We start from the raw sequence: 112,292 nt of genomic DNA on the forward strand, positions 1-112,292 counted from the left end.
GGGTCGGCGCCGTACTTGCGGACGACGTCCTCGCCGCCGTAGACCATGCCCAGGTCGGCGCCCCGCAGGACGGCGTCGGCGCCCGCGTGATCGGTGGGCAGGAGCGTGATCTCGTCGTTCCCGAACCCCGCCGTACGCAGCGCCGTGATGAGCCGGTGCGGGGTGAACGGCTCGCGCCGGGAGGGCCGGACCGCGACGCGGAAGCCCAGCGCGAGCGCCTCGGGCCACAGGCTGTGGGTGCCGGGGTGGTTGCCTGCCGCATGGACGGCGAACACGTCGCCGCGCCGGGTGTGGACGGCCCGGCCGGTCCGTGTGAGCGGGTCGCGCCAGTCGGTGACCGCGCCGGTGGGGCGCGCCTGCTCGATGCCGGACCCGATGTCCCGGAGCCGTTCGGCGATGCGGTCGACGGCCGAGGTGACCTCGGTGAGCGGGACGCCGCCGACGCGGCTGACCAGCAGGCAGTACTCCGGCACGCTCAGGCCTGCGACGGTCCCGGTGGCGAACAGGTCGGCGGCTTCGACGATGCGTCGTATCCGCTCTTCGGGCGGAGCGGATTCCGCTCGCCGCAGCGCCGACATCGTGCGGCTGGTGAACGGCGGCGGTACGAGGCTCAGTTCGGCGACGGGCGTGCCGGTCACGTCCGTGACCGACTGGCGATTCCTGGCCCGGAACGCGCCGCGCGGGCCGAGCGCGTCGAGCTGTAGCGGCGTCTGTGCCGGGTGCGGTGTCTGTGCCGGGTCTGGTGTCTGTGCCGGGTGCGGTGTCTGTGCCGGGTGCGGTGTCTGCGCCGGTGTGCTGTCCGGTGTCATCAGTACACCCCCTCGACCACGTCCTCGTTCTCGAATCTGGAGACAGGTGCGATGTCGGCCACGGAGTCGCCGGGGCCGCCGTCGAGGGGTTCGACGCGGGTGGCGAGATCGCGTTCGAGGTTGTTGGGGAGCAGGAACGACTTGCTGACGTGGTTGGCCACGACCCGGCCGCGCTCCCCGTACGGGACCGGCCGCATCGTCTCCGGATCGACGACCGAGAAGGTGACGTACGGGCTCAGCGTGTCGAAGACGCAGGGGGCGTCGTCACCGAGGCCGGGGCGCTCGCCGGCGAAGCCCAGGATCATCGTGCTGCCGTAGTTCCCGGAGAAGACGGTGTCGGGGAAGATCTCCGTCCGGTACACCTGGCGGGAGTCCGGATCGAGCTGGGTGCCGCCCCAACGGATCGCCCGTACCTTCTCGTTGATCAGTTCCACGAGTTCGTCGCGCCGCGAGATCCGCTCCAGGACCGGTGGCGTGACGGTGAGGACGCCGATGTTCTGGGAGCGCAGCACCTCTGCCGCCTGGTCGACGACGTGCTCGGCGTAGTCGTCGGCCTCGCTGCCGCGACCCCCGGATATCAGCCGCTTCACCCAGCGCGGGTCGAGGTCGATGGTGAATCCATGGGTGCCGTGCGTGGTCGCCGAACCCCGGAAGAACTCGCCGACGATGTGCGGGCCACTGGGAACGATTCCCAGCCAGTTTGCGCCCCGTGGGAAGCCGTGTGCGTCGAGCTGCTCGCTGGTCCAGGCCAGCAGGCGCGTGCGCCAGTCGCCGAGCAGGACGACGCGTTTGGGGGCGCCGGTGGTGCCGCCGCTCTCGAAGACACCGCGTACGTCCGGGTGTTCGCCGTAACCGCGCGGGATCAGGTCCTCGGCGCGGACGGTGCGCAGCTCGGCGGCTACGTTGGGGAAGCGTACGAGGTCGGCGTGGGTGGAGATGTCGGTGCGCGGGTCGAAGTCCAGGGACTTCGCGCGCTCCAGCCAGTACGGGGAGCCGGTCTCGGGGCCGAAGTGCCACTCCATCGCGGCCTTGATGTACTCGTCGGGGTCGGGCCGGGCGCCGGGCGGGAGGTCGAGGACATCCCAGGTGTTCGACGTCATGTGGTCGTTGTCCTCCCGGCTTTGTGGTCCATTTCGAAGTCCCGAAATTGGTGGGGAAAAAGGATTGGAGCGCGGCTCGACAATTGTCCCCCTGAGAGAAAACCGAGCACATTTGAACCGGGGGCATTCCATCGTGTCAACACCGGGGCAACTCCGGGTCAACACCGGCCCGCCGCCCCATCACATTCCCTCCGCGCCGATGGGCCCGCCGATGACCTGCACGTCGGCGAAAGCGGGGCCCAGGGCCTGCAGGGTGGCCAGTTCGTACAGGCCTTCCACCGTGCCCTCCGCCTCGAAGGTGACGCGCACGTCGGGCGGTCGGCCGATCAGCGCGAGGGCGGCGTTCGGAGGCATCTGGTCGAGCGGCGGCCGCTCGTGCTCCCAGAGCATCATCGCGCCCCACCGGTTCTGTTCGCGGTCCGCCAGATAGATCTTCAGCCGCAGGCCGGGCACCTTGGTCCAGTGGTCCAGCGTGTTCTCCCGCAGGTGCGCGCGCATTGAATCGATGGTCTGTGGCGTGCCGTCCAGGTGCCACCAGGCGACGTCGACCCTCATCGGAATGCTCGCGTGGTGTGACTGTGCGGGTTCGGAGTGTGACGGTACATGGATCGCGTGGATCGCTTTGATCGCATGGATGACATGGGTGCCTCCGTCTTCGGTGTGCGGGGTGGGAGAAGAGGGGGGAGGGATGGGCGGCCGGGGCGAGTGGGCCGCCGGTCGAGGGCAGTGATGGTACGGCGGGAGCGCCGACGGGGTGACTGAGGAATTCCTCAGTTGGCACTGCGGAGCCGGAACCACGGTTGCTGCCGTACCTGCACCCGTACCCGTACCTGCACCCGTACCCGTACCCGCACCTGCACCCGCACCCGTACCTGCACCCGCTGCCGCTCGCGTCTCGAGTCCGGTCGCAGGGGCGATCCAGATCCATTGCTTCTGGCTGCCAGAAGCACAGGGAGTTGGACTTGCATGTTCCGCCCGACGAAGCTTGTCGGTGCTGGAAATCAGCTCTGAACGAGAGGCCCCCCTGTGTCCGAGTACGAGAAGGCTTACCAGCCGGAAGACATCACGCGTCTGTTCGTGGAGCGCGCCAACAAGGGCGACGCGACCGGTGTCGCCGAGCTCTACGCGGAGGACGCGGTCGTCGCCTTCCCGCCCGGGCAGATCACCCAGGGGCGCGAAGCCATCCGCAAGCTGTGGGAGATGGCGATGACGCGCAACCCCAAGTTCGAGCCGGAGGAGCCCCTTCCGACTCTGATCAACGGCGACATCGCGCTCACGTCCACCCCGCCGAAGGACGGCACGGGCGCGCGCGCCCAGGTGGTCCGCCGCCAGGCCGACGGCTCGTGGCTGCGCATCCTCGACCAGCCCGAGTTCATCCAGCCCAAGTAAGAGCCCGAGCAGGAGCTCCTGCTTGAGCTCAAGCAGGAGACCAAGCAAGAGCCCGAGTAAGAGCCCGAGCAAGAGCCCAAGTAAGAGTGCGGGGGAGATCAGTCGTGGCCAAGCGATGGTGGACGTTGGTGGTCGTCTGTGCGTCGACCTTCATGCTCCTGCTGGACGCCACCATCGTGACGGTCGTCCTGCCGCAGATCCAGAGCGGGCTCGACAGCAGCTTCGCCGATGCGCAATGGGTGGTTGACGCCTACTCGCTCACCCTCGCCGCGATGCTGCTGGTCGGCGGTTCGCTGGCCGACCGCTTCGGCTACCGCAAGCTGTTCCTGGTGGGCCTCGCGGTCTTCACCGTCAGCTCACTCCTCTGCGGCGTCTCCTCCTCACCGCTCATGCTGATCCTGTCGCGTGCCGCACAGGGCATCGGCGGATCCGTCATGTACGCCACGTCCCTCGCGCTGCTCGCCCGGAACTTCACCGGCAAGGAGCGGGGCGTGGCGTTCGGCGTCTGGGGCGCCGTGACGGGGCTCGCTTCCGGACTCGGGCCCGTATTCGGCGGGTTGATCGCGGCCCACATCAGCTGGCGCGGCATCTTCCTCGTCAACGTTCCCCTCGGCATCCTCGCCATCGTGGTGACGCTGTGGAAGGTCGACGAGTCGCCGGCGCGGGGCAGGCTCAAGCTGGACTGGCCGGGCTTCGCCCTGTTCACCAGCGGTCTGGTCGCACTGATCTATGGGCTGATCCGGGCGGGCGAGACCGAGTGGGGCAACACGGATGTCGTGATGTGGCTCGGTGCGGCCGCGGTTCTCCTGATCACGTTCCTGATCGTGGAACTCCGCTCCGCACAGCCGCTGTTCGACCTGTCGCTGTTCCGCACGCCGACGTTCGTGGGCGGTTCGATCGCCGCGTTCACGATGAACGGCTCGCTGTTCGCGATGCTCCTCTACCTGGTGCTGTATCTGCAGAACGGACTCGGGTACTCCGTCCTGGAGTCCAGCGTGCGCCTGCTGGTGATCAGCGTGTGTGCCCTGGTGGCGTCGACCATCGCGGGGCGGCTGAGCAGCCGCCTTCCGGTGAAGTGGCTCATCGGCCCGGGGCTCTTCCTCGTCGGCGGCGGTCTGCTCCTCATGTCGGGCAACGACGCGTCGAGCAGTTGGGTCCACCTGATCCCGGGCTTCGTCGTGGCGGGCATCGGCAGCGGTGTCGTGAACCCGCCGCTCGCCTCGACCGCCGTCGGCGTGGTCACGCCGGACCGCGCGGGTACCGCGTCGGGAATCAACATCACCTTCCGGCAGGTCGGCATGGCCGCCAGCATCCCCGTACTCGGCTCCATCTTCACGGCGTCGCTGCACGACGAGGTCAGCCGTAACCTGTCGGCCGTCCCGGAACTCGCCGAACGGGCCCCGGGCATCGCCGCCGCAGTCGAACACGGCAACGTCTCCGGGCTGAGCGACAACATGCCCGCCCCGCTGCGGGACCAGGTGGCCACGGCGCTCCACGCCGGGTACGCCGACGCGCTCAACGACCTGCTGATCATCGCCGGCGTCCTTGCCCTGGTCGGCGCGGTCTTCTCCTTCTTCCTGATCCGCACCAAGGACTTCCTGGCCGCCAAGCCGCCGCCGCGGGACGCCGGGGTCGAAGCCGGTGAGCCGCAGCCCGTGAAGTGAGGCGCGGCCCGTGAAGTGGGGCGCGGCCCGTGATGTGAGGCGCGGCCCGTGAAGTGAGCCGCGGATAGCACTCCGTACGCTAACTGGCCGTCAGGAAGCCTGCCGCACCGCGTCGTCCCGTTCCTGAATGTGGTCCAGCGCATGCTGGACGACCGCCTGCGCCGCCGGGTCGATCGCCCGGTCGTCCGGCCACGCCAGGTACAGCCGCCCGTGCATGTCCGGATCGCGGAACGGTACGAGCCGGAGGTCGTCGCCCGCCGAGCGGACGGCCCCCCGCGGCAGGATCGCCACACCGAAACCGCGCGCCGCCATGTCCACCAGCGCCTGGGGATCGCTCGCCGAGAACGCGATCGGCGCGTCGATACCGGCTGCGGCCAGGGAGATGTCGAGCTGGCGCCGGGTGCCGCTGTCGCTCGGCAGCGAGATCAGCTGACGGGACGCGAGTTCCTTGAGGACCAGGGAGTCCCGCTCCGCGAACTCGTCGTCCACGCGCAGCACCGCGACGAGCGGGTCGGCGTGGACGACCTCCGTGCGCAGGAACGCCGGGGGCTCCACGGCCATGCCGAGGAAAGCCATGTCGAGTTCGCCGTCCTTGAGCCCGTCGACGAGATCGTCAGTGCTGCCCTGCCGCAGGGCCACTTCCACGGCGGGATGCGCCGCCTGGAATTCCGCGAGCATCCCGGGCACGTCAAGGGACGCCACCACGGTCACCATGCCCACGTTCACCCGGCCGCGCAGCAGCCCCGCCACCTGGTCGACGGCGAGCCGCGCGTTGCGCACCGCGGCCAACGCCGCCTTCGCGTAGGGCAGGAGGGCCTCGCCCACGGCGGTGGGGCGGACCGTGCGGCCGGACCGGTCGAGCAGTTCGTATCCGAGTTCCCGCTCCAGGCGCCGAATCTGCGCACTCACTCCTGGCTGCGTCACATGGACCCGGGCGGCGGCTCTGGTGAAGTTGCCGTCCTCGACGACAGCGACGAAGTACTCGAGTTGGCGTATCTCCATAACTGACCGATCTAGGCTTCAGTACGAACAGATATTGGACGCCCGGTAAACGCCGGGACAATACTGACGGGGTCGCTCGAACAGTGTCCGCCCGATCCGGCGGAACGCTGAGGGAGAAAGCGATCTTTCAACGGTCGGTCAGCGGCCATTTCACGGGGTCACTCGGAATTCCATGAGTAGTGCATTAGCGGTGCATTAGTAGTGCGTGAGTAATGCACTGCTCATGCATGAGTGATGCATGAGTGATGCATGTTGAATTTTCGGGGCCCAAAATTTTCTGAGGAACTTTACAGCAGCACAGGCGTGCTGTGAAGAGTTCCGGCGACCGTACGTCCACTGAGGGAGGCCATCCATGGGAGCCAACGGGGTTGGAAGCGCCGATTCCGGCGGCACGGTCATCTGGGTGACCGGGCTTGCCGAAGCCGGCAAGACGACGGTCGCACGTGAACTCGTCCGACAACTGCTTCAGCGGGGACAACAGCCGATCCTGCTGGACGGGAACCAGGTGCGAACTGCTCTCGGCATGACCTCCGGATTCGACCGGGAAAGCAGGATAAAGGCGTCCATGACCTACGGTCGCCTGTCGCAACTGCTCGCGGAACAAGGGCATGTCGTCGTGGTCGCGACGATCTCGCTGTTCCACGAGGTGCAGCAGTGGAACCGCGAGAACCAGCCCGACTACTTCGAGGTGCTGCTCGACGTTCCCGTCGAGGAACTCCAGCGCCGGGACAGCAAGGGCGTCTACAGCGGCAACGACGCGAAGGACATCGTCGGAATCGGGCAGTCCGCCGAGTTCCCGACCGATCCCGATCTCGTCGTCACCAACTACGGGGACATCGACCCCAAGGCTGCGGCGACCATGATTCGACTCGCGCACGAGCAGCGGTTGAGTTCTGCGGTGGCGTGAGGGGCGGCTTCTGCCCGCCCGGCATTCGATGAACCATTTGCCATGGATTTTCTGTGTCACTGGGAAAACAATAAGGAGCTGTGCCTCGCATGACGACGTCGACGAAGCTTAAGCACGGAGATTTCACCGACCTGGCGAAGGACTACTCGAAGTACCGCGAGGGGTACGCGACCTCGGTGCGGGACGCCCTGATCGGTCTGGTGGGCCGCCCGGCCGCCGAACTGGACGCCGTCGACGTCGGCGCGGGCACCGGCCTGTGGACCCGCATCGTGGCGGACGGCGGATTCCGCTCGGTCACCGCGGTCGAGCCGAACGACAACATGCGGGCCGAGGGCATCTCGGACTCGGCGGACTACAAGATCAACTGGCGGGCCGGGCAGGGCGAGAAGACCGGTCTGGAGGACCAGTCGGCCGACCTCATCAGCATGGCGTCCTCCTTCCACTGGGTCGACTTCGAGGTGGGCACCGCGGAGTTCTGCCGCGTGCTGCGTCCGGGCGGCTGGTTCGTCGCGCTCTACAACCCGCGGCTCATCGAGGTGAACCCCGTCCTCGTGGACATCGAGAACGAGCTCAAGCGGCTCATGGGGGAGCGCAAGCGGATCACCTCCGCCCACCCCCAGATGATCAAGGAGCTGTCGGACAAGTTCAACGCCAGCCCGCGCTTCGACGACGTCGTCGTCCTCGAGGGCCGGCACTCCGTCGAGCAGACCATCGATCACTACATCGGCCTCTGGCAGTCGGTGAACGACGTGCGGGTCCAGCTCGGCGACGCCAAGTTCGAGCAGTTCCTCGACTTCATCCGTGAGCGCCTCGCGGACGCGCAGAAGCTCGAAGTCACCTACCTGACCAGGGCGGTCGCGGCGCGCGCCAAGAAGTGACCCGCTCCCGCTCCCGCTGGTGCCCCCGCCCCCTATGCCCCCGGTCGCGGGGAGAGACAGGATGTGCGACATGACCCAGGACTCACCGGTCCGGGAGAAACTGCGGCCGGACGAGCTGGCCCGGCGCAGTGCGCGGCTGCTCGGCGAGAACGACATCGTCGTGGCCGGTGACCCGGGGTCCGGGCAGGCGCTCGTGGCCAACATCGTGCACGAACTCGGCTTCGAGTACCTCGACCCGTACGTCGAGTCGCCCGACGAGCGGGACGGCGCGGCGCAGGCCGTGGAGACCCAACTGGAGTACTACCGGCAGCGGTTGGCGGCGACGTCCGAGCGCGACCGGGACGGGGTTGCTGGGGCTTCCGGGGCTGCCGGGGCTGCCGGGGCGACGGGCGGGCCCGACGCGAAGCGCTTCATCAAGACGCACTTCTACCCCGAGGTGTTCGCCGACTCCGCGGTGAACAGCGCGATCCTCGTGGTGCGGGACCCTCGGGACACGATCTACTCGTCCTACAAGTGGTTCTCCTCCTTCGGCGATTCCTGGATACCGGACGCCGCCGACATGATCGGGAAGCTCACGTACCCCGACTTCCTCGACCGCGTCCGGCTCGGTGACGGCGAGCCCTCGATCCCCGGCTGGGCCCGCTTCTACCGGAGCTGGCTGGAGGCGGCGCCGGAGTTCTCGAAGTTCGCGGTGGTGCGGTTCGAGGACCTGAAGTCGCACCCGGTCGGGGCGATCACCGCGATGCTCGCCGCGCTGGGCCTCACGGTGACGCCGGAGGTCGTGGCCCAGGCGGCCGACCGCAGTTCCTTCAAGGCGATGCGCGCCCGCGAGGACGCGGCGTCCGCGGGTGAGGGCGAGAGCACCAAGAACGCTCGCATCATGCGGCGCGGGCAGGTGGGCGAGTGGCGCGAGTGGATCGGCGAGGGCGACCTGGCCGAACGCTTCGCCCATCCGGCTCTGACGGCGACGGCGGCTCGTTTCGGGTACGAGGCGACGCCGACGCAGTAGTACGGAGAGGCAGATGCGTACGCGGAGGGCCAGGTCACGTATCCGGTGGCCTGGCCATCCGTGCGTACGGGCTTTCTGTGCGTACGGGTGGCTTCTGTCCGTACGGGCGGTTTCTGTGTGTACCGGCGGTTTCTGTGCGTACGGGCGGTTCCTGTACGTACGGGCGGTCCGTGCGTACGGGGGTTATCGTGCCCAGCGCTGCGAGTCCTTGCCCGACGCGCACGAGGCGGTGGCCACGCCGCCCCCGTAGGCCAGATCCAGGCAGCCGCTGTTGCTCGTGCTCTTCAGGGTGCCGCCCGAGCCCCAGCGCCAGAGGCGTGCGCTGCCCTGGGTGCAGTCACCGACGAAGACGGCCTGGCCGAGCATGTTGGCGACCAGGCAGGAGCCGGACTGCTTGTTGACGACCTTGAAGCTGTTGTTCTCCGCGGGCACGGTCTTCCAGGAGGCGCTAGGGTCGCGGCAACTGCCGTCGTCAGCGGAGCCGTACACCTGCGTGAGGCACGCGTCGTTATCCGCGTTCTTCAGGCGGAAGGGGCCGGTGGAGGGCGAGCCGGAACCCGATCCGGAACCTGAGCCGGAGCCGGAGCTGGATGAGTCGTCGTCTTCCGAGCCACCGAGGTCGCCGGAACTTCCCGAACCGGAACCAGAACCGGAACCGGAACCACCGGAAACCCCGGAGCCAGTGGAATTGTCCTTCCCTCCGGCCCCCGCAGTCCCGCCGCCCTCCCCGTCGTCCCGCGACGAACCGCCCTTGTCTTTGCCTCTGTTCTCGTTCTTGTTCTTGTTCTTGGGGTCCTTGGAGTCTTCGGAGTCCTCGGACCCCTTGGACTTCTTCGGGTCCTTCGACTTCTTCGACCCCGGCTTCGCCGCGCCGTCCGTGTCGGACGGCTGCGAAGGGTCGGCGGGTGCCGCGACGGAGGCGGACGGCGTCGAGCCCGCCGCGGTGTCCGACCCGCTGACGAACGGCAGGTTCTGGAGGGCGAGGGTCGCTCCCGCCGAGACCACCACGACGGGGACGACGGCCAGCATGATGCGTGTCCGCCGACGCTCGCGCCGTGGGGGTGCGGCCTCGGGCGTGCTCTCCGGGGCGGTCGAGGGGGTCGTTGACGGCGTGGTCCGTGGGGTCGGTGGGGTCCGTGGGGTCGGTGAGGCGTCCGTGAGTGTGAGTGTCGTCGGCGGGGTCTGCGCGGCGAAGGTGGCCCGTTCCGTCAGCATGTCCCTGACGGGACCGGGCCAGGCGGGAGCGGCCGGTGCGCCGCGCTGGGCGGCGAGTCGCACCAGCTCGGGGGCGGTCGGGCGGCCCTCGGGGTCCTTGTCCAGGCAGGTCGCGACGAGCTCCGCCAGCTCGGCGTCGCGCTCGCGCAGCGGCGCCAAGTCGGGCTCGTCGTGCACGATGCGGTAGAGCGGACTGCCCTCGCCCGCGTCGGTGAACGGCCAGCGGCCGCTCGCCGCGTAGCCGACGAGGAGGCCCAGCGCGAAGATGTCGGACGCGCTGGTCAACCCCCTCTTCCCCGAGGCCTGTTCGGGCGACATGTACGCGGGCGTACCGACGACGAGGCCGGTCTGCGTCAGCTGGCTCTGCTCGGCGGCGCGGGCGATGCCGAAATCGATGAGGGTGACGCCGTCGAGGGTCAGCATGACGTTCGACGGTTTGAGGTCCCGGTGGACCATGGCGCCGCCGTGCACCGCCGTCAGGCCCTCGGCGACCTCGCGCAGCAGCAGCCACAGGGCGTCGCCGGAGAGCGCGCCGCCGTGCTGCTCGATGGCCTCGGACAGGGTGATGCCGGGCACGTACGCGGTGGCGAACCAGGGGGGTTCGGCGGTGCGGTCGCTCGCGAGGAGGGGCGCGGTGGCGTCGGCCGGAAGCCGGGCGAGGTTGTCCATCTCCTGACCGAAGCGGCGCAGGAACCCCCGGTCCTCGGCGACGACGGACGCCAGCATCTGCTTGACGGCGGCGTACCGCCCGTCGACGACGCCGAGGTACACCCGTCCCATGCCGCCGGCGCCGAGCCGACCCACCAGGGGGATCGTCCCGATCCGCCGCGGGTCCTGCGGGCGCAGCGGTTCGGCGCCGCTGCCCGTCAGATCGAACCGGTCGTCCCCGCCCGCCCCGTCGTCCCCGCCCGCCCCGTCGTGCCCGCCCGCCCCGTCGTGCCCGCCCGCCCCGTCGTGCCCGTTCGCCGCGTCGCCCCCGCCCGCCCCGTCGTCCCCGCTCGCCCCGTCGGCTCCGCTTGCCCCGCCTGTCCTGCCTGCCCCGTTCACGCTCTCCCCGTTCACCGGCCTCCCCCGGCCGGACCCGCAGTCCCGCCTCAGTCTGGCCCATTGATCGACCCGAGTGGAAGATCTTTCTAGAAATCCATTCCACTTCTACCTCCCTCCATTCCCCTTCCCCTTACGTGCGCGGCCGTGGAAATGGAGTGCTCTACGCTGGTTGTCACGATGAGTCCCAAGCAACAACGCGGCGCGGAAACCGCCGATCGTCTCCTGGTCGCGGCGCTGCAGGTATACGCGGAGTCCGGTGAGCGGGGCGTCACCGTCCACGCCCTCGGCAGGACAAGCGGAGTCAGCCTCGGCAGCCTCTACCACCACTTCGGCAGCGTCGATGGGCTCATGAACGCGCTGCTGCTGCGCTGGCTCGGCCGACTGCTCGACGAGCTGACCGCAGCCGTCACGGCCTCCCGCACCGCCCGTACCGGGGTCCGTGCCCTCGTACGGGCCTACTTGGCCTTCGTCCAGGAGCACCCGGACGCAGCCCGCCTCCTGCACTCGTCCTACGCCGACCGGGTCGGGATGGCGCGGGCCAGGCAGCTCCGTGACACTCAGGAGGCCAGGCTGTCGCCGCTGGCCGACTGGGTGCAGGCGCACCTCGCGTCAGGTGAACTCGCGCCGCTTCCCGTGCCCTTGGTCGAGGCGCTTGTCATGGGCCCCGTCGTCGCGACCGCGCGCCGTTGGCTGTCCGGCATCGACGACGTCGACCTCGATGAGGCCGCGCGCGTGCTGCCCGACCGGATCTGGCGCTCGGTCAGCCCGTAAGGCCAGGGGGGCGGTGCCGCAACGCGGGTGGAGCTCCGCGGTTATGACGCTCCTGGGCCGGGGAGCGATCGGCCATGGTCGAAAAAGTCGAAACAGCTGAAGAGGTGGCCGCGCGGCACGGGCTGAGGCCGCTGCCGGTGGAGGGCGGACTGTTCCGACGGACCTGGACGGGCCCGCCGGATGCCACGGGGCGCCCCGTCGGCTCGGCGATCGTCGTACTCCTGACCACCGCACCCGGCGACTTCTCCGCCCTGCACCGGCTCCCCACCGACGAGGTCTGGCACTTCTACGAGGGCGACGCGCTGGAAATGCTGCTCCTCGCCCCTGACGGCACGGACCGGACGACGGTCCTGGGCCCCGACGGCCACGTACAGCTGGTGGTCCCGGCGGGGACGTGGATGGGGGCGCGGGTCGGCCGTGGCGGACGGTACGGGTGGGCACTCTTCGGCACCACGATGGCGCCGGGATTCGTCGACGAGGACTACGAGGGCGGGGACGCCGACGAGTTGAGCGCGCGTTATCCGGGGCGGGAGCGGCTCGTCCGGGAGTTGTGCCGCCCCGGCGAACCGCTGCGGATGCGAGGAGAGGGCGGCGACTTCGATGCGTGATGACATGCGGGACGACATGCGTGATGACATGCGTGACGACGCGTTGCCCGGTCTTTCGGGGCGTGTCGCCCTGGTCACCGGGGCGAGCGGCGGTATCGGCGCCGGGATCGCCTGGCGGTTCGCGCAGGCGGGCGCCGCCGTCGTGGTCCACTACCGGCGCGGCGGGCAGCGGGCCGAGGAGCTGGCCGGACGGATCGTGGCGGCGGGCGGTGACGCCGTCGCCGTACCGGCGGACCTGACGGCGGAGGAGGAGTGCCACCGCCTCGTGGAGAGGGCGCACGCCTGGCGGGGGCGCCTGGACGCGCTGGTCAACAGTGCCGGGATTCAGCCGCTGCAAGAGCTCACCGGCATGACGGCCGCGGACTGGCGGGAGCTCGCGGAGGCGAACGTGACGAGTGCGTTCTGCTGTACGCAGGCGGGCGCCGAGGTCATGGCCGGGCAGGACGGCGGCGGCACGGTCACCCAGATCGCGTCGATCGAAGGGTCGAGCCCCGCGCCCGGCCATGCGCACTACAGCGCGTCCAAGGCCGCCCTGATCATGCTGGCCCGCTCGGCGGCCCTGGAGTACGGGCCTCGCGGCATCCGCGTCAACAGTGTCTCGCCCGGTCTGATCGACCGGCCGGGCCTCGCCGAGGACTGGCCCGACGGAGTGGCGCGGTGGGGCCGGGCGGCACCGCTCGGGCGGCTCGGGCGGCCCGAGGACGTCGGCAGTGCCTGCGTGTTCCTCGCCTCGGACGCGGCGTCCTGGATCACCGGGGTCGACCTGGTGGTGGACGGCGGGGTGGGGGCGCGGCCCACCTGGTAGGGGTGATCGGGAGGTGGGTGATCAGGAGATACGGGACAGCCAGGTGCGGAGCGCGGAGTTGAACTCGTCGGGGCGTTCCAGGTTCGGCAGGTGGGCCGCCGATTCCACGATGTGCAGCGCGGAGTCGGGGAGCGCGGCGTGCATGGCCTCGGCGTCGGAGACAGGGGTGTACGTGTCGTCGCGGCCCACGACCACGAGGGACGGCACGTCGACACGGGTCAACAGGTCGCGGTAGTCGGGGCGTTCGGCCCGGCCGCGCAGCGCGGCGGCCGCTCCCTCGGGCGGGGCGGCCAGCATCATGCGGTGGACCTGAGCGGACGCCTCCGTGTTGTACGGGGCCACCATCTTGTCCCGCACGTCGTCCGCGTACCCCTTCATGCCCTCGGCGAGGAGCCGGTCGGCGAGTGCGTTGCGGTGGGCCTTGCCGTCCGGGGTCTCGGCCGCGGGGAAGGTGTCCGCGAGGAGGAGCCCCGTGATGCGCTCCGGAAACAGGCGGTAGCACTCCATCACGATCTGGCCGCCCATGGAGAGGCCGCCAAGCGCGAACTCCCGTACGTCCAAGTGGTCCAGGAGGGCCGCGAGGTCCTCGGCGAACGTGGCGAATCCGGTTACGCCGGGGACGACGGTCGATGCGCCGTACCCGCGCAGGTCCGGGGTGATGACGCGGTGCGTCGCGGCGAAGGCGGCACGCTGCGGGGCCCACATGGAGCGGTCGAAGGGGTGGCCGTGGAGGAGGACGAGGGTGCTCTCGGTGCCGTCTCGGCCTCCATCCCCGCCTCCGCCTCCGCCTCCATCCCCGCCTCCGCCTTCGCCTGCTCTCTCGTCGTCGTAACCGATCGTGATGCCGTTGAGCTGCGCGGTAGCCATGTGAGGAGGCTAGGCGGGGGAACTTATCGGTGCAATAAGATCTTTGCTCTCGGTGCAATGAGTGATGGCCAAAGGTCAAAGCCCAAAGGTCAAAGCCCAAAGGTCAAAGCCCAAAGGTCAAGGGCAAATGGTCAAGGGCAAATGGTCAAGGGCCAACAGGCAGTGTGGGGTTGGGGTGCGGGATGGCTCAGCGGGACGACTTCCGGCGGGTTGCCGATGACGTGGCACGGGAGATCGAGGCCGGGATGCTGCGGGCCGGGGAACAGCTGCCTCCGCAGCGGGTCTTCGCCCGGCGCAGACGGATCGCCAACTCCACGGCCATCCGCGTGTACGGAGAGCTCGCGCGGCGGGGCCTGGTCGTCGGCGAAGTGGGGCGCGGCACCTTCGTACGGGCCGCCGCCCCGCATCCCGGCGGCGCCGCCCTGACAGAGAGCCCGCCCGGCCGCCCCGTGCCCCCGGCCGTCAACCTCGAGCTCAACTACCCGGTGACCGTGGGCCAGTCGGAGCTCATGAGCAGGTCCCTCGCGCCCCTGCTGCGGCCCGACGTGCTGCTGGAGTCGACGCGGACCACGGCGCCCGACGGCACCCCGCAGGCGCGGGAGGCCGCCGCCTCCGTACTCGCGCGCAGTGGCTGGCGGCCGGAGCCGGAACGGGTGCTGTTCGCGGGCAACAGTCGCCAAGCCATCGCCGCCGCGCTCTCCTCACTGGCCCGCCCCGGCGGCCGCATCGGCGTCGAGGAAGTGACGTACCCGCTGGTGAAGGCCATCGCCGGGCAGCTCGGCGTGCGGCTCGTGCCGGTCGCCATGGACGATCAGGGCATGCTGCCCGACGCGCTCGCCGACGCCCACCGGAAGGCTCCCCTCAGCGGTGTCTACGTACAGCCGACCCTGCAGAATCCGCTGTCGGTGACGTCGGGGGAGGAGCGGCGGCAGCAACTGGCCGATGTCATCGATGGGTTGGGCGTGTGCGCCGTCGAGGACGGTACGTGGGGGTTCCTCGCCCCGGACGCGCCCCCTCCGCTCGCCGCCCTGCTGCCCGGACGCGTCGTCTTCGTGGACAGCCTCTCCAAGCGTCTGGCACCCGGCCTCACGGTCGGCATGCTCGCCGCTCCGCCCGCCCACGTGGACGCCCTCGCGCGCAGCCTGCGGTCAGGGGCGTGGACGGCGGGTGCGTTCAACCTGGCGGCAGCCGTGCGGTGGGTCTCCGACGGGACCGTGGAGACGTTGACGGCGGCCAAACGCGCCGACGCGGCCGTACGGCACCGCATCGTGCGGGAGCGGCTGATCGACGCGGGGGCGAAGGGCCGGTTCCGTACCGATCCACGCGCGTATTACTGCTGGTGGGAGCTGCCCGCGCCGTGGCGCGCGGAGACGTTCGTCGCGGCGGCGGTCGACCGGGGCATCGCCGTCACGCCGGGCTCGGCCTTCGTCGCTGACGGCCACTCCGCGCCCGACGCGGTACGGATCGGCCTCGCGTCGCCGCCGCCTGAGGTTCTCGCGGAGGCGTTGGGGGCGCTGGGGGCGCTGGGGGCGTTGGGGGAGCTCGGGGCGCTCGGGGTTCCGGGGGTGGCTTCCCGTACGTCTTGAGGGGGACACCGGGTACGACCTTTGTCTCTTGGCGGAGGTGGCTTTTCGTTCTGTGGCCGTACGAGATCGGGGGGCGGGGGCCGAAGACTGGTCGCATGTCCCTGAACAAGAAGAAGGCCGGGATCGGCAAGAAGAAGGCCGGTGCCGTCGTCCTCATCGTGACCGGGTGCCTGGTCGCCGCAGGCACCGTCGCCGTCGCGGCGCCCGCGCTCAAGGACAGCGCGCTGATGCCGGACGCCGTCAGCGAGCACGTCTTCAAGGAGAAGACGAAGTCCTTCGCGACGGCGGCCGACGCACCGGCCAAGGGCGACCTTGCGTTCGTGCTGCCCGCCTGGATTCCGAAGGACGCCGAGAACGTCAAGGTGAAGGTGAAGACGACCGGTGAGGCGAAGCTGATCCGCTTCACGCTCGGCGCGGGTGACCGTGGTGACCGTGGTGACCGAGTCGCGCGTGGCGACCGGGTCGAGCGTGGTGGCGCGGGTGCGTGGGCGGGCCGGGGTGCGGACTGCGGGGCCGGTGCGTCCCGGATCGGTGAGCCGAAGCTCGACGCGTCCTGGTGGCCGGACCGCACGCCGACGCGGTCCCGCACCGAGTGCGGCGACTTCCACCAGTACCGGGTCGCGGTGCTCGGGAACACCGTCTACGCCTGGACCAACGGGGACCTCTCCCAGGCGGTGGACCGCCCCGCCCCGGGCCGCGACAAGGCCTAGGTGGGCTTAGATGGGCTCAGGTGGGCCTAGGTTGTGCCGTCTCATGTCTCATGTCTCAGCCGACGCCGGACCGAACACGGGGGCATCGAGATCTGACGGGCTGGCTGACGGGCTGACGGGTACAAGCCTCGGCGCGTTCAGGCTGGCAGGCACATATGAGGATCCTGTCAGCCCTCCGTACGGATCCCATTTGCCTCTCCTGCAACAGGCCGGTCATGCCTATCCTCAACGCCATGTGCGCTTTTGTCCTGGTCGCGGAGGACGACGAGAAACAGGCCGAGCTGGTCCGCCGCTATCTGGAGCGCGAGGGCCACGCCGTCGCCGTCGTCCATGACGGATCCGCCGCCCTCGCCGCGGTGCGGCACCGGCCGCCGGACCTGCTGATCCTCGACGTCATGATGCCCGGCACCGACGGTCTGGAGGTCACTCGGCTCCTGCGGGCCGCCGACGAGCCGCCCGAGCTGTCCCGGCTGCCGATCCTGATGCTGACGGCCCGCTCCACCGAGGACGACCTGCTCGAAGGGCTCGACCTGGGCGTCGACGACTACCTCACCAAGCCGTACAGTCCCCGCGAGCTGATGGCCCGGGTGCGGACGCTGCTGCGCCGCGCGAGCGGCATCCACGTGCCGCTGTCCGGCGCCGACCGGCGGGTCCTGCGCGTCGCGGGCCTCGTCGTCGACCCGCTGCGGCACGAGGTGACGGTCGACGGACGCCACGTCGACTGCACGCCGGGCGAGTTCGACCTGCTGTCGGCGCTCGCGGAGGAACCGGACCGCGTCTTCACGCGCCCCCAGCTCCTGGACCGGATCCACGGCTCGTCCGGTTACATATCCGCGCGCACAGTCGACGTGCACATCCTCAACCTGCGCAAGAAGATCGAGACCGACCCGAGCCACCCCGACCGCCTCGTGACGGTCTTCGGGGTGGGGTACAAGCTGACGGGCGCGGGCGGGCCTGCGGCGAACGGCTCGGCGACTGACGGAATGGCGACGAACGGGGCGGAGCCAAACGGGGCGACGACGAACGGGGCGGCGGCACGACGTGGCGCGTGACATTCCGCTCCGCAAGAGCCTCCTCGCCCGCCTCCTCGCCGTGTCCGTGCTGGTCTCCATCGGCTCGATCGCCGCCACCGCGTGGCTCGCGGCGCAGACGACATCCGGTGCGCTGCGGCAGGAACAGGGCCAGGTCCTCGCCGACGACGCCCGCATCTACGACAGGCTCCTCGGCGTCGGCGCAAGCGCTCCGGAGTGGCGGGGCGCCGACAAGGCCGTCCGCGAACTGGCCCGGAGCACCGGCCGCCGTATCGCCCTCACCACACAGGACCGCAAGATCATCGCGGACTCGGCGGCTCCGAAGGGGCAGGGTCCGTCGACGGCTGGCTCGTCGGCAGATGCCCCCTCAGAAGGAGGCTCCAAGAAGGACGGACCCGGCAAGAAGAGCACTGGCACTGGCAACGAGAGCACCGGCAAGGAGGACCTCGGCAAGGAGGACCCCGGCAAGGAGGACCCCAGTAAGGAAGGTTCCGTAAAGGACGACTCCAGGCGTACCTCCCTCCCTCCGACCGCCTCCGCCGTCCTCGACCCGCTCGCCGTCGACTCCACGCTGTCCCCGGGACGTACGGACGAGGACACGAACGCGAATACGAACGCGAATACAAACGCCAAGGACGCGACCGCCGACCGCATCGACCCGCGCGCGGTCGGCCCGTACCGCCTCACCACGGCGGAACGCGACCGGCTCAAGGCAGCGGCCGACAAGAGCGCGGGCTGCCTGGCCGACCTCGGCGCGGGCGTCCAGGTCGTCGTCGGCCCGGGCGGCCGCCCCACCGTCCAGGTGAGCCACGACCCGGACGAGTTCCTGAAGTACCGCTGCCGCATGCCCCCGCTCGAAATGCCCACCGAGACCGAGCAGAAGGCCCTCAAGAAGCTCAACTCCCTCGCCGAGGCCTGCATGAAGCGGCACGGTCTCGGCCCCGTCATGGTCGGCCTCGACCTGACCGGGCGGACCGGTCCGAAGCCGGTCACCGCCGCCGTGCCGTCGACCCCGCCCGTGACGCCCGACGTCGACCCCGAGAGGGCCGAAGCGGAACTCGGCCCTGCCGGGGCGGCCGACAGCAGCGCCGTCGACCCCGCCGCGGCCGCCAGGGCCGCCGCCACCGCCTCCTGCGTCGACACCGCGCGCCGCGAGCAGCTCGGCCCCTACGTCTCGTCACCCGCGCTGCTCTTCATCACCAGCTCCGACGGCACCCGCAGCACGCCCGGCTTCAGCCTCTCCCGAGGCAACACCGTGCGTCTGGCCGGGCTCGCCGCGGCCGTCCTCGCCGTCACCGTCGCCGTCACCGCGTTCGCCGCGACCCGGCTCACCCGGCCGCTGCGCGCGCTCACCACCGCGACGCGGCGCATGAAGGCGGGCGAGACGAGCGAACCGGTCCCCGCGCGCGTCACCCGCTCGGCGGGCGAGATCAGCCAACTGGCCGCCGCTTTCAACGATATGGCGGCCCACCGCAAGGCCCTGGAGGAACAGCGCAAGGCGATGGTGAGCGACGTGGCGCACGAGCTGCGCACTCCGCTGTCCAACATCCGCGGCTGGCTGGAGGCCGCGGAGGACGGTGTCGTCGACACCGACCCGGAGCTGGTCACCTCGCTCCTCGAAGAGGCCCTGCTGCTCCAGCACGTCGTCGACGACCTGCAGGACCTGGCCGCCGCCGACGCGGGCACGCTCCGGCTGCACCGTGAGGCGGTGCGCGCCGCCGAGATCGCCGACCAGGTGGCGGCGGCGCACCAGGCGCGCGCGGACGCGGCCGGGGTCCGGCTCAGGGCCACCGTGTTCGGCGATCCGTGGGTGCGGGCCGACCCGCTGCGGCTGCGCCAGGCGATCGGCAACCTCGTCTCCAACGCGGTCCGCCACACCCCCGAGGGCGGCAGCGTCCGCATTAGCTGCCGTACCGCGGACGACGCCGTACTGATCGAGGTCGCCGACACCGGTACGGGTATCGCGGCGGCCGACCTGCCGCACGTCTTCGACCGCTTCTGGCGCGCCGACAAGTCACGGACCCGCGCGACGGGCGGCAGCGGTCTCGGCCTCTCGATCGTGCGCAAGCTGGTCGAGGCACACGACGGCTCGGTGACGGCGGAGAGCGTGCCGGGGAAGGGCTCGATGTTCACGGTCCGGCTGCCAGTGGCGTGACACCTGGGGGAGCTGGGGGGAGGAGAGGGGTGGAGATGTCGCGACGACTACGTAGAGGTGAGGCGACGTCTACGTAGTGACGTGGTGACTGCTACGTAGGAACGAGTGATGTGGTGACTGCCACGCAGGAACGAGCGACGTGGCGGGGCGAAAGCCCCGGTCGTTCACCTCCGCCGACCGGGGCTCTCTCTGCCCCCGAATCCGGCCGCGGCGGCGACACTCCCCCGAGTTACGCGCTGTGCGCGAGTACCGGCGGGCCAGATCCGATGTAGTGATCAGATCAGGGTTCACCAACAGATCGCTAACATGTGGCCAACGGTCCTCCGGTACGGTGCGGCCGGCCGGAACGCACCGGCGAGACATGACGACATGGCGACATGGCGACATGACGGGACATGGCGGGACGGCACGGGGGAGACAGGCGTGAGTGAGCGATGCGGGCTGCGGTTCGGCCTGCTCGGGGCTCCCGCCGTGTACGACGCCGCAGGCGAGCCGCACCCCGTGCGCAGCGCCAAGGGCCGCGCCCTGCTCGCCGCGCTCCTCCTGGAACCCGACAAGGTCGTCTCCCTCAGCGTCCTCAAGGACGCGCTGTGGGACGGCTTTCCGCCCGCGTCCGCGCAAGCCTCGCTCCAGAACCACGTGACACGGCTGCGGAGGCTCCTCGACGATCCGCGGCGGCTGCACGCGGTGCCGCCCGGGTACCGGCTGCGGGTCGGTGACAGTGAGTTGGACGTACGGGTCTTCGAGCGTCTGGTGGCGGGGGCGCGGGCGGCGCACGCGGAGCGGGACTGGGCGCGGGTCGCGGACCACGCCACGGAAGCGCTGGCGCTGTGGCGCGGTGCGCCGTTGAGCGGCCTCCCCGATTCGCTGGCGGGCCACCCCCTCGTACCGCGCTTGGAAGAGGCACGCCTCCTTGTCCTGCAGTGGCGGTACGACGCCGAGCTGGAACTCGGCACCGGCCTCGCCGCGCACGTCCCCGAACTCGCCGCCCTCGTCGCCGAACACCCCCTCCGCGAGGCCTTCCACCGCCAGCTGATGCTGGCCCTGCACCGCACGGGACGACAGGCCGAGGCCCTCGCCGTCCACCGGGAACTGCGCCGCAGGCTGGTCGAGGAACTCGGCGTGGAGCCGGGGGCGGGGGTACGGGACGCGCATCAGGAGGTGCTGCGGGGACCGGCCGCTGCCCGGGTACCCGGGGCAGGGGAGAGCGGCGACGCGACCGCCGCCGCCGAAGCCGTCGATGTCGCCGGTCCCTCCGAATCCGTTGCGCCAGGGAGCGGGGAGCCGGGCCGTGCCGGAGAGGCCGAAGGGACTGGAGAGGTCGAAGGGGCTGAGGATCCCGGAGATCCCGGAGATCCCGGAGATCCCGGAGAGGTCGGAGAGTCCGGAGAGTCCGGAGAGTCCGGAGTAGACGCCGACCGCACCAGCGCGGGCCCACCGGAGCGAACCGGCCGCACCGCAGCGTCCCACCCCGCCCAACTGCCTCCCGGCCCGGCCCACTTCACGGGCCGCACCCGTACCGTCCGGGCCCTTCGGCGCGCCCTCGGCGAAGGCGCCCGCGTCGCCGTCGTCTCCGGCATGGCGGGCGTGGGCAAGAGTGCCCTCGCCCTGCACGTGGCTCACGCGCTGCGGGAGGATTTCCCGGACGGCCAGCTCTACGTCAACCTGCGCGGCGCGACCCCGGGTATGACCCCACTCACCCCCGGTCAGGCCCTCGCCGCGCTCCTGCACGACCTCGGCGCGGAGCCGCGCCGCACCCCGGAGAGCCCCGAATCCCCGGACGCGGCCAGCGCATTGCTCCGTTCACTGCTCGCGCCCACCCGCACGCTCCTGGTCCTGGACGACGCCGCGACGGCCGCTCAGGTCCGCCCCCTGTTGCCCGCAGGATCCGGCTGCGCGGTCATCGTCACCAGCCGCTCGCCCCTCACCGCCCTCGACGGCGCCGCGCGCTTCCCGCTCGACCTCCTCACCGACGGGGACAGCGCCGCACTCCTGCGCGCCGTCTCCGGCCGTGCCGGGCTCGACGCCGGGCACCCTCTCGTCGAACTCGCGGGCCGCCTCCCGCTCGCCCTGCGCATCGTCGCCGCCCGCCTCGCCGCCCGCCGCGCCCTCACCCCGGACGCCCTGGTCGAACTCCTCACCGTCAGCGGGGGCAGGCTGCACCACCTGGAGTACGACGACCTGAGCGTGCGCCGTTCCCTGGCCGTCGCCCTCGACGCCCTGCGCACCTCGGACCGCGAGGCCGACCGCGACGCCGCCCGCGCCCTCGCCCGGATCGGCGCGCTCGACCTGCCGACGTACGGAGTGCCGCTGCTTGCCCGCCTGTTGGGCGTCGGCGAACTGCGCGCGGGGGCGGCCCTCGACCGCCTCGTCGACGTCGCCCTCCTCGACGAGACGTCCTACGGCCGGTACACCCCGCACGACCTCGTACGCGACTTCGCGAGGGAGGCCGCCGGCCGTGCCCCGGCGGGGTCCGGCATCGTGGAAGAGGCCTTCCGCTGGTACGCGGAGTCCGCCCGCCGCACGCTGATGGCGATCCTGCCGGAGGGCCTGGACCGGAGCGACCGGTTGCGCGGGGTGGATGCCTGCCTTGCGCGTCCAGAGGGCCCCGGTCGAGCTGAGGCGACCAACACGTTTGCCTACGAAGCGTCTGGCTACGAAGCGTCTGGCTACGAAGCGTCTGCCTACGAAGCGTCTGCCTACGAAGCGTCTGGCAACGAAGCGTCTGGTTACGAAGCGTCCGGCTACGAAGCGTCCGGCTACGAAGCATCCGCCGAACCACCCCTCTCCGCACGGTCCGCCTTCGCCTGGGGCGACACCGAACTCGCGAACATCCTCGCCCTCGCCGAACGGCACAAGGACCCCGCGGGACTGCTCCCGGTACTGGTCCGCTGCCTCTTCCCGTACCTTCAGCGCCGCGGCCGCCTCACCGAACTGGGTGCGCTCGGCACGCTCGCCCTGGCCGCCGCGCGCCGCCAGGGTGACCTCGGCGCCGAGGCGCAGGCCCTCACCGACCTCGCAGGGCTGAACTTCATGTCCGGCCGGGGCAGTGAGGCCCTGGCCCTGAACGATGAGGCCCTCGCCCTCTGGCGCACCCTCGGCATCGTGTCCTGCGTCCGCCGCGGCCTCAACAACCGCGGCCTCCTCCTCGAAGGCCTCGGCCGCCACGCCGAGTCCGCCGACGCCCTCCACCAGAGCCTGGACCTCGCCAAGGAACTCGCCGACCCGCTCAGCGAGGCCATCACCCTCAGCCACCTCGGCAACCTCTACGAGCACACGGACGCCCGCGCCGCCATCAGCCACCATGAACGCAGCCTCGCGATCGGTGAGTCCATCGGGCACGCCGTCGTCCGCCAGTCCGCCCACTGCAACATCGGCTACGCCCATCTCACCCTCGGCGAACCCGACGCAGGCCTCGCGCACTTCGATGAGAGCCTGCGGCTGCACGGCGAGTACCAGGACTGGCACGGTGCGTCCCAGGCCCGCCTCGGCCGGGTCCGCGCCCTGCGCGAGCTCTTCCGTTTCGGTGACGCGACGCGCGAGTGCGCCGCCCTGCTCGACCACGCCGAACAGCGGGGCGACACCCACATGACGGGCCTGGCCCGCCATCAGCGCGGCATCCTCCTCCGCGCGGCGGGACGCGCCGAGGAGGCGTACGAACAGTGGACGGCGGCGCTACGGGCGCTCGACGGCACGGACAGCCGGGTGCTCGGTGAACTCCGGGCACAGCTGGCCGAGTTGGAGGCGACGGGCGGGGGGCCGACAGGTGGGGGGCCGACGGACGATTCGGCGAAGACGGATTCGGCGTAGGGGATCAATGGGGGGCGTGACGCGGAGGGGTCGTCTCACTTCGCGTCGGCGTAGCACTTCACGACGGCCGTGGTGAACGGGAACCGGACCGGCGTCTCCCCGAAGGCGATCCGGCCCGCGAGGTCCCCCGCCTCCCGCACGGCGAGCGCCACCGTCTCCGCCTCCTCGGCGGGGCAGTGCACGATGACCTCGTCGTGCTGGAAGAACACGAGCTCGGCCCGGAGGCCACCCTCCGCGAGCGACCGCCGCAGCGCCGCCAGCATCAGCAGCGCCCAGTCGGCGGCGCTGCCCTGCACCACGAAGTTGCGCGTGAACCGGCCCCGCGCACGGGCGTTGGACGAGGCATAGCCGGGGGTGAACTCGTTCTCGCCGGAGCCACGTCCGGCTGCCGAACCTGCCGAGTCTGCGGAACCTGCCGCGCCCGCCGAGTCCGCTGCGCTCGCCGAGAAGGGCGCGTTCGCCGGGGCTTCCTGGGGGATGCCGGCCTCGTCCTGGTCCCCTGCTCCGGCCGCCGGTGGGCTCGTCCGGCCAAGCCACGTCCGTACGAGCCGCCCCTCCTCGCCCGCCTTCGCCGCGTCGTCGACGTACGCGACGGCGAGCGGGAAGCGGCGGCGCAGCGCGGCCAGGTTCTTCAGGCCGTCGCCCGACGTCTGGCCGTACACCGCGCCGAGCAGCGCGATCTTCGCGTGCTCGCGGTCACCGGAGAACGCGCGGTCGGACAGCCGGGTGTAGAGGTCCTCCTCGCTCCCGGCCACCTCCATCAGGCCCCGGTCGCGGGAGATCGCGGCCAGGACCCTCGGCTCCATCTGGTCGGCGTCGGCGACGACGAGCCGCCAGCCCGGGTCGGCGACGACGGCTTTGCGGATGACCTTGGGGATCTGCAGCGCGCCCCCGCCATTGGTCGTCCAGCGGCCGCTGACCGAGCCGCCCGGCGTGTACTCGGGGCGGAAACGGCCGTCGTGCACCCAGTCCTGGAGCCAGCCCCAGCCGTGCGCGGTCCAGATCCGGTACAGCTTCTTGTACTCGATGAAGGGCTTCACCGCGGGGTGGTCGATCCCCTCGATCTCCCAGCGCCGCGTCGACTTCACCCTGATGCCCGCCTGCGCGAAGGCCTTCACGACGTCGGCGGCCAGATCCGGCCGGACGCGGCGGCCGAACGCGGCGGACACGTCGTCGGCCAGCTCGGCCAGGCGCCGGGGCTCGCCGCCGCCCGCATACCGCTCGCCGAGCAGGTCGGTCAGGAGATCGCGGTGGACGTCGGCGCGCCAGGGCAGGCCCGAGGCGTTCATCTCGGCGGCCACCAGCATGCCCGCGGACTCGGACGCGGTGAGCAGGCGCATGCGGGCGGGGCGGTCGGTGGCGTCGTGTCTTCGCTGCTGCTCGGCGTGGACCTCGACGAGGTCTGTCAGGGATACGTCGACGCCGCCGGGGCGGGATTCGAAGAGCCCGAAGAGGGAGTCCTGCGCGCCGGGCTCGGCGGCGCGGGGCGGCAGATCGGGGGGTACGGGGGCGTTGCGGAGGCGGGCGAGGGCGGCTGCGGCGGAGCGGGGCTCGCCGAGGCGGCCCTCGTGGCCGAGGAGGAGGAGCTCGGCGGCCTCGATGTCGTAGCAGCGTTCTACGCGGACGCCTGCGGCGAGCAGGCGCGGATAGATGTCGGCGGTGGACCGCCAGACCCATCGGGCCACTGCCGGACGCTTCCGGACGGCTTCGGCGAGGTCGGGCTCCCGGACGACGCGCCCGGCAGGCAGCCCGTCGTCCCCGATGGGCACGAGCTCGGCCCCACGGCCTTCCCCGCCCCGAATGACCCACCGCCCACTCTCCATACCCCGGAGTCTCGCACCGCCCACTGACATCCCCGACGCGCCCACCCCGACTCCGGCGAAACGTCACAGAACACCCTTAACGCGCCCGGTCCGTCTCCGGTGGTGGGCCCCAGGGCAGCCCCGCTCACCCGCGTCTTCTCGCGCCGTGGGGCGCGGGGGCAACTCCCGCCCACCCGCCCCTACTCCCGCCGTACGTCGCAGGGCGAACGGGTGGGTGGGTGGGATGACTCCGCCGCGGAGCGGCGGTCCCGTTCGCACCGCCACGGGGCAGACAGGCGGGGGAGCCACCCACCCATCCACCCACCCACCCATCCACCCACCCACCCCCTCCGTCGCGAAGCGGCGGTCCTACCCCCCCGCGCCCCCGCGCTCCCCGCGCCCCCGGCAGGGAGCGACACCCCGCACACACAGTCGGGCGCCCCCAACGTGCACCACCCCACCCCCACTGCAAGGCTCGCCCCATGCGCGTGGCACTGGCACAGACCGACTGCGCCCTGGGCGAGGTCGGACAGAACCTGGAAACCGCACGGGAACAGGTCACCCTCGCGGCCACCCAGGGCGCCGACCTCGTCGTCTTTCCGGAGCTGAGCCTGCACGGCTACCACCTGGGTGGCCTGGAGAAGGACTCGTCGATCACCACCGACGACCCGGGGCTGCTCGCGCTGACGGAGCCCGGTGGTCCCGACGTCCTGATCGGCTTCCACGAGCACACGAGCCTGCGCGCGTACAACACGGCGGCGTACTTCTCACAGGGGCGGCTGCTGCACGTCCACCGGAAGCTGTACCTGCCCAATTACCTGGCGTGGGAGGAGCGCAAGCACGTCAGCCCCGGCCAGCACCTTCGCGCGTACGACCTGCCGGGCGGGCTCGGCCGCGCGGCCACCCTCATCTGCAACGACGCGTGGCAGCCGGTGCTGCCCTGGCTCGCCGTGCAGGACGGCGCCGAGGTCATCCTCGTACCGACGAACAGCGCCGCGAGCCTGGATCCCGAGGCCATGGACACCGGCCTGTACTGGGACACGCTGCTCTCGTACACCGCCCGGATGCTGCAGTGCTGGGTCGTTTTCGTGAACCGGGTCGGGAACGAGAACGGCGCCTCGTTCTGGGGCGGTTCCCGCGTCGTCGACCCGCGCGGAACGGTCGTCGCGCAGGCGCCGAAGTGGGAGCCGGGCCTGGTGACGGTCGACATCGACGTGCACGAGGCCCGCAGACACCGCCGCGCCGTGCCGCTGGTCGCCGAGGCGCGGCTCGGCCTGGTCGACCGCGAGGTGCGGCGGCTCATCGACGAGGGCGGCGACAGCTGAGGAACGACCTCGCGCAGAAGTTCGATATCCACAGCCTGTGGACAAGTGGGCGGCAACCGACCCGTGCCGCACCCGCATACCCTTGACCTCATGGATTCGGTGATCGACAAAGCGTTCGCGGCGGCGCTCTACAGCGACGGCGACGACGGTCTCGACACCGGCGCGTCGCTCCTGGCCGCGACCCCCGAGGCGGACGCCGAACTGCGCCGACGCGGCGAGGAGTACCTGAGCCGCGCCTGGCGGAACGGCTGGCAGCCCGCCGACGTGATCCGCCTGGTCCGCCGCGACCTGGAGGAGCCGCACGTCCGCCTGACCGCGTCCCTGATCCACGCCGAGACCGGCCGCTACGCCCACCTGCCGCCCCGCTGGGCAGCCCAGCTCAAGGCCGCCAAGCCCGCCGAGCCCGCCGTGCCCGCCACAGACGCGGACCGCCACGGCGACCTGGACCGGAACCGGAACCGGAACCGGAACCGCTTCGGCCGTGCCACCACGTACCTCCAGCTCTACCGCCTGCTCCTCCGCCTCCCTCCGCTCGAACCGGCGGGACCGCCCCCGGGTGGGACCGTCCCCGGCCCGGCCGAGGGCGAGCCCCGCACGCTCACCCGTATCCGCGCACTCCTCGCCAAGGCCGAGGCGACCGGCTATCCGGAGGAGGCCGAGGCGCTGACCGCCAAGGCCCAGGAGCTGATGGCCCGCCACTCTCTCGACGAGGCGCTGCTCGCCGCCCGCACGCACGCGAAGGACACGCCCGGGGCGTGCCGCATCGGCGTGGACGCCCCGTACGAGACGGCGAAGGCGATCCTCCTCGACGCCGTCGCCGCGGCGAACCACTGCCGGGCGGTGTGGAACGAGGCGTACGGCTTCTCGACCGTCGTCGGTTTCGAATCCGACCTGGAGTCGGTCGAACTCCTCCACACCTCCCTGCTCGTGCAGGGCACGGCGGCGATGGCCAAGGCGGAGGCGGGGCAGCGCGCTGCGGGCCGCAAGCGTACGAAGACGTTCCGGCAGGCGTTCCTGATGGCGTACGCGCACCGGATCGGCGGGCGCCTGGCCGAGGCGGGTGAGCACGCGGTGACGGAAGCGACGCAGGAAGCGGCGCGGGCGGCGCGGGACGCGGCGGACCTGCTTCCCGTGCTGGCCGCCCGCGACGTCGCCGTCACCGACCACGCCGAGCGGATGTTCCCCGAGACGACCACGACCCGGGTGCGGGGCGTGACAGACGGCGAGGGCTGGGCGCACGGCACGGCGGCCGCGGACCGCGCCGAGGTCGGGCATGGGAGGCGGGGCCCGGCCCTGCCCTGACCCCTGCCCCGAGGCCTGGTCCCTGACCCCGACAACCCGACCCCCAAGTCCTACGCATCACCCACCTCGCCCCGCCCACCCCACTGCGCCCGGCCCACCCCACCTCGCCCCGTCCGATATGCCCCGTATCATCACAGAGTGACCTGGCTCCGCGCGCTGAAAGAGACAGCTCGCTCGGGTCTGACCGTCGAGCGCAAACGTTTGGAACCCCTGGTCGCCCTGCGCGGCGCCGCCGGCCTCGCGATCATCATCGGCGTCAGCCTCAGCCTCTTCGGCCCCGCGGTGGCCGCAAGCTCCGCCTTCGGTGCGTTCCAGGCGGCCATCGCCACGTTCCAGCGCAGCTGGCGCCCCCGCCCGGAGCTCGCCCTGGCCTCCGGCACGAGCCTCGCCGTCTCCACCTTCCTCGGCTACCTCACCGGCTCCCACCTGCTCCTTTTCCTCGCCCTCCTCTGCCTCTGGACCTTCCTGGCGGGCCTGAGCTGGGCGGCGGGCCCGACGGTCGGCATCATCGCGTCGTCCAACGTCGCGATCATGCTCGTGACGGTCACGATCCCCACGTCGGCCGCCGCGGCGGCGGGCCACGCGGCGATGATGATCGTCGGCGGTTGCGTGCAGGCGGCGCTGGTGATCCTCTTTCCGGTACGCAGATGGGGCGCCCACAGGGACGCGTTGGCCGACGCGCTGGCGGCCGAGGCGGACTACGCCCGCAGGCTCCGCCACGATCCGGTGGCCCCCTTCGACCCCGAGCCCCTGATGGCGGCGCGCGACGCGGCGACGATCACCCCGCGCCAGGCCCGCACCCGCCCCGCGGAACTGCACGGCGCGCGAGGCATCGCCGAACGCATCCGCCCGGTCCTCGCCTCCCTGGCGGACCCGGCGGTCGGCGTGCCGCCGGAGGGCAAGGAGCGGGACAGGGTGCGCGAGCTGCTGGCCGCGGCGGGCTCGGTCCTGGACGCCGCGGCCCGGGCGATCCGCCACGGCGATCCGGTCGAGATCCCTCCGGCGGCGCTGGCCGCGCTCAGGACCCCGGACACGGGGGCGATCCTGACGGGCCCGGCGTACCGGGCGGCGGTCCGCCTGCGGGCGCTCCTGAAGGACGTACTGGAAACAGCGGGCAACACGCAGAACACCCCCACCCACGACACCGCGACCCCGACCCCCACCCTCGGCACACTCCCCGCGCCCCCTGACCGCGCCCCTGACATCCCACCGGAACCGACGTCTGCTGCCTCCCCGCCCCCCGGGCCGGAAACTTCACCGCACGCCGACCCGGACACCCCACCGAGCCCCCAGCCACCCACCCCCGCTCCTCCCCCTGCTCCCCCCGCTCCCCCCGCCCCCCTCCTCCGCCCCACCCTCTTCGCGCTGCTCCCCACCGCCCTGCGGGCCATCCGTGCCGACTTCCGGCACGATTCGCCGGTCACCCGGCACGCGATCCGGGTCACCGCCGTGGCCGCCACGGGGTATCTGCTCGGCACCTGGATCCCGTTCGGGCACGGTTACTGGGCCCCCATGGCCTCGGTCATGGTGATGCGGCCGGACTTTTCGCAGACGTACTCCCGTGCCGTGGCCCGCTTCGGCGGCACGCTCGTCGGCGTCGCGCTGGCCACGGGCCTGGTCCAGTTGGCCCACCCCGGCACGGGGCTCTCCGCCGCGCTCGCCGTGCTCTGCGCGGGGATGATGTACCTGCTGATGCGCACCGGCCAGGTCGCGGCGCAGGCCTGCGTGGCCGCGTACGTCGTGTTCCTGCTCGGGATGGGCGGTCAGCAGTGGACGCAGACGGTTCCGGAGCGGGTGGTCCTGACCCTGCTCGGCGGCGTCCTCGCGATGATCGCGTACGCGGTGTACCCCGCCTGGGAGACCCCGCGCCTGCGCACCCGCCTAGCCGACTGGCTGATCGCGGACGCCCGCTACGCCGCCGCGGTCGTCGACCGCTACGCACACCCGGCGGGGAAGGCCTGCCCCGATGTACGGGAGGCCCTGCTCGCCGCCCGTGACGCCCGGGTCGCATGGCAGGACGCGGACAACCGGGCCAAGGACGAGCCGGTGCGCCACCGCGGCCTGTCCCGCGCGGCCGCCGCCGACGCGGAGGAGGCGCTCGCCCAACTGGGCCGCGTCGCGATGCTGATGGAGGCACACCTGCCGGACCGCGGCGACACCCCCGTGCCCGCCGCGGCCCGCTTCGCCGAAGCACTGCGCAAGGCGACGGAGCAGGGCGCGAAGGCGGTACGCGAACGCCGCGTGCCCAAGTGGGACGCGGTCCGCGCGGCACTGGCGGAGTGGGACGGCGAGGGCGTTCCCGACCGGGTGGTCCGCAGGGGGGCGGGCCTGCTCCTGGAGGCCCTCGACAAACTGTCCGACGCCTTGGACACCGCACCCCCGCCGATGCTGGTGGACGGCTCAGCCACGAAGCGGCAGCAACAGCAGTCGGCGCCGGCCCCGGAGAAGGAGAAGACGAAGGAGAAAGGGGAGGAGAAGACGAAGGAGAAAGGGGAGGAGAAGAGGGAGGAGAAGAGGAGGGAGGAGAAGAGGGAGGAGGGAGGGAGAGCGTGACGCCCCCGTCAGGACTGCGGCATTCCCGCCGTCGGCAGCCCCTCGGGCAGCTTCGTGCCCTCCGTCTTCAGGAACTCGTCCGTACCGGCCCCCTCCCAGGCGACCTTCAGCGACTTGCCGTCGACGGACTCGATCCGCCCCTCAGTGCGGTCCGAATCCCCCTTCGGACACGTCAGGTTGATCATCTGCGTGCCCATCTTCTCGCCCGCGGTGCCGCTGCACAGCACGTCCTCGCCGAGCAGTGTCGCCGTCTTGCCGCTGACGGCGAGGGCGAGGGGTTTCCCGTCGGCCGTGGTGACCCAGGTACCTTCCAGGCTGCTCCCGCCCTTGCCACCGGACCCACTCGACCCACCGGTCGAGCCCTCGTCGTCGGACCCGGACCCGGACCCGCCGGAGGAGCTCGAACCGGCGGCCGAACCACGGTCCTTCTTGCCGCCGCCCGACCCCGAGTCCCCGTCTCCATCCCCGTCACTGCTGCAACCGGTCAGGACGAGCGCGGCGGCCAGACCGGCCACCGCGGCACCCATGCGGACACTACGGACGTACGTACGCACTTGAAGTCCCCCTAATGAAACCGGCATTGACAGCACGAAACTGCTGCTGCCGACGTGGTCGCCCGACCGGATCGCGCGCCAAGCTACCAGGAGGACTTGCGCACGCCGGGGAGGTGCCCGGCGTGCGCTTGCTCACGCAGCTTCACTCTCGACAACCCGAACTTCCCTACGTATCCGCGTGGGCGCCCGTCGACGCTGTCCCGGTTACGCACTCGCGTCGCACTGGCGTCGCGGGGTTGCCGCACCAACTCCCGCTGGGCGGCGCGCCGTACGAGCTCGTCCGTGTCGGGCCTGCGGATCAGCTCCTTGAGTTCGGCTCGCCGCTCGGCGTACCGCGCGACGACCGTACGCCGCTTCTCGTTCTTCGCGACCTTGCTCTTCCTGGCCATCAGTTCCTCACGACTTCCTCATCTGGTCATCTGGTCATCTGGGCATCTGGGCATCTGGTCATCTGGGCATCTGGTCATCTCGTCCTGGTCCTCCAGGCCTCAGATCCGCACGCCGCGCGCCCTGATCCTGGCGACGGCCGCCTCGATGCCGATGCTGTCGACGGTCTTGATCCCCTTCACGCTCAGCCGCAGCCGCACGTACCGCCCCTCGCTCGGCAGCCAGTACCGCTTGCGCTGGACGTTGGGGTCGAAACGGCGGGGCGTCCGCCGGTGGGAGTGGGAGATGTTGTTGCCGAAGCGGGGTACCGCGCCGGTCAGCTGGCAGTGGGCGGACAAGGTGACGCACCTCTCGGTCGGTCGACTGGGACCCCTATTGAAAACGGGAGTCATGTTCATATACTAGCCCCATGGCCCGCAACGAACTCCGCCCCGTCATCAAGCTCCGCTCCACGGCGGGGACCGGCTACACGTACGTGACCCGCAAGAACCGCCGTAACGACCCCGACCGACTCACGCTGCGCAAGTACGACCCGATGGCCGGACACCACGTCGACTTCCGAGAGGAGCGCTGACCGACATGCGCAAGGACATCCACCCCCAGTACGGCCCCGTGGTCTTCCGCGACAAGGCCGCAGGCTTCGCCTTCCTGACCCGGTCCACCCTCGCCACCGGCTCCGCCGCCGCGTCCTCCTCGGCCGCCGACGGAAGGACGGTCGAGTGGGAGGACGGCCGCACGTACCCCGTCGTCGACGTCGAGATCTCGTCGGCGAGCCACCCCTTCTACACAGGCACGGCTCGCGTGATGGACACGGCGGGCCGCGTCGAGCGCTTCGAGCGCCGCTTCGGCAAGCGCTGATGGCGGGCACGGATCACCCGGAACCGCCCCACCGGGACGGCGAACCGCCCCACCGGGACGGCGAACCGCCCCACCGGGACGGCGAACCGCCCCACCGGGACGGCGAACCGCCCCACCGGGACGGCGAACCGCCCCGCATGGACGTCGTGATCGTCGGCGGTCTCCACGCGGCCGCCCGCAGGGCCGCCGTCGACGAACTCCTCGCCGGTGTCCCCGGCAGCGTCGCCCTCCACCACGACCTGTCGACCGCCGTGCGGGGCACAGTCGTCCGCACGGTCCGCGACGCCACCGGCGTGCTCTCCACCGGTGAGGTCCCGCTGGTCGACGACTGCGCGTGCTGCGCGCTCCGCGAGGACCTGGTGCCCGAGCTGCACCGCCTCGCGGACGCGGGCCTCACCCGGCTCGCGGTCGTCGAGCTGTGGGACTCGGTCGAGCCGAAGGCGATGGCCGAGGTGGTCGCCGCGCACGCCGGTGACGGCCTGATGCTCAGCGGCGTGGTCACGGCGGTCGACCCCGCCCTCCTCCTGCCCTGCCTCGGCAACGGCGACGACCTGATGGACGCGGGGCTCGCCGCCGCCCCCACCGACCGTCGCACTGTCGCCGACACCTGGGCGCGCCAGCTGGAGTACGCGCCCGTGCTCGCCGTCATGGACTCGGCGGAGGCCGACGACGAGGACCGCGCGCTGCTCACCCAACTCCATCCGACCGCCCATAGGGTCGTCATCACCACCGGCATCGGCGAAGGCGGCAGCCTGACCGCCGCCACCCTCGCCACCCTCGCCACCCTCGCCACCCTCGCCACCCTCGCCGCCCGCGCCGGCTTCGCCGGTTTCGACGTGGAGGCGGCCGCCGCGGCTCAGCATCCCGCCTGCGCGCTGCTCCCCGTCGAGGCCGACGAGCGCGGGGTCGCCACCCTCGTATGGCACAGGAAGCGGCCGTTCCACCCGGAGCGGCTCTACGCCGCCCTGGAGGAGCTGACCTGCGCGGCCGTGCGCAGCCGGGGGCGTTTTTGGCTGGCCGACCATCCGGACACGCTGCTCGGGTGGGACGCGGCGGGCGGTGCGCTCTGCGTCGAGAGCGCCGGGCCGTGGCTGGCCTCGCTGCCGGACGCCGCGTGGGAGCTGGTGCCTGCGGTGCGCCGCGCGGCCGCCGCCCTCGACTGGCATCCGGAGCACGGCGACTGCTGCACCCACCTGGTGTTCACGTCGCCGGGCTTGGACCGTGACGGGCTGGAACGGCTACTGGAGTCCTGCCTGTTGACCGACGAGGAGTACGCCGCCGGGCGCGACGCCTGGAAGCGCCTGCCCTCAGCCTTCGACGCCCTCCTGTAGTCCGATCCCGTAGTCCCATCCCGTGGCCCGATCCCGTGGCCCGACCCCGTAGCCCCATCCCGTAGTCCGATCCGGCCAACCTTTCCGGAGAAGCCGATATTTGAACTATGGAACAGAAAGGGGTCGGTCTGCGTCTTTTCCTGGTGCACGAAGGGTTCGATCCGGGAGAACCGGCGCGATTGACGGTGTGATGGGCGGTGCGGAACTTCGGGGGGAGGGCCCGGCGTTCGTAGGGCAGGTGGGGCGAGGCGCAAGTTCTGGCAGGCCTGTAACCAAGGGAACACCGCGCGTGCACGTGCATCTGCCCATGCATCCGCATGTGAACACAGCTATGATCCGGGACAGTTGACCACTGCATCTAGAGCCACTAATGGCACTGCACCACCGGGGAGCGACCTGTGCACCACGCGTTTAACGGCATGGCGGCCACGGAGCTCCACGGGGTGGTCTGGCAGAAGAGCAGGCACAGCAACTCGCAGGGCTCGTGCGTGGAGTTCGCGAAGTTGCCGGGCGGCGATGTCGCCGTGCGCAACTCGCGGTTCCCGGACGGTCCCGCGCTCGTGTATACGCGAGCGGAGATCGAGGCGATGCTGCTGGGCATGAAGGACGGGGAGTTCGACCACTTGGCGGGCGGGTAACCCCCGTGGTCCCGGCCGACGTTCACCGGCCGACGTTCACCGGCCGTCACTCACCGGCCGTCACTCACCAGCCGACGTTCACCGGCCGTCGCCCGCCGACCGCTGCTCGGCCCGGCCCGACCCGGCCCAGGTAGAGAGCGCCGCCCCCCGCGCCCCGTGTCGCGGGGCTGAACGGCGCCTCACCCCAGCCGGAGGCCTTGACCCAGCCGGGTGCCTCAACCCAGCCGGAGGCCTTGACCCGGCCGGGCGCCTCACCCCAGCCGGAACAGCGCCCAGACCACCTTGCCGCGCAGCGCGCCGGCGAGCGGGTGCCACCCCCAGCTGTCGCTGAAGGAGTCCACGAGGAACAGACCCCGGCCCGACTCCGCCGAGAAGTCGTCGTCGGTGTCGCGCGCGACCGGGCTCTCGTCGCTGGGGTCGCGTACCGCGCACACCAGACGGGACGCCCAGCGCATCAGGTGCAGCCGTACGGGCGGCTCCTGCTGATCGCGCGGGGTGTCCGCGGGCAGTGCGTGGCGCAGCGCGTTGGTGACGAGTTCGGAGACGACCAGCGCGATGTCGTCGAACCGCTCCTCAAGATCCCACGTACCCAGTGTCTTGCGGGTGAACTGCCGTGCGCTGCCCACCGCTTCATAGCGGGCCGGGAGGGCGACGGAGGCCGCGTCGGAGACGGCCGAGGGGTCGATCGGAGGCAGCCCCTGCCGTAACGGCTCGAGCATGGTCGATCCATTCGTCCCCATGCGAGGCACTCCCCGGTTTCGCGGTACGTAGCGATGGAGCGGTGGCGCGGTCGGTCGCCGATGGTGCGGTCGGTACAGCGGTGGCGCGCGGACCATGGTTCCGAATGCGTACAGCAGATGCAAGGGCAGATGCACGTGCACGCGCCGGACTTGGTCGATACCGTGCCACTTCTTGCCCATTTCTTCCTACGGATTCTTGTGGAGGGCTTTCGGAGCCTTTCCATTTCTGTAACCGGACGTGTACGGCCCGGAGCGTTTAATGGCAGACTGCTGGCTTCCAGTCGATGGGGAGGATTGAGCGAAGTGACCGCAGGGGAGTCGAGTGGCTCGGTGGTACGGCGCATCCTGCTGGGCTCACAGCTGAGGCGGCTCAGGGAGTCGCGCGGCATCACCCGTGAAGCGGCCGGATACTCGATCCGCGCCTCCGAATCGAAGATCAGCCGCATGGAGTTGGGACGGGTGAGCTTCAAGTCCAGGGACGTAGAGGACCTTCTGACGCTCTACGGCGTCACGGACGAGGCCGAGCGGGGCGCACTCCTCTCGCTCGCCAAAGAGGCCAACCTCACGGGCTGGTGGCACAGTTACTCCGACGTCCTGCCCGGGTGGTTCCAGACGTACATCGGTCTGGAGGGTGCCGCATCCCTCATCCGCGTGTACGAAGTCCAGTTCGTCAACGGCCTGTTGCAGACCGAGGCGTACGCGCACGCGGTCGTCGCCCGCGGCATGAAGGGCGCGAGCAGAGGCGAGATCGAGCGGCGCGTGGCGCTGCGCCTTGAGCGGCAGAAGCTCCTCATCTCCGAGCACGCACCCCGCTTCCACTGCGTCCTGGACGAGGCCGCGCTCCGACGCCCGTATGGCGACCGTGAGGTGATGAGGGGTCAGGTCCAGCACCTCATCGAGATCTCCGAGCGCCCGAACGTCACGCTTCAGGTGATGCCGTTCAGCTTCGGCGGGCACGCGGGCGAGAGCGGTGCCTTCACCATGCTGAGCTTCCCGGAGTCCGACCTCTCCGACGTCGTGTACGTGGAGCAGCTCACCGGCGCGCTCTACCTCGACAAGGCGGAGGAAGTCGCCCAGTACGAGCGGGTGGTGGCGCAGTTGCAGAAGGACAGCCCCGACGCCGTCGGCAGCAGAGATCTTCTCCGTGGTCTGCTCCAACTCACCTGACACGTCAGTACTATTCAGTACTATGACGTGAGATCAGGTTCTGCTTTCCGTCTGCGTCCGTCTGCGTCCGTCTGCTGCCGCGGCAAGGGGTGTCCCTCTCATGTCCTTCTTCACTGACCTGGCTCATCAGTACATCGACGGGGAGTGGAAGGCCGGGTCGGGGTCCTGGGACATCATCGACTTCAATCCGTACGACGGGGAGAAGCTGGCGTCCATAACGGTCGCCACGGCCGACGAGATCGACCAGGCCTACCGTGCCGCCGAGCGCGCGCAGAAGGCGTGGGCCGAGACCAATCCGTACGCCAGGCGCGGCGTGTTCGAGCGTGCCCTGCGGATCGTCGAGGAGCGCGAGGAAGAGATCACCGAGGCGATCATCGCCGAGCTGGGCGGCACCCGGCTCAAGGCCGCCTTCGAGATCCACCTCACCAAGGAGTTCCTGCGCGAGGCCGTGCATGTCTCGCTGAGCGCCGAGGGGCGGATCCTGCCGTCGCCGGACGACGGCAAGGAGAACCGCCTCTACCGCGTCCCGGTGGGGGTGGTCGGTGTCATCAGCCCCTTCAACTTCCCCTTCCTGCTGTCGATCAAGTCGGTCGCCCCTGCGCTCGCCCTGGGCAACGGCGTCGTCCTCAAGCCGCACCAGAACGCGCCCATCCTCGGCGGCGCCCTGGTGGCCAAGGTCTTCGAGGACGCCGGACTGCCGGGCGGGCTGCTGAACGTCGTCATCACCGACATAGCCGAGATAGGTGACGCGCTCATCGAGCACCCGGTGCCGAGCGTCATCTCCTTCACCGGCTCGGACGCGGTCGGCCGCCATGTCGCCACCGTCTGCGCCGCGAACTTCAAGCGCTCCATCCTCGAACTGGGCGGCAACAGTGCCCTGATCGTCCTGGACGACGCCGACATCGACTACGCCGTGGACGCGGCGGTCTTCAGCCGTTTCGTGCACCAGGGCCAGGTCTGCATGGCCGCCAACCGCATCCTCGTGGACCGTGCCGTCCAGGCCGAGTTCACCGAGAAGTTCGTCGCCAAGGTCGCGACGCTGACGGTGGGCGACCCGGCCGACCCGGCCACCCACATCGGCCCGCTCATTAACTCCTCCCAGGCGGAGGCCGTGACGGCGCTCGTCGAGCAGACGGTCGGCGCGGGTGCGACAGCGCTGCTGCACGGGCGCACCGAGGGCAACCTGGTGGCCCCCTCGGTCCTCACCGACCTGCCGGCCGACTCCCCGGTCCTCAACCAGGAGATCTTCGGCCCCGTGGCGCTCGTCCTGCCCTTCGACGGCGAGGAGGAGGCGGTGCGCATCGCCAACGACTCCCGCTACGGCCTGAGCGGCGCCCTGCACACCGGCGACATCGAGCGCGGCGTGCGGCTCGCGAAGCGCATCAACACCGGGATGATGCACATCAACGACGGCACGGTGCACGACGAGCCGATCGTGCCGTTCGGCGGCGAGAAGCACTCGGGCGTCGGCCGGTTGAACGGCGACTCGACGGTGGACGCCTTCACCACGCAGAAGTGGATCTCCGTGCAGCACGGCAGGTCCCGCTTCCCGTTCTGATCGCCTGACTGCCCCATCGCCTGACTGTCCGTTCTCCTGGGTTCTCCTGGGTTTTCCCGGGTTCTCCTGGGGCTCGTGCGGAACGCTTTTGCTCAACGGGGTCTCTCACTACCTGTACGGCTGTCACTACCTGTACGGCTGTAACCCCTTGAGAGGAGTTGTTCCGCATGGTGCGTCGCGTTCGCGTACTGCTGCTGACCGTCCTGGCGTTGGTCGCGGGTTCGGTGATGGCGTCCGCTCCGGCCTCCGCCGTCATCGGCGGGTCGAAGAGCACCTACGGCCCGTGGGCGGTACGCATGCTCGTGGACGGCAAACCGGCGTGCACCGGCACAGCGGTCGCCCGCCAGTGGATCCTCACCGCCTCGCACTGCTTCTACGAGCAGGCGCTGCCGGTCGCCGACAAGCGGATCTCCTTCCGGGTGGGCCATCTCGACATGCGCAAGGGCAAGACGGTCCGCCCCCTCCGCGGCAAGCGCGTGGGCAGCGCGCACTCCGACATGATGCTCGTCAAGGTCGCGCCGATGAACGTCCGCATCGCCAAGCTGTCCACGGTCGGCGTCCACCGCGGCCAGGCCGTGCGGCAGTACGGGTGGGGCGCCACCTGCACCACGGACGAGAGCTCCTGCCAGTCGCCCGTCCTCAAGCAGTCGGACCTGAAGGTCGTACGGCCGGACGACCCCCGGTGCGCGGGCCGCACCGCGCCGGGCGGACCCGACTTCTGTATGAAGAAGGTGTCCGGGATTCCCGCCGGTGGCGACTCCGGCGGCCCGGTGATGACCGTCGGGCCGCGGGGCACCGAAACCCTCATCGGCGTCTTCAACGGCTCCGACCGGGAGAAGGGCGCCGAGGCCGGAGAGGTCTCCCAGCAGCTCTCGTGGATCCGCTCGGTCATCCGCCGATAACACCGAAGCCGGCCCGTATGCCCTGAGGCCAGTTCATACCTCCCGGAGCCTTGCGGACAGAACCTGACCGCAAGGCTCCGTAGCGTCTGGGGTGTCGGGAAGCCCGGCGGAACGGAGCCCGCGGCAGCGGGCCGGAGAGAGGCGGACACCATGGTCACCCACGTCAGCGCGGAGTCCCACGGCGACGAGCGCGGCGCCCTCATCGCCTTCGTGGAGGCTCAGCGCGGCGGCCTCCGCCGTTCGGTGCTCGGCCTGACCGGCGAGCAGGCGAACAGCCGCCCCAGCGCCAGCGAGCTCACCCTCGGCGGACTCGTGAAGCACGTCGCCGAGACCGAGCTCAACTGGCTCCGCATGGCCCAGCAGAAGCCGAACGACCGCGCCCGCACGCAAGAGACCTGGGGCGACAGCTTCCGGCTCGTGGAGGGCGAGACGGTCGCCGAGACCCTGGCGTTCTGGGCCGAGGTCGCCCGCGAGACCGAGGAGTTCATCCGCGAGGTGCCGAGCCTCGACGACACCTTCCCGCTGCCCGAGGCGCCGTGGTTCCCGAAGGGCGGCGCGGTGTCGATGCGCTGGATGATGCTGCACCTCGTGGAGGAGATCGCCCGGCACTCGGGCCACGCCGACATCGTCCGCGAGTCCTTGGACGGCAAGACGGCCTTCGAGCTGGTCGCCCTGGAGCGGGGCGAGTCCTGGGGGTGACGGCGCCGGGAATGACGACGCCGGGAATGACGACGCCGGGAGCGAAACGGGCCGTACCCTAGTCAAAGTTGATGACTTAGTTGATTACTTAGTTGATGACTTAGGCGTTCAGGGAAGGCTCGGTACATGTCAGCGATCCGGCTGCTCGTTCTCGGGGCCGTGCGCCAGCACGGCCGCGCCCACGGCTACCAGGTCCGCAACGACCTGGAGTACTGGGGCGCCCACGAGTGGTCCAACGCCAAGCCGGGCTCGATCTACCACGCCCTGAAACAGCTGGCGAAGCAGGATCTCCTGTACGCGCACGAGATCGCGCCCTCCACCGCGGGCGGCCCGCCGCGCACGGAGTACGAGATCACGGAGAAGGGCACCGAGGAGTACTTCACGCTGCTCCGCGGTGCCCTCGCCACGTACGACCAGCGGCCCGACATGCTCACGTCCGCGCTGGGCTTCATCGTCGACCTGCCGCGGGACGAGGCGGTCTCGCTGCTCAACGAGCGGGTGCGCGCCATCGAGGGGTGGCGCAAGTCCGTCACGGAGTACTACACGCCCGAGGAGGGCCCCGGTCAGCTCGGCCACATCGGCGAGATCATGAACTATTGGGTGCACACGGCCGACGGCGGCATGGGATGGGCGCGGGGCCTCATCGAGCGCATCGAGGGCGGCGCCTACACCTTCGCCGGTGAGGGCGAGCGGTTCGTCGCGGTGCTCGCCGACGGCGAGGAGAACCCGTACGCGACGGGCGAGCCCCACGCGGAAGATCAACGCTAATCAAGTTTGACGAATCGCTCGACGGCGGTTACCTTTCTCCACCTAGTCAAGTTTGACTAGGTCTGAGTCCGATGGGTCGCGGTGTCTGAGGGGCCGCGGTGTGAGGGGAGACGGATGGCGGACGCGATCATCGTTGAAGGGGTACGGAAGAGGTTCGGGGAGAAGGTCGCGCTCGACGGCCTCGACCTGGCGGTGGAGCGCGGCACGGTGCACGGCGTGCTCGGGCCCAACGGGGCGGGCAAGACCACGGCGGTCCGGGTGCTCACCACCCTGCTGCGGGCGGACGAGGGGCGTGTGGAGGTCGCGGGGTGCGACGTGCGGCGCAGGCCCGACGCGGTGCGCAGGCGCATCGGCCTGCTCGGCCAGCACGCCGCGGTGGACGAGGAGCTGAGCGGTCGGCAGAACCTGGACATGTTCGGGCGGCTCCATCACCTGGGGGCCCGCCACGCGCGCGTGCGGGCCGACGAGCTCCTGGAGCGGTTCGGCCTCATGGATACCGGCCACAAGGCGGTCAGGCGGTACAGCGGCGGCATGCGGCGCCGCCTGGACCTCGCGGCCTCCCTCGTCACGGACCCCGAGGTGCTGTTCCTGGACGAGCCCACCACGGGTCTTGACCCGCGCGGCCGCGCGGAGGTGTGGGACTCGGTGCGCTCGCTGGTCGGCGGCGGCACCACCGTGCTCCTGACCACGCAGTACCTGGAGGAGGCGGACCAGCTGGCCGACCGCATGTCGGTGATCGACGAGGGTCGCGTCGTCGCGGAGGGCACGGCGGACGACCTCAAGGGGAAGCTGGGCGGTGACCGGATCGACGTGGTGGTGCGGGACGTGGCCCAGCTGGCGCGCACGGCCGGGCTGCTGCCGCGGGGCGCCACGGTGGACGAGGACCGCCGCATGGTGTCCGCGCCCGTCACGGACCGCATGGAGGCCCTCACGGGCGTCGTACGGGCCCTGCGGGACGCCGGCATCGACGCCGAGGACGTGGCCCTGCGCAGGCCCACGCTGGACGAGGTGTTCCTGAGCCTGACGGGACGCACGGGGCGTACGGAGCGCACGGAACGTATCAAGGGGGCCGTGTGAGCAGTACGTATGTGACAACCGATATGACCGGTACGACCGGTACGACCGGTACCACCGTGGGCCGAGCCATGACCGACTCCTGGACCATGACCCGGCGCGAGCTCGCCCACTGGGCGCGCCAGCCGGTCCAGGTCCTGGTCGGCCTGGTCTTCCCGGTGATGCTGCTGCTGATGTTCACCTATCTGATCGGCGGCGGAAAGGGCATCGAAGGGGAGTACGCCGCGTTCCTGGTGCCCGGCATGTTCGCGCTGACGATGGTCTTCGGGCTCGACGCGACGATGGTGGCGGTCACCCAGGACCTGAACAAGGGCGTGATCGACCGGTTCCGCTCCATGCCGATGGCCAACGGCGCGGTGCTGGTGGGCCGTTCGGCCGCCGACATGCTCCAGTCCTTCGTCTCGCTCATGGTGCTGATGGGCGTCGGGCTCGCGATCGGCTGGCGCTGGCACGGCTCGTCCCTGGCGGTGCTCGCGGCCGTCGGGCTGCTGCTCATGCTGCGCTTCGCGATGCTGTGGCTCGGCATCTACCTGGCGATGGTCGCGGGCAAGCCGGAGCTGGTGGCGGCCGTGCAGATCCTGGTCTGGCCGGTCGGCTTCCTCTCCAACGCCTTCACGGTGCCGGAGAACATGCCGGACTGGCTGGGCACCGTGGTCGAGTGGAACCCGCTCTCCGCGACGGCCACCGCCGTCCGTGACCTCTTCGGCAACGACGCGGGTGTGGTGGGCACCTCCTGGGCAGCCGAACACGCGGGGCTCCTGGCGGTGCTGTGGCCGGTGGTGCTTGTGGGGGTATTCCTGCCGTTGGCGGTCCGCAGGTTCATGGCGCTGAGCAAGTAGCCGACCGGGCGGGCTTGCACCTCACGCGACGTGAGGACGCAGGCTGATCCGCGTACCGCAAGAAGAAGGGCGGAAGCGATGAGCTACTCCGTGGGACAGGTCGCCGGATTCGCCGGGGTGACGGTGCGCACGCTGCACCACTACGACGAGATCGGCCTGCTCGTGCCCGGTGAGCGCAGCCGCGCGGGTCACCGGCGCTATAACGACGCCGACCTCGACCGGCTGCAGCAGATCCTGTTCTACCGGGAGCTCGGCTTCCCCCTCGACGCGGTGACGGCCCTCCTGGACGACCCGGGCACCGATCCCCGGGAACACCTGCGCCGTCAGCACGGGCTGCTGACCGCGCGGATCCACCGGCTCCAGGAGATGGCCGCCGCCGTCAAGACCGCCATGGAGGCGAAGAAGATGGGCATCAACCTCACGCCCGAGGAGAAGTTCGAGGTCTTCGGAGACCACGACCCCGACCAGTACGCGGAGGAGGTCGAGCAGCGCTGGGGCGACACCGAGGCCTACCGGGAGTCGCAGCGCAGGTCCGCCTCGTACACCAAGGACGACTGGAAGCGGATCAACGACGAGCTCAACGCGGTGCACGCACGCGTGGGCAACCTCCTCGCCCAGGGCGCCCCCGCCGACTCGGAGGAGGCCATGGACGCCGCGGAGGAGCACCGCCGCTTCATCTCGGCGAACCACTACGAGTGCTCGCACGAGATGCACGCCGGCCTCGGCGAGATGTACGTGACGGACGAGCGCTTCACGGCCTTCTACGAGGCCGTCCGGCCCGGTCTCGCGGTCTACCTGCGGGATGCGATCCTGGCGAACGCGGCGCGGAACGCGTGACGCGCAAGCCGTGAGCAAGCCTGAAACGCTGTGAGCAAGCCTGTCACGCTGTGAACAAGGCTGTAAGGGGTGCCCGACCATGGCGGGCGCCCCTTACAACACAGGACAGCACACAGGACAGCACACAGGTTCGTACCATTTGTCGCACAGTGCACCCTGAGATGGACAGTGGAACCCGGCCGGGCCGCCCCGCGTTGATAACTTTGGGCGGCTGCACCCCGCCGCCGCACCGCCCCCTCACCCTCAGGAGCCCGGAACCGTGACGACGCTTGCGCTCGGACCAAGCTGGCTGGATCCGGATCATCTGCTGAACCAGTTCGGCATCTGGGGCCTGCTTCTGATCGTTTTCGCGGAGTCGGGGCTGCTCATCGGCTTCTTCCTGCCGGGCGACTCGCTGCTCTTCACCACGGGCCTGCTGATCACCACGCACAAGCTGGACTTCCCGCTCTGGCTCGCGGTCCTGCTGATCTGCGTGGCCGCGATCCTGGGCGACCAGGCGGGCTATCTCTTCGGCAAGAAGGTCGGCCCGTCGCTCTTCAACCGCCCGGACTCCAAGCTCTTCAAGCAGGAGAACGTGGTCAAGGCCCACGACTTCTTCGAGAAGTACGGGCCCAAGTCCCTGGTCCTCGCCCGCTTCGTGCCGATCGTGCGCACGTTCACGCCGATCATCGCGGGCGTCTCCGGGATGCGGTACCGCTCGTTCATCACGTTCAACGTCATCGGCGGCGTCCTGTGGGGCGCGGGCGTCACGCTGCTCGGCTCCTGGCTGGGCAACATCGAGTTCGTCCACAAGAACATCGAGGCGATCCTGATCCTGATCGTGCTCGTCTCGGTGGTGCCGATCGCCATCGAGTTCCTGCGGGCCCGCAGCAAGTCCAAGAAGGCGGCAGCGGCCGAGGGCGCCCCACAGGGCACCCCTCCGGCGTCGCGAGGCCGCCACGCGAAGCGCTGAATCAGCCCGTCCGGCGTTTGAGGACTGGGGGTCCGGGGGCGAAGCCCCCGAACCACCCGACCACAGGTCAGAAACCCCTGGTCCGCTTAGCCGCACGGCGATTCGCCGCGGACGCGGCCCCCGGCACCTTCAGGATCAGCCGGGAGACCTCGCTGCCGAGGTTCACGCCGATCGCGATGGCCAGGGCCGTCGCGACGGCCTTGGTGAGCGAGTTGATGCCGGTGTTCAGGTCGTTCTGCGCCAGGGCGAGCAGCCCGAAGTACGTCGCGCTACCGGGCAGCAGTGGACCGATCGCGGCTGTCACGTACGGCAGTGAGGACGCGAACCGGTAGCGCGAGAAGAGCTGCCCGAACAGGCCCACCAGACCGGCCGCGACAGCCGTCGCGGCGACGGGCGAGAGCGCCAGCGGGGTCTGCGCCAGGGCGCCGAACATGATCCAGGCGATGCCGCCGTTGAGGGTCACGATCAGCACGGTGTTACGTTCCTGCTGAAGCAGGATCGCGAAGGCCAGACTCAGCGCCATCGACGCCAGGATCTGGATGACCGGCCGCGACGAGGTCACGCCGAACTTCGTCTCCGGAGTCAGATTCGTCGCGTCGAGCATCACGCCGAGCGACAGCACGAGCAGCACGCCGCAGACGATGCCCACGATGAGGTACATGACCTCCAGGAGACGGGCGGCCGCAGTGATGTAGTAGCCGGTCAGGCCGTCCTGCACGCCCGCCACCAGGGCCCGCCCCGGGATCAGCGCGAAGAGCCCACCCGTGATGACCGCCGACGCCATCGACGCCTCGGTGTGGACGAAGCTGAGGGCCACGCCCATCCCGGCCGGCGGCATCGCGGCGCCCACGAACTGGTAGAACTCCGGCAGCCCGCGCCCCGCGCACAGCCACGCGAGCCGGTCGCCGAGCATCGCGCCCACCGCGGCCACGAGGAACACCAGCGCGCCACCGCCCACCAGCACGGACGCGGAGCCCGCGAGCAGCCCGCTGGCGGCCGTGAGGGCCCAGCCGGGGTAGGGGTGCCGGTTACGCCGGATGCCCGCGAGGCGCCGGTAGGCCTCCTCCAGGGAGACGTCGAGATCCGGGTCGCTGATGTCGTCCACCAGGTGGAAGACGGCCGCAAGGCGGGTGTAGTCGGTGCCCCGGCGGCGCACGGTCCTGGAGGCCGTGACGGGATCGTCCACCAGGGAGGGCTGGTGCGAGATCGACAGGAGCGTGAACGTCACGTTCGGCTCGCAGCGGTCCAGACCGTAACTGCGGCAGACGGCGAACATCGCCGCCTCCACGTCCTCGGCGCCCTCGCCGCCCGCGAGCAGCAGCTCACCGATACGCAGCGTCAGGTCGAGCACGCGCGGCACGGCGGGACCGGTCTCGTCCTCCTGCTTCTGCGCCGCCTCCGGAGCGGGCCGCTCGGTGACCGGCATGCGCAGCATCGTGCGCATCTGGTCCTGCCAGGGCACTTCCTTGGTGAGCCGGACCAGAGGGATGCCCTGCGCGGGCGTGAAGGCCTGCGGGGCGTTGCTCGCGCTGTAGGTGTGCGGCGTGGTGAACGCCGACTTCTCGGTCTCCTGGGTCGTCGAGGCCGGTGTCGCGAGACCGGTGGGGAGGGCGAATTCGGACGTGGTCTGGGACTCGTCCTCAACTGCGGGGGCCTGCGCCGCCACACCGGTGGGCTGCACGAAGGCACTGCGGGCCTCGTCCGACTGAGGCTTTCGCTCCTCGGTCTCCTGCTCGGCCACTGCTGCCCTCACTTCTCATATGACTCGTGCGCACCCTCCGTATGGCCAGTATGGGCACAGATACACGAACGGGCCGCGTGACCCCCGGGGGTCACGCGGCCCGTTCGGGGCGGGGTGGCTCAGTGGCCGCCCTCGTCCTTGAAGCGCTTGTAGGAACGCTCGATCTCGGCCTCTGCATCCGTACGGCCGACCCAGTCGGCGCCCTCGACGGACTTGCCGGGCTCCAGGTCCTTGTAGACCTCGAAGAAGTGCTGGATCTCCAGGCGGTCGAACTCGGAGACGTGGTGGATGTCGCGCAGGTGCTCCACGCGCGGGTCCGATGCCGGGACGCAGAGCAGCTTGTCGTCGCCGCCCGCCTCGTCGGTCATCCGGAACATGCCGATCGCGCGGCACTTGATGAGGCAGCCGGGGAAGGTCGGCTCGTCCAGGATGACCAGGGCGTCCAGCGGGTCACCGTCCTCACCGAGGGTGTTCTCGACGAATCCGTAGTCCGCGGGGTAGCTGGTCGACGTGAAGAGGCGACGGTCCAGACGGATCCGGCCGGTCTCGTGGTCCACCTCGTACTTGTTCCGCGAACCCTTCGGAATCTCGATGGTGACGTCGAACTCCACGGGTGGCTCCTCCATGATCAGCACATACTTCGGGTGATTAAGTGTCCCTCACGCAGATGTGTGATCGCGAAAGGGGCTGGTCGTCGTGCCGGAGCTCAAGCCTTGGCAGCGGCCTCGACAGCTTTTGAGACAGCTGGCAAAGCCCTCCGCCACCCAGCTCACCGGGTTCTCCGGGAAACTCAGGACTTGGCAGCTCACGGCTGGTGCCGCCGCCTTCGGCCTGGTCATCGCGGCCGGGGCGGTGGCCGCGGCCGGCCCTTGGGACTCCTCGGGTCAGCGTACGGCGGAGCGGGACCGGGCCGCTTCCCAGGAGGCCTGGGGTGGCGCAGATCACGCGGGTCGGGGTCCCGAGGGTGCGCCCGAATCCGCTCCGAGCGCCCCTACCGTGCTCGCCGGGCTCGGCGCGCCCGCGGGGGCCGCGCCCGCGCCGACGGGCTCCGCGATGGCGGACGTGCTCGATCCCCTCCTCAAGGATCCGGCGCTCGGACCCGAGCGGTCGGCCGTCGTACTGGATGTGGCCTCCGGCAAGCGGGTCTACGGCAAGGGCGCGGGCGACGGCCTCACGCCCGCCTCGACGGTCAAGATCGCCACGGCGGTCGCGGCGCTGTCCGCGGCGGGCCCGGACCACCGCATCATGACGAAGACGCTGCTCGAGCCCGCGTCCGGCGACTCCTCCGGCGACTCCTCCGGCCACTCCTCCGGCGACTCCTCCGGGGACTCCTCCGACGCACGGGGAGTCGTCCTGGTCGGTGGCGGCGACCCCACGCTCACCGCGCGCAAGGACGGCCGGTACACCGACACCGCGGCGAGCCTGCGCACCCTCGCGAAGGACACGGCCCGCACCCTGAAGACCCGCGACATCGACGAGGTGAAGCTCTCGTACGACACGTCGCTGTACTCCGGACCCGGGCAGCACCCCATAGGGCCCAACGAGAACATCACGCCGGTCAGCGCCCTGATGGCCGACGAGGGACGGCTCGACGACTCCTCCAGCGGGCCCGCCCCGCGCGCGGAGGACCCGGCGGGCGGCGCGGCGAAGAAGTTCGCGGGCTTCCTCAAGGACGAGGGCATCAAGACCAAGTCGGACCCGGGTCCCGCCAAGGCGGGCGACGGCGCCGAAGCCCTCGCCAAGGTCGAGTCGCCGCCCCTGTCGGCCCTCGTCGAGCGGATGCTGACGCACTCCGACAACGACATCGCCGAGGCGCTGGCCCGCCAGGCGGCCGTCGCCGCGAAGGAACCGGCGAGCTTCGAGGGTGCGGGGCGGGTGGTCCGCGCCCAGCTGGAGAAGCTCGACCTCCCGCTCTCCGGCACGATGTTCGCCGACGGCAGCGGCCTGGACCGGGCCGACCGGATCTCCGCCGAACTCCTCGCGGCCCTCCTGAACCGTGCCGCCGACCCGGCCCGCCCCGAACTGCGCTCCGTGGTGACGGGCCTGCCCGTGGCGGGCTTCACCGGCACGCTCGTCGACCGCTACCCCAAGGACTCGCCGGGCACGGGCGTCGTACGCGCCAAGACCGGCACGCTGACGGGGGTGAACAGCCTCGCGGGCACGGTGGTGGACGCGGACGGCCGCCTCCTGGTCTTCGCTTTCATGACCACGGGAACGACGGACCCCACCGGGGCCCAGGCGGCCCTGGACCACATGGCCTCAACGGTCGCGAACTGCGGCTGCCGCTGACCCTTCAGGGGCGCGGGGAACTGCGCGAGCAACCACACGCGACCGTCGGCCGGACGGGAGCCGACCCCACCCCTAGGGGCCCGGCTCCCGGGCAATGTCAGGGGTGCAAGCCCCTCCACGAGAGGGAGCGACCACGTACCGTTGACGCATGACGAGCATCGGTGGTGCGGAGATGGTCGACTGGAACCTCGCGGTGGCGACCGCGACCCGCCTTGTGAGGCCGGGTCCAGAAGTGAGCCGGGACGAAGCGCGAGCCGTCGTCGCCGAGTTGCGCCGGCACGCCAAGGCCTCGGAGGAACACGTCCGTTCCTTCACGAGGATGGGTACGGAAGAGACGCACGACACCCCGGTCCTCGTGGTCGACCGGGCCGGCTGGATCCGGGCCAACGTCGCGGGCTTCCGTGAGCTCCTCAAGCCACTCCTCGACAAGATGCAGGACCGCCGCGGCGGTGCCGGGGGCGCCGTCCTCGGCGCGGTCGGCGGCAAGGTGACGGGTGTGGAGCTGGGCATGCTCCTGTCCTTCCTCGCCTCGCGCGTCCTCGGGCAGTACGAGACCTTCGCCCCGGCCACCCGCGACCTCCCCGCGAGTGCGAACGGCGGCGGCAGGCTCCTCCTCGTCGCGCCGAACATCGTGCATGTGGAGCGCGAGCTGGACGTTGACCCCCACGACTTCCGGCTCTGGGTCTGCCTGCACGAGGAGACGCACCGCACCCAGTTCACCGCCGTCCCCTGGCTGCGCGACCACCTCCAAGGGGAGATCCAGTCGTTCCTCGGGGAGACCGAGGTCGACCCGATGACGTTCCTGGAGCGCATCAGGGAGGCGGCCCAGTCGCTCGCGGGCGGCCGGAGCGAGGCGGAGGGCGACGAGTCCACCGAGGGCGGCCGCTCGCTCGTGGAGCTGGTGCAGACCCCCGCCCAGCGCGAGATCCTCGCCCGCCTGACCGCCGTGATGTCCCTCCTGGAGGGCCACGCGGACTTCGTGATGGACGGCGTGGGCCCGGCGGTCGTGCCGTCTGTGGGCGAGATCCGCGAGAAGTTCAAGGAGCGGCGGGCGCGCGGCGCGAGCCGCCTGGACCAGGCCCTGCGCAAGCTCCTCGGCCTCGACGCGAAATTGCGCCAGTACCGGGACGGCGAGCGCTTCGTGCGCGCGGTCGTCGACGAGGTCGGCATGGACGGCTTCAACCGCGTATGGACGTCGCCGAACACGCTCCCCACCAAGGCGGAGATCGCCAAACCGGCGGACTGGGTCGCGCGGGTGCACCGTAAGGGAGAGTGAGATACCGGACGCGGCCGATGGCAGGAGAACGCCCCCGCAATCACCCGTCCGAGGGACCGTAGGCGATGGGTAGGCGTGCAATGCTCGGGGAACGGCTCGGCTCTGTCACCATCGACACACTCTGAGTGACCGAACTTAAGGGAAAGAAGGACCCCAGCGGGTCCGGATGCCCCGAGTGGGTCCTGAGTGACTGGTCCGAGGCTCACCCCCGAACTTCATGAAGGGAACCGGACATGGGTCCCCATCCTGCGGTCGCGGCGATACGCCTGGCGGTCCGCCGCGTACTCCACGACGTACTGACCGACGTACAGCGCAGCTCCGAGAACGCCCCGCCCCACGACCCGCCCCATCCTCCGCACGAGCAGGCCCCGGCGCCGCTCGTGCTCGTCGCATGCTCCGGCGGCGCCGACTCCATGGCGCTCGCCTCCGCGCTCGCCTTCGAAGCCCCCAAGCTCGGCATCCGCGCCGGCGGTGTCACGGTGGACCACGGCCTACAGCCCGGGTCCGATCTGCGCGCCGCCGAGGTCGTGGTGCGCCTGACCGCGCTCGGCCTCACCCCGGTCGAGTCCTGCACGGTGCACGTCGGCCGTGCCGGAGGCCCCGAGGCCGCCGCCCGCGACGCTCGCTACGCAGCCCTGGACGCCGCCGCCGAACGGCATTCAGCAGCCGCCGTGCTGCTCGGCCACACCCGCGACGACCAGGCGGAGACCGTGCTGCTCGGCCTCGCCCGCGGCTCCGGGATTCGCTCCCTGTCCGGGATGGCCGAGACCTCGGGGATCGCGGGACGTTACCGCCGCCCCTTCCTGCAGACCGACCGGCAGACCGCCCGCAAGGCGTGCATGGTCCAGTCGCTGCCCGTCTGGGACGACCCGCACAACGCCGACCCGGCGTACACCCGTTCCCGGCTGCGCCACGAGGGCCTGCCCGCCCTGGAGAAGGCGCTCGGCAAGGGCGTCGTCGAGGCGCTCGCCCGCACGGCCCAGCTGTCCAGGGACGACGCCGACGCCCTCGACTCGTGGGCGGTCCAGGCCGAGACGACCGTGCGCGACGCGACGGGCCTCCTGGAGTGCGCCAAGCTCTATGCGCTGCCGCCCGCCGTGCGGCGCCGCATCGTGCGCCGGGCCGCCATCGACGCGGGCGCGCCCGCCGGCGCGCTGTTCGCCCGGCACATCGAAGAAGTGGACCGTCTGATCACCGGCTGGCGCGGCCAGGGAGCCATCAACCTCCCGGGCAAAGTCATGGCTCAGCGGCAGGGTGGCAGACTGGTGATCCGGCAAGGCTGACGAGAGCCCCGTGTTCGTTGGGGGCCCTGGCGGCCGGTGGGACGACCGAAAGTGATGCGGGTGGACGCGAAAGACATGGGCACCGACCTTCAGTCGGTGCTCATCACCAAGGAAGAGATCGACGCGAAGCTGGCCGAGCTGGCAGCGAAGGTCGACGCGGAGTACGCGGGCAAGGATCTGCTGATCGTCGGCGTCCTCAAGGGCGCGGTGATGGTCATGGCGGACCTGGCGCGGGCGCTGTCCACCCCCGTCACGATGGACTGGATGGCCGTGTCGTCGTACGGCGCGGGCACCCAGTCGTCCGGCGTCGTGCGGATCCTCAAGGACCTGGACACCGACATCAAGGGCAAGCACGTCCTGATCGTCGAGGACATCATCGACTCCGGCCTGACGCTGTCCTGGCTGCTCTCGAACCTCGGCTCGCGCGAGCCCGCCTCCCTCGAGGTGTGCACGCTGCTGCGCAAGCCCGAGGCGGCGAAGGTCGCGATCGACGTGAAGTGGATCGGATTCGACATCCCGAACGAGTTCGTCGTGGGCTATGGCCTCGACTTCGCCGAGAAGTACCGCAACCTCCCGTTCGTCGGAACGCTCGCGCCGCACGTCTACGGCGGCTGACGTTCCGTAGCACCGCGCGGTACGCCGCGTACGGCGCCGGGGAACCCTCACCCGTTTCCCGCCGTTGAAGCATGCGAAGGCGGTATTGCCAGCAGTCCCAGGCATCTTCGGGTCACAATGCTGGGGTACCGTCCGAAGAACAGTCTTTATCAAACTCACTATGGCAGGAGGGACGGGGCGTCATCGCTCCGTATGGATGGACGTGAAGCGATACTTCCGTGGGCCAGTCATGTGGATCGTGCTGGCCGTCCTTGCCGTGGTCGTGTTGATGCAGGTCGTCGGCTCGTCCGGCGGCTACAAGACGGTGGACACCGGCCAGGTCGTCCAGGCGATCAACGACAACAAGGTCGAGTCAGCCAAGATCACCACTGGTGACGAGCAGATCGTCAAGGCCGAACTCAAGGACGGCCAGAAGGTCGAGGGCAGCAGCAAGATCCAGGCGAGCTACATCGGCGACCAGGGCGTCGACCTCGCCAAGACCCTCCAGTCCAAGTACAAGACCAAGGACATCCCGGACGGTTATACCGTCTCGCCGTCGAAGCAGAACCCGTTCGTCGGCATCCTGCTCTCCCTGCTCCCCTTCGTCCTGATCGTCGTCGTCTTCCTGTTCCTGATGAATCAGATGCAGGGCGGCGGCTCCCGGGTCATGAACTTCGGGAAGTCCAAGGCGAAGCTCATCACCAAGGACACCCCGAAGACGACCTTCTCCGATGTGGCGGGGTCCGACGAGGCGGTCGAGGAGCTCCACGAGATCAAGGAGTTCCTGCAGGAGCCGGCGAAGTTCCAGGCCGTCGGCGCCAAGATCCCCAAGGGTGTGCTCCTCTACGGCCCGCCCGGTACCGGTAAGACGCTCCTCGCGCGCGCCGTCGCCGGTGAGGCCGGGGTTCCGTTCTACTCGATCTCCGGTTCCGACTTCGTCGAGATGTTCGTCGGTGTCGGTGCCTCCCGTGTGCGTGACCTCTTCGAGCAGGCCAAGGCGAACGCCCCGGCGATCGTCTTCGTCGACGAGATCGACGCGGTGGGCCGCCACCGTGGTGCCGGTCTCGGCGGTGGCCACGACGAGCGCGAGCAGACGCTGAACCAGCTGCTCGTCGAGATGGACGGCTTCGACGTGAAGGGCGGCGTCATCCTGATCGCCGCCACGAACCGGCCCGACATCCTCGACCCGGCGCTGCTGCGCCCCGGCCGTTTCGACCGGCAGATCGCCGTCGACCGCCCGGACATGCAGGGCCGTCTGGAGATCCTCAAGGTTCACCAGAAGGGCAAGCCGGTCGCCCCGGACGTCGACCTCAGCGCGGTGGCCCGTCGTACGCCGGGTTTCACCGGCGCCGACCTGTCGAACGTGCTGAACGAAGCGGCGCTCCTGACGGCGCGCAGCGACAAGAAGCTGATCGACAACCACTCGCTCGACGAGGCGATCGACCGTGTCGTGGCGGGCCCGCAGAAGCGGACCCGGATCATGTCCGACAAGGAGAAGAAGATCACCGCGTACCACGAGGGCGGACACGCCCTGGTCGCGGCGGCCTCTCCGAACTCGGACCCGGTCCACAAGATCACGATTCTGTCCCGCGGCCGGGCCCTGGGTTACACCATGGTCCTGCCCGAAGAGGACAAGTACTCGACCACGCGCAACGAAATGCTCGACCAGCTCGCGTACATGCTGGGCGGGCGCGCGGCCGAGGAGCTCGTCTTCCACGACCCGACGACGGGTGCGGCGAACGACATCGAGAAGGCCACGAGTACGGCCCGCGCGATGGTCACGCAGTACGGCATGACCGAGCGGCTCGGCGCGATCAAGTTCGGTGGTGACAACTCCGAACCCTTCCTGGGCCGCGAGATGGGCCACCAGCGCGACTACTCGGAAGAGGTCGCGGCGCTGGTCGACGAAGAGGTCAAGAAGCTCATCGAGACCGCGCACAACGAAGCGTGGGAGATCCTCGTCGAGAACCGCGACGTCCTCGACAACCTGGTTCTCCAGCTCCTTGAGAAGGAGACCCTGAACAAGGAGCAGATCGCCGAGGTCTTCGCGGGCATCGTCAAGCGCCCGGCCCGTCCGGCGTGGACCGGTTCCTCTCGGCGCACGCCCTCGACCCGCCCGCCGGTGCTCTCTCCCAAGGAGCTGTCGCTGACGAACGGTGCGAACGGCGCCACCCCCGCGGTCACCGCGGGTACGGAGCAGCCCATCGAGGTGGCCCCCGAGGACCGCCCCGAGAGCTGATCCCGCCTGCCTCAGCAGGCCCGGAATGGATGCCGCGCCCCCCTGGTTCTAGCCTGGGGGGCGCGGCTTGTTTTGTACGCCCGCCGTAGGCACGCTTCACACCCGCGCAGGCAGGCGCGGGCACGCACAGGAACGAGGCACAGATGACCGACCCCGTGACGCTCGACGGCGAGGGCTCGATCGGTGAGTTCGACGAGAAGCGGGCTGAGAACGCCGTGCGTGAGTTGCTGATCGCCGTGGGGGAGGACCCGGACCGCGAGGGCCTGCGGGAGACTCCGGGGCGCGTGGCGCGTGCGTACAGGGAGATATTCGCGGGGCTGTGGCAGCGGCCGGAGGACGTCCTGACGACGACGTTCGACCTCGGGCACGACGAGATGGTCCTGGTGAAGGACATCGAGGTCATGAGCTCCTGCGAGCACCATCTGGTGCCGTTCGTCGGGGTCGCCCACGTCGGGTACATCCCGTCCTCCGACGGCAAGATTACGGGCCTGTCGAAGCTGGCCAGGCTCGTGGACGTGTACGCGCGCAGGCCGCAGGTGCAGGAGCGGCTGACCACGCAGATCGCCGACTCCCTGATGGAGATACTGGAGCCGCGCGGTGTGATCGTGGTCGTCGAGTGCGAGCACATGTGCATGACGATGCGCGGGGTGCGCAAGCCCGGCGCCAAGACGATCACCTCCGCGGTGCGCGGACAGCTGCGCGATCCCGCGACGCGCAATGAGGCGATGAGCCTGATCATAGCCCGCTGAGCCCGGGTCCACGTGGACTGATCCCGCCCCGGCCGACCCCTCAACTCGCCCCCCATAACCGGGAGTTATGGTGGCGAGTATTGGACGGTAGCGGGGGCGGTCGACAGACTGCGTGCATGACAAATGCAGGCACGCAGTCACTTCCCACCCGCTCCCTCGGTGGCCTGGAGGTCTCGGCCCTCGGCTACGGAGCCATGGTGCTCTCGCCGGGGGTCTACGGAGAGGTCGACGACGAGCGCGGCGAGCGTGCGATCCTCGCCGCGGTCGACGCGGGCGCGAGAATCATCGACACCTCCGACGGGTACGGCGTCGACGGCCACAACGAACGCCTCATCGGCAAGGCCCTCAGAGGGCGCCGTGACCAGGTCGCGATAGCCACCAAGTTCGGTTTCCGACTGCCCGAGGGCGTGGAGCCGCACCCCTTCCCCATCGGTTACGCCTTCGGGGAGCTGGCGGTCAACGGCGACCCCAAGCACGTACGCGGCTACGCCGAGGCGAGCCTGCGCGGCCTGGAGACGGACTACATCGACCTGTACTACCCGCACTTCCCGGACCCGCAGGTACCCCTGGAGGAGACGGTCGGCGCGGTCGCCGAGCTGGTCCGGGCGGGCCTCGTGCGGCACCTGGGGCTGTCCAACGTGACCGCGGACCAGTTGCGGACCGCGCACGCCGTGCACCCCGTGGCGGCCGTGCAGATCGAGTGGTCGATGTGGCGGCCCGCCGACCCGGACATGCTCGCGGCGGCTCGTGAGCTGGGAGTCGGCCTCGTGCCGTGGTCGCCGCTCGGCGCCGGGTTCCTGACCGGCACCGTCGGACAGGTCGAGGAGGGCGACTTCCGGCAGAACGCGCCGCGCTTCGACGCGGCGAACCTGAAGGCGAACAACGACCGCTTCGCGCCCGTGCGGGGCATCGCGGAGGAGCTGGAGATCACCCCGGCGCAGCTGGCGCTCGCCTGGCTGCTCCACCAGGACCCGAACGTCGTGCCGATCCCCGGCAGCCGTACGCCGAAGCACATCGAGGAGAACCTCGCGGCGGCGCACGTACGGCTGGACGCGGACGTACTGGCGCGCCTGGACCGGATCCTGGGCGAGACGCAGGTCGAGGGTGGGACGCTGCTCTAGCGGCTGCTGAGGGCCTCTCCGGCCCGGCAGAGGCGGCCAGGACGGTCCTGGGGGCGTGGTTACGCCGCCGCGGCCGTCCCGCCGTCCTCTTCGTCGTCCTCGGGGAGCTTGCAGACCCGCTCCATGAAGAAGGCGACCACTATCACCGCGATGCCCATCAGGACCGAGAGCCCGGCATACACCGCCTGGTCGCGGCGGGCCGGGATGTCGAGGAACTCGAGCAGGAACGCACCCGTGCCCCCGTACATCCCGGTGACGAGCGCCGCCACCAGGGCGCTGGCCTGGCCGAAGACGACGGCGCGGGCGGCCATCATCGGCTCGACGCCCTTCGCACCCGGGCGGCGCTCACGCTGGGCGCGCAGCCGCGAGCGGAGCGAGAGCGCCGTCGCGAGGAGGACGACGGCGATGACCGCGAGCACGATGGGCGCGGCCAGCGGAACGCGCGGCAGCGTGCCGACGGAATCCCACAGCCGGGCGCCCGACCAGGACAGCACTCCGGCCGCGAGGAAAAGGCCGGCCAGCGTCCTGATGCGCAGTTGCTTCACGGGTGACCCTTCATCGGCTTGCTTACCTCGACCGCCTACTCCAACGACTACTCCGGCAGTCGGAGTTCCAGGTCGGCGCGGGGCGCGACGCCTTCGCGGGTGATCTTCTCCAGAAGCTCCGCCACCGGGCCGCGGCCGGACAGCTGGGCCTCGGGCTCGACGTCGTGCCAGGGGGCGAGGACGAAGGCACGCTCGTGCGCGCGCGGGTGGGGCAGCGTGAGCACCGGGTCGTCGGAGACGACGTCGGCGTACGCCACGATGTCCACGTCGATCGTGCGCGGACCCCAGCGCTCGTCGCGTACCCGGTTGAAGGCCTCCTCGACGGCCTGCGCGCGCTCCAGGAGCGAGGCGGGCGGCAGGGTCGTCTTCACCACGACGACCGCGTTGAAGTACGAGGGCTGGCTGCCGGGCTCGACGCCCCACGGCTCGGTCTCGTACACCGGAGAGACCGCCTTGACCCGCAGGCCGGGGGTGTCCTCCAGGGCGTCGATGGCGCCCTGCAGCGTCTCCAGGCGGTTGCCGAGATTGCTGCCGAGGGAGATCACGGCGCGCTTGGGGTTGGAGAGGGTGGTGTCGGCGGCGTCCACCTGTTCGACGACGGAGGTGGGCACCGGCTGGACGGTGGGGTCGCTCTGACCCGCTTTGAAGGGCGCAGTCATACTCGGCTCCGGGTGATGGTGACGGTCACGTCGTCGAACGGCACGGTGATCGGGGCGTCCGGCTTGTGCACGCACACCTCGACCTCCAGGACTCCGTCGTGCTTGAGACACGCCTGGGCGATGCGCTCGGCGAGCGTCTCGATGAGGTCGACGGGTTCGCCCTCGACGACGGCGACGACCTCCTCGGCCACGATTCCGTAGTGCACGGTCTTCGCCAGGTCGTCGTCGGCCGCGGCCGCGCGCGTGTCCAGACCAAGTACCAGGTCCACGATGAAGGTCTGGCCCTCTTCGCGCTCCCGCGGATAGACACCGTGGTGCCCGCGGGCCTTGAGGCCGCGCAGCGCGACACGATCCACGCGAATCACTCCTGAAATCGTCGGTATCGGCAGGCCTGTACCGAGTGCGGTCGGCACACCAGCCTCGATCGAATCTACCTGCGAGCACCGACAGTGCTCGCCCGCGGGGCCCGCGGACCGCCGCGGTACAGGCCGGTCGAGCCGCGTTCCGGCCACGGCTCGTGGCTGGTGGCCGCCCAAGCTCGACGGCCTGTGACCCCAGTCACTCCCTGCGTCTACCCACTCAGGAGGGGGTCTCGTCGTCCTCTTCGTCGTCAGTTTCGGCCAGCACGGGTGACGCGTGGTGCGACCACAGTTTCCAGCCGTCGGGTGTGCGCCGGAACACATTGGTGGCGACCACGAGCTGGCCCACGAGCGGGCCGAGTTCGCCGCCGCCCTCCGGGGGCGGGCCACCGCTGAGGATGTTCTCGGTGCACGTCACCAGGGCGGTGTCGCCGGTCACGCCGACCTTCAGGTCGGTGAGGAAGAACTGGATGTACTCCGTGTTCGCCATGATCAGCGCGTACGACCTGAGGACCTCGCCGCGGCCCCTGAGGACGGGCCAGCCGGGGTGGACGCAGGAGACGGTGTCCCCGGCGGTCGCCTCGGCCTCGCCGTCCTCGGCGGTGCCGTCGAGGACGTTGTCGGCCTCGGTCTCGGTCGTGGTGACCGTCCCGTCGGTGTCCGTGTCGGAGTCCAGCCACAGGTCGGACACCGCGTCGAAGTCGCCGCGTTCCAGCGCTTCGTAGAAGGCGGTGTTCGCGAGCTCGACCTGCTCGATGTCGGTCCGCGCCGCGGTCACCGGTGGCCGCCCGCCGCGCCCGTCACGGCACGGGCGACCCGGACCGCGTCGGCCGTGGCCCGCACCTCGTGCACGCGGACCGCCCAGGCGCCCTGGTGGGCGGCGATGGCGGAGACCGCGGCGGTGGCGGCGTCGCGCTCGCGGGCGGGCGGCGGGGCGCCCTCGGGGCCGGCGAGGACGCGGCCGAGGAACCGTTTGCGGGAGGCGGCGACGAGGATCGGGTGGCCGAGCTCGGCGAGCCGGTCCAGGCGGCCGAGGAGGGCCAGGTCGTGCTCGGCGTCCTTGGAGAAGCCGAGGCCCGGGTCGATGACGATGCGCTCGGGGGCGATGCCGCCCTCGATGGCGGCCGCCACGCGTGCGTGCAGCTCGGCGACGACTTCGGAGACCACGTCTTCGTACTGCGGCCTGGCATGTATGTCGGTGAGGAAGCCGCGCCAGTGCATGACGACGAAGGGGGCGTCCGCGGCGGCGACCGCCGGGACCATGCGGGGGTCGGCGAGGCCGCCGCTCACGTCGTTCACGAGGACGGCGCCGGCGGCCAGTGCCTGCTCGGCGACGGTGGCGCGCATGGTGTCCACGGAGACCGTGGCGCCCTCGGAGGCGAGGCCGCGCACCACGGGGACGACGCGCTTGAGCTCCTCGTCCTCGTCCACACGGGGGGCGCCGGGGCGGGTGGACTCGCCGCCGACGTCGACGAGGTCGGCGCCCTGCGCGACCAGGTCGATGCCGCGCTTGACGGCGGCCGTCGTGTCGAACCAGCGGCCGCCGTCGGAGAACGAGTCCGGCGTCACGTTCACCACGCCCATGACCGCACAGCGGTCCCACTCCGGCAGCCCCTGGACCGATCCCCGCCCGCGCAACGTACTCATGCCTCCAGCGTAGGCCCGCGAGGACAGGTGCTATGCCGCCTGGACCTCACGTTCCGCCGCCTGGTGCGGGCAGGGGCGGCGCTGCGCGGTGCCCCTGCGCAGCAGCCGGGGGAGGGCGAGGGTCACGAAGCCCTCGGCCTGCATGGCGGCGAAGCCGATGCGGGGCAGGTCCTTGCTGGAGCGGTAGACGACGAAGCGGGGCTCCCAGCGGGGGCGGAACTTCGCGTTGAACTTGTACAGGGACTCGATCTGGAACCAGCGGGAGAGGAAGACCAGCAGGCCGCGCCAGGCGCGCAGGACGGGGCCCGCGCCGATCTTCTCGCCGCGGGCGAGGGCCGCGCGGAACATCGCGAAGTTGAGCGAGACTCGAGCGATGCCGAGTTTCGGGGCGGCCTGCAGGGCCGCGACGATGAGCAGCTCGTTCATGCCGGGGTCGGCCGAGCGGTCGCGGCGCATGAGGTCGAGGGAGACCCCGTCCTTGCCCCACGGAACGAAGTGGAGGACGGCCTTCAGGTCGCCGTAGGAACCGGGCTCCTCGTCCGCCTTGTGCGCGGTGGCGATCAGACAGTCGCCGTCGTCCGGGTCGCCGATGCGGCCGAGCGCCATGGAGAAGCCCCGCTCGGTGTCGGTGCCGCGCCAGTCGTCGGCGGCGCGCTGGATCCTGGCGAGCTCGTTCTCGCCGAGGTCACGGATGCGCCGTACGCGCGTCTCGTAGCCATTGCGCTCGATCCGCTTGACCATCTGACGCACGTTGCGCATCGCACGCCCGGAAAGGGAGAAATCCCCGACGTCCACCACCGCCTCGTCGCCCAGTTCCAGGGCGTCGAGGCCGGTCTCGCGGGTCCAGACCTCGCCGCCCGTCTCGGAGCAGCCCATGACGGCGGGCGTCCAGGAGTGGGCCTTCGCCTCGTCCATGAAGCGCTCGATCGCGCCGGGCCAGGCCTCGACGTCCCCGATCGGGTCGCCGCTGGCGAGCATCACTCCGGAGACGACGCGGTAGGTGACGGCGGCCTTGCCGCTGGGGGAGAAGACGACGCCCTTGTCGCGGCGGAGCGCGAAGTGGCCGAGCGAGTCGCGGCCGCCGTGCTTGTCGAGCAGCACGCGCAGCTTCGACTCGTCGTCCTCGGTGAGGCGCGCGGCCGGGTGCTCGGGGCGGAAGGCCAGGTAGATGGTGGTGAGGGCGGTCAGCATGCCGAGGGCGCCGAGGGAGAAACCGACCGTCCAGGATGTGCGTCCGTAGTAATCGACGGGCCCTTCGAAGCCGAAGAGGCCGTAGAGGACGTGCTCCAGGCGCTCCGTGATGCTCGGGTCCCCGATGACCTTCCCGGGGTGGACGCTGACGATCACCAGGCCCAGAGCGATGGAACCCGCTCCGAGGAGGACGAAGTTGGCAAGCGCCCGCCAGCGGCTGCGCGGATCGGGCAGTGCCGTGAACTCACTCCGATGGCGCAACAGGAGCGCGAGAAGCGCGAGCGAGATCACCACGCCGATGATCGAGTGGCGGTACCCGAACTGCGCCACGGCGCCCACGGGCAGCAGCACCACGGCGGCCCGCCAGGCCCGGCGCTTGTGGCGCCGCAGGCCGTGCGCGAGCAGGAGCAGCAGGACGCCGGAGCTGAGCGCCATCGCGGCGGCGAACGGGCCGAGCGCGCCGGGCAGCACCTCGGCGATGGCGTGCATGCGGCTGTGCCGGAAGCGGGGGAAGACACCTGCCGCGACGTTGAGCAGGCCGACGAGCGTGCATGCTCTGGCGACGAGGGTCGGCACCGCCTCGGGCCGTGGGCCGCGCAGTATCCGGCGCAGCCGACCGCTGCGGTGGCGGTCCTCACTGTCCGGAACCCCGCCCGACATTTCCCCATCTATCCTGACAGACATCGCATCCCGTAGTTCTGCGAGAGACCTTGATTCCGGCGCCAGAACGGCATCCGGCAACATTGCGTTCTCTAGGACGGTCCTTCTGGGACACGGGTTCATTCCCGACCGGAAACCGCTGGAAAAGCTCTGGCAAGGACCCCGGTAAGCGCCGGCAAGGTCCGGGCCGGATCCGGTCAAGCCGCGGCACATGCGCGGCACAGGTAGAAAGCGCAGGCAGGAACACCCCATGGGTCTCACGAGCAACAAGGTCCTCGCCCTTGCGGTCTTGCTGGCGGTGCTGCTCTTCGTCGGCACGATCTGGCTCTGGCCGCGGCTCGCCCGCCGCAGCTGGAAGGCGATCACCGGCCGCGTCGGGCTGCTCATCGCCACCCAGGTCGCGATCTTCGCCTCGGTGGGCCTGTCGGCCAACCAGGCCTTCGGCTTCTACGCCACGTGGGCCGACCTCTTCGGCCAGGAGACGGCCCCCGGAGTGGTGGTCGACCACGATCCGGCCAAAGGAGCCGGTCCCGTCAAGGTCGTCGACACCCAGACCGTGAACGTGCCGGGAGGCAGCCGGCCCGCCGCCGGGGGCCAGATCCAGAAGGTCCAGATCGGCGGCAAGAAGTCCAACATCGCCAGCCCCGCGTACGTCTACCTGCCGCCCGAGTACTTCCAGCCGCAGTACAAGAACCGGAAGTTCCCCGCGGCCGTGGTGCTCACCGGCTACCCGGGCACCGCGGAGGCGCTCATCAAAGGGCTCCACTACCCGCAGACCGCCCACAAGCAGGCCGCCGACGGCAAGATGCAGCCGATGATCCTGGTCATGATGCGGCCCACGGTAGCGCCGCCGCGCGACACCGAGTGCGTGGACGTCCCCGGTGGCCCGCAGACCGAGACGTTCTTCGCCAAGGACCTGCCCGGAGCGATGGCGGATCACTACAGGGTGGGCGTCAAGCCCGAGAACTGGGGCGCCATCGGCGACTCCACGGGCGGCTACTGCGCCCTGAAGCTCGCCGTGCACCACCCCGAGGCGTACGCCGCGGGCGCGGGCCTGTCCGCCTACTACAAGGCGCCCCTCGACGTCACCACCGGCGATCTCTTCCATGGCGACAAGGAGCTGCAGCACCGCGCCGACCTGCTCTGGTACCTCGGCCACAAGCCGGCGCCCAAGACGTCCCTGCTGGTGACCAGCAGCAAGAAGGGCGAGGACAACTACGGCGACACCCAGAAGTTCATCAACAAGGTGAAGCCGCCCACGCGCGTCTCGTCGATCACGCTGGAGAGCGGCGGGCACAACTTCAACACCTGGCGCAGGGAGATCCCCGCCGCCCTGCAGTGGATGAGCGGACGCCTCAGCGACGACTGAGACGGCTCTGTACTGACCGACTGAGACGGCTCCGTACTGACCGACTGAGACAGCTCTGTACTGACGGCTCAGTCCGTGCCGATCGCCGTCACCGACTCAAGCTCGACCTCCGCGCGGGCGATGGCGCGCGCCTCCGCCGCCGTGGAGCGGCGCAGCGCCTCGTGCAGCCGGGCCGGGGTGAGCACGCCGAGGAACCGGCCCTCGCTGTCCTTGTCGATGACCGCGATCCACCCCGCGTCGTGCTGCAGCATCGTCGCGAACGCCTGCTTCAGGCTCGCGCCCACCGGCAGCCACGCCTCCATGCGGCGGGCGTGCGCGCGGACCGTGCCGCTGCCCACGCGCGCGTGCTCGGCGGAGATCCAGCCGTGCAGGTTGTTCTCGCCGTCCAGAACGACGGCCCAGCGGGCGTCGAGCTCCTTGGGCAGCGGGTCGTCGAGGTGCACCACGGGGGGCTGCTCCAGGTCGCCCTCCTCGATCGGTGTCACGGAGAGCCGCTTCAGGCCCCGGTCCGCGCCGACGAAGTCGGCCACGTAGTCGTTCGCGGGGGCGCCGAGGACCGTCGAGGGGGTGTCGAACTGCTCGACGCGGCCCTCTCCGTAGACGGCGATCCGGTCGCCGAGACGGACCGCCTCCTCGATGTCGTGCGTGACGAAGAGCACGGTCTTGCGCACCGCCTGCTGGAGGCGGAGGAACTCGTTCTGCAGGTGCTCGCGCACCACCGGGTCGACCGCTCCGAAGGGCTCGTCCATCAGGAGCACCGGCGGGTCGGCCGCCAGGGCACGGGCCACGCCGACGCGTTGGCGCTGCCCTCCGGAGAGCTGCTCGGGATAGCGGTCGCCGAAGACGGCGGGGTCGAGGCCGACCAGGTCGAGGAGTTCGGCCGCGCGCTCGCGGGCCTTGCCGCGCTTGACGCCGAGGAGATGCGGGACGGTCGCCGTGTTCTCCAGCACCGTTTTGTGCGGGAAGAGGCCGACCTGCTGGATCACATAGCCGATACGGCGCCGCAGTTGGACCGGATCGATTCCGGATATGTCGTCGCCGTCGACGAATATCCGGCCCGCGCTCGGTTCGATGAGCCGGTTCACCATTTTCATCGTCGTCGTCTTGCCGCAGCCCGACGGGCCGACGAGCGTGACCAGTTCACCCTCGGCGACCTCGAAGGACAGATCGTCGACGGCCGTGGTGCCGTCCGCGTAGCGCTTGGTGACGTGCTCGAACCGGATCATGGTTCCCCATTGTGGAGGGCGGTGGCGGGCTTTGCGTAAAGGCAGTGTTGCGGCCGTACAACGAGTCTCTGCGATTGTCAGTGCCGCGCGTTAGGGTCGCCAGACACGGGGGGACGTGTGTACGGCATACGTCCGGGGATTCGGGGGAGGTGGGGCGCGTGGCCGAGCAGAACTGTCTGGTGACGAACGACTGGATCTGCGGAGAATATCTCCGCACCCGCAGCCAGGAGTTGATCGATGCGACCCTGCAGCACGTGGGGATCACGGTCGTCTCCGTGGCGATCGGAGTCGCGGTGGCCCTGCCGCTCGCGCTGCTCGCGCGGCGCTGGCGTTTCCTCGCGGGCCCGATCCTCGGCGTGACGACCGTCCTCTATTCCATCCCCTCGCTGGCGATGTTCTCCCTGCTTCTGCCCCTCTTCGGGCTCTCGGCCTCCCTGGTCGTCACGGGCCTCGTGCTGTACAGCCTCACGGTCCTCGTGCGGAACATCCTGGCCGGCCTCCAGGCCGTCCCGGAGGAGGCGCGGGACGCCGCCCGGGGGATGGGGTACGGCCCGGCGAGGCTGCTGTGGGAGGTGGAGCTGCCGCTCGCGCTGCCCGCCCTGCTCGCCGGCGTCCGCATCACCACGGTCTCCACGGTCGCGCTGACGACGGTCGGCGCCATCGTGGACTACGGCGGCCTCGGCACCCTCATCCTCGACGGCCTCGACACGACCTTCAAGGCCCAGGTGCTCACGGCGTCGGTGCTCTGCGTGCTCCTCGCCGTCGCCGCCGACCTGCTGCTGCTCGGGCTCCAGCGGTGGCTGACGCCATGGACGCGAGCCCATCGAATACGGACGAGCCGCGCCGCGCGGAAGGCGTCCCCGGCCAAGGTGGCTGAGCCTGTATGAACGCGATATCCGGGGCGTACGACTGGCTGACCACCGGCGCCAACTGGCAGGGCGAGAAGGGGGTGTGGCACCGCCTCGCCGAGCACCTGTACTTCAGCGGTGTCTGCCTCGCCGTCGCCTGCGTCATCGCGCTGCCCCTCGCGCTGTACCTGGGTCACATCGGCAAGGGCGGCGCCCTCGCGGTCAACATCTCCAACGTCGGACGTGCGGTGCCCACCCTGGCCCTGCTGATCCTGCTCACGCTCACCCCGCTCGGTGAGCACGGCGACGCGCCGACCCTGATCGCGCTGGTGCTCTTCGCCGTCCCGCCGCTGCTGACCAACGCGTATCTGGGGATGCGCGAGGTGGACCGGTCGGTGGTGGAGGCCGCGCGCGGGATGGGGATGAGCGGCGGCCAGCTCTTCGCGCGGGTCGAGCTGCCGCTCGCGTACCCGCTGATCATGACCGGCGTCCGGTCGGCCGGTGTCCAGGTCGTCGCGACGGCCACGCTCGCCGCGATGGCGGGCGAGGGGGGCCTCGGCCGCATCATCACGGCCGGGTTCAACCTGCAGAACACGCCGCAAGTGGTGGCGGGCGCCGTCCTGGTGGCGCTGCTCGCGCTGCTCGTGGAGGGGGTTCTGGTGGTCGCCGGACGCCTCTTCGACCCGATGCGGCGCTGACGGTCCCGTACAGATGCGGCGCTGACGGTCCCATACCGCCAGTTCTGATTCGGTTCTGATTCTTTCTTCCTTTCGAAATGGTGGTTCACCGATGAACAGCAACACGCGTCGTGCGCGACGGATGGCAGGGGCGGCCGCGGCCGTCGTGGCGCTGACCGCTGGTCTCGCCGCGTGCGGCGGGGACGACCTGGAGTCGAAGGGCGACGGGGCGGACAAGGCGGGCGACGGCAGCAAGGGCTCGCTCGTGGTGGGCTCCGCGCGCTTCACCGAGCAGAAGGTGCTCGCCGAGCTCTATGTGGGGGTTCTGGAGGATGCCGGTTATGACGCGCAGGTCAAGACCGTGCAGAACCGCGAGATCTACAAGCCCGAACTGAAGAAGGGCTCGATCGACGTCGCGCCCGAATACGCGGCGACGCTCGCGGAATTCCTCAACCTGGAGAAGAACGGCCCGAAGGCGAAGCTCGTCGCCTCCAGCGATCTGGACGCCACGATGAGCGCTCTGGAGAAGCTCGCGGAGCCGCAGGGCCTGAAGGTGCTCCCGGCCGGCGAGGCGGTCGACCAGAACGCGTTCGCGGTCTCCAAGGAATACGCCGAGAAGCACAAGCTCAAGACGCTCTCGGACCTCGGCAAGTCGGGCGAGAAGGTCAAGATCGCTGCGGGCGACGAATGCGAGACCCGACCCTTCTGCGCGCCGGGCCTGAAGTCGAAGTACGGCATCGACGTCACCGGAATCGACCCCAAGGGCGTCGGCAACACGCAGTCCAAGCAGGCCGTCAAGAACGGCACGGACCAGATGCTGCTGACCACGACGACCGACGCGACGCTGAAGAACTACGACCTCGTGATCCTGGAGGACGACAAGAAGCTGCAGAACTCGGACAACATCGTTCCGGTGGTGAACGCGAAGGAGGCCGGGGGCAAGGAGATAGCCGCCGCGCTCGGGAAGCTGACCAAGACGCTCACCACGGAAGACCTCATGGAACTCAACCGGAAGGTCGACGAGGAGCGGCAGAAGGAAGCGGATGTCGCGCACGAGTATCTGAAGTCGAAGGGCCTGATCTGAAGTTGATCAAGAAAAGGACCGGGAAGTTCCGCGGCCGAAGCGGAAGTTGAGCGCTGAAGCAGAGCGGATGAGGGGCGATGAAGGGGTGGGGAGTTGTGGCGAGTTCTGGTCGTGATGCCTGCTTTTTGCCGGGCGGGGCACCAGACTTCGCCTACGCGCGGTAAGTTTCTGGCCATGCCACGTGGACGTCATCGCCATTCCCCACCCCTGCACAGGCTGCTTCCTCCCTCGACGGTCGCAGGCGTCTCGGTTCTCAGCGCCGGCAGCGCCTGGATGTTCGCGGAACCGATCGTGCTCCGCGGACTCGTCGCGGCCGCGGCGGCCGCCGCCGTCGTCGGCTCGGTCGTCATGCGCCGCTGGGACCAGGCGGCCGGCAAACGCGTCGCCGAACTCGGCCGGGCCCGCGCGAGCGACGAGTGGCGCTACGAGGAACGGATAGCCGAGGCCGAGGGCGACCTCGAGGAGTCCCGCGAACTGCGGGGCAAGCTGGAGACGAAGCTGCGCGCCAAGCGTGCCGAGCTCGCGGCACTGCGCAACGAGCACGCGGCGCTCCTGCGGCGGTACGCCACCGCCGAGACGGAGCGGGCCAGCGCCCTTGAGGGGCGGCGGCTGCTCGCCATCGAGGCGGCGTCCCCGGCGCCCGCGCTTCCGGCGGCGGGAGCGGGCGGCGGTACCGGTACCGGTTCCGGCGCGGAGGACTTGGTGCCCGCGGTGCGGGCCGGGGCGCCGGTGCCGAAGGCTCGTACGGAGGCTTCACCCCGTACGGAGGGTTCACCCCGCACGGAGACTGGTGCTGGTGCTGGTGCTGGTGCTGGTGCTGGTGCTGGTGTTGGTTCCGGTTCGAGTGGCGAGGCGGCCAGGGCTGCCGCCAGGCCTGGTGCGAGCCCCACCCCCGCACTCTTCCTGCGGGCCAACGCGGCGCTCGACCGCATGGCCCCGACAGCGGAGGACGATTCGCGGGGGAAGCCCGGGGCGGCCGATGGATACGGCGGGCACGAGCGCGCGGTCGCCGTCGCGCCGCCCGTGCAGGCGCGGCGCCCGGCACCCCAGGGCGGGTTCGACTTCTTCGGCACGAAGAACGTGGCGCCTGCCGCGCTGGAGTCCGTGCAGAACGAGGACCTCGCCGACGTGGTGGGCGAGGAGGCCCTCGCGGTCCACAAGGCGGAGGCCGAGGGTGAGTTCAAGAACGCGCCCGAGGCCGACGCGGCGCGGGGTGTCGGCCAGGTCATCGACCTGACGGCCCACGACGAGACGGAACAGATCGACGTGGCGGAGCTGAGGACGGCCCTGCGGGCGTGAGCGCTCCACCTCCGTAGCTCCACCTCCGTAGCTCCACCTCCGTAGCTCCACCTCCGTAGCTCCCCCGTCAGGCCATCCAGGGATCAGGCCATCCAGCGATCCGGACGCGCCGTCCTGCGGCCCGTCCGGGACCGGTCGGCCTGGGCCTGGAGAAGGCCGGCCGCCTCGGCCGCGGGACGCAGTCGGGCCGTCACGGTCTTGTTGGCGCCCGTGTCCACCCGTACGTCGGCCACGCCCTTGTACCGCTCCCACGGCCCCTGGGAGAGCCGCACGCTCTGCACCTTGGCGTGCGGCACGAGCGACAGGCGGCGCTTGAGCAGGCCGTGGCGGGCCGCGAAGACCTCGCCGGTGACCGCCAGGCCGTACCCCTTCCACCAGAACGGCACGCACCACGCCGCGCGCGCGGGCGGCGGGTCGAGGTCGGCCGCCACCGGCACCCGTACGCCCGGCAGGACCCGGCCGATCACCGCCTCCGCGTGTTCCCGCGGCGCGACCGGCACCAGGACGCCGTTGGCCGAGCCCGCCACGTCCAGCTCGACCCGCACCCAGCCGCGCCGCCGCCACAGCAGCGGCTGCACGATGTGCACGGTCTGCACGCGGCCCGGCGGCACTGTCTCGTGGGCCTTGTCGAGCAGTCCGTGGTCGATGCGGATGCCGTCCGGGGACTCACCCACCGTCCAGTCGTACTCCTTGATGAAACGGCCGCCGCTGCTCGCGAACGCGCCGCCGATCATGGGCAGAGCGGTCGCGAGGACGGTCCAGGCGTTGTGCGTGGCGAGCCAGAGGAACGTGGGCACCACGGCCGCCGCCAGGAGCAGCGCCCAGGGCCCGCCGGTCAGCAGCAGCGAGACGGCGAGCATGCCCGGCTGGACGCGCAGCAGGTCCCGCACGGGCGCCTCGCCCACCTCACGCGCCTCCTCGGGGGCGAAACCGGCCGCCCGCGCGAGGAGTTCGGCACGCAGTCCGGCCGCTTCCCGTTCGCCGAGGAAGGCCAGCTCGTCCTTCTTCTCCGCGCCGACGACGTCCAGCTTGAGCTTGGCGACGCCCGCGATACGGGCGAGCAGCGGGCGCGTCACGTCGACGGCCTGGAGCCGGTCGAGCCGGATGTGGGCGGTGCGCCGGAAGAACAGGCCGGTGCGGATGCGCAGTTCGGTGTCGGTGACCGAGAAGTGCGTGAACCACCAGCTCAGGAAGCCGTACACGGCGCCGCCGATGACGATGGCGGCGCTGGCCAGGAGCAGGGTGGTGGCGGTCAGTTCGGAGAGGCGCTGCTGGGTGCCGTTCGGGTCGTGGACCGCCCAGCCCACCAGGATCGCGAAGGGCGCCCACGCGCGGCGCAGCGGTGTGACGGGGTGCAGCCGCCGCTCGGGCGACGCGCCGTCCGTCACCGGGCGGTCTTCGTCACGGGCTTCCCGTACGTCGCTCACAGCCCCGCCGATCGGGCCTCGCCGAGCTCGGTCAGGCGGTCGCGCAGCCGCTCGGCCTCCTCGGGGAGCAGTCCGGGGATGCGCGCGTCGGTGGCTGCCGCCGCGGTGTGCAGCTGGACGCTCGCGAGGCCGAAGCGCCGCTCCACGGGCCCCGATGTCACCTCGACGAGCTGCATGCGGCCGTACGGCACGACGGTCTCCTCGCGCCAGAGCACGCCCCGGCTGATGAGCAGGTCGTCGGCGCGCTCCGCGTACCGCCACGAGCGCCAGTTCCGCCCGAGGACCGGCCAGCCCCAGGCCACGACGGCGAGCGGCAGCAGTGCGAAAGCGGCCCAGGCGGGCCCCGCGAACAGGCCGAGCGGCACGCCGACGGCCGCCGCGAGCGGCACCAGCCAGACCACCAGGAGGAGCCGCCGCAGCCTCAGCAGTCCTCGCGGCAGCCCGGCCCATTCCGGCTCGGTCCGCTCCGGCTCGGTCCGCTCCGGCTCGGTCCGCTCCCGTGCCGGTCCTGCGGCCCCCGCTGCCCCCGCTGTCCCCGTGTCCATGCCTCAAGCGTACGTAGCGCCTCTGACACGGCGACGCGTGCGAGAGACTGTGGCCATGAGTCCCACGACGGAGACCACCACGGAGACCGCCACAGAGACCACGCTCGGCATCGGCGGAGCGGCCGAGAGCACCGACATGGTGCTCAACATCGGCCCCCAGCACCCGTCCACGCACGGTGTGCTCCGCCTCCGCCTGGTCCTTGACGGCGAGCGCATCCAGCACGCGGAGCCGGTCATCGGCTATATGCACCGAGGCGCGGAGAAGCTCTTCGAGGCCCGGGACTACCGGCAGATCGTGATGCTGGCCAACCGGCACGACTGGCTGTCGGCGTTCTCGAACGAGCTGGGCGTCGTCCTCGGCGTGGAGCGGATGCTCGGCATGGAGGTCCCCGAGCGGGCCGTCTGGATGCGCACGCTGCTCGCCGAGCTGAACCGGGTGCTCAACCACCTGATGTTCCTCGGCTCGTACCCGCTCGAACTGGGCGGCATCACCCCGGTGTTCCACGCGTTCCGCGAGCGCGAGGAGCTCCAGAACGTGATGGAGGAGATCTCCGGCGGCCGCATGCACTACATGTTCAACCGGGTGGGCGGCCTCAAGGAGGACCTGCCCGCCGGATGGGCCACCCGCGCGCGGGCGGCCGTCGCGTCGGTGCGCTCGCGCATGGACGTGTACGACCGGCTGGTGCTCGGCAACGAGATCTTCCGGGGCCGCACACGCGGCGTGGGCGTCCTTACGCCCGAGGCGGTGCATGCCTACGGAGTGAGCGGTCCCATCGCGCGTGCCTCCGGAGTCGACTTCGACCTGCGCCGTGACGAGCCGTACCTGGCATACGGCGAGCTGCAGGACACCCTCAGGGTCGTCACGCGCCAGGAGGGCGACTGTCTGGCCCGTTTCGAGTGTCTCCTGGAGCAGACCCACGTCGCCCTCGACCTCGCGGACGCCTGTCTGGACCGGCTCGCGGACCTCCCGCAGGGCCCGATCAACCAGCGCCTGCCAAAGGTCCTCAAGGCCCCCGAGGGGCACACGTACGCGTGGACCGAGAACCCGCTCGGCGTCAACGGCTACTACCTCGTCAGCAAGGGCGAGAAGACCCCGTACCGCCTGAAGCTGCGCTCGGCCTCGTACAACAACATCCAGGCGCTGACCGAGCTGCTTCCGGGGCAGCTGGTGGCGGACATGGTGGCGATCCTGGGGTCGCTGTTCTTCGTGGTCGGGGACATCGACAAGTAGCGCGGCTCTACGGGGTGTGCGGTGAGGGGTTGAGCAGGGCGTCCAGGCGTACGCCGACCGGCTGCAGCAGCCACCCGAAGTCGCCGAGGCCGCCGCGGGCGGTGAGCTCCGCGGCTTCGCCCGCGCGGGAGAGGCCTCGCACGTACGCGGCCGGGTCGCTGGCGGCGAGCGTGAGCGGCGGGCGGGCGCCGCTCACCCCGAGGCCATCCAGCGCCGCGCGCTGGGTGAGCAGCGCGGCCCCCTCCAGGGCGCAGGCGTCCAGCGCCACGTGGGCCGTGATGTCGTGGTCGCCGTCGGGCACCGGCGCCGTCTCGCGACCCGCCCTGAAGCCCGTCAGCGTCCCGAACGGCGGTCGGGTGTCCCGGGCGTGGGCGTAGTCGACGGCGACCGCCAGACCGCGCCTCAGGGCCGTCACGGCCGCCGCCCACGCCTCGTCCCTGGGGCGCCCGATCTCCGCGCGCAGTCCGGGCTCGGACGCCAGCGGCCACCAGCGCGCCAGCCAGTCGGCGTCCGGCCCTTCGACGGGGCCGCCCGGCGCCTCGGTGCCGTCGTCGTGCACGAGCACCCGATGCGGGATTCCGTCGGCGGCGACCTCGGCGACGTCCACGGGGACGTTGTCCAGCCACTCGTTGGCGAAGAGCAGGCCCGTGACGCCGTCCGGCAGTGTGCTCCGCCACTCGATGCGCGGGTCGAGGTCCGCGGGGCGCTCCGCGCGCTCCACCGCGTACGCACGCACGCGTGCCGCCACATCGGAGGGGAGCGCGGCCAGGACGCTCGCGGTCAGTTCGCCGCGCCCTGCGCCCATGTCCACGAAAGCCACCTCGTCCGGGTGACCGAGCGCCGCGTCCAGACGCGCCAGCAGGAGCGCCACGGCGCCCGCGTACAGGGGTGAGGCGTGCACCGAGGTCCGGAAGTGCGCGGCGGGGCCTTCGCGGCGGCGGTAGAAGCCCTCCGGCCCGTACAGGGCGGCCTCTGTGGCCTCGCGCCAGCCGCGCAAGGCGCCTCGCCGCCGCTCTTCGTTGTCGTTCGTCACAGCCCGCAGGCTAAGGGGGCCTCCACCTTGGGGAGTACATGTGCCCGACAGGGATCGGACCTTCGGTTGACCCGGGGGCACCGCTGGGTTACCTACGCTGGGTTACGTGCAGCGCCTCTACGACTTCCTCCGCAGACACCCGACCTGGGTCGACGGCTTCTGGGCCTTCGTCCTCCTCGGGATCTCCGGGATCGGTCTGGTGGCCATGGCCGACGGCGTCGGCCGCGGTCCGAGCGCCGTGGCGATCCCGGTCGCCGTCGGCCTCTCCCTGGTGGTGGCACTGCGCCGCCGGGCGCCCGAGAAGATGCTGGTGCTCGCCGCGGTCCTCGGCTTCGTCCAGCTCGTCTTCGACGTGCGGACGATGCCGGCGAACTTCGCGATGCTGGTGATCATTTACACGGCGGCGGCCGTCGGGGAGACGTGGGCCTCGCGGTTCGCGCTGGTGGGCGGCTTGTGCGCGGCTCCGCTCGCGATGATGCGCTGGCCCTCGGACAACAGCAGCGTCTTCGGCAACGTGCTCTTCACGATCTTCCAGATCGTCCCGTTCGCGCTCGCCTGGGTCCTCGGCGATTCCATCCGCACCCGCCGCGCCTACCTCGCTCAGCTGGAGGAGCGCGCCGACCGCCTGGAGAGGGAGCGCGAGGCGCAGTCGAAGGTCGCGGTGGCGGCCGAGCGGGCCCGTATCGCCCGTGAGCTGCACGACGTCGTCGCGCACAACGTCTCGGTGATGGTGGTCCAGGCCGACGGCGCCGCGTACGTCCTGGACGCCGCGCCCGACCAGGCGAGGAAGGCCCTGGAGACCATCTCGGGCACCGGCCGGCAGGCGCTGGCCGAGATGCGCAGGCTGCTCGGCGTGCTGCGCACCGGTGAGCCCGAGGAGAGCGGCGAGTACGTGCCGCAGCCCGATGTCGAGCAGCTCGACGAGCTCATCGAACAGGTGCGTACGGCGGGTCTGCCCGTCGACTACAAGGTGGAGGGCACCCCCCGCCCGCTGCCCAGCGGCGTGGAGCTCACGGCGTACCGCATCGTGCAGGAGGCGCTCACCAACACCCGCAAGCACGGCGGGGAGAACGCCGGGGCCAGCGTGCGCCTCGTCTACTTCGACGACGGCCTCGGGCTGCTCGTCGAGGACGACGGCAAGGGCGCCCCGCACGAGCTGTACGAGGACGGCGGGGCCGACGGCAGCGGGCACGGTCTGATCGGCATGCGGGAGCGTGTCGGCATGGTCGGCGGCACGCTGGACGCGGGGCCCCGTCCCGGTGGCGGCTTCCGCATCAGTGCGCTGCTGCCGCTCAAGCCTGCACACTGACACCCTCACCCGAGCTTCCCGCTCACCCGAGCTTCCCGCTCACCGAGCTTCCCGCTTACCGAGCTCCCGCTCACCGAACCTCCCGAAGGGACTCCCTTGATGTCGATCCGCGTGATGCTCGTCGACGACCAGGTGCTGCTGCGCACCGGGTTCCGGATGGTGCTCGCCGCCCAGCCGGACATGGAGGTCGTCGCGGAGGCGGGTGACGGCGTCGAGGCCCTTGAGGTGCTGCGCGCCACCGAGGTCGACGTGGTGCTGATGGACGTGCGCATGCCGAAGCTGGACGGCGTGGAGACGACCCGGCGCGTCTGCCAGGACACGAACCCGCCGAAGGTGCTGATCCTGACCACCTTCGACCTCGACGAGTACGCCTTCTCGGGGCTGAAGGCCGGTGCGTCCGGCTTCATGCTCAAGGACGTGCCGCCGGGGGAGCTGCTCGCCGCGATCCGCTCCGTGCACAGCGGCGACGCGGTGGTCGCGCCGTCCACCACGCGACGGCTCCTCGACCGCTTCGCCCCGATGCTGCCGAACACCGGCGGGCAGCCGCAGCACAAGCAGCTGGAGCGCCTGACGAGTCGCGAGCGCGAGGTGATGATCCTGGTCGCCCAGGGCCTGTCGAACGGTGAGATCGCGGCGCGGCTCGTCCTCTCGGAGGCGACCGTCAAGACGCACGTCGGACGCATCCTGACCAAGCTGGACCTGCGGGACCGGGTGCAGGTGGTGGTCCTCGCGTACGAGACGGGTCTTGTACGGGCCGGGGGCTAGGGCCACCGGCCGGTTCGGCAGGTCCTACCGCAGCACCCCCTCGATGAAGTCGCTGCCCAGGCGGGACACGACGCTGATGTCCAGCTGGTGCTGGACATAGCGGCCGCGGCGGCGCGTGGTGATCAGACCGGCCTTCTTCAGGACGCTCAGGTGCCGTGATATCTCCGGCGCCGTCATGCCGTGCGCGTCGGCCAGCTCGCTCGTCGTGTACGCCCCGCGCGCGAGGTGGCGGCACAGCCGCATCCGCACCGGGTGGGCGAGCGCGGACATGCGGCGGGTCAGTTGCTCCACGGTGGGCGGGTCGGTGAGGCCAGGAGAGCTGATGGGGTACGTGATCGACGCCTGCCAGCCCTTGCGGTGCAGCACCCACAGGTGCGGCCAGCCGAGGCTGGTCGGCACGATCGTCAGGCCGCCCGACCCCGTGGTGGTGCGGCCGACGCTGATCTTGTCGACGGTGATGAGCCGCTCGCTCTCGTCGAGGGACACCGCCGTGGACATGGCCTTCAGGGCCTCCGCGAGCCCCTTGTGCCGCAGCAGCTCCGTCTTGTGCCGGGCGTCCGCGGCCAGTTGATGGCTCACCCTCGCCCAGGTGTCGGCGAAGAAGGCCTCTTCGCAGTCTTCCAGCAGTGAGCGAAACCATGCGCGGACGACCGGCGGATCGTCGAGCAGCCGCTTGGTGAAGCGCACCTGGTGCGGGCCGCGGGCGGCGGCCAGGTCGAGCGCGCGCCGCTGCACGGCGGGGTCGGCGAGAAGCCTGCGGTCCGGCTCCGCGTACGTCGACTGGCAGGTGAACTCCAGGGCCGCGTCCACGAACTGTTCGTCGGTCAGCTTGTCCAGCTGGTCGAGCTCCTCGGCGAGCGTGGCCCCCGGCCGTTCGTTCTGCCCGGGGAGCCCGGCGAAGGGCGTGAAGACGTCCGAGAACGTCGTGCGCCAGAGGAAGTCGGCCTCGCACATGCGGTCCGCCAGGCACGGGTCAAGGCGCGTGGAGACGGCTGTCGCCCAGCCCTGGAGCCCGGGGTGGTGGCCCGGTTCGGACAGCGCGTGCAGCGCCATGCCGAGCTCGGCCAGGGGCGAGGGAACGACGTGGATCCGCTCCTGGGACAGCCCGCTGATGTCGATGCTCACGCTCATGACCCCATGGTGCACCGCGCCACTGACAGCGCGTCGCGTCGATTGACGAGCGCCGTCAATCGACGCGACGCGGGGGGTGCGGGGGGAGCAGGCTGTGGTCATCGAGAGGCACGGCAGCGTCGCCGTGACCGATGGCCCGCACCGGGGCCACCCCGTTCCGCACCCCATTCACTACTGCACTACTTCCCCCGCTTCACTACTTCCCCCGCTTCACTACTTCCCCCCACTCCCCGTGGCACGACCAGCCCATCGGTGTCCGTTAAGTACTATTTATCCCGAGAATCCCAAGAGGTGTTCCGTCATGAGCGTCACCCAGCAGTTCCTCCTCGACAGCTACCGCGCCGCGCAGCACGGCCAGCCGACGCCGCCCGCGCCCGGCCGGGACGACTGGCAGGCCGTCCGCGAGGTCCGCGACTACGAACGCTTCCGTGCCGTCGTGGCGGAACGCCCCGCCCACGGCCGGTTCCGCGCCGCCCTGGCCCACTTCTTCCGCGGCGGCCGCGGCGGCCGCCTCAGCGGGGGATCCGTCGCACGAACTCCGCGACCGCTTCCTTGACGTCGCCGGCCGTCCACTCCAGGCCCTCCTCGGTCACGGTGACCTCCGTGACCGAGAGGCCGGGCGGCCCGTCCGGGAACCAGCGCCCGAAGAGCAGGGTGCCCGTCTCCTCGGCCTGCCCCAGGCAGGCCTCGTTCAGTACGTCCGGCGCGTACGGCAGCCACACCTGGAACTGATGGGTGTGCGGGCGCTCGGGGTGCACGCGCGACCAGGGCACCCCCGCGGCCGCGAGCCCCTCGCGCAGCGCCTCGGCGACCACGCGCGCGTGGGCCACGTGACCGGGCAGCCGGGGCAGTGTGCGCGCCAGGCCGAGCAGGGCCGAGACCGCGGCCGGGAACTGCTGGAACACCTGGCCCCCGTAGCGGTGGCGCCATGCCCTCGCCTCCTCGACGAGCGTGCGCGGCCCGGCCAGCGCGGCGCCGCTCAGCCCTTCGAGGGACTTGTAGAAGGACACGTACACGGAGTCGGCGAGCCCGGCGATCTCCGGAAGGCCCCGGCCGAAGTGCGTGGTGCACTCCCACAGCCGGGCGCCGTCGAAGTGCACGACCGCGTCCCGCTCGCGGGCCGCCGCCACGACCTCCTCCAGCTCCTCCCACTCCGGCAGGACGAAACCGGCGTCCCGGAGAGGCAGTTCGAGCATCAGCGCCCCGAAGGGCTCCCCGAAGTCCCGCACCTCGTCCGCCGTGGGCAGCCGCGGCTCGTCCGTCGGGTGCACCGTGCGCAGGCCGCTGACCGCGGGGAAGGCGCCCCCCTCGTGCAGCTCGGGGTGCGCCTTCGGATGCAGCGCCACCGTCGCGTTCCCCGTACGGCCCGCCCAGCAGCGCAGCGCCACCTGCTGGGCCATGGTGCCGGTCGGGAAGAACGCGGCGTCCTCCTTGCCGAGCAGCCGCGCGACCTCGGCCTCCAGAGTGGCGACGACCCCGTCTCCGTAGACATCGGTGGGCTCGTCCGGGCCGACGACCTCGGGAGCCGCGGCCGCCAGGGCCGACAGACGCTCGGCGAGCGGTACGTGCAGGGGTGAGCGGTGCAGGGTCCGGGTCGCGCCCCGGGCGGCGGCGCGGCGGCGGGCCGCCTGGAGGTCGTGCGCGTCCGCATCCCGCGGTTCCGGCGGTTCCGGCTGCTCCGGCTGTTCCGGGGACGCGCTGTGCTCTTGGGGGGCGCTTTGGGAGGGCATCCTCCGAGCATGGACCGTCCCGCCGGAACCGGTCACATGAATAACCACAGCCTGTGGACAGCGAAGGACGCGCTGCCGACCGATCGCGTTAGCATGACGAGAAATCGTCCGGTACCCCGAGCGGACTGGAACGGAAGGCGCCGCCGCGTGAACGCATCGCATCAGCCAGACCCGCGGGACCGCCCCGCGAGGCTCACCGTGGGAGTCGTGGGAGCGGGCCGCGTCGGCCCCGCGCTCGCCGCGGCGCTGCAGCTCGCCGGGCACCGCCCGGTGGCCGCGTCCGGCGTGTCCGACACCTCCGTACGGCGGGCCGCCACCATGCTGCCCGACGTCCCCCTCGTACCGCCCGCCGATGTGCTCGACCGCGCCGACCTGGTGCTCCTGACCGTCCCCGACGACGCCCTGCCCGGCCTCGTCGAGGGCCTCGCCGAGACCGGGGCCGTGCGCCCAGGACAGCTGCTCGTGCACACCTCGGGGCGGTACGGCACCAACGTCCTGGAACCCGCCCTGCGCGCGGGGGCCCTGCCGCTCGCGCTGCACCCCGCCATGACGTTCACCGGCACCCCCGTCGACGTCCAGCGCCTCGCCGGTTGCTCCTTCGGCGTGACCGCGCCCGAGGAGCTGCGCCTCGCCGCCGAGGCCCTGGTCATCGAGATGGGCGGCGAGCCCGAGTGGATCGCCGAGGAGAACCGCCCGCTCTACCACGCGGCCCTCGCCCTGGGCGCGAACCACCTGGTCACGCTGGTCGCCGAGTCCATGGACCTGCTGCGCGACGCGGGCGTCGCCGCCCCGGACCGGATGCTGGGCCCGCTGCTCGGCGCCGCCCTGGACAACGCGCTGCGCTCGGGCGACGCGGCCCTCACAGGACCCGTCGCACGCGGCGACGCGGGCACCGTCGCCGCGCACGTCGCCGAGTTGCGCAAGCACGCCCCGCAGACCGTCGCCGGTTACCTCGCGATGGCCCGCGCCACCGCCGACCGCGCCCTGGCCCACGGCCTGCTCAAGCCCGAGCTCGCCGAGGACCTCCTCGGTGTGCTCGCCAACGGCGGGAGCGCGGGCGGCGCCGAAGGGGGCGACCGATGACCACCGCCCTGCTGCACACCGCCGAGTCCCTCCGCACGCGCGCGCGTGCGGGCCGCCGTGCTGTTGTCATGACCATGGGCGCCCTGCACGACGGACACGCCTCACTGGTCCGCGCCGCCCGCCGCCTCGCCGGACCCGAGGGCGAGGTCGTCGTCACGGTCTTCGTGAACCCCCTGCAGTTCGGGGCGGGCGAGGACCTGGACCGCTACCCCCGCACCCTTGACGCCGACATCAAGATCGCCGAACAGGCGGGCGCGGACGTCGTGTTCGCCCCCTCCGTGGACGAGGTCTATCCCGGCGGCGAGCCCCAGGTCCGGATCGGCGCGGGCCCCATGGGTACCGTCCTGGAAGGCGCCACGCGCCCCGGCCACTTCGACGGCATGCTCACCGTCGTCGCCAAGCTGCTGCACCTTACCGGGCCCGACGTGGCGCTGTTCGGGCAGAAGGACGCTCAGCAGCTCGCCCTGATCCGCCGCATGGTGCGCGATCTCAACTTCCCCGTGGAGATCGTCGGCGTCCCCACCACCCGCGAGGACGACGGCCTGGCCCTCTCCAGCCGCAACCGCTACCTCTCCCCGGCCGAGCGGCGCACCGCCCTCGCCCTCTCCCAGGCCCTCTTCGCGGGCCGCGACCGGCACGCCGCCCAGGAGGCCCTGCGCGCGCGTGCCGCAAGCGCCCCCGCCTCACGCGCGCGTGCCGTCGCCCTGAGCGAGCTCGGCGAGTCCCGCGCGGCGGCCGACGCGCACGCCGTGGCGTACTCGGCGGAGCCCTCCGCGACCGGCGGCCCCGCCGCCGTCGTCGCGGCCGCCCGCCTCGTCCTCGACGAAGCGGCCCGCCTGCGCCCCCCGCTGGAGCTGGACTACGTGGCGCTCGTGGACCCCGCCGACTTCAGCGAGGTCCGCCCGGGACACCGCGGTGAGGCCGTCCTCGCCGTGGCCGCCAGGGTCGGCTCGACGCGACTGATCGACAACATCCCGCTGACGTTCGGAGCCGCCCTATGAGCGCGCACCGCACGCGTCCCAGCGCAGCTCTCGCACGCCCGATCGGAGTCACCGCATGAGCGCCACCGGAATACGGTTGTACGCGCCCGCCCCCGGCTGGTCCCTCGAAGCCGACGTCGTGGTCGTCGGCTCCGGAGTGGCCGGACTGACGGCAGCCCTGCGCTGCTCGGCCGCCGGCCTGAGGACGGTCGTGGTGACCAAGGCCCGCCTGGACGACGGCTCCACCCGCTGGGCCCAGGGCGGCGTCGCCGCGGCGCTCGGCGAGGGCGACACACCCGAACAGCACCTGGACGACACGCTCGTGGCGGGCGCGGGCCTGTGTGACGAGGAGGCCGTGCGCACCCTCGTCACCGAGGGCCCCGATGCCGTACGCCGCCTCATCGAGACCGGCGCCCTCTTCGACACCGACTCCGAAGGCGCCATCGAGCTGGCCCGCGAGGGCGGCCACCACCGCCGCCGCATCGCGCACGCGGGCGGCGACGCGACCGGCGCGGAGATCTCCCGCGCCCTCGTCGAAGCCGTCCGCGCGCGGTCCATCTCGACCGTGGAGAACGCGCTCGTCCTCGACCTCCTGACGGACGCCGACGGCCGCACCGCGGGCGTCTCCCTGCACGTCATGGGGGAGGGCCAGCACGACGGCGTGGGCGCCGTCCACGCCCCCGCCGTGGTCCTCGCGACCGGTGGCATGGGCCAGGTCTTCTCGGCGACCACCAACCCGTCCGTGGCCACAGGGGACGGCGTCGCGCTGGCCCTGCGCGCGGGCGCCGAGGTCTCCGACCTGGAGTTCGTGCAGTTCCACCCCACCGTGCTCTTCCTCGGGTCGGACGCGGAGGGACAGCAGCCGCTCGTCTCCGAAGCGGTCAGGGGCGAGGGCGCGCACCTCGTGGACGCCGACGGCGTGCGCTTCATGGTCGGACAGCACGAACTGGCCGAGCTCGCGCCGCGCGACATCGTCGCCAAGGGCATCACGCGCCGCATGCAGGAAAAGGGCACCGAGCACATGTACTTGGACGCCCGGCACTTCGGCGCCGACATGTGGGAGACCCGCTTCCCGACGATCCTCGCCGCCTGCCGCGCCCACGGCATCGACCCGGTCACCGAGCCCATCCCCATCTCCCCGGCCGCGCACCACGCCTCCGGCGGAGTCCGTACCGACCAGCACGGCCGCACCACCGTCCCCGGCCTGTACGCCTGCGGAGAGGTCGCCTGCACCGGCGTCCACGGCGCCAACCGGCTCGCCTCCAACTCCCTGCTCGAAGGCCTGGTCTACGCCGAGCGCATCGCCGCCGACATCGCCGCACAGCACGCGGAGAACGCCCTCCACGCGCGCGTGCCCGCCCCCGTGACCCAGCCCGAGACGCCGACGCACCCCCTGCTGCCGCCCGAGGCCCGCTTCACCATCCAGCGCGCCATGGCCGAAGGCGCCGGAGTCCTGCGCTCCGCCGAGTCCCTCAGCCGGGCCGCGGCCCAACTGGCCCGCACCCACGCCGAGGCCGCGGGCGCCCTCGCCGAGCACGGCAAGACCGCCGAGCCCGGCGTCGACACCTGGGAGACCACCAACCTCCTCTGCGTGGCCCGCGTCCTGGTGGCCGCCGCCCAGCGCCGCGAGGAGACCCGCGGCTGCCACTGGCGCCAGGACCACGCCGACCGCGACGACGCGGCCTGGCGGCGCCACATCGTCGTACGCCTCAATCCGGACCGGACCCTTGCGGCCACCACGACCGAGACCTCCGACTTCCCTCCGACCCGTCCCAGTCCCCAGGAGCAGTGACCGTGAGCACCCCCGACGACCTCCCCCTCGCCACTCCCTCAGCCGCAGGCGGTGGCTGCGGCGACGCCTGCGGCTGTGGCGGTGGCGACACGTTCGACCCCTTGGAGTGCGGCCTCGACCCCGCTCTCGCGCTGCTCCTGACCGAGGCGGGCCTCGACCCGCTGCAGATCGAGGACATCGCGCACATGGCCATCGAGGAGGACCTGGCCGGTGGCGTGGACGTCACCACGGCCGCGACCATCCCCGAGGACGCCGTCGCCACCGCGGACTTCGGCGCGCGCCAGGCGGGCACCGTCGCGGGCCTGCGCGTCGCCGAAGCGGTCCTCTCCGTAGTGTGCGAGGAGGAGTTCGAGGTCGAGCGGCACGTGGAGGACGGCGACCGCGTCGAGGCGGGCGACGTCCTCCTGAGCATCACCACCCGCACCCGTGACCTGCTCACCGCCGAGCGCAGCGCGCTCAACATCCTGTGCCGCCTCTCCGGCATCGCGACCGCCACGCGCGCGTGGACCGACGCGCTCGACGGCACGAAGGCGAAGGTCCGCGACACCCGCAAGACGACCCCCGGCTACCGCGCCCTGGAGAAGTACGCGGTACGCATGGGCGGCGGCGTCAACCACCGCATGTCGCTCTCCGACGCGGCACTGGTCAAGGACAATCACGTCGTCGCGGCGGGCGGCATCACCCAGGCCTTCAAGGCCGTGCGCGAGCAGTTCCCCGGCCTGGCCATCGAGGTCGAGGCCGACACGCTCCACCAGGTGCGCGAGGTCGTCGAGGCGGGCGCCGACCTGATCCTCCTGGACAACTTCACGCCGGGCGAGACCGCGGAGGCCGTCGCCCTCGTGGACGGTCGCGCGTTCCTGGAGTCCTCGGGCCGCCTCACCCTGGAGAACGCCCGCGCGTACGCGGAGACGGGCGTCGACTACCTCGCCGTCGGCGCGCTCACCCACTCCTCCCCGGTCCTCGACATCGGCCTCGACCTGCGGGAAGCGGTGCGGGACTGATGCTCCTCACGATCGACGTAGGCAACACCCACACCGTCCTCGGCCTCTTCGACGGCGAGGACATCGTCGAGCACTGGCGCATCTCGACGGACGCGCGCCGCACGGCGGACGAACTCGCGGTGCTGCTGCACGGCCTCATGGGCATGCACCCGCTGCTCGGCGACGAGCTGGGCGACGGCATCGACGGCATCGCCATCTGCTCGACGGTCCCCTCCGTCCTGCATGAGCTTCGCGAAGTCACCCGCCGCTACTACGGGGACGTCCCCGCGGTCCTGGTCGAGCCCGGCATCAAGACCGGCGTACCGATCCTCATGGACAACCCCAAGGAGGTCGGCGCCGACCGCATCATCAACGCGGTCGCGGCGGTCGAGCTGTACGGCGGACCGGCCATCGTCGTCGACTTCGGCACGGCGACGACCTTCGACGCGGTGTCCGCGCGCGGGGAGTACGCGGGCGGGGTCATCGCCCCCGGCATCGAGATCTCCGTGGAGGCCCTCGGCGTACGGGGCGCCCAGCTCCGCAAGATCGAGCTGGCGCGCCCGCGCAGCGTCATCGGCAAGAACACGGTGGAAGCCATGCAGGCGGGCATCCTGTACGGCTTCGCGGGCCAGGTCGACGGAGTCGTGAACCGCATGGCGCGCGAACTGGCCGGTGCGGGCGGCGACCCCGACGACGTGACGGTGATCGCCACGGGTGGGCTCGCGCCCATGGTGCTCGGCGAGGCGTCGGTCATCGACGAGCACGAACCGTGGCTGACACTGATCGGTCTTCGCCTCGTCTACGAACGGAATATCTCCCGTACCTGACCGATTGCCGATGGCTGCGTGTGCAGAACCCTCCGCCTTCTGCAAGAGTCTGCGCAGGGACGGGACTTGAGCGGGTGTAGGGCGGGTTGGGGCGGATGAGGCGCACGAGACTGTTGGGCTCTGCGGTGGTGGCGGCGGCGCTGGTGGCAGTGATCGGTGGCCCGGCGACCGCGGCGCGGGCCGCCCAGCCGTCCGCTCCGGCGTTGGCCGGGGCGAGTGCGGGGGTCCTGCCGTGGCTTGCGGTAGCGGCGGTCGCGGCGCTGGGGGTGGGCGCGGTGGCGTACGCGCTGGCCCGCCGCCGAGCGGATTAGCCCTCCCGGGCGGGGCGACGAGAACGGGCCCGCCGCTTCGCGGCGGAGGGGGTGGGTGGGGAGCTTCCCCGCTTTGCCGTATCGCTGGGAACAGGGCCGCCGCTTCGCGGCGGAGGTGTATCCCACCCGCCCACCCGTTTCCCCGCGACGTATGGCGAAGTAGGAGCCGTGCCCCACCCAAGGCGCCCCCCCCAGACAACGCGCCGCGTACTGGCGTTAAGCCGATTTTGTCCGTTTGGCGCGTATCGTCAGGCCATGCCCACGCCATACGGATCCCGGGGCGGGATGGCCTTCAGCGCGGAGGAGCTGCGTGTGCTCCGTCGCGCTCTGGCGCTCGCCCTGCACCCCAGTCCCGCCCGCGACGAGGACGTCAAGGACTGCCTCCGTCTCGCCGAATCGGTCGACGAAGCGGCGCGCGAAGGCGCCAGGCTGCGCGCCTTCCTCGTGGCCGACCTCGCCCGCTACCGCACGGCCCTGCCCGGCACCGCGACCGGCTATCTCGGACTCCTCGACGACGTCCTCGCCACCGGCTACCAGCCGGGCGCCGACGACCTCGCGGCGCTGCGCGCCCTGCGCGGCAACCCCGTCGCGGCCGCCCTCCTCGACCGCTGCCGCATCCTCGCCGAACGGTCCGTGCGCGCCCGTCTCGCGGGCCGCGCCGTCCCCGTACAGGAGCGCGCCGCCGTCCCCGCCCCCGCCCACCGCAGCACCCGCCTGCTCGCCCTGCCCGGCGGCCTCGGCAAAACCGCCGCCAAGAGCGAGCCCGCCGCCAAGAGCGAGCCCGCCGAGCGCCGCCCGGCTCCCACCCCCACCCCCGCCCCGGAACCACCCCGCCCGGTCCCGACCCCGGCGGAGGTGTTCCCGCCCAAGCGCCGCCCCGAGACACCCGCGGACCCGCCGCACCGGCTCGCCGCGGGCTAGCTACTCTGGTGGGCATGGACTACGTTTCCGCGCTCGTGCCCCCCGTAGTGATGGCCGTCTTCTTCACCGGGCTCATCGTGACGATCGTGAAGACCCAGGGCGGTGCCAACAAGGCCAAGGAGGACGCGGCCGTGGACGCCGCGATCACCCGTGCCGAGGCCGTCCGGCAGACCCCGAAGGCCGGCAGCGCCTGAGCGACCGCGCGCCACCGGACCTCGCCGTTCCGGTCACTCGGCGTGCCCACTCACGCACCAAGGCGTACGACTCACGTGCCTTTCGAGTCGTACGCCCTTTTTGTTGCATAAATTAGGGGTACGCCACGTCCCTCACGCATCACGCCAATAGTGACGTCTCACACTATTATTCAGCTGTGCCTCGTCCATTGGGAGAACTCGAAGACTCAGTCATGACGCGGGTGTGGAAGTGGAACCGCCCCGTGACCGTTCGAGAAGTCCTGGAAGACCTTCAGGAGGAACGGTCCATCGCGTACACGACCGTGATGACCGTTTTGGACAATCTCCATCAGAAGGGCTGGGTGCGCCGCGAAGCGGAAGGCCGTGCCTATCGATATGAGGCGGTCTCCACTCGCGCCGCCTACGCAGCCGCACTGATGAACGAAGCCTGGTCGCAGAGCGACAACCCGGCCGCGGCTCTCGTCGCCTTCTTCGGCATGATGTCGGCGGAACAGCGGGAAGCGCTGAGCGACGCGATGCGTATCGTCCAAGGCCCCGAGAACCCCGGCTCGGCGGTGCGCGCCGCAGAACGATAGCGTCCGCTCATGCCAGCAGAGGTCCCCGAACGCAACGAACTCAGCGAACTCAGCGCAAAAGCGGTCTCGGTCCGCAGGGCGCGAACCTCCGATGTGCCGGCCGTGCGCCGGCTCCTCGACTCCTACGTCCGCGAGCGCATCCTCCTGGACAAAGCGACAGTGACGCTTTACGAGGACATCCAGGAGTTCTGGGTGGCGGAACGCGACGACAACGCGGAGTTGGTCGGCTGCGGCGCTCTGCATGTGATGTGGGAAGACCTCGCAGAAGTACGCACACTGGCGGTGAACTCCGAGGTCAAGGGGGCCGGAGTGGGACATCAGCTGTTGGGCAAGTTGCTGCAGACAGCTGGCTGGCTCGGCGTCCGCAAGGTTTTCTGTCTCACCTTCGAAGTCGACTTCTTCGCGAAGCACGGCTTCGTGGAGATCGGCGAGACTCCGGTTGACGGAGATGTCTACAGCGAGCTCCTGCGTTCCTATGACGAGGGCGTCGCGGAGTTCCTCGGCCTCGAACGAGTGAAACCGAACACCTTGGGCAACAGCCGGATGCTTCTGCATCTGTGATCGTCGCGCGGTATTCCTGGCGGCAGTCTGCCCCGGTGGCCTATGTCCGAAACGCGCATGTTTCCAGGCTCGTAGGGGTGTCCGGTCTCTCCCAGGGGTTTGTGTTTTTCGGGCAAAAGCGGTTTGCTTTCCGACGTACTGCAGTACTGCATATAACAGGGGCCGGTGAATCGGCGGCGTGCGTCGTGCGGACCGGCCTCACAGTTATCGATGAAAGGAAATCCGGTGGCACAGAAGGTTCAGGTCCTTCTTGTCGATGACCTCGACGGTGGCGAGGCAGACGAGACCGTGACGTTTGCGCTGGACGGCAAGTCGTACGAGATCGACCTCACCACGGGCAACGCGGACAAGCTCCGTGGCGCCCTTGAGGACTTCGTCAAGGCAGGTCGGCGCACCGGTGGCCGCGGTTCGAGCGGTCGCGGCAAGCCGCGCGGCGCCGCGTCCGGCGGCAGCCAGGACACCGCCGCGATCCGCGCCTGGGCCAAGGAGAACGGTTTCGAGGTCAATGACCGCGGCCGCGTTCCCGCGTCCATTCGCGAGGCTTACGAGAAGGCCAACGGCTGACGGCTGCGACGCCGCAACCGGACCCGGTGACACTGTGTTGCCGCCGTGTCCACGAGTCGTACGAGACCGGAGCCCACGGCGGGGTCGCTGTGGAGCGTTGTCCCGCCCCTCCCCATCGCGGGCAGGGACGGCAGCGCAGGCAGCGTCGGCTCCACCTCACAGCCGGGCTCCGGGGGTCGCAGCCACACGGCGGCCCCCCGCGAGCCGGACCACCCCGGGGGCGTGGGCGCGACGATCCGCCCGCCCGCCCCGACCGCGGTGAGGCCGAGGGGGATGTCTCCCCACTCCAGCCAGTCGAGCAGCCCCGGCAGTTCGTCCGCGCTCCCCGCGCCCACCAGAAGCCGCATCGTTTCCCCGCGCAGCGCCACCGGAGCCTTCGGCCCGAGGTGACGCAGCGCCGCGAAGCCCGCCTCCGCCGGCAGTTCGAGGACGTCGAAGCGCAGCCCCGTCAGGAGCTGCACAGGGCCGGGTCCGGGGGCGGTCGCCCAGCCGAGCTCGTTCTCGTACCACTGCCGCACCGGGTCACTCTGCTCGACCGGTACACGGGGCTGAGGAACTGTGGGGGCCATGTCGGAGCAACAGCCGTGGGCGCGCGAGGGTTACGGAAGGTAGCGGCTCGAATGCGTTACGTGTCCGGAAAGGGGGCGTAAGGGCGTGTTCCGCGGCGCAAGGGTGTTCGCCCGTAGCTGAGGGAACTGGGGCGCGCCGCATGGACTGTCGGTCCTGACGGGTAAGACATCCCTAGTGGGAAGGGGCGACACGCAGTCTTGGGCATCTCACGTTCGCCATCGGCGTAGTAGCAGTGAGGGTAACTGTCTGGCCTGCGGGAACATCGTCTCGCACCATCGGGTTGGAGCAGTTGTCGGCGTTCGAGGTCAGGTCTTCCCCTCGGAAGGGGGCCGGGTGTCGGCAGTTGGAATGAGCGGTCCCCGCTTGCGGGACTAAGCTGCGGAAGGACAGGGAGGGGACCGACCCCTTACTGCCTGACCGCTCTGAGGAGCGATTAACGATGTTCGAGAGGTTCACCGACCGCGCGCGGCGGGTTGTCGTCCTGGCTCAGGAAGAAGCCCGGATGCTCAACCACAACTACATCGGCACCGAGCACATCCTCCTGGGCTTGATCCACGAGGGCGAGGGTGTCGCCGCTAAGGCCCTGGAGAGCCTCGGGATTTCGCTCGAGGCGGTCCGCCAGCAGGTGGAGGAGATCATCGGTCAGGGCCAGCAGGCCCCGTCCGGGCACATCCCCTTCACCCCCCGTGCCAAGAAGGTCCTGGAGCTGTCGCTCCGCGAGGCCCTTCAGCTGGGCCACAACTACATCGGCACGGAGCACATCCTGCTCGGCCTGATCCGCGAGGGCGAGGGTGTCGCCGCCCAGGTCCTGGTCAAGCTGGGCGCCGATCTCAACCGGGTGCGGCAGCAGGTCATCCAGCTGCTCTCCGGCTACCAGGGCAAGGAGACCGCCACCGCAGGCGGTCCTGCGGAGGGCACGCCCTCCACGTCCCTGGTCCTCGACCAGTTCGGCCGGAACCTCACCCAGGCCGCTCGTGAGTCCAAGCTCGACCCGGTCATCGGGCGCGAGAAGGAGATCGAGCGGGTCATGCAGGTGCTGTCCCGCCGCACGAAGAACAACCCGGTCCTGATCGGTGAGCCCGGCGTCGGCAAGACCGCCGTCGTCGAGGGCCTCGCCCAGGCCATCGTCAAGGGCGAGGTGCCCGAGACCCTCAAGGACAAGCACCTCTACACCCTGGACCTCGGCGCGCTGGTGGCCGGCTCGCGCTACCGCGGTGACTTCGAGGAGCGCCTGAAGAAGGTCCTCAAGGAGATCCGCACCCGCGGCGACATCATCCTGTTCATCGACGAGCTGCACACGCTGGTCGGTGCGGGTGCCGCCGAGGGCGCCATCGACGCGGCTTCCATCCTGAAGCCGATGCTGGCCCGCGGTGAGCTGCAGACCATCGGTGCGACCACGCTCGACGAGTACCGCAAGCACCTGGAGAAGGACGCCGCGCTCGAGCGCCGCTTCCAGCCCATCCAGGTCGCGGAGCCGTCGCTGCCGCACACGATCGAGATCCTGAAGGGCCTTCGCGACCGGTACGAGGCGCACCACCGTGTGTCGATCACCGACGAGGCCCTCGTGCAGGCCGCCACCCTGGCCGACCGGTACATCTCGGACCGCTTCCTGCCGGACAAGGCGATCGACCTGATCGACGAGGCCGGTTCCCGGATGCGCATCCGCCGGATGACCGCGCCGCCGGACCTCCGCGAGTTCGACGAGAAGATCGCGGGCGTCCGTCGCGACAAGGAGTCCGCGATCGACTCGCAGGACTTCGAGAAGGCCGCTTCCCTGCGCGACAAGGAGAAGCAGCTCCTGGCCGCCAAGGCCAAGCGCGAGAAGGAGTGGAAGGCCGGCGACATGGACGTCGTCGCCGAGGTCGACGGCGAGCTCATCGCCGAGGTCCTCGCCACGGCGACGGGCATCCCGGTCTTCAAGCTGACCGAGGAGGAGTCGAGCCGCCTGCTGCGCATGGAGGACGAGCTCCACAAGCGCGTCATCGGCCAGAAGGACGCCGTCAAGGCGCTCTCGAAGGCGATCCGGCGTACGCGAGCGGGTCTGAAGGACCCGAAGCGCCCCGGCGGTTCGTTCATCTTCGCGGGCCCGTCCGGCGTCGGTAAGACCGAGCTGTCCAAGGCGCTCGCCGAGTTCCTCTTCGGCGACGAGGACGCGCTGATCTCCCTCGACATGTCGGAGTTCAGCGAGAAGCACACGGTCTCGCGTCTCTTCGGTTCGCCCCCCGGTTACGTGGGTTACGAAGAGGGCGGCCAGCTGACCGAGAAGGTCCGCCGCAAGCCGTTCTCCGTCGTCCTGTTCGACGAGGTCGAGAAGGCCCACCCGGACATCTTCAACTCGCTTCTGCAGATCCTGGAGGACGGTCGCCTGACCGACTCCCAGGGCCGCGTCGTGGACTTCAAAAACACGGTCATCATCATGACGACCAACCTTGGAACCCGTGACATCTCGAAGGGCTTCAACCTGGGCTTCGCGGCCCAGGGCGACACGAAGTCCAACTACGAGCGGATGAAGAACAAGGTCAGCGACGAGCTGAAGCAGCACTTCCGCCCGGAGTTCCTGAACCGCGTGGACGACGTCGTCGTCTTCCCGCAGCTCAGCCAGGACGACATCCTCCAGATCGTCGACCTGATGATCACCAAGGTGGACGAGCGTCTGAAGGACCGGGACATGGGCATCGAGCTCTCCCAGTCCGCGAAGGACCTGCTCTCGAAGAAGGGTTACGACCCGGTGCTCGGCGCGCGTCCGCTGCGACGCACGATCCAGCGCGAGGTCGAGGACACCCTCTCCGAGAAGATCCTCTTCGGCGAGCTGCGCCCCGGCCACATCGTGGTCGTCGACACGGAGGGCGAGGGCGAGACCGCCACGTTCACCTTCCGTGGCGAGGAGAAGGCGGCACTGCCCGACGTGCCGCCGATCGAGTCGGCCGCCGGTGGCGGCTCCGGCCCGAACCTGAGCAAGGAAGCGTAGCTTCAGAGCACGCTTCACAAGGCACGCTGCACAGGTTGCAGAGGGGCTGCCCCGGAACCGTTCCGTACGGTTCCGGGGCAGCCCCTTTCGCATGTGGTGCTCACGCCGTGATCGTGACGCCCTCCGGCACGTTCCGTACGCGCGGCAGGCGTGGATTGACGCGCAGGACGCGCAGGTGGGGGAAGCGGGCCAGCCACGACATGTCCGGGTCGGGCAGCTCGGCGTTGATCCACAGATGTGTGAGCCGGTCGGGGACCAGGCCGGCCAGAAGCTCGTCGGTGCGCATGATGCCGGCCACCTGGATGCGCGGCCGCCCGCCGAGCCCCCGTAAGGCCGCGAGTTCGGCGGCGTCGGAGACGGGGAAGTACAGGCCCTCCGGGCCGAGGTGGGCGATGATCTCGCGCGCGTACCGCTCGGTGTCGAAGTGCCGCCAGGGGCGGGCCAGCTCGGTGCGGATGGCCAGCGACGAGCGGGTGCGCAGCCGGGCGAGGTAGTCGATCGCCGCGTCGTCCTGGACGCGGGTCGCGGTGATGGCGAGGAGCAGCGCCTGCTGGTCGCCGGGGACCTGTTCGGGCTCCGGCAGCTGTTCCAGGACGATGGGGCCCACCCAGCCGAGGCTGCGGGCGCCCTGTTCGGTGGTGGGGCGCAAGAGGTTCTTCGTGCGCCGCTGCACGAGCTCCTGCATGGCCGGGTCCAGCTCGCTGACGTGTTCCAGGCAGGCGGCGGCCATCAGGCGCCGGTGGTTGACGTGCGGCCTGCGCAGGCCGGGGGCGGCGGCGAGGAGGCGTTCAAGGAACCCGGCGCACTCGTCGGGTCGGGCGTGGGCGGCGGCCATCCGGATGACCTCCTCCCACTCGGGCTGGTGGGCGTGGTCCACGAGGGTGTGCAGGTGGCCTCGGGCCACGATCTCCTTGGCCGCCAGGTAGTCCTGGAAGGTGCGGTGGATGAAGTCGACGGAGACGCCCGCCTGTTCGCGCAGCAGGCCGGTGCGGTGCAGCAGGTGGCGGAAGATCTTCTCGCCGTCACCCGCGGCGCGGGCCGACGGGATGGCGGGCAGCGCTCCGTCGAGGACCTCGACGACGCGTCGGCGCGGCAGCTCCGAGAGGCCCTCCGCGAGCATGGCGTGCGCGAGCTTGCGAAGGAGCAGTTCCCGGGCGCCCTGCTGCAGGCGCACGTCGTCCGCGTACAGCACGTCGCGTTCGGGGTCGCGGCGCTGCAAAAGCATCTCCAGGGCGGCGTCGTAGAGCTCCTTGCGGCCCTTGGGCAGGGAGCCGGAGCGGTCCCGGTTGAGGGCGCAGATCAGCCCGCACATCAGCGGGTTGGTGGCGAGCTGGCGCAGCTCGCGGTAGATCCGTACGGAGTGCAGGAGGCGCTGTTCGTACTCCTTGAGGTCCTCGCGGTCCGGCTGCTCCCCGTACGCGTCGTCGCCCATCGCGGCGGTATGCCAGTCGCGGATGAAGCGGGTGACCTGGTCGCGGGACATCGGGGCGAGCGACAGCTCCGTGAAGCCCTCCTCGGCGAGGCGCTCCTGGGAGAGCCAGCCGTCCTCGACCGCGGAGGGGCGCGAGGTGACCAGGCAGGCGGTGCCGGAGAAGATGCGCAGGAGGCGGCGGAGCTGGTCGCGCAGGGCGCCGCGGGTCTCCTCCGGGGCCTCGTCGATGCCGTCGACGAGGAGCAGGGCGCGGCCCGCGAGGAGCGTGCGCACGACCCACCCCTCGGGCGCCTGCCCGGCCAGCGGGTGGCGCACGGCGCGCAGGAAGTCGTCCGGGGCGGGGAAGCCCTCGCGGGCGAAGCGGCGCACCGGCAGGACGAAGGGCACCCGGGCGCCCTCGCGGGCGGCGGCCACGGCGAGCCACTGCACGAGGGTCGTCTTGCCGGAGCCCGCGACGCCGCGCAGCAGGACCCGCTCGTGGCCCTCCAGGGCCCGGTCGGCGAGGAGGACGGTGCGCGGCTGCCCGCCCGCCGCCGGAGCGCCACCGGTGATCTCCTCGGCCTGGAGGCTGAGGTAGGTGTCCTCCAGGGGCCAGCGGTCGGGCGCGTTCGCGAAGTCGACGCCGACGATGGTCAGCCAGCCGTGCTGGCGCACGACCTCCTGCGCGTACGCGGTCTCGAAGTCGGCGTCTTCCCGGGAGGGTTCGGGGCGGCGGACCGCGGCGGCCGCCTCGGCGTCGCTCAGGTCGACGAGCTGACGGATGCGGCTGGCGCGTTCGGCCAGGTGGCGCTGGATGTACGGGGAGCGGCGCACGAGGTGGTGCAGGACGTGCAGGCAGACGGCGACGAGCAGTTCGTCGTGGAACCAGGCGGCGTCGGGGCTGAGGCGCCGGTCGGCGCCCTGGACGGCGCCGCGCAGCCGCCGTGCGTAGTCCTGCGGGCCCAGGCGCACGGCGTCGGCGTCGGTCAGGTCGAGCTCCCCGACGGCGAGCAGGGTGCGGGTCAGGACGTCGGCGACGGCGGGCAGCTCACGGGTGGGCGTGGAGTGCGTCTCGGCGGCGAGGTGGATGAACTCGGCGGCGGTGCGGTGGACTTCGTCCGGGTCGGCCGGGGCGTCGGGGCCCCGCCAGGTGGCGATGGCGGCGATCAGGTCGGGGCCCTTGGGGGGCCGGGGCGGGACGCGGAACAGTCGTCGCACGAGGGGGGCGGACAGGGCCGAGGGGGTGCGTACTACGGGCTCCATGGGCATCGGGGTCCCTGGGTCGGGTTGTGCCGTAGTCAGGTCTTGCCGTAGTCAGGCCTTGCGGTAGCCAGGTCTTGCCTTAGGGGTCAAGCCTAGGTCAATTCCCTTGCCGCTTAGGGAAGTTGATTCGGACGCCGGGTGGTACCTGCCGTAGGACGTCGTCGCTCACCGCGTTCTCGACGTCGAGGTCGGTGAGGTGGGGGAAGGCCGAGAGCCAGCCGAACCCCTCCACGGGGTGGGGCGCGTCCAGGGCGATGTGGGTGAGCAGTTCGGGTACGAGGAGTTCGACGAGGTCCTCCACGCGGTAGGCGCCGAGGACCCCCACGCGCGGCCAGCCGCCGATGGAGCGCAGGACGCGGAGGTCCTCGGGGCCGTGCACGGGGATGATGGGCCGCCGGGTGAGGTGCGTCAGGACTTCCCGCGCGTAGAGCTCGCGGTCGAAGACCGACCAGGCCGCCGCGAGGACGATCTGGACCTGGAGGTCCGGGTGGTCGCGGAAGTACGTCAGGTAGTTCAGCGCCGCCGGGGTGCCGATCTTGGCGGCGACCAGCGGCACCAGATAGGCGCGGTCGCCGTGGACCTCCTCGGGCTCGGGCAGCAGATCGAGCGCCAGATCGCGGCCCACCTCCGCCAGGACGTAGGCCTCGTGTTCCGACTGTGGCGGCACGAGGGACCGCATCCCTTCCTCCACCATCTCCCGTACCTCCGGTGCCAACTCCGCCGCGTACGGGAGGGCGGCGGCGGCGAGCAGTCTGCCGTGCGCACTGCCCCGCTCCATGAGGCGCCGCAGCATCTGCTCCGCCTCCTTGGGCCGCGCGTGCGCCACGGCCAGCAGGATGACGTCCTCCCACTCCGCCCGGCCCGCGTGGTTGAGGAGCAGGTCGAAGTCCAGCTCCTGCACGGCGAGCCGGGCGCCGAGATAGTCCTGGAAGGTGCGGTGCAGGAAGTCCACGCGGCCGTCGGCGGGCTCGCGCAGCAGGCCGGAGCGGAGCAGCAGCGAGGCGTAGATGTCCTCGCCGCCGCCGTCGAGGCCCATCGAGGGGGCGGCGTCACCGAGGATGCGCACGGCTTCCGAACGGTCCATCTCCGCCCGGCTGTTGCGGATCAGCCACCACGCGAGCTTCTGGAGGAGCTGCACCTGGGTGGCGAACGAGAGGCGTGCGTCGTACGAGGGGTGGAGTCCCCGCTCGACGTCGCGGCGCTCCAGGAGCATCGTCAGGGCGGCCTGATACAGCGATTTCCTGTCCTGTGGAAGGAAACCGCGCCGGTCCCTGTGCAGGGCGCAGAGCATGCCGCACATCAGCGGGTTCGTGGCGAGCCGGTTCAGTTCGGAGGCCCTGCGCACCGTCCGCAGCATGGCGTCGCCGACGGCTTCGTCGACCCCCGCGGCGTGATGCCAGCGGTGCACGAACATGGCGACGTCGTCGTGTGTCATCGGCGACAGCGTGAGCTCAGCGAAGCCGGTGGCGTCCAGCCACTTGTCCGGGACGGCGGAGGGGCGGGACGTGACGAGCCACAGATTGCCCGGGAACGTACGCGTCAGATCCCGCAGCCATCGCCTGGCCGCCGTCCGCCGGTCCTCGGAGATCTCGTCCATCCCGTCGACGAGCAGCACGCCGCGCTGCGCCCGCAGCACCCGCTCCACCCAGCCCGCAGGCTGCTCACCGGCGACGAGGCACCCGACGGAAGTCAGGAACTCGCTCGGTATCGGCAGCTCGGCCCCCGGCCGGACGATCCGCCGCATCGGCAGCACGAACGGCACGCGCCCGATGAGGTGGGCGAGCCCGTGCTCGTACGTCAGGTCGGCCGTGGTCACCGCGAGCCACTGCACGAGCGTCGTCTTCCCGGACCCGGCGACGCCGCGCAGCAGCACGTGGTCGTGCTGGGCGAGGACCTGTTCGGCGGCGACGTGGGCCGCGCCCTCCCCGGGGCGGTTTCTGGTCGCCTCCAGGCTCAGGTAGGCGGCGTCCAGCGGCCACTCGCTGGTCCCGGCGTAGACGTCGAGCCCGTAGATGGTGAGCGTGCCGTGCCGCGCCGCGATGTACGCCGCGTACCGCGCCTCGAACGCGGCGTCCTCGCTGGACTGCGACGGCAGCCGTTCGAGCAGCACGTCGACGGCCTTGACGAGCCGCGCGAGCTGCTGACTCTGCGCGGTCTGCTGCCGGGCGATGTAGGTGGAGCGCTGCGTGAAGAAGTTCAGGATGTGCAGCGATGCGGTGTGCAGCAGCCGCTCGTAGAAGAGTTCCCCGTCGGCGCTCAGCCCGAAAATCGAGACGGTCGCCCGCTCCCGCAGCCTGCGCGCGAACTCCTCGGGCCCGAGGGCGACGGCTTCGTAGTCCTCGATGGTGAGGGTGCCGAGTGCGCTCAGGGAGAGCGCGAGCGCGGTCCTGACGGCGACGGCCTCGGCGGCCTCCACGGGCCGCTCGCCGGGCCCCGTCGCCTTCAGCGCCCTGCGGACCAGCTCGTCCGCGATCTTCTCGACGTCCTTCGGTGTGACGCTGCGCTTCTCGCCGGAGAACGACACGAGGGCGGAAATCCGCACGGGCTTGGCGACGAGCCCCGCACCCGGCTGATCCTTCACGAAGAGCTTCTTCACGAGCGGCGCGACCGCGCTGGACGCGAGTCGGGCACCTAGGGCTCCGGGGTCGACCATGTGTTGAGCGTAGGGCAACGGGCCCTTGCTCAGGGGGAGTTAGGAGGGGATCGGGCGGCTGTCCGGGGTGGGCTCGACGCTGTCGATGGCGTCCTGCACGACGCGGGCCAGATCCTCTTCGCGGGACACCAGTTCCAGGTCCTGCGGGGCGAGCGTGGAGTAGGAGGTGACGGCCATGGGGTTGTTGCTGGCGTCGAGGGCCAGCTGGACGGCCGCCTTGTTGTGCCGGGCTCCGATGAGGAAGCCGATGGTCGCGTCATCCCGCTCGGGTTCGCGCACCAGCTGGTCGACCACGCTCACGTAGAAGTTGAGCTTGCCGATGTGCTCGGGGCGTACGTCCTTCGTCTTGAGCTCGAAGACGAAGTAGCGATGCAGCTGTCCTTTGACATCGAAGTTAGTCGTGTGCAGTCCCCTGACCTGGGTCGACTAGGTTGGTTGTCAACGATTCTGCTCGTGTGATGGCGGACAACGGATATCCCCCGCTCGCGGACCGGCTTGGAGGTCCTCTCGGGCGGAAGCGCCGCTGCGCCCGACGGCCTTGTAGGGGTACATGCGCGACGTCGGTCCTGGCTGTCGGTGGGGGGTGTGGGCCGTGGTGACCGGGCGGCGGTGTCGGGGTGGGCCGCCGCCCGGCTTGGGCATCAGGCCCGGGACTGCTGGAAGGCCCACAGGGCGTTGTCGGATCCACGGTGCGCGACCAGGATGCGGTTGTCGTGGAACTTCGCCGGGATCGGCAGGCCGGGGAGGTTGCCGCCGATGCGGTCCACCTGGGTGAAGGTGTCCTCGTTGGGCTTCTGCTGCTCGGTGACGTACAGGCTGCGGTCGCTGGCGACGACAAAGACCTCCAGGCGGCCGTCCATGGCCAGGATCGCCGTCGGCGTCTCCACGATCTTGCCCGACAGCGGCTGGGGCGCCTTCCAGCCGCTGTAACCGGGGGCGTGGACCGCGTGGTGGCCGGTGGTGCCCTGCCGCCAGAAGACGCGGATGCGCTGGTCGGCGTCGGTGACCGCGAACGGGCTGCCCACGACGCCGGCGTTGCGCGCCGAGACGATGATGTACGAGGTCCAGCTGGTGGTGGCGTCGGCGGCCTTCTGGGCGATGCCCCACACCTCGTCGGCGGCGCCGTGGACGAAGACTTCCAGGCGGCCCTCGCCATTGCGGGCCACGGTGGGAGCCAGCTTGTTGTTGGCGGCAGTGCCGCCGCCGAGGCTGTCGGGCTGGCCGAAGCCCGCGTAGTCCACCTGGGTCTGGTCGACGTGCCACAGGGTGGTGTCGGTGCCGTTGTAGAAGACCGAGATCCGCCCGTCCGCGTTCAGCGCGGCCGCCGGGTTGCTGGCCGCCCCGGAGGCGATCTTCGCGGGGCTGCCCCACCCGCCGTTGATGACCAGCTGGGGCAGGTGCCAGATGCTGTCGTCCGGGCCGCGCCAGAAGACGTGGATGCGTCCGCTGGGGCTGCGCAGCGCGATGGGGCTGCCGTCGACCGTACCCGCGGTGTTGGGGAAGGGAGACCAGTCCTTGACCCAACTCCAGTCGAAGTTCTGCCACTTGGTGTAAAGATCACTGCCGCCGCCGCGGACGAAGACCTGCAGCCGGTCGTCGGCGTTGGGGGCCAGGGCGGGGTCATCGACGATGCCACCGGCGAGACCGAAGCTGTCTTTCCAGGCTAAGCCAGGCGTAGTTGAAGGCGCCACGAGAACTCCCTGCTAGATGCGAGATGGAGTCGTGCCGCCATGGACAGTAACCGCACGAGCCACCCCCCGGAGCCAGCCCTCCGAGAATGTCCGGAAGCGACATCGGCAGGGCAAGGCACCTTGCAGGCCTGGCCGAGAACGGACGACGCCACCTACTCCAGCGCTGGGCGCCCACACGACACGACACCTCGACGCACGGGGCAGTGCTCTCCACCCCTGTCGATTGCAGCATTCGTCCCCCTTAGCGTGATCGCCTCTCCGACTAGATTCACTGTCAGAAGAGCCGAAACGACTGAGTTTGCTGTCGAACGCCTCGATTGGATGACAAAGGACAGCAGCTTGAGGTGGTAGAAGAGCAGGTCGATACGGAATTCGTCGCCGCCGATGACGACGGGGTACTGGCACCCCACGAACGCGAAGCCGACCCCGAGCTCAGTGAGGAACCGGATCATCCCGTCGACGATGGCCGTCTCCAGCTCGCTCGGCGTGGTGCTCGTCGAGACCGAGGAAGTCGAGGCGGTACGGGTCCCTGGCCAGCTCCTTGAGCGCGTCGGAGCCCTCCGGCACGGTCGCGGCGAAATTGTTGGCGGCGGCGCCCTGGGTGAGGTGCAGGCCCTGGTGGATGAAGCGTTCCAACAGCGCGCGGGATCAGCCGTTGCGGGCGGCTTGGGCGGCGTAGAAGTCCAGCTCGGGCTGGGTTTCCAGCTTGGTCATGAGGACGGTGATGTGTCCCCAGGGCAATTGTGCAACGGGCTGTTGCACAATTGGCCCCGGCCAGGTGCGAGCCATCTTGTGCGTGTACATCAGGTTGCTTCGGGAGAACCCGCGCTGATTTGGGAAAGCCGCCTTGAGGTTTGCGGCCAGGCGGGCGACGACCTTGGTACCCCACCCCTCCTGGGCCTGCTGCCCCAGGATGAGATGCCCGATCTCTCAGTACATCTGGACCAGTTCGGTATTGACGGCCCGCTGGGCGCGTACCCGTGCGCCGGACACGGTGCCCTTGATCTCGCTGAGGAGGTCGCCGTACCAAAACGGCAGGCTGTTCTGCTGGGCCGGGATCTCCGCTTTGGCCTCGGTGTTCTTGCTCATGAGGCCGAGAATCGCGCAGTGGGCCTTTAAGGGAGGGAAGTTGGCGTCAAGTCATCCGAACGTGTGCTCGTCGGTCGGGCGTGCCTAGCGGGGACTTGGGGACGGGCTACTGAGGGTGTGTATGAGGGCGGCGAGGGCTTTTGGGGTGGTGGTGAGGGTGGTGGCGTCGTCGCTCTCTCGGAGGTGGATGGCGGGGGCGGTGTCGGTGCCGGTGGCTACGTAGAGGCAGTTGGCCTGGTCGCCGCTGTAGGAGGACTTCTGCCAGTCGAGAGTGCTCATGCTGGCCCAAGCGGTTGGTCGGTGCCGGCTGACTTGGTTGTGCGGATGGTGAGTGTGTGCATGAGGTTGGCCAGGGCTTCTGGGGTGGTGGTCAGGATCGTGGCGGGGCTGTCACTTTCGCGGAGGCGGACAGTGCCGTTGGGGGGCGGCGGCCAGATAGACGCAGTTGGTGCCGCCCGCTTCGCTGAAGGAGGACTTCTGCCAGTTGAGTGCGTTCATGCTTTGGGCTCCCGGGAGAAGGTCAAGAAGTGGCCGGGTGGGTGATCAGGGTTCGTATGAGTGCCGCGAACGCAGCTGGGTGGGTGGTGAGGGTTGTGTCGGGGGCGTCGCTTTCTCGGAGGTGAACTGTTTCGGCGTTGGGGCTCGCCGCGACATAGAGGCAGTTGACGCCTGCCCCGTCGCTGAAAGAAGACTTCTGCCAGACGAGTTCATTCACGGCGCTTCCCTAATGCGTGTAGAGGACATGGTGAATCAGGCCCCATGAGTCCCGTTGCTCGTGGCTGCCCGGTGGCCCCTCGGCCGTCACCGGCGAGAGGGCGTTTCGCTTGAGCGAGTCGAACGTGCTCTTGTAACGGGTGATGGATTCGGTGTCGCCCAGCAGGAGAGGAGCGGCCGGGTGATCCAACAGCACTGTTTCCAACCCCGCTACGCCTGAGTCAAGGATCAAAAGCGGCGTGCCGAACCAGGCGCGAGCGCCGGAGTCGAAGGGCAGGATCTGGATGGTCGTGCCAGGGCGCTGTGCGGCGCGTACGAGGTGAGCGAGTTGGCCCCGCATCACTTCTGGGCTACCCACAGTGATGCGCAGGGCAGCCTCGTGGATGACGGCGTGGAGTGCTGTGGTGGAGTCACCCGAGAGGATCTGTTGGCGGGCGCGGCGGAAGTCGACCAGCGCCTCGATCTCCGTGGGGGAAGCGCCCGGTCGCGAGCTGTAGAAGAGTGCCCTCATGTAGGCCTCGGTCTGGAGCAGGCCCGGGATGAGGAGTGTTTCGTAGCTCTGGACGTCAGTAGCGCGCGACTCCAACTCGGCCAAGTCGAGGTTGTGTTGCGACAGGGCCTTACGGAACGCCGTCCACCACCCTTTGCCGTCGCTCTCCGCCATCCTGGCCAGTATGGCGATGTAGGGCTCAGATCTGACGTCGTAGGTGCACAGGAGTGCGACAAGGCGGTCCGCCGAGATGGCCGTCCGGGCTGCCTCGATGTGACTGAGGTGGGCGGCACCCAGACCGATCCGGCTGCTGGCCGCGTTGACCGAAAGCCCTGCGGCTTCGCGAAGTTTGCGGAGCTCAGCGCCGAGCCGTCTCTGCCGTTCGGTGATGTGCGTGCGCAGGGCCATGCGGGTTCTCCTGGTGGTTGGACCACAGTTTGCCGCTACTGATTGGGTGCGGTCCAGCAATCTTCGTAAGCAGGTTGCAGATCTGAGCCACCTCTCGCTACCTTGTGTGTGGCGACGCTCACGCACTGAAGTCGGAAGCCTCGCTGTCGACGCAGCAATACCGCCACACCCGCCCGCAGAAGCGCACCGCCCGATCCAACTCCCCTTGCCGGACGGGGCGTTGCTCGCGAGGGGTGACAGGCCACTGCGGCCGGGACGGTGGCGGCGGCCGGTCCATCCGTCGAAGCAGCGACCCAACGCCATGGAGGCGTCTCATGGGCGTACCCGAATACGGCACCGAAACCCGCAGGCGTGAGCCCGGACTTCCGCAGACCTACACCCTGTTCACCCCCGGCGGAGCCCAATGCGCCAAGATCTGCCGCGACTTCGTGCACGGCTCGCTGGAAACCCTCGGCCTCGGCCACCTCAGTGACACCGCCGCGCTCTGCACCTCCGAGCTGGTGACCAACGTGCACCGGCACACCCTCGGCGACGTCCACCTGCGGACCTCCGTCGCCATGACCCACGTACGCGTCGCCGTCTATGACGGGAACGAGCGGCTGCCGTCGCCCCGGCGAGCCCTCGCCGAGGACGACTGCGGGCGCGGGCTTTTCCTCGTGGGCGCGCTGTCCGACCTGTGCGGGGTGACTCCCGTAGGGGTCGGCAAGGGGGTGTGGTTTCAGCTCAATCGGTGACGGGGCCGTAGAGATGTGCGGCGATGTGGTCGGGCAGGGCGTCCAGGCCCGTGGTCATGGCGGGGGCCTGCAGCTCCGTCAGGCTCGGGTGGTGGGCCAGGGCGGCGACGTCGACGGGGGCTTGGCGGGCACCGCTGCTGCCGGAGGGATTGTGCAGGAACAGGCGCTTCAGGCCCGGCGCGACCGTGCCGAGGCGGGGGGCCATGGTCGTCCAGGACGCGTCGGGGACGAGCTGCAGGTGCACCAGGCCGGGCAGCGCAAGGCCCGGCGGGACGACCATGAGGGCATGCGACGGCAGGTGCAGAGCGGTGAGCCCGGGAAGGGCCGCGAACATCTCCCAGTCCACCGCGCGCAGCGGATCGTCGTCACCGAAGGTCACCCGCTCCAGCCTCGGCCACCGGAGCAGCGACTGCAGGTCGGCCAGGCCGCCCCGGGAGTCCACCAGTCCGAGAAACGTCAGCGGGGCCTCGGACGGGAACGCCGACAGGCTCCACCGCTCCTGCGCGCCGACGATGCTGAGCCCGTCCAGGCGGCTGAGGGCGGCCAGCGCCTCCTCCGAAAGGCCGGTCGGAGGGAACCTGTTGAGCAGCAGAAACGTAGGCTCGCAGGCCGCTATGAAGCGGGAGGCGACGTCCGGGGTGACGCCTGGCCTGATGTCCAGCTTCTTCGGGCGCAGCCCCAGCCGTTCCAGTTCCAGGACCTGCTCGTCGGTCCGGAGGGTGAAGTGGATGTCCTGGTCGTCGAGCCGGGCGATGACCTGCTCCGCGTACGGACGGCATTCGTACCGGTGCCACCCCCACATCAACTGGCTGCGCACGCCCACCACGGGGTGCCGGGTGAACCGGGCGAGGAAGGGGATCGCCGCGTCCGAATCCACGTGCGTCGCGGTGATGGCCACCTGTAGCGCCTCGGCGTCGGGCAGGCCGTCGGGACCGGGGAGCAGGTCGAGCACCATGGGCCCGACCTGCCCCAGCGCACGGGCTTCCGCCGTGGTCCGGGGCGGGATCAACGCCGCTGTCCGCCGCTCCACCTCCTCCCGCACCGCGGGCGCCAGCTCCGCCGCGTGTTCCAGGCAGGCCGCCGCCAGGAGATGGATCCGCTTGCGGGCCCGCTCCTGCGGGTGGCGGTCCCCGTGCGTGAGCAAGTCGCCCAGGATCTCCGCACGTTCACGCGGGCGTGCCTGCGCCACCGCCATGCGGATGACGTCCTCCCACTGGTCGTCCGCCGCGTGCCGGGCCAGGACCCCGAAGTCGCCCTCGTCGACCGCCGCCCGCGCCCCCAGGAAGTCCTGAAACGTGCGGTGGACGAACTCGACCGTGGCCGGGCCCGGTTCGCGGAGCAGGCCGCTGCGGTGCAGGAAGTGGGTGTAGACCGCCCGCGCGTCACCGAGCGGGGCCAGCTCCGGCACCGCGGGGAGTGTGTCCGCGATGATGGACTCCGCCCTCGAAGCATCCATCTCCGTACGGCCGTTGCGGATCAGCCAGTACGCGAGCCGCTGTAGGAGTTGGACCTGCGGCTCCTCCCGCAACTCCGGCACAGCCATGTGGCGTTCCCGGTCCCTGCGGACGAGCAGCATGGAGAGGGCCGCCGTGTAGAGGTCCTTGCGGCCCAGCGGCAGGAAGCCCCGCCTGTCCCTGTGCAGGGCGCAGATCAGGCCGCACATGAGGGGGTTGGTGGCCAGCCTGCCCAGGTCCGGCTTCGACCGCACCGCCTCCAGGAGCTGCGCCTCGTACCCGGCGAGCGCGGCATCCTCCTCCGGGACCCCGGTGGCCGCCGCCGCGTGCCAGCGCTCGATGAACGCCGCCACCTCCGCCTTCCGCATCGCGGAGAGCGTCAGTTCCGTGAAGCCCTCCTCGGTGAGCCAGTCCCCCCGTACGGCCGAAGGGCGCGACGTCACCAGCCAGCGGTTGCCCGGAAACGCGTCGATGAGGTCGCTCAGCCAGGCGCGGGTCCGGGCGCGCTCGGCGTCCGGGACCTCGTCGATCCCGTCGATCAGAACCAGGGCGCGGCCCGCCGTCAGAACCCGCGCCTCCCACCCGCGCGGCTGGGTGCCCGCCAGCGGACAGCCGACGGAGGCGAGGAAGTCCGCAGGCGCGGGCAGCCGCTCGCCGTGCCGGGTGAGGGTGCGCAGGGGGAGTACGTACGGGATGCGGTCGGTCAGGTACGCCATGGGCAGGTGCGTCTCGGGAAGGCCCGTGCCGACCACGTTCCGGCGGGTCGCGCTCACCGCGAGCCACTGCACGAGGGTGGTCTTGCCGGAGCCCGCCTCGCCCCGCAGGAGAACCCGGTCGTGGGAGGCGAGGGCCTGGTCCGCGGGGATCGGGGGCGTGCGCTCGACGACCTCCACCTCTTCTACGTGGTGCTCGGCCCCCGCCGCGTAGCGGACCGTCTCCACGCGTCCCGGCGTCTCCGCCTCCAGCGACATGTAGGCCGCGTCCAGCGGCCACTTCCCCGGCGAGCCCGCCAGATCGATGCCGAAGATCGTCAGCTTGCTGTGCTTCTTCGCGACGTACGCGAGATAGCGCCGCTCGAAGGCGAGGTCCTCCGCTCCGGCGGTCGGCCTGCGGGCGATCAGCTCGTCGACCTTCGTGATCAGTTCGTCCTGCCCCCGGCTCTGCGCGACCAGGGTCGCCGCCACGAACGTGGACCGCTGGGTGAAGAACTGCAGGATGTGCAGGCAGGCCCACTCGGTGACCGAGTCGAGGTAGAGGGCGGCGTCTTGAGACAGCCCGGCGGCGAGGGGCCGGTCGGAGGGTGCCGCGGCACGGAAGAGGTCGCGGGCCAGCTTCTGGTGGCCGAGGCGGACCGCCTGGACGTCGTCCATGTCGAGGTCGCCGAGCGCGAGCAGCACCCGGGCCAAGGCGTCGGTGACCGCCTCGGCCTCGTCCGGCGGGAAGGAGCGCTCGCCGGGGAATGTCAGGGACGTCAGCACGAGCCGCTCCGCGAGACGGCGCACGTCACGCTTGCCCAGCGTGCGCTGCTCCCCCTTGAACGACACCAGAGCGGACAGCCGCACAGGCTTCTCCACAAGGCCCGCCCCCGGCCCCTCCCGCACGAACAGGCTCTTGATCAGTGGGGTGATGGCGCTGGACGCCAGACGCGTACCGATGACCGCGGGATCCATGGGCGTGAGCGTAGCCCCGGTCACATTCGCGGCGGGGTGGATCTCGGGGGCCGGTGACATGGCGCACAGGACCTACGTCACGTACTAGACGGAATAGTCGACGTCGGGGGACGTGCGCTCGGGACCTTTGGCCCGGGGCTCCCGGGACCTTCGTCGTGCCCCGGCGGGATCGGCCCGCGCCCGGTGGGGTGCGGAGTTCGGGGCCCGCCCGACGTGCGGTTAAACCGGTGCCACGGCCGAACATGTCGCTATCGGGCCAAGAGGGAATTGTCCGGATTTCGTCGCCTCAAGGGGACTAAATGCTGCCGGACTTCTACTGCTTCGGGTAGTAGAAGGGGGGTTTGAGCATCCGTGGGGGTGGGGGTTACCAAGGGATGGCCGACCCGGCGAAGCGTGGTCAGCGGGCGATCCGCCCGCCCCGCCTGCCGGGTCCGTTCATGCCCCCCTCGGTCGTCGCGTCAGGCGCCGCCGCAGTCGTCATCACGCAGTCGTCATCACGCAGCCGTCATCACGCCGTCGTCATCACGCAGCCGTCACACCCCGGAGGACATCCCCATGTCGAAGCGCACCAAGTCCCACCGTCCCGGCACCTCGCTGTTCCGTACCCAGGCGGCCGCCGTCGTCGCCCTCGGCGTCGGCGCGTCGGTGATGCTCGGGACCGGGGTCTCGGTCGCCGCCGACACCAAGGGTGGCGCGCTGCCCGGCGTCGCCGTGGATTCCGTCCAGGCGCAGGCCGCCGCGCAGGCGAAGAAGGCCGCCGCGGAGGCGAAGAAGGCCGCCGACGGCAAGAAGGCCGCGGCCGCGAAGGCCGCCGCCTGGATCGACCCGGTCAACGACTACACGCTCTCCGCGAGCTTCGGCCTCGGTGGCAACATGTGGTCCTCCAAGCACTCCGGCCAGGACTTCGCCGTGCCGATCGGCACCTCGGTCGCTTCCGTGCACGGCGGCACCGTCGTCAAGGCCGGCCCGAACGGCGCCGGTGACGGTCCCGCGTACGGCAACGCCGTCGTGATCAAGCACAGCAACGGCACGTTCTCGCAGTACGCGCACCTCTCGAAGATCGACGTCCGGGTGGGCCAGGCCGTCGGTACCGGCCAGCACATCGCCGCCTCCGGCAACACCGGCAACTCCAGCGGCCCGCACCTGCACTTCGAGATCCGTACGACGCCGAACTACGGCACGGCCGTCGACCCGGTCGCCTTCCTCCACTCGGTGGGCGTGAAGGTCTGACCCGTAGCACCGCTGATCCCCCAGCAGTGCTGATCCCCCAGCAGTAACGACTAGGCGCCCGTGTGCGCCCGCGTCACCAGATCGATGGCGACCTCCAGGATGGCCTTGCGCTTCTCCTCGGGGTCGCCTTCGGCGTCCTTGAGCACGAACATCCCGCCGTGCATCGTGAACAGCGCGCTGAAGCAGCGCACCTGGTCGGACATCGCGGCGTCCGGGTCCTTGAGGATCTCGTAGAGGCCGAGCATGCGGTCCTTGAAGCTCTCGCCCGTCTTCAGGTCGCGCATCGTGGCCTGGTTCTCCTGCATGAAGCGGAAGAGCGGCGCCGCGTGGATGAGGATCTCGCTGTAACGGCTCAGGGCCTGCTGTTTGACGTCGAGGGAGACCGGCCGCGGCTGCTCGTGGCCCCATGCGATCAGCTCGTCGATCGGCCTCGTGAGGTCATCGAAGATGCTGGTCAGGATGTCTTCCTTGGTCTTGAAGTGGTAGTACAGCGCCGCCTTCGTGACCTCCAGGCGTTCCGAGATCTCGCGCAGGGACGTCTTCTCGTACCCCTGCTCGGCGAAGAGTTCGAGGGCTACGTCCTGAATGCGCTGGCGGGTGTTCCCGCGGCGCTGCTGTTTGCCGGTGCCTGTGCTGGTGCCGGTACCTGTGCCCGTGCCTGTGCCCGTGACCATCGGGTTGCTCCTCGACTCCACTGAACTTCGATTTTACTTACTTGACGCCCGGCTAGTTACGGGTCTACCTTCCCTCAGTGTAGTCAACTAGCCGGGCGGCAAGTAAGTGCCAGGGGTCCCGGGGTCGGTCCGGAACGGTGCGGGGAGTACGGGGAGTGGGGAACATGTCAGAGAAGACCAAGGAGAAGCCGGGGGCGGGGGCATCGGTGAAGGCCGAGCCACAGCCGCGCAGCGTGCGCGTCGTGCTGATGGCCCTGATGATCACGATGCTGCTCGCGATGCTCGACAACATGATCGTGGGCCCCGCGATGCCGACCATCGTCGGCGACCTCGGCGGCATGGAGCACCTGTCGTGGGTCGTGACCGCCTACACCCTGGCCACCGCCGCCTCCACCCCCATCTGGGGCAAGCTCGGCGACATGTACGGGCGCAAGGGCTCCTTCCTCACCGCCATCGTCATCTTCCTCGCGGGCTCCGCGCTGAGCGGCATGGCGCAGGACATGGGACAGCTCATCGGCTTCCGCGCGATCCAGGGCCTCGGCGCGGGCGGACTGATGGTCGGCGTCATGGCGATCATCGGTGACCTGGTGCCGCCGCGGGACCGCGGCAAGTACATGGGCATGATGACCGGCGTCATGGCGGTCGCGATGATCGGCGGACCGCTCGTCGGCGGCTCCATCACCGACCACCTCGGCTGGCGCTGGGCCTTCTACATCAACCTGCCGCTCGGCGCCTTCGCCCTCGCCATGGTGACCTCCGTCCTGCACCTGCCCAAGAAGAAGGCGCAAGGACGCATCGACTACCTCGGCGCGGCCCTGCTCACCGTGGGCATCAGCGCGCTCGTGCTGGTCACCACCTGGGGCGGTTCGGAGTACGCGTGGAGCTCCGCCGTCATCATGGAGCTCATCGCGATCGGCGTCGCCTCGCTCATCGGCTTCATCCTCGTACAGAAGAAAGCCGCTGAACCGATTCTGCCGCTGCACATCTTCCACAGCCGCAACTTCTCGCTGATGGCCGTCATCGGCTTCATCACCGGCTTCGTGATGTTCGGCGCGATGCTCTTCCTGCCGCTCTACCAGCAGTCGGTGCAGGGGGCGTCGGCGACCAACTCCGGTCTGCTGCTCCTGCCGATGCTGCTCTCGATGATGGCCGTCTCGATGGTCGCGGGCCGGGTCACCACCTCCACCGGCAAGTACCGGGTCTTCCCGATCGTCGGCACCATCCTGATGGTCACCGGCTTCTTCCTGCTGTCGCAGATGGACACCGGCACCTCGCGCCTCACCTCCGGCCTCTACATGGCCGTGCTCGGCGCAGGCATGGGCTTCCTGATGCAGATCACCATGCTGGTCGCGCAGAACAGCGTCGAGATGAAGGACATGGGCGTCGCCTCGTCCTCGGCCACGCTCTTCCGTACGCTCGGCTCCTCCTTCGGTGTCGCGATCATGGGCGCGCTCTTCAACAACCGCGTCCACGACGTGATGGCCGACCGCGCCGGAGCCCTCGGCGGCAAGGTCACCGAGACCTCGGCGCAACTGGACGCGGCGAGCCTCGCCAAGCTGCCGGCGCCCATCGTGGACGCCTACCAGCACGCGGTGTCCTCCGGTACGCACTCGGCCTTCCTGCTGGGCGCCCTCATCAGCGTCGTGGCGCTGATCGCCTCCTTCTTCGTGAAGGAGATCCCGCTGCGCGGCTCGGACCCCGCGGACAAGCCCGCCGGAAGCGCGGACAAGCCCGCCGGGAGCGCCGACGAGACGGCCGGGAGCGCGGACGGGGACTCCGCGCGGGCAGCCGGGAAGACGGTCGCGGAGCCCGTCTGACCCCTCTCCCCCCTGCCCCGCCTCGGCGGACAACGGCCCCCGGCGCATCACGCGCCGGGGGCCGTTGTTGTGCGTGTGGGGTACGAGGACGTACCGCTGGGCTCAGAAGTTGTCCGGGAGCTTGAGCACCGGATAGCTGCCCGTGTTCGTGGGCGCGTGCTCCGGCAGCCACAGCACGGCCACCGCGCCCTCGGAGGGCTCGTCGGGCGCCGCCCCCGCCGGGCGTACGTTGCGGAAGGTGAGCCGCGCGCCGAGTACGCGAGCCTGGCCCGCCGCGATCGTCAGACCAAGCCCGTGCCCGTGCCCCGCCCGGTCGGTGCTGCCCGTACGGAAGCGGCTCGGCCCCTCGTCCAGGAGCGCCTCGGGGAAACCGGGCCCGTGGTCGCGCACCCGGACCACGCGGCCCTCGACGCTGACCTCGATGGGCGGCTTGCCGTGCTTGGCGGCGTTGGCGACGAGGTTGCCGAGGATGCGTTCCAGGCGGCGCGGGTCGGTGGTGACCTCCGACTCGTGCACGATCGTCACCGTGATGTCGGTGGTCAGGAGCGCCATGCGCCGGGACACGAACTCGCCGAGCGTGATGTCCTGCAGCTCGGCCCGCTCGGCGGCGGAGTCGAGGCGCGCCACTTCGAGCACGTCCTCGACGAGCGTACGCATCGCCTGCGCCCGGTCCCTGACCAGCTCGGTTGGACGCCCGGGCGGCAGCAACTCGGCGGCCGTCAGCAACCCGGTCACCGGCGTACGCAGCTCGTGCGCGATGTCCGCGGTCACCCGGCGCTCGGCCTCCAGGCGCTGCTTGAGCGCGTCGGCCATGGCGTCCACGGCGCGCGCCACGTCGTCGGTCTCGTCCTTCACGACGCCGCTGATCGCGTCGCTGACACTCACGTCCGTCCGGCCCTGGGCGACCTCGCTCGCCGCCGTCGCCGCCTTGCGCAGCCGCCGCGACAGCTGCCCGCCGATCAGTACGCCAAGCGCACAGCCGCCGAAGACGACCGCGATCGAGCCGATCACCAGGGCCTGGTCGAGGTCCTTCATGACGGTGGCGCTGCGGTCCGTGAAACGGGAGTGCAGCGAGAGGACGTGCCCGTCGGCGAGCGGTACGGCGGCCCAGATGTCGGGCGCGCCGCCGGGCTTCTCCTCGACGAAGGTGGCGCGGCGGCCCTTGAGCACCTTCTGCCGCAGCTCCTGCGGCAGCTCCGGGTCGTCGACCTTCGTGCCGAACTGGAGGGTCTGCCGCTGGGAGGCGGAGGAGTAGAGCCGCAGGGCGAACTGGATGCGTTCGTCCTGGACGTCGCGCGAGTTGTCGAGCATCGAGACCCGCGCGGCGTTGTGCACGACCAGGCTCAGAGCGATCGCGACCAGGGCTCCGACCAGCGCGATGGCCGCGGCGATCTTCCAGCGCACGCCCGTACGCAGGCGCGCCCCGGACCGGAGCCTCAGCCGGATGCGCTCGACCGCCCTGCGCCCCCCGTTCATATGCGTCGTCCCCTGAGTCTTCCGAGTTCCGTGGCTGTCACGCGTCCGCTCACGCCTTGAGCTTGTAGCCGAAGCCGCGGACCGTCTCGATGCGGTCCTGGCCCACCTTCGTACGCAGCCGCTGCACATGGACGTCGACGACGCGGGTGTCGCCGCCCCAGCCGTAGTCCCACACCCGCTCCAGGAGCTTGTCGCGGGAGAGGACCGTGCCGGGCGCGGAGGAGAACTCGAGGAGCAGGCGCATCTCGGTCGGCGTCAGCCCCACCGTCGCACCGTCTTTCCGTACCTCCATGCCGACCGTGTCGATCTCCAGGTCGCCGAAGTGCAGCACCCCGCCGTCCGCGTCCGCGCCGTCCTCCGACCCGGAACTCGCCGAGCCGGGGCCGCTGGCGTGCCCGAAGCGGCGCAGGACGGCGCGGATCCGGGCGACCAGGACGGCGCCGTCGAACGGCTTGGTCACGTAGTCGTCGGCGCCGGCCTCGAGGCCGAGCACGACATCGATGGAGTCGGCACGCGCCGACAGCATGATCACCGGAACCGTGGACTCGTCGCGGATGCGGCGGCAGAGCGAGACGCCGTCCAGGCCCGGCACCATCACGTCGAGCAGCGCGATGTCCGGCTGGTCGGCGCGGAACGCCTCCAGGCCGGAGAGGCCGTCGGGCATCGCGGTCACCTCGAAGCCGTCGCGCTCCAGAGCGAGCTGGGTGGCCTCGCGGATGACGTCGTCGTCCTCGACGAACAGGACGTGGGTCTGCTCTGCCATCGGCTGCTCTCAGTCCTTTTCGGTGCGTGCGGCGTGCGGTGTTACGTGGGGCGGTGGTCGGTCGTGGGCCGGTGGTCGGTCGCGGGCCGTGCGTCAGTCCGCGGACGGCTCGCTCGGCTCCGCGCCCACCGCGTTGCCGAAGTCGTTGCGCGTACGCCCCGACTCCGTGAAGCGGTTCGACGACCACCGGTATGTGATCACTTCCTCGCCGGAGGGGTAGGCCACCGAGTCGCCCGACTCGTACAGCTGCTTCGTCACGACCAGGGCGCCCCGGTCGATCTCGGCATAGACGGAGGCGGGCTCCTCGGCCTGGAAGACATTCTCGTACTTATCGCCCTGAGCGCGATAGACGTAACTGCCGATGCCCACCGCGTCACCGCAGGTCAGCACATTCACCACCACATCGGAGACCGATCCGCCGGTCAGGTTCCCGTACGACACGTCGACCGGGTACGCCTTCCCCACGCACGGCTTCAGATCCCGCTTGATCGCCGGGCTGACCTTCGGGTCCTCCTTGACGAGCCGCACCGCGTCGATCTTCTTCGTCGGCACGGAGGCCGAGGGCGAGGGGGAGGGCGCCGTGGACACCACGGGCTCGCTGCTTGCCGGGCCCTCGTCGCGCGCGCCGGAACCCCCCGTCGCGCAGGCGGAGAGCAAAAGGCCGAGGGCGGCGACCCCGGCCATCGCCGCGGTCGCCGCCTTGACGCTTCGTCTGACCCGAGGGCCTAGGCCGCGCAACTCTCCCGCTCCTCACGTTCGAGCGCGCGCGCGTCCAGGTCGCGGCTCTCCAGCTCCTGGCGGAGCCGGGCGAGCGCCCGGTGCAGCGTGCTCTTGACCGTTCCGGCCGACATGCCGAGGGCGGCGGCCGTCTCCTCTGTGGACATCTGCTCCCAGTGTCGCAGCACGACGACGCTGCGTTGCTTGGGAGCCAGAACCTTCATGATGTCCATCAGCAGCGCGCGGTCCGCGTGCTGGTCGGTGGAGTCTTCCACGCTCGCGTCGGGCAGCTGCTCGGTGGGTACTTCCTCGAGCTTGCGGGCCCGCCACCACTCCGTACGAGTGTTGATCATGACGCGGCGCAGGTAAGCGTCCGCGAGCCGCTTGTCGGCTATGCCGTCCCAGCGTCCGTACGTCCGCACGAGCGCGGTCTGCAACAGGTCCTGCGCGTCCACGGGGTCCGGAACCAGGCGTCGGGCACTGCGCAGCAGGGCATCCTGCCGAGTGCGGACGTACTCTTCGAACTCGAGCACCTCGCCGTGCGCCATACCAAACCGCCTCCGTTCCATCCCCATTGCCGACCGCTGTCCCTGCTCTGCGGTACGGGTATGAAGTTACGGAGGCGTTGTCACGAGGTTGTGCGGAGCAGCCAGCGGCGGGCGCACGGCTGTACGTAGGTTGTGTAACAGACGCCGGACTTGGGTGGATGCCTGCGTTTTCCAGGGCCTTGGACCGCGTCATCCGTGCGGTCGCAGGCGGTCGCGGGCGGTCGCAGGCGGCCGAGGCCCTCGGGGGGGTACCGCCCTCCGTCCGGTGACGGACGGAGGGGTGTCAGGTCAGCGGCAGACGGTACAGACCGTCCGCCATCGGCTCCACCAGACCGTCCGCGACAAGACCGTCCAGCGCGCGGGCCCGCTGCACGGGCTCACTCCACACCCGGTCGAGCGTGGCCTGCGGCACGGGATCCACGGCCTCGCGCAGCACGGCGAGCAGCTTGCCCCGCACCTGCCGGTCCGTCCCCGCGTACGTCTGACCGCGGCGGGCGGGACCCTCGTGCGCGGGCTTGCCCGCCGTGCGCCACGCGCACTGCGCGGCGATCGGGCACTGCCCGCAGTTCTCGTTCTTGGCGGTGCAGACCAGGGCGCCCAGCTCCATCGAGGCGGCCGCCCAGCGGGACGCGGTGTGCTCGTCCGTCGGCAACAGGGCGCGGGCGAGCTTGCGCTCGGCCGCGGTCGTCGCGTTCGGCGGATACTGCACGCCCGTCACGGCCCGCGCGAACACGCGCCGCACATTCGTGTCGAGCACGGCGTGCCGCTGCCCGTACGCGAACGACGCCACGGCCGCCGCGGTGTACTCCCCGATGCCGGGCAGCGCGAGCAACTGGCCGTGCTGAGTGGGTACGTCGCCGCCGTGCCGCTCCGTTATGGCGATGGCGGCGCCGTGCAGCCGCAGGGCGCGGCGTGGATAGCCGAGTCGGCCCCAGGCGCGGACGGCCTCGCCCGGCGCCTCCTTGGCGAGATCGGCGGGGCGGGGCCAGCGGGCCAGCCACTGTTCGTACACGGGCAGGACGCGGCTGACCGGCGTCTGCTGGAGCATGAACTCACTGACCATCACGCCCCACGGCCCGGCGTCCTCACGACGCCACGGCAGATCACGGGCGTGCGTGTCGAACCACGCGATGACGGGAGTGTGCAGGGCCTCACCGGCGGACTCGGACACGTCTCCGGAGGCGGGACCGGAGCCTTGAGTCGAGCCGTGAGTGGGGCTGGGGACGGGGCCGGGGCCGGATGCGGGGCCGTTCGGCATGGGCTTCGTGGGCACAGTCATGGCACATCCGATCCTGCCACGGGGCCGCCGCGGCGCGGGCCAACCGCGCGGTTCGCTTCGGGGGTTTTACGGGGCGAGGCACCCGCCCGCAGCACCTGCCCGCCTCGACCTGACGATCGGCAGGGGCGGCCGGAGCCAAGCGGGACGTAGCGTCAGAGGGATGGGCGCAGAGGAGAGCGGGGGGCGGGGAGAGTGGGGCGAGTGGGGCGAGTGTGGCGAGTGGGAGGGGTGCGCGGACGTGTAGAGGGCGTGCTGCTGTGGGCGGCGCTGGCCGTGCCCGTCCTGACCGTGAACCGCCTCGGCCTGAACGAGCCCCGCCCCGCCGCACAGCAACTCACCGCCCTGGCCGTCCTCGCGGTGGCCACCACCACCCGGCGCGCCCGCCCCCTCCTCGCCTTCGTCCTCACGGCCGCCCTCGGCCTCCTCACGGCCCCGTCCCTCTTCACCCTCGCGTACGGCCCGGCCTTCGCCGTCTTCGCCCTGCTCCTCGGCCGCCGCGCGGCCCACGCGCGTCCCGCCCTGCTGGTCTGCGCGGCCATCGCCTTCGTCGGCACCGTCAAGATCGCGGTACGGGACGTCGACCCGACCGTGGAGTGGCTCGTCCTCATGGGGACGCTGGTGTTCGGCGCGGTCTTCCCCTGGCTCGCGGGCCGCTACTGGCGCCAGGGCCGCGAGCTGGCCGCCGCAGGATGGGCCCGCGCCGACCAGCTGGAGCGGGAGCAGCGCATCGTCGCCGACCGGGCCCGGCTGCGCGAACGGGCCCGTATCGCCCAGGACATGCACGACTCCCTGGGGCACGAGCTGAGCCTGATCGCCGTACGGGCGGGCGCCCTCCAGGTCGCCCCCGACCTGCCGGACCCGCACCGCGAGGCCGCCGCCGACCTCCGCGCCGCCGCCTCGCAGGCCACGGACCGGCTGCACGCGATCATCGGCCTGCTCCGCGAGGAGGGCGACGAACGGGCGCCGCTGGCCCCGGCGGGCGAGAGCGTCGGGGCGCTCGTGGCCCGCGCCGCGGAGTCGGGCTTGAACATCACGTACGTCGACGTCGACGTCGACGCCGACGCTCACGAGAACGATGACGCGTCGACCCGCGCCACGGTCCACCGTGCCGTCCGGGAAGCCCTCACCAACGCCGCCAAACACGCGCCGGGCGCCCACGTCGCCGTAACGGTGACGCGCGACGACCGGGCGACGACGGTCACGGTCACCAATGGCCGCCCCCGTGGAGAGGTACCGCCCCCGCCCGGCGGCGGCTCCGGACTGCGCGCCCTGCGCAGCCACGTCACGGATGTGGGCGGCACTCTCGACGCTGGCCCGTACGGACACGGCTTCCGGCTCACGGCCCGCCTCCCGGCCGAGGGCACCGCCCCCGTGCCGCCCCCGCCCGCCGGGGCCCGCCTCGCGTACGCCCGGCGCCGCACGGTCCTGGCCTTCGGCGCCGCCGTCACCACGGGTGCGCTGCTCGTCGGGGGGACCTTCGCCTGGTACGCGTACTCGCGGACGCACTCCGTCCTCACCCCCGCCGACTACGCGCGCCTGCGCATCGGCGAGAGCCGTGCCGAGGCGGAGCGCGTGCTGCCGGACCGGACGGTCGCCGACCCACCGCTGGAGCGCGCCCCGACACCGCCGCCCGCGGCCGCCGACTGCGCGTACTACCGGGCGAGCGGCGAACTCTTCACCGCCGTGCCGCACTTCAGGCTCTGCTTCGGCAAGGCCGGGACCAAGAACGACGACCGCCTCGTGGACAAGGCCGTCGTCCCCACGGCGAGCGAGGCCCACGAGAAGGACAAGGAGCAGGCACGGTGAACGAGGACATGAACAGGAGAGAGGCGCGGGCGGTAGATGTGGTGGACGCGATGGACGCGGTGGACGCGGTGGACGCGGTGGACGCGGCAGAGAGGGCGAGCGGCACCGCGACGCCTGTCATCCGCGTCCTGCTGGCCGACGACGAGGCCATGATCCGCGCGGGCGTCCGCGCCATCCTCGCCGCGGGCCGGGACATTGAGGTCGTCGCGGAGGCGGGCGACGGGCGCGAGGCGGTGTCGCTGGCGCAGGCCCACCGCCCCGACGTGGCGCTGCTCGACATCCGTATGCCCCGCCTCGACGGCCTCGCCGCGGGGGAGGAGATCGTCCGTACGGCTCCCGGTACGGCGGTCGCGATGCTGACGACGTTCTCCGAGGACGCGTACATCGCGCGCGCCCTGAGCGG

The 112,292-nt window shown here is 70.7% G+C and carries 106 protein-coding genes and 1 pseudogene (2 of these 107 running past the window's edge); 62 read left to right on the forward strand and 45 right to left on the reverse strand.

The genetic code is table 11. The annotated features are described in order from the left end of the window. From ABZ953_RS20340 to ABZ953_RS20350, 3 genes are all read right to left on the reverse strand, one after another. On the reverse strand, nt 1–809 hold the 5' portion of the coding sequence (locus ABZ953_RS20340; RefSeq protein WP_361725550.1) for an aldehyde dehydrogenase family protein. The gene continues 658 nt to the left of window position 1, outside the view; only the first 809 of its 1,467 coding nucleotides appear in the window; it begins with the start codon at nt 807–809; its stop codon lies beyond the left edge, outside the window. Continuing rightward, nucleotides 809–1,909 (reverse strand): phenazine antibiotic biosynthesis protein, encoded by a 1,101-nt coding sequence (locus ABZ953_RS20345; protein WP_361725553.1) that lies wholly within the window; start codon nt 1,907–1,909, stop codon nt 809–811. The genes ABZ953_RS20340 and ABZ953_RS20345 overlap by 1 nt, the downstream gene beginning before the upstream one ends. Nucleotides 1,910–2,089: 180 nt before the next feature. Then, entirely contained in the window at nt 2,090–2,464 is a 375-nt protein-coding gene (locus ABZ953_RS20350) for a hypothetical protein (RefSeq protein WP_361725556.1), read from the reverse strand. Nucleotides 2,465–2,935: 471 nt separating this feature from the next. On the opposite strand from ABZ953_RS20350, the gene ABZ953_RS20355 reads away from it, so the two are divergent. Then, the gene (locus tag ABZ953_RS20355) at nt 2,936–3,298 is read left to right on the forward strand and encodes an SgcJ/EcaC family oxidoreductase (protein ID WP_361725559.1); all 363 of its coding nucleotides are present in this window, start codon (nt 2,936–2,938) and stop codon (nt 3,296–3,298) included. Nucleotides 3,299–3,402: 104 nt separating this feature from the next. Then, entirely contained in the window at nt 3,403–4,962 is a 1,560-nt protein-coding gene (locus ABZ953_RS20360; RefSeq protein ID WP_361725562.1) for an MFS transporter, read from the forward strand. Nucleotides 4,963–5,052: 90 nt separating this feature from the next. On the opposite strand, the gene ABZ953_RS20365 is transcribed toward ABZ953_RS20360, so the two are convergent. After that, the gene (locus ABZ953_RS20365; RefSeq protein ID WP_361725565.1) at nt 5,053–5,964 is read right to left on the reverse strand and encodes a LysR family transcriptional regulator; all 912 of its coding nucleotides are present in this window, start codon (nt 5,962–5,964) and stop codon (nt 5,053–5,055) included. A 352-nt stretch (nt 5,965–6,316) separates the two neighbouring features. On the opposite strand from ABZ953_RS20365, the gene ABZ953_RS20370 reads away from it, so the two are divergent. The 3 genes from ABZ953_RS20370 to ABZ953_RS20380 all read left to right on the forward strand — a co-directional run bounded on the left by ABZ953_RS20370 (nt 6,317) and on the right by ABZ953_RS20380 (nt 8,758). Further along, on the forward strand, nt 6,317–6,871 hold the full coding sequence (locus tag ABZ953_RS20370) for an adenylyl-sulfate kinase (RefSeq protein WP_361725568.1): 555 nt from the start codon (nt 6,317–6,319) through the stop codon (nt 6,869–6,871). A gap of 89 nt (nt 6,872–6,960) precedes the next feature. After that, nucleotides 6,961–7,749 carry a class I SAM-dependent methyltransferase gene (locus ABZ953_RS20375; protein WP_361725571.1) on the forward strand — a complete coding sequence of 263 codons (789 nt, stop codon included), beginning with the start codon at nt 6,961–6,963 and terminating at the stop codon, nt 7,747–7,749. A gap of 70 nt (nt 7,750–7,819) precedes the next feature. Next, nucleotides 7,820–8,758, forward strand: coding sequence for a sulfotransferase domain-containing protein (locus ABZ953_RS20380; RefSeq protein ID WP_361725573.1), 939 nt, complete (start codon nt 7,820–7,822; stop codon nt 8,756–8,758). 183 nt (nt 8,759–8,941) lie between these two features. Here ABZ953_RS20380 and ABZ953_RS20385 read toward each other — a convergent pair whose 3' ends face one another. Further along, nucleotides 8,942–11,035 carry a protein kinase gene (locus ABZ953_RS20385; RefSeq protein ID WP_361725576.1) on the reverse strand — a complete coding sequence of 698 codons (2,094 nt, stop codon included), beginning with the start codon at nt 11,033–11,035 and terminating at the stop codon, nt 8,942–8,944. 162 nt (nt 11,036–11,197) lie between these two features. On the opposite strand from ABZ953_RS20385, the gene ABZ953_RS20390 reads away from it, so the two are divergent. The 3 genes from ABZ953_RS20390 (at nt 11,198) to ABZ953_RS20400 (ending at nt 13,204) form a co-directional block, all read left to right on the forward strand. Then, nucleotides 11,198–11,791, forward strand: a complete 594-nt coding sequence (locus ABZ953_RS20390; protein ID WP_361725578.1) for a TetR/AcrR family transcriptional regulator — start codon at nt 11,198–11,200, stop codon at nt 11,789–11,791. Nucleotides 11,792–11,865: 74 nt separating this feature from the next. Further along, the gene (locus ABZ953_RS20395; protein ID WP_361725581.1) at nt 11,866–12,399 is read left to right on the forward strand and encodes a cupin domain-containing protein; all 534 of its coding nucleotides are present in this window, start codon (nt 11,866–11,868) and stop codon (nt 12,397–12,399) included. Beyond that, entirely contained in the window at nt 12,392–13,204 is an 813-nt protein-coding gene (locus ABZ953_RS20400) for a glucose 1-dehydrogenase (RefSeq protein WP_361725584.1), read from the forward strand. Before ABZ953_RS20395 ends, ABZ953_RS20400 begins: the two co-directional genes overlap by 8 nt. A gap of 21 nt (nt 13,205–13,225) precedes the next feature. On the opposite strand, the gene ABZ953_RS20405 is transcribed toward ABZ953_RS20400, so the two are convergent. Then, nucleotides 13,226–14,071 (reverse strand): alpha/beta fold hydrolase, encoded by an 846-nt coding sequence (locus ABZ953_RS20405; protein WP_361725587.1) that lies wholly within the window; start codon nt 14,069–14,071, stop codon nt 13,226–13,228. Between the two features lie 182 nt (nt 14,072–14,253). Between ABZ953_RS20405 and ABZ953_RS20410 the strand changes: the two genes are divergently transcribed. The 5 genes from ABZ953_RS20410 (at nt 14,254) to ABZ953_RS20430 (ending at nt 23,363) form a co-directional block, all read left to right on the forward strand. Further along, entirely contained in the window at nt 14,254–15,657 is a 1,404-nt protein-coding gene (locus ABZ953_RS20410; RefSeq protein ID WP_361725590.1) for a PLP-dependent aminotransferase family protein, read from the forward strand. A 95-nt stretch (nt 15,658–15,752) separates the two neighbouring features. Then, on the forward strand, nt 15,753–16,367 hold the full coding sequence (locus tag ABZ953_RS20415) for a hypothetical protein (RefSeq protein ID WP_361725593.1): 615 nt from the start codon (nt 15,753–15,755) through the stop codon (nt 16,365–16,367). 233 nt (nt 16,368–16,600) lie between these two features. Next, complete coding sequence (locus ABZ953_RS20420) at nt 16,601–17,419, forward strand: response regulator transcription factor (RefSeq protein WP_361725595.1); 819 nt, start codon at nt 16,601–16,603, stop codon at nt 17,417–17,419. Further along, on the forward strand, nt 17,409–19,553 hold the full coding sequence (locus ABZ953_RS20425; RefSeq protein ID WP_361725598.1) for a HAMP domain-containing sensor histidine kinase: 2,145 nt from the start codon (nt 17,409–17,411) through the stop codon (nt 19,551–19,553). Before ABZ953_RS20420 ends, ABZ953_RS20425 begins: the two co-directional genes overlap by 11 nt. Before the next feature lie 423 nt (nt 19,554–19,976). Continuing rightward, a complete protein-coding gene (locus ABZ953_RS20430; protein WP_361725601.1) occupies nt 19,977–23,363 on the forward strand; it encodes a BTAD domain-containing putative transcriptional regulator in 3,387 nt (1,128 codons plus the stop codon). A gap of 35 nt (nt 23,364–23,398) precedes the next feature. Here ABZ953_RS20430 and ABZ953_RS20435 read toward each other — a convergent pair whose 3' ends face one another. Continuing rightward, nucleotides 23,399–25,186 carry a bifunctional 3'-5' exonuclease/DNA polymerase gene (locus ABZ953_RS20435; RefSeq protein WP_361725604.1) on the reverse strand — a complete coding sequence of 596 codons (1,788 nt, stop codon included), beginning with the start codon at nt 25,184–25,186 and terminating at the stop codon, nt 23,399–23,401. 461 nt (nt 25,187–25,647) lie between these two features. On the opposite strand from ABZ953_RS20435, the gene ABZ953_RS20440 reads away from it, so the two are divergent. The 3 genes from ABZ953_RS20440 (at nt 25,648) to ABZ953_RS20450 (ending at nt 30,345) form a co-directional block, all read left to right on the forward strand. Then, nucleotides 25,648–26,490, forward strand: coding sequence for a nitrilase-related carbon-nitrogen hydrolase (locus ABZ953_RS20440; protein WP_361725607.1), 843 nt, complete (start codon nt 25,648–25,650; stop codon nt 26,488–26,490). 90 nt (nt 26,491–26,580) lie between these two features. After that, nucleotides 26,581–27,792: a DUF2786 domain-containing protein gene (locus ABZ953_RS20445; RefSeq protein ID WP_361725610.1), complete on the forward strand. Its 1,212-nt coding sequence runs from the start codon at nt 26,581–26,583 to the stop codon at nt 27,790–27,792. 138 nt (nt 27,793–27,930) lie between these two features. Then, a complete protein-coding gene (locus tag ABZ953_RS20450) occupies nt 27,931–30,345 on the forward strand; it encodes an FUSC family protein (protein WP_361725613.1) in 2,415 nt (804 codons plus the stop codon). A gap of 8 nt (nt 30,346–30,353) precedes the next feature. Here the strand turns inward: ABZ953_RS20450 and ABZ953_RS20455 are convergent, their stop codons facing one another. From ABZ953_RS20455 to rpmB, 3 genes are all read right to left on the reverse strand, one after another. Next, complete coding sequence (locus tag ABZ953_RS20455) at nt 30,354–30,899, reverse strand: hypothetical protein (protein WP_361725616.1); 546 nt, start codon at nt 30,897–30,899, stop codon at nt 30,354–30,356. Between the two features lie 83 nt (nt 30,900–30,982). After that, nucleotides 30,983–31,288 (reverse strand): 30S ribosomal protein S14, encoded by a 306-nt coding sequence (rpsN, locus tag ABZ953_RS20460; RefSeq protein WP_361725619.1) that lies wholly within the window; start codon nt 31,286–31,288, stop codon nt 30,983–30,985. A gap of 99 nt (nt 31,289–31,387) precedes the next feature. After that, nucleotides 31,388–31,624, reverse strand: coding sequence for a 50S ribosomal protein L28 (gene rpmB / locus ABZ953_RS20465; RefSeq protein ID WP_361725622.1), 237 nt, complete (start codon nt 31,622–31,624; stop codon nt 31,388–31,390). A gap of 71 nt (nt 31,625–31,695) precedes the next feature. On the opposite strand from rpmB, the gene rpmG reads away from it, so the two are divergent. From rpmG to ABZ953_RS20485, 4 genes are all read left to right on the forward strand, one after another. Then, the gene (gene rpmG, locus ABZ953_RS20470) at nt 31,696–31,860 is read left to right on the forward strand and encodes a 50S ribosomal protein L33 (protein ID WP_361725624.1); all 165 of its coding nucleotides are present in this window, start codon (nt 31,696–31,698) and stop codon (nt 31,858–31,860) included. Nucleotides 31,861–31,865: 5 nt separating this feature from the next. After that, the gene (locus ABZ953_RS20475; protein ID WP_361725627.1) at nt 31,866–32,144 is read left to right on the forward strand and encodes a type B 50S ribosomal protein L31; all 279 of its coding nucleotides are present in this window, start codon (nt 31,866–31,868) and stop codon (nt 32,142–32,144) included. Between the two features lie 137 nt (nt 32,145–32,281). Then, nucleotides 32,282–33,475: a GTP-binding protein gene (locus ABZ953_RS20480; protein ID WP_361725910.1), complete on the forward strand. Its 1,194-nt coding sequence runs from the start codon at nt 32,282–32,284 to the stop codon at nt 33,473–33,475. A 398-nt stretch (nt 33,476–33,873) separates the two neighbouring features. Continuing rightward, nucleotides 33,874–34,113: a DUF397 domain-containing protein gene (locus tag ABZ953_RS20485; RefSeq protein ID WP_361725630.1), complete on the forward strand. Its 240-nt coding sequence runs from the start codon at nt 33,874–33,876 to the stop codon at nt 34,111–34,113. Nucleotides 34,114–34,364: 251 nt separating this feature from the next. Here the strand turns inward: ABZ953_RS20485 and ABZ953_RS20490 are convergent, their stop codons facing one another. Beyond that, nucleotides 34,365–34,853 (reverse strand): ATP-binding protein, encoded by a 489-nt coding sequence (locus ABZ953_RS20490; RefSeq protein ID WP_361725633.1) that lies wholly within the window; start codon nt 34,851–34,853, stop codon nt 34,365–34,367. 303 nt (nt 34,854–35,156) lie between these two features. On the opposite strand from ABZ953_RS20490, the gene ABZ953_RS20495 reads away from it, so the two are divergent. The 9 genes and pseudogenes from ABZ953_RS20495 to ABZ953_RS20535 all read left to right on the forward strand — a co-directional run. Further along, complete coding sequence (locus ABZ953_RS20495) at nt 35,157–36,020, forward strand: helix-turn-helix transcriptional regulator (RefSeq protein WP_361725636.1); 864 nt, start codon at nt 35,157–35,159, stop codon at nt 36,018–36,020. 100 nt (nt 36,021–36,120) lie between these two features. Further along, nucleotides 36,121–37,578, forward strand: a complete 1,458-nt coding sequence (locus ABZ953_RS20500; RefSeq protein WP_361725639.1) for an aldehyde dehydrogenase family protein — start codon at nt 36,121–36,123, stop codon at nt 37,576–37,578. A 167-nt stretch (nt 37,579–37,745) separates the two neighbouring features. Beyond that, nucleotides 37,746–38,480, forward strand: coding sequence for a trypsin-like serine protease (locus ABZ953_RS20505; RefSeq protein WP_361725642.1), 735 nt, complete (start codon nt 37,746–37,748; stop codon nt 38,478–38,480). 150 nt (nt 38,481–38,630) lie between these two features. Continuing rightward, entirely contained in the window at nt 38,631–39,179 is a 549-nt protein-coding gene (locus ABZ953_RS20510) for a DinB family protein (RefSeq protein ID WP_361725645.1), read from the forward strand. A 126-nt stretch (nt 39,180–39,305) separates the two neighbouring features. After that, nucleotides 39,306–39,947, forward strand: coding sequence for a PadR family transcriptional regulator (locus ABZ953_RS20515; RefSeq protein WP_361725648.1), 642 nt, complete (start codon nt 39,306–39,308; stop codon nt 39,945–39,947). 114 nt (nt 39,948–40,061) lie between these two features. Continuing rightward, nucleotides 40,062–41,024 (forward strand): ATP-binding cassette domain-containing protein, encoded by a 963-nt coding sequence (locus ABZ953_RS20520; protein ID WP_361725650.1) that lies wholly within the window; start codon nt 40,062–40,064, stop codon nt 41,022–41,024. A gap of 23 nt (nt 41,025–41,047) precedes the next feature. After that, a complete protein-coding gene (locus ABZ953_RS20525) occupies nt 41,048–41,860 on the forward strand; it encodes an ABC transporter permease (RefSeq protein ID WP_361725913.1) in 813 nt (270 codons plus the stop codon). Between the two features lie 78 nt (nt 41,861–41,938). Then, nucleotides 41,939–42,697, forward strand: coding sequence for a MerR family transcriptional regulator (locus tag ABZ953_RS20530; RefSeq protein ID WP_361725653.1), 759 nt, complete (start codon nt 41,939–41,941; stop codon nt 42,695–42,697). 259 nt (nt 42,698–42,956) lie between these two features. After that, a pseudogene (locus tag ABZ953_RS20535) lies at nt 42,957–43,580 on the forward strand (VTT domain-containing protein); the annotation flags it as partial. 136 nt (nt 43,581–43,716) lie between these two features. On the opposite strand, the gene ABZ953_RS20540 reads toward ABZ953_RS20535, so the two are convergent. Both ABZ953_RS20540 and ABZ953_RS20545 read right to left on the reverse strand, forming a co-directional pair. After that, nucleotides 43,717–45,390 carry a threonine/serine exporter family protein gene (locus tag ABZ953_RS20540; protein WP_361725656.1) on the reverse strand — a complete coding sequence of 558 codons (1,674 nt, stop codon included), beginning with the start codon at nt 45,388–45,390 and terminating at the stop codon, nt 43,717–43,719. 119 nt (nt 45,391–45,509) lie between these two features. Continuing rightward, nucleotides 45,510–46,001, reverse strand: coding sequence for an inorganic diphosphatase (locus ABZ953_RS20545; RefSeq protein WP_055568469.1), 492 nt, complete (start codon nt 45,999–46,001; stop codon nt 45,510–45,512). A gap of 124 nt (nt 46,002–46,125) precedes the next feature. On the opposite strand from ABZ953_RS20545, the gene dacB reads away from it, so the two are divergent. The 7 genes from dacB (at nt 46,126) to ABZ953_RS20580 (ending at nt 54,941) form a co-directional block, all read left to right on the forward strand. After that, nucleotides 46,126–47,679, forward strand: coding sequence for a D-alanyl-D-alanine carboxypeptidase/D-alanyl-D-alanine-endopeptidase (gene dacB, locus ABZ953_RS20550; RefSeq protein WP_361725659.1), 1,554 nt, complete (start codon nt 46,126–46,128; stop codon nt 47,677–47,679). A 148-nt stretch (nt 47,680–47,827) separates the two neighbouring features. Then, nucleotides 47,828–48,955 (forward strand): zinc-dependent metalloprotease, encoded by a 1,128-nt coding sequence (locus ABZ953_RS20555; RefSeq protein ID WP_361725662.1) that lies wholly within the window; start codon nt 47,828–47,830, stop codon nt 48,953–48,955. Between the two features lie 233 nt (nt 48,956–49,188). After that, nucleotides 49,189–50,238, forward strand: coding sequence for a tRNA lysidine(34) synthetase TilS (gene tilS / locus ABZ953_RS20560; RefSeq protein ID WP_361725665.1), 1,050 nt, complete (start codon nt 49,189–49,191; stop codon nt 50,236–50,238). A 54-nt stretch (nt 50,239–50,292) separates the two neighbouring features. After that, the gene (gene hpt / locus ABZ953_RS20565) at nt 50,293–50,853 is read left to right on the forward strand and encodes a hypoxanthine phosphoribosyltransferase (protein ID WP_055549829.1); all 561 of its coding nucleotides are present in this window, start codon (nt 50,293–50,295) and stop codon (nt 50,851–50,853) included. Nucleotides 50,854–51,049: 196 nt separating this feature from the next. Beyond that, nucleotides 51,050–53,071, forward strand: coding sequence for an ATP-dependent zinc metalloprotease FtsH (gene ftsH, locus ABZ953_RS20570; RefSeq protein ID WP_361725668.1), 2,022 nt, complete (start codon nt 51,050–51,052; stop codon nt 53,069–53,071). Nucleotides 53,072–53,214: 143 nt separating this feature from the next. Continuing rightward, nucleotides 53,215–53,820, forward strand: coding sequence for a GTP cyclohydrolase I FolE (folE, locus tag ABZ953_RS20575; RefSeq protein WP_361725671.1), 606 nt, complete (start codon nt 53,215–53,217; stop codon nt 53,818–53,820). A gap of 116 nt (nt 53,821–53,936) precedes the next feature. Continuing rightward, a complete protein-coding gene (locus ABZ953_RS20580) occupies nt 53,937–54,941 on the forward strand; it encodes an aldo/keto reductase (RefSeq protein ID WP_361725674.1) in 1,005 nt (334 codons plus the stop codon). A 59-nt stretch (nt 54,942–55,000) separates the two neighbouring features. On the opposite strand, the gene ABZ953_RS20585 is transcribed toward ABZ953_RS20580, so the two are convergent. The 6 genes from ABZ953_RS20585 to ABZ953_RS20610 all read right to left on the reverse strand — a co-directional run bounded on the left by ABZ953_RS20585 (nt 55,001) and on the right by ABZ953_RS20610 (nt 60,002). After that, entirely contained in the window at nt 55,001–55,486 is a 486-nt protein-coding gene (locus ABZ953_RS20585) for a DUF3180 domain-containing protein (RefSeq protein WP_361725677.1), read from the reverse strand. A gap of 47 nt (nt 55,487–55,533) precedes the next feature. Continuing rightward, nucleotides 55,534–56,145, reverse strand: a complete 612-nt coding sequence (folK, locus tag ABZ953_RS20590; RefSeq protein WP_361725679.1) for a 2-amino-4-hydroxy-6-hydroxymethyldihydropteridine diphosphokinase — start codon at nt 56,143–56,145, stop codon at nt 55,534–55,536. Beyond that, nucleotides 56,142–56,501 (reverse strand): dihydroneopterin aldolase, encoded by a 360-nt coding sequence (gene folB, locus ABZ953_RS20595; protein ID WP_055565731.1) that lies wholly within the window; start codon nt 56,499–56,501, stop codon nt 56,142–56,144. The genes folK and folB overlap by 4 nt, the downstream gene beginning before the upstream one ends. 223 nt (nt 56,502–56,724) lie before the next feature. After that, a complete protein-coding gene (locus tag ABZ953_RS20600) occupies nt 56,725–57,282 on the reverse strand; it encodes a nuclear transport factor 2 family protein (protein ID WP_361725682.1) in 558 nt (185 codons plus the stop codon). Continuing rightward, nucleotides 57,279–58,151: a dihydropteroate synthase gene (folP, locus tag ABZ953_RS20605; RefSeq protein WP_361725685.1), complete on the reverse strand. Its 873-nt coding sequence runs from the start codon at nt 58,149–58,151 to the stop codon at nt 57,279–57,281. The genes ABZ953_RS20600 and folP overlap by 4 nt, the downstream gene beginning before the upstream one ends. A 30-nt stretch (nt 58,152–58,181) precedes the next feature. Beyond that, nucleotides 58,182–60,002, reverse strand: coding sequence for a phosphatidylglycerol lysyltransferase domain-containing protein (locus tag ABZ953_RS20610; protein WP_361725688.1), 1,821 nt, complete (start codon nt 60,000–60,002; stop codon nt 58,182–58,184). A 250-nt stretch (nt 60,003–60,252) separates the two neighbouring features. Here ABZ953_RS20610 and ABZ953_RS20615 point away from each other — a divergent pair, with 250 nt between their 5' ends. Next, a complete protein-coding gene (locus tag ABZ953_RS20615) occupies nt 60,253–61,371 on the forward strand; it encodes an alpha/beta hydrolase-fold protein (protein WP_361725691.1) in 1,119 nt (372 codons plus the stop codon). Nucleotides 61,372–61,439: 68 nt separating this feature from the next. Here the strand turns inward: ABZ953_RS20615 and ABZ953_RS20620 are convergent, their stop codons facing one another. Next, complete coding sequence (locus ABZ953_RS20620; protein ID WP_361725694.1) at nt 61,440–62,597, reverse strand: betaine/proline/choline family ABC transporter ATP-binding protein; 1,158 nt, start codon at nt 62,595–62,597, stop codon at nt 61,440–61,442. 158 nt (nt 62,598–62,755) lie between these two features. On the opposite strand from ABZ953_RS20620, the gene ABZ953_RS20625 reads away from it, so the two are divergent. From ABZ953_RS20625 to ABZ953_RS20640, 4 genes are all read left to right on the forward strand, one after another. Continuing rightward, the gene (locus ABZ953_RS20625) at nt 62,756–63,484 is read left to right on the forward strand and encodes an ABC transporter permease (protein ID WP_361725697.1); all 729 of its coding nucleotides are present in this window, start codon (nt 62,756–62,758) and stop codon (nt 63,482–63,484) included. Continuing rightward, entirely contained in the window at nt 63,481–64,143 is a 663-nt protein-coding gene (locus ABZ953_RS20630; protein WP_361725700.1) for an ABC transporter permease, read from the forward strand. Before ABZ953_RS20625 ends, ABZ953_RS20630 begins: the two co-directional genes overlap by 4 nt. A gap of 91 nt (nt 64,144–64,234) precedes the next feature. Beyond that, nucleotides 64,235–65,206, forward strand: a complete 972-nt coding sequence (locus tag ABZ953_RS20635) for an ABC transporter substrate-binding protein (RefSeq protein ID WP_361725703.1) — start codon at nt 64,235–64,237, stop codon at nt 65,204–65,206. A 174-nt stretch (nt 65,207–65,380) separates the two neighbouring features. Beyond that, nucleotides 65,381–66,505, forward strand: a complete 1,125-nt coding sequence (locus ABZ953_RS20640; protein WP_361725706.1) for a hypothetical protein — start codon at nt 65,381–65,383, stop codon at nt 66,503–66,505. A gap of 83 nt (nt 66,506–66,588) precedes the next feature. Here ABZ953_RS20640 and ABZ953_RS20645 read toward each other — a convergent pair whose 3' ends face one another. Both ABZ953_RS20645 and ABZ953_RS20650 read right to left on the reverse strand, forming a co-directional pair. Then, on the reverse strand, nt 66,589–67,932 hold the full coding sequence (locus ABZ953_RS20645) for a PH domain-containing protein (RefSeq protein ID WP_361725709.1): 1,344 nt from the start codon (nt 67,930–67,932) through the stop codon (nt 66,589–66,591). Continuing rightward, nucleotides 67,929–68,477 carry a PH domain-containing protein gene (locus ABZ953_RS20650; protein ID WP_361725712.1) on the reverse strand — a complete coding sequence of 183 codons (549 nt, stop codon included), beginning with the start codon at nt 68,475–68,477 and terminating at the stop codon, nt 67,929–67,931. Before ABZ953_RS20650 ends, ABZ953_RS20645 begins: the two co-directional genes overlap by 4 nt. Nucleotides 68,478–68,532: 55 nt before the next feature. Between ABZ953_RS20650 and ABZ953_RS20655 the strand changes: the two genes are divergently transcribed. Further along, nucleotides 68,533–69,708: an NADH-quinone oxidoreductase subunit D gene (locus ABZ953_RS20655; protein ID WP_361725715.1), complete on the forward strand. Its 1,176-nt coding sequence runs from the start codon at nt 68,533–68,535 to the stop codon at nt 69,706–69,708. Between the two features lie 7 nt (nt 69,709–69,715). Here the strand turns inward: ABZ953_RS20655 and ABZ953_RS20660 are convergent, their stop codons facing one another. Next, nucleotides 69,716–70,741, reverse strand: a complete 1,026-nt coding sequence (locus ABZ953_RS20660) for an SAM-dependent methyltransferase (protein WP_361725718.1) — start codon at nt 70,739–70,741, stop codon at nt 69,716–69,718. Nucleotides 70,742–70,847: 106 nt separating this feature from the next. Between ABZ953_RS20660 and ABZ953_RS20665 the strand changes: the two genes are divergently transcribed. Together ABZ953_RS20665 and ABZ953_RS20670 are read left to right on the forward strand one after the other, a co-directional pair. Further along, nucleotides 70,848–72,050 (forward strand): sensor histidine kinase, encoded by a 1,203-nt coding sequence (locus tag ABZ953_RS20665; RefSeq protein WP_361725721.1) that lies wholly within the window; start codon nt 70,848–70,850, stop codon nt 72,048–72,050. 99 nt (nt 72,051–72,149) lie between these two features. Then, nucleotides 72,150–72,815, forward strand: coding sequence for a response regulator transcription factor (locus ABZ953_RS20670; protein WP_361725724.1), 666 nt, complete (start codon nt 72,150–72,152; stop codon nt 72,813–72,815). A 24-nt stretch (nt 72,816–72,839) separates the two neighbouring features. On the opposite strand, the gene ABZ953_RS20675 is transcribed toward ABZ953_RS20670, so the two are convergent. After that, entirely contained in the window at nt 72,840–73,946 is a 1,107-nt protein-coding gene (locus ABZ953_RS20675; protein WP_361725727.1) for a DUF5937 family protein, read from the reverse strand. A gap of 301 nt (nt 73,947–74,247) precedes the next feature. Here ABZ953_RS20675 and ABZ953_RS20680 point away from each other — a divergent pair, with 301 nt between their 5' ends. Then, the gene (locus ABZ953_RS20680; protein ID WP_361725730.1) at nt 74,248–74,502 is read left to right on the forward strand and encodes a hypothetical protein; all 255 of its coding nucleotides are present in this window, start codon (nt 74,248–74,250) and stop codon (nt 74,500–74,502) included. Here ABZ953_RS20680 and ABZ953_RS20685 read toward each other — a convergent pair. Beyond that, nucleotides 74,459–75,676: a beta-eliminating lyase-related protein gene (locus ABZ953_RS20685; protein WP_361725733.1), complete on the reverse strand. Its 1,218-nt coding sequence runs from the start codon at nt 75,674–75,676 to the stop codon at nt 74,459–74,461. The genes ABZ953_RS20680 and ABZ953_RS20685 overlap by 44 nt on opposite strands. Before the next feature lie 147 nt (nt 75,677–75,823). Between ABZ953_RS20685 and ABZ953_RS20690 the strand changes: the two genes are divergently transcribed. The 11 genes from ABZ953_RS20690 (at nt 75,824) to ABZ953_RS20740 (ending at nt 84,464) form a co-directional block, all read left to right on the forward strand. Continuing rightward, nucleotides 75,824–76,759, forward strand: a complete 936-nt coding sequence (locus ABZ953_RS20690) for a DUF2520 domain-containing protein (protein ID WP_361725736.1) — start codon at nt 75,824–75,826, stop codon at nt 76,757–76,759. Further along, on the forward strand, nt 76,756–77,760 hold the full coding sequence (gene panC / locus ABZ953_RS20695; protein WP_361725739.1) for a pantoate--beta-alanine ligase: 1,005 nt from the start codon (nt 76,756–76,758) through the stop codon (nt 77,758–77,760). The genes ABZ953_RS20690 and panC overlap by 4 nt, the downstream gene beginning before the upstream one ends. A gap of 55 nt (nt 77,761–77,815) precedes the next feature. After that, nucleotides 77,816–79,531 carry an L-aspartate oxidase gene (locus ABZ953_RS20700; RefSeq protein ID WP_361725742.1) on the forward strand — a complete coding sequence of 572 codons (1,716 nt, stop codon included), beginning with the start codon at nt 77,816–77,818 and terminating at the stop codon, nt 79,529–79,531. A gap of 2 nt (nt 79,532–79,533) precedes the next feature. Continuing rightward, a complete protein-coding gene (nadC, locus tag ABZ953_RS20705) occupies nt 79,534–80,532 on the forward strand; it encodes a carboxylating nicotinate-nucleotide diphosphorylase (protein ID WP_361725745.1) in 999 nt (332 codons plus the stop codon). Then, nucleotides 80,532–81,338, forward strand: a complete 807-nt coding sequence (locus ABZ953_RS20710; protein WP_361725748.1) for a type III pantothenate kinase — start codon at nt 80,532–80,534, stop codon at nt 81,336–81,338. Before nadC ends, ABZ953_RS20710 begins: the two co-directional genes overlap by 1 nt. 95 nt (nt 81,339–81,433) lie before the next feature. Beyond that, entirely contained in the window at nt 81,434–81,649 is a 216-nt protein-coding gene (locus ABZ953_RS20715; protein ID WP_361725751.1) for a hypothetical protein, read from the forward strand. 285 nt (nt 81,650–81,934) lie between these two features. After that, nucleotides 81,935–82,570 carry a hypothetical protein gene (locus ABZ953_RS20720; protein ID WP_361725916.1) on the forward strand — a complete coding sequence of 212 codons (636 nt, stop codon included), beginning with the start codon at nt 81,935–81,937 and terminating at the stop codon, nt 82,568–82,570. Between the two features lie 14 nt (nt 82,571–82,584). Then, on the forward strand, nt 82,585–82,764 hold the full coding sequence (locus ABZ953_RS20725) for a hypothetical protein (protein WP_361725754.1): 180 nt from the start codon (nt 82,585–82,587) through the stop codon (nt 82,762–82,764). A gap of 176 nt (nt 82,765–82,940) precedes the next feature. Next, complete coding sequence (locus ABZ953_RS20730; protein ID WP_361725757.1) at nt 82,941–83,339, forward strand: BlaI/MecI/CopY family transcriptional regulator; 399 nt, start codon at nt 82,941–82,943, stop codon at nt 83,337–83,339. 9 nt (nt 83,340–83,348) lie between these two features. Then, nucleotides 83,349–83,900 (forward strand): amino-acid N-acetyltransferase, encoded by a 552-nt coding sequence (locus tag ABZ953_RS20735; protein ID WP_361725760.1) that lies wholly within the window; start codon nt 83,349–83,351, stop codon nt 83,898–83,900. Between the two features lie 225 nt (nt 83,901–84,125). After that, nucleotides 84,126–84,464 carry an Lsr2 family protein gene (locus ABZ953_RS20740; RefSeq protein WP_361725763.1) on the forward strand — a complete coding sequence of 113 codons (339 nt, stop codon included), beginning with the start codon at nt 84,126–84,128 and terminating at the stop codon, nt 84,462–84,464. Here ABZ953_RS20740 and ABZ953_RS20745 read toward each other — a convergent pair. Beyond that, entirely contained in the window at nt 84,443–85,033 is a 591-nt protein-coding gene (locus tag ABZ953_RS20745; protein ID WP_361725766.1) for an SCO3374 family protein, read from the reverse strand. The genes ABZ953_RS20740 and ABZ953_RS20745 overlap by 22 nt on opposite strands. 440 nt (nt 85,034–85,473) lie before the next feature. Between ABZ953_RS20745 and ABZ953_RS20750 the strand changes: the two genes are divergently transcribed. Next, a complete protein-coding gene (locus ABZ953_RS20750; protein ID WP_361725769.1) occupies nt 85,474–88,002 on the forward strand; it encodes an ATP-dependent Clp protease ATP-binding subunit in 2,529 nt (842 codons plus the stop codon). Between the two features lie 100 nt (nt 88,003–88,102). Here the strand turns inward: ABZ953_RS20750 and ABZ953_RS20755 are convergent, their stop codons facing one another. The 12 genes from ABZ953_RS20755 to ABZ953_RS20810 form a co-directional block, all read right to left on the reverse strand. Beyond that, nucleotides 88,103–90,676, reverse strand: coding sequence for an NACHT domain-containing protein (locus ABZ953_RS20755; protein ID WP_361725772.1), 2,574 nt, complete (start codon nt 90,674–90,676; stop codon nt 88,103–88,105). A gap of 97 nt (nt 90,677–90,773) precedes the next feature. Further along, a complete protein-coding gene (locus ABZ953_RS20760; RefSeq protein ID WP_361725775.1) occupies nt 90,774–93,329 on the reverse strand; it encodes an NACHT domain-containing protein in 2,556 nt (851 codons plus the stop codon). A gap of 39 nt (nt 93,330–93,368) precedes the next feature. After that, nucleotides 93,369–93,737: a PDDEXK nuclease domain-containing protein gene (locus ABZ953_RS20765; protein WP_361725919.1), complete on the reverse strand. Its 369-nt coding sequence runs from the start codon at nt 93,735–93,737 to the stop codon at nt 93,369–93,371. 233 nt (nt 93,738–93,970) lie between these two features. Further along, nucleotides 93,971–95,020: a hypothetical protein gene (locus ABZ953_RS20770; RefSeq protein WP_361725778.1), complete on the reverse strand. Its 1,050-nt coding sequence runs from the start codon at nt 95,018–95,020 to the stop codon at nt 93,971–93,973. A gap of 152 nt (nt 95,021–95,172) precedes the next feature. After that, on the reverse strand, nt 95,173–95,472 hold the full coding sequence (locus tag ABZ953_RS20775) for a PDDEXK nuclease domain-containing protein (protein ID WP_361725781.1): 300 nt from the start codon (nt 95,470–95,472) through the stop codon (nt 95,173–95,175). After that, on the reverse strand, nt 95,453–95,656 hold the full coding sequence (locus ABZ953_RS20780) for a hypothetical protein (RefSeq protein ID WP_361725784.1): 204 nt from the start codon (nt 95,654–95,656) through the stop codon (nt 95,453–95,455). Before ABZ953_RS20780 ends, ABZ953_RS20775 begins: the two co-directional genes overlap by 20 nt. A gap of 12 nt (nt 95,657–95,668) precedes the next feature. Next, nucleotides 95,669–95,947: a DUF1016 N-terminal domain-containing protein gene (locus tag ABZ953_RS20785; RefSeq protein ID WP_361725922.1), complete on the reverse strand. Its 279-nt coding sequence runs from the start codon at nt 95,945–95,947 to the stop codon at nt 95,669–95,671. 3 nt (nt 95,948–95,950) lie between these two features. Continuing rightward, on the reverse strand, nt 95,951–96,109 hold the full coding sequence (locus tag ABZ953_RS20790; protein WP_361725787.1) for a hypothetical protein: 159 nt from the start codon (nt 96,107–96,109) through the stop codon (nt 95,951–95,953). 84 nt (nt 96,110–96,193) lie between these two features. After that, nucleotides 96,194–96,388: a DUF397 domain-containing protein gene (locus ABZ953_RS20795; RefSeq protein WP_361725790.1), complete on the reverse strand. Its 195-nt coding sequence runs from the start codon at nt 96,386–96,388 to the stop codon at nt 96,194–96,196. Between the two features lie 111 nt (nt 96,389–96,499). Then, nucleotides 96,500–96,607: a DUF397 domain-containing protein gene (locus ABZ953_RS20800; RefSeq protein ID WP_361725792.1), complete on the reverse strand. Its 108-nt coding sequence runs from the start codon at nt 96,605–96,607 to the stop codon at nt 96,500–96,502. A 22-nt stretch (nt 96,608–96,629) separates the two neighbouring features. Further along, nucleotides 96,630–96,824 carry a DUF397 domain-containing protein gene (locus ABZ953_RS20805; protein WP_361725795.1) on the reverse strand — a complete coding sequence of 65 codons (195 nt, stop codon included), beginning with the start codon at nt 96,822–96,824 and terminating at the stop codon, nt 96,630–96,632. 9 nt (nt 96,825–96,833) lie between these two features. Continuing rightward, nucleotides 96,834–97,721 (reverse strand): helix-turn-helix transcriptional regulator, encoded by an 888-nt coding sequence (locus ABZ953_RS20810; RefSeq protein WP_361725798.1) that lies wholly within the window; start codon nt 97,719–97,721, stop codon nt 96,834–96,836. Between the two features lie 314 nt (nt 97,722–98,035). On the opposite strand from ABZ953_RS20810, the gene ABZ953_RS20815 reads away from it, so the two are divergent. Continuing rightward, on the forward strand, nt 98,036–98,455 hold the full coding sequence (locus ABZ953_RS20815) for an ATP-binding protein (RefSeq protein ID WP_361725801.1): 420 nt from the start codon (nt 98,036–98,038) through the stop codon (nt 98,453–98,455). On the opposite strand, the gene ABZ953_RS20820 is transcribed toward ABZ953_RS20815, so the two are convergent. Next, entirely contained in the window at nt 98,445–101,579 is a 3,135-nt protein-coding gene (locus tag ABZ953_RS20820; RefSeq protein ID WP_361725804.1) for an NACHT domain-containing protein, read from the reverse strand. The two genes, ABZ953_RS20815 and ABZ953_RS20820, sit on opposite strands and share 11 nt — an antisense overlap. A 555-nt stretch (nt 101,580–102,134) precedes the next feature. Between ABZ953_RS20820 and ABZ953_RS20825 the strand changes: the two genes are divergently transcribed. Next, nucleotides 102,135–102,809: a M23 family metallopeptidase gene (locus ABZ953_RS20825; protein WP_361725807.1), complete on the forward strand. Its 675-nt coding sequence runs from the start codon at nt 102,135–102,137 to the stop codon at nt 102,807–102,809. Between the two features lie 50 nt (nt 102,810–102,859). On the opposite strand, the gene ABZ953_RS20830 is transcribed toward ABZ953_RS20825, so the two are convergent. Continuing rightward, nucleotides 102,860–103,483: a helix-turn-helix domain-containing protein gene (locus ABZ953_RS20830; protein WP_361725810.1), complete on the reverse strand. Its 624-nt coding sequence runs from the start codon at nt 103,481–103,483 to the stop codon at nt 102,860–102,862. Nucleotides 103,484–103,647: 164 nt separating this feature from the next. Here ABZ953_RS20830 and ABZ953_RS20835 point away from each other — a divergent pair, with 164 nt between their 5' ends. Next, nucleotides 103,648–105,300, forward strand: a complete 1,653-nt coding sequence (locus ABZ953_RS20835; protein WP_361725813.1) for an MDR family MFS transporter — start codon at nt 103,648–103,650, stop codon at nt 105,298–105,300. A 102-nt stretch (nt 105,301–105,402) separates the two neighbouring features. Here the strand turns inward: ABZ953_RS20835 and cseC are convergent, their stop codons facing one another. From cseC to ABZ953_RS20860, 5 genes are all read right to left on the reverse strand, one after another. Next, a complete protein-coding gene (gene cseC, locus ABZ953_RS20840) occupies nt 105,403–106,776 on the reverse strand; it encodes a two-component system sensor histidine kinase CseC (protein ID WP_361725816.1) in 1,374 nt (457 codons plus the stop codon). A gap of 49 nt (nt 106,777–106,825) precedes the next feature. Next, the gene (cseB, locus tag ABZ953_RS20845) at nt 106,826–107,539 is read right to left on the reverse strand and encodes a two-component system response regulator CseB (RefSeq protein WP_361725819.1); all 714 of its coding nucleotides are present in this window, start codon (nt 107,537–107,539) and stop codon (nt 106,826–106,828) included. Nucleotides 107,540–107,632: 93 nt separating this feature from the next. Next, entirely contained in the window at nt 107,633–108,223 is a 591-nt protein-coding gene (locus ABZ953_RS20850) for a hypothetical protein (protein WP_361725822.1), read from the reverse strand. A gap of 41 nt (nt 108,224–108,264) precedes the next feature. Further along, on the reverse strand, nt 108,265–108,804 hold the full coding sequence (locus ABZ953_RS20855) for a SigE family RNA polymerase sigma factor (RefSeq protein WP_361725825.1): 540 nt from the start codon (nt 108,802–108,804) through the stop codon (nt 108,265–108,267). Between the two features lie 283 nt (nt 108,805–109,087). Continuing rightward, complete coding sequence (locus ABZ953_RS20860; protein WP_361725828.1) at nt 109,088–110,083, reverse strand: A/G-specific adenine glycosylase; 996 nt, start codon at nt 110,081–110,083, stop codon at nt 109,088–109,090. A 228-nt stretch (nt 110,084–110,311) separates the two neighbouring features. On the opposite strand from ABZ953_RS20860, the gene ABZ953_RS20865 reads away from it, so the two are divergent. After that, entirely contained in the window at nt 110,312–111,889 is a 1,578-nt protein-coding gene (locus ABZ953_RS20865) for a histidine kinase (RefSeq protein WP_361725830.1), read from the forward strand. After that, on the forward strand, nt 111,886–112,292 hold the 5' portion of the coding sequence (locus ABZ953_RS20870) for a response regulator transcription factor (protein ID WP_361725833.1). Its footprint extends 373 nt past the window's final position; the window shows 407 of its 780 coding nt (coding positions 1–407); its start codon is at nt 111,886–111,888; the stop codon falls past the right edge of the window. The genes ABZ953_RS20865 and ABZ953_RS20870 overlap by 4 nt, the downstream gene beginning before the upstream one ends.

The organism is Streptomyces sp. NPDC046465 (assembly GCF_040646035.1).
Taxonomy (GTDB): domain Bacteria; phylum Actinomycetota; class Actinomycetes; order Streptomycetales; family Streptomycetaceae; genus Streptomyces.

What these genes read in the sequence shown, in the direction of transcription:
- ABZ953_RS20345 (WP_361725553.1), bottom strand. Translation starts at nt 1,909, where the DNA reads ATGACGTCGAACACCTGGGATGTCCTCGACCTCCCGCCCGGCGCCCGG.
- ABZ953_RS20350 (WP_361725556.1), bottom strand. Translation starts at nt 2,464, where the DNA reads ATGAGGGTCGACGTCGCCTGGTGGCACCTGGACGGCACGCCACAGACC.
- ABZ953_RS20365 (WP_361725565.1), bottom strand. Translation starts at nt 5,964, where the DNA reads ATGGAGATACGCCAACTCGAGTACTTCGTCGCTGTCGTCGAGGACGGC.
- ABZ953_RS20370 (WP_361725568.1), top strand. Translation starts at nt 6,317, where the DNA reads ATGGGAGCCAACGGGGTTGGAAGCGCCGATTCCGGCGGCACGGTCATC.
- ABZ953_RS20375 (WP_361725571.1), top strand. Translation starts at nt 6,961, where the DNA reads ATGACGACGTCGACGAAGCTTAAGCACGGAGATTTCACCGACCTGGCG.
- ABZ953_RS20380 (WP_361725573.1), top strand. Translation starts at nt 7,820, where the DNA reads ATGACCCAGGACTCACCGGTCCGGGAGAAACTGCGGCCGGACGAGCTG.
- ABZ953_RS20390 (WP_361725578.1), top strand. Translation starts at nt 11,198, where the DNA reads ATGAGTCCCAAGCAACAACGCGGCGCGGAAACCGCCGATCGTCTCCTG.
- ABZ953_RS20395 (WP_361725581.1), top strand. Translation starts at nt 11,866, where the DNA reads ATGGTCGAAAAAGTCGAAACAGCTGAAGAGGTGGCCGCGCGGCACGGG.
- ABZ953_RS20400 (WP_361725584.1), top strand. Translation starts at nt 12,392, where the DNA reads ATGCGTGATGACATGCGGGACGACATGCGTGATGACATGCGTGACGAC.
- ABZ953_RS20405 (WP_361725587.1), bottom strand. Translation starts at nt 14,071, where the DNA reads ATGGCTACCGCGCAGCTCAACGGCATCACGATCGGTTACGACGACGAG.
- ABZ953_RS20410 (WP_361725590.1), top strand. Translation starts at nt 14,254, where the DNA reads ATGGCTCAGCGGGACGACTTCCGGCGGGTTGCCGATGACGTGGCACGG.
- ABZ953_RS20415 (WP_361725593.1), top strand. Translation starts at nt 15,753, where the DNA reads ATGTCCCTGAACAAGAAGAAGGCCGGGATCGGCAAGAAGAAGGCCGGT.
- ABZ953_RS20420 (WP_361725595.1), top strand. Translation starts at nt 16,601, where the DNA reads ATGTGCGCTTTTGTCCTGGTCGCGGAGGACGACGAGAAACAGGCCGAG.
- ABZ953_RS20435 (WP_361725604.1), bottom strand. Translation starts at nt 25,186, where the DNA reads ATGGAGAGTGGGCGGTGGGTCATTCGGGGCGGGGAAGGCCGTGGGGCC.
- ABZ953_RS20440 (WP_361725607.1), top strand. Translation starts at nt 25,648, where the DNA reads ATGCGCGTGGCACTGGCACAGACCGACTGCGCCCTGGGCGAGGTCGGA.
- ABZ953_RS20445 (WP_361725610.1), top strand. Translation starts at nt 26,581, where the DNA reads ATGGATTCGGTGATCGACAAAGCGTTCGCGGCGGCGCTCTACAGCGAC.
- rpsN (WP_361725619.1), bottom strand. Translation starts at nt 31,288, where the DNA reads ATGGCCAGGAAGAGCAAGGTCGCGAAGAACGAGAAGCGGCGTACGGTC.
- rpmG (WP_361725624.1), top strand. Translation starts at nt 31,696, where the DNA reads ATGGCCCGCAACGAACTCCGCCCCGTCATCAAGCTCCGCTCCACGGCG.
- ABZ953_RS20475 (WP_361725627.1), top strand. Translation starts at nt 31,866, where the DNA reads ATGCGCAAGGACATCCACCCCCAGTACGGCCCCGTGGTCTTCCGCGAC.
- ABZ953_RS20480 (WP_361725910.1), top strand. Translation starts at nt 32,282, where the DNA reads ATGGACGTCGTGATCGTCGGCGGTCTCCACGCGGCCGCCCGCAGGGCC.
- ABZ953_RS20490 (WP_361725633.1), bottom strand. Translation starts at nt 34,853, where the DNA reads ATGGGGACGAATGGATCGACCATGCTCGAGCCGTTACGGCAGGGGCTG.
- ABZ953_RS20500 (WP_361725639.1), top strand. Translation starts at nt 36,121, where the DNA reads ATGTCCTTCTTCACTGACCTGGCTCATCAGTACATCGACGGGGAGTGG.
- ABZ953_RS20505 (WP_361725642.1), top strand. Translation starts at nt 37,746, where the DNA reads ATGGTGCGTCGCGTTCGCGTACTGCTGCTGACCGTCCTGGCGTTGGTC.
- ABZ953_RS20510 (WP_361725645.1), top strand. Translation starts at nt 38,631, where the DNA reads ATGGTCACCCACGTCAGCGCGGAGTCCCACGGCGACGAGCGCGGCGCC.
- ABZ953_RS20515 (WP_361725648.1), top strand. Translation starts at nt 39,306, where the DNA reads ATGTCAGCGATCCGGCTGCTCGTTCTCGGGGCCGTGCGCCAGCACGGC.
- ABZ953_RS20520 (WP_361725650.1), top strand. Translation starts at nt 40,062, where the DNA reads ATGGCGGACGCGATCATCGTTGAAGGGGTACGGAAGAGGTTCGGGGAG.
- ABZ953_RS20525 (WP_361725913.1), top strand. Translation starts at nt 41,048, where the DNA reads ATGACCGGTACGACCGGTACGACCGGTACCACCGTGGGCCGAGCCATG.
- ABZ953_RS20530 (WP_361725653.1), top strand. Translation starts at nt 41,939, where the DNA reads ATGAGCTACTCCGTGGGACAGGTCGCCGGATTCGCCGGGGTGACGGTG.
- ABZ953_RS20555 (WP_361725662.1), top strand. Translation starts at nt 47,828, where the DNA reads ATGACGAGCATCGGTGGTGCGGAGATGGTCGACTGGAACCTCGCGGTG.
- tilS (WP_361725665.1), top strand. Translation starts at nt 49,189, where the DNA reads ATGGGTCCCCATCCTGCGGTCGCGGCGATACGCCTGGCGGTCCGCCGC.
- hpt (WP_055549829.1), top strand. Translation starts at nt 50,293, where the DNA reads ATGCGGGTGGACGCGAAAGACATGGGCACCGACCTTCAGTCGGTGCTC.
- ftsH (WP_361725668.1), top strand. Translation starts at nt 51,050, where the DNA reads ATGGACGTGAAGCGATACTTCCGTGGGCCAGTCATGTGGATCGTGCTG.
- folE (WP_361725671.1), top strand. Translation starts at nt 53,215, where the DNA reads ATGACCGACCCCGTGACGCTCGACGGCGAGGGCTCGATCGGTGAGTTC.
- ABZ953_RS20580 (WP_361725674.1), top strand. Translation starts at nt 53,937, where the DNA reads ATGACAAATGCAGGCACGCAGTCACTTCCCACCCGCTCCCTCGGTGGC.
- folK (WP_361725679.1), bottom strand. Translation starts at nt 56,145, where the DNA reads ATGACTGCGCCCTTCAAAGCGGGTCAGAGCGACCCCACCGTCCAGCCG.
- folP (WP_361725685.1), bottom strand. Translation starts at nt 58,151, where the DNA reads ATGAGTACGTTGCGCGGGCGGGGATCGGTCCAGGGGCTGCCGGAGTGG.
- ABZ953_RS20610 (WP_361725688.1), bottom strand. Translation starts at nt 60,002, where the DNA reads ATGTCGGGCGGGGTTCCGGACAGTGAGGACCGCCACCGCAGCGGTCGG.
- ABZ953_RS20615 (WP_361725691.1), top strand. Translation starts at nt 60,253, where the DNA reads ATGGGTCTCACGAGCAACAAGGTCCTCGCCCTTGCGGTCTTGCTGGCG.
- ABZ953_RS20620 (WP_361725694.1), bottom strand. Translation starts at nt 62,597, where the DNA reads ATGATCCGGTTCGAGCACGTCACCAAGCGCTACGCGGACGGCACCACG.
- ABZ953_RS20630 (WP_361725700.1), top strand. Translation starts at nt 63,481, where the DNA reads ATGAACGCGATATCCGGGGCGTACGACTGGCTGACCACCGGCGCCAAC.
- ABZ953_RS20635 (WP_361725703.1), top strand. Translation starts at nt 64,235, where the DNA reads ATGAACAGCAACACGCGTCGTGCGCGACGGATGGCAGGGGCGGCCGCG.
- ABZ953_RS20640 (WP_361725706.1), top strand. Translation starts at nt 65,381, where the DNA reads ATGCCACGTGGACGTCATCGCCATTCCCCACCCCTGCACAGGCTGCTT.
- ABZ953_RS20650 (WP_361725712.1), bottom strand. Translation starts at nt 68,477, where the DNA reads ATGGACACGGGGACAGCGGGGGCAGCGGGGGCCGCAGGACCGGCACGG.
- ABZ953_RS20655 (WP_361725715.1), top strand. Translation starts at nt 68,533, where the DNA reads ATGAGTCCCACGACGGAGACCACCACGGAGACCGCCACAGAGACCACG.
- ABZ953_RS20670 (WP_361725724.1), top strand. Translation starts at nt 72,150, where the DNA reads ATGTCGATCCGCGTGATGCTCGTCGACGACCAGGTGCTGCTGCGCACC.
- ABZ953_RS20675 (WP_361725727.1), bottom strand. Translation starts at nt 73,946, where the DNA reads ATGAGCGTGAGCATCGACATCAGCGGGCTGTCCCAGGAGCGGATCCAC.
- ABZ953_RS20680 (WP_361725730.1), top strand. Translation starts at nt 74,248, where the DNA reads ATGAGCGTCACCCAGCAGTTCCTCCTCGACAGCTACCGCGCCGCGCAG.
- ABZ953_RS20685 (WP_361725733.1), bottom strand. Translation starts at nt 75,676, where the DNA reads ATGCCCTCCCAAAGCGCCCCCCAAGAGCACAGCGCGTCCCCGGAACAG.
- panC (WP_361725739.1), top strand. Translation starts at nt 76,756, where the DNA reads ATGACCACCGCCCTGCTGCACACCGCCGAGTCCCTCCGCACGCGCGCG.
- ABZ953_RS20700 (WP_361725742.1), top strand. Translation starts at nt 77,816, where the DNA reads ATGAGCGCCACCGGAATACGGTTGTACGCGCCCGCCCCCGGCTGGTCC.
- ABZ953_RS20710 (WP_361725748.1), top strand. Translation starts at nt 80,532, where the DNA reads ATGCTCCTCACGATCGACGTAGGCAACACCCACACCGTCCTCGGCCTC.
- ABZ953_RS20715 (WP_361725751.1), top strand. Translation starts at nt 81,434, where the DNA reads ATGAGGCGCACGAGACTGTTGGGCTCTGCGGTGGTGGCGGCGGCGCTG.
- ABZ953_RS20720 (WP_361725916.1), top strand. Translation starts at nt 81,935, where the DNA reads ATGGCCTTCAGCGCGGAGGAGCTGCGTGTGCTCCGTCGCGCTCTGGCG.
- ABZ953_RS20725 (WP_361725754.1), top strand. Translation starts at nt 82,585, where the DNA reads ATGGACTACGTTTCCGCGCTCGTGCCCCCCGTAGTGATGGCCGTCTTC.
- ABZ953_RS20735 (WP_361725760.1), top strand. Translation starts at nt 83,349, where the DNA reads ATGCCAGCAGAGGTCCCCGAACGCAACGAACTCAGCGAACTCAGCGCA.
- ABZ953_RS20745 (WP_361725766.1), bottom strand. Translation starts at nt 85,033, where the DNA reads ATGGCCCCCACAGTTCCTCAGCCCCGTGTACCGGTCGAGCAGAGTGAC.
- ABZ953_RS20750 (WP_361725769.1), top strand. Translation starts at nt 85,474, where the DNA reads ATGTTCGAGAGGTTCACCGACCGCGCGCGGCGGGTTGTCGTCCTGGCT.
- ABZ953_RS20755 (WP_361725772.1), bottom strand. Translation starts at nt 90,676, where the DNA reads ATGGAGCCCGTAGTACGCACCCCCTCGGCCCTGTCCGCCCCCCTCGTG.
- ABZ953_RS20760 (WP_361725775.1), bottom strand. Translation starts at nt 93,329, where the DNA reads ATGGTCGACCCCGGAGCCCTAGGTGCCCGACTCGCGTCCAGCGCGGTC.
- ABZ953_RS20775 (WP_361725781.1), bottom strand. Translation starts at nt 95,472, where the DNA reads ATGATCCGGTTCCTCACTGAGCTCGGGGTCGGCTTCGCGTTCGTGGGG.
- ABZ953_RS20790 (WP_361725787.1), bottom strand. Translation starts at nt 96,109, where the DNA reads ATGAGCAAGAACACCGAGGCCAAAGCGGAGATCCCGGCCCAGCAGAAC.
- ABZ953_RS20795 (WP_361725790.1), bottom strand. Translation starts at nt 96,388, where the DNA reads ATGAGCACTCTCGACTGGCAGAAGTCCTCCTACAGCGGCGACCAGGCC.
- ABZ953_RS20800 (WP_361725792.1), bottom strand. Translation starts at nt 96,607, where the DNA reads ATGAACGCACTCAACTGGCAGAAGTCCTCCTTCAGCGAAGCGGGCGGC.
- ABZ953_RS20810 (WP_361725798.1), bottom strand. Translation starts at nt 97,721, where the DNA reads ATGGCCCTGCGCACGCACATCACCGAACGGCAGAGACGGCTCGGCGCT.
- ABZ953_RS20815 (WP_361725801.1), top strand. Translation starts at nt 98,036, where the DNA reads ATGGGCGTACCCGAATACGGCACCGAAACCCGCAGGCGTGAGCCCGGA.
- ABZ953_RS20820 (WP_361725804.1), bottom strand. Translation starts at nt 101,579, where the DNA reads ATGGATCCCGCGGTCATCGGTACGCGTCTGGCGTCCAGCGCCATCACC.
- ABZ953_RS20825 (WP_361725807.1), top strand. Translation starts at nt 102,135, where the DNA reads ATGTCGAAGCGCACCAAGTCCCACCGTCCCGGCACCTCGCTGTTCCGT.
- ABZ953_RS20830 (WP_361725810.1), bottom strand. Translation starts at nt 103,483, where the DNA reads ATGGTCACGGGCACAGGCACGGGCACAGGTACCGGCACCAGCACAGGC.
- ABZ953_RS20835 (WP_361725813.1), top strand. Translation starts at nt 103,648, where the DNA reads ATGTCAGAGAAGACCAAGGAGAAGCCGGGGGCGGGGGCATCGGTGAAG.
- cseC (WP_361725816.1), bottom strand. Translation starts at nt 106,776, where the DNA reads ATGAACGGGGGGCGCAGGGCGGTCGAGCGCATCCGGCTGAGGCTCCGG.
- cseB (WP_361725819.1), bottom strand. Translation starts at nt 107,539, where the DNA reads ATGGCAGAGCAGACCCACGTCCTGTTCGTCGAGGACGACGACGTCATC.
- ABZ953_RS20850 (WP_361725822.1), bottom strand. Translation starts at nt 108,223, where the DNA reads ATGGCCGGGGTCGCCGCCCTCGGCCTTTTGCTCTCCGCCTGCGCGACG.
- ABZ953_RS20855 (WP_361725825.1), bottom strand. Translation starts at nt 108,804, where the DNA reads ATGGCGCACGGCGAGGTGCTCGAGTTCGAAGAGTACGTCCGCACTCGG.
- ABZ953_RS20860 (WP_361725828.1), bottom strand. Translation starts at nt 110,083, where the DNA reads ATGACTGTGCCCACGAAGCCCATGCCGAACGGCCCCGCATCCGGCCCC.